109 protein-coding genes and 3 pseudogenes (1 of these 112 only partly in view) are annotated in these 110565 nt (G+C 69.4%); 56 read left to right on the forward strand and 56 right to left on the reverse strand.

Translation table 11 applies throughout. The annotated features are described in order from the left end of the window. From JI739_RS19960 to JI739_RS19970, 3 genes are all read left to right on the forward strand, one after another. On the forward strand, positions 1–749 hold a 749-nt coding region (locus JI739_RS19960; RefSeq protein WP_435531625.1), incomplete at its 5' end, for a Mu transposase domain-containing protein. Beyond that, positions 749–1564 (forward strand): IS21-like element helper ATPase IstB, encoded by an 816-nt coding sequence (gene istB, locus JI739_RS19965; protein WP_201685727.1) that lies wholly within the window; start codon positions 749–751, stop codon positions 1562–1564. The genes JI739_RS19960 and istB, both read left to right, overlap by 1 nt. Positions 1565–2015: 451 nt before the next feature. After that, positions 2016–2255 (forward strand): hypothetical protein, encoded by a 240-nt coding sequence (locus JI739_RS19970; RefSeq protein WP_201685729.1) that lies wholly within the window; start codon positions 2016–2018, stop codon positions 2253–2255. A 139-nt stretch (positions 2256–2394) separates the two neighbouring features. Here JI739_RS19970 and JI739_RS19975 read toward each other — a convergent pair whose 3' ends face one another. Genes JI739_RS19975 through JI739_RS19990 form a run of 4 tightly spaced genes read right to left on the reverse strand, consistent with a single transcriptional unit; the run spans position 2395 to position 5360 of the window. Further along, a complete protein-coding gene (locus JI739_RS19975) occupies positions 2395–3144 on the reverse strand; it encodes a carboxymuconolactone decarboxylase family protein (protein WP_201685731.1) in 750 nt (249 codons plus the stop codon). A 42-nt stretch (positions 3145–3186) separates the two neighbouring features. Next, a complete protein-coding gene (locus JI739_RS19980; RefSeq protein WP_201685733.1) occupies positions 3187–3927 on the reverse strand; it encodes an N-acyl homoserine lactonase family protein in 741 nt (246 codons plus the stop codon). Then, complete coding sequence (locus JI739_RS19985; RefSeq protein WP_201685734.1) at positions 3924–4316, reverse strand: 5-carboxymethyl-2-hydroxymuconate Delta-isomerase; 393 nt, start codon at positions 4314–4316, stop codon at positions 3924–3926. The genes JI739_RS19980 and JI739_RS19985 overlap by 4 nt, the downstream gene beginning before the upstream one ends. Before the next feature lie 27 nt (positions 4317–4343). Beyond that, the gene (locus JI739_RS19990; protein WP_201685736.1) at positions 4344–5360 is read right to left on the reverse strand and encodes a Bug family tripartite tricarboxylate transporter substrate binding protein; all 1017 of its coding nucleotides are present in this window, start codon (positions 5358–5360) and stop codon (positions 4344–4346) included. A gap of 112 nt (positions 5361–5472) precedes the next feature. Here JI739_RS19990 and JI739_RS19995 point away from each other — a divergent pair, with 112 nt between their 5' ends. Continuing rightward, positions 5473–6417, forward strand: a complete 945-nt coding sequence (locus tag JI739_RS19995; RefSeq protein WP_201685737.1) for a LysR family transcriptional regulator — start codon at positions 5473–5475, stop codon at positions 6415–6417. A gap of 148 nt (positions 6418–6565) precedes the next feature. On the opposite strand, the pseudogene JI739_RS20000 reads toward JI739_RS19995, so the two are convergent. Both JI739_RS20000 and tnpC read right to left on the reverse strand, forming a co-directional pair. Continuing rightward, positions 6566–6748, reverse strand: a pseudogene (locus tag JI739_RS20000) (IS3 family transposase); the annotation flags it as partial. 58 nt (positions 6749–6806) lie between these two features. Further along, positions 6807–7711: pseudogene (gene tnpC, locus JI739_RS20005) on the reverse strand (IS66 family transposase); the annotation flags it as partial. A 120-nt stretch (positions 7712–7831) separates the two neighbouring features. On the opposite strand from tnpC, the gene JI739_RS20010 reads away from it, so the two are divergent. The 4 genes and pseudogenes from JI739_RS20010 to tnpB all read left to right on the forward strand — a co-directional run bounded on the left by JI739_RS20010 (position 7832) and on the right by tnpB (position 10061). Beyond that, the gene (locus tag JI739_RS20010; RefSeq protein ID WP_201685739.1) at positions 7832–9070 is read left to right on the forward strand and encodes a hypothetical protein; all 1239 of its coding nucleotides are present in this window, start codon (positions 7832–7834) and stop codon (positions 9068–9070) included. 291 nt (positions 9071–9361) lie between these two features. Further along, on the forward strand, positions 9362–9715 hold the full coding sequence (locus tag JI739_RS20015; protein WP_201685741.1) for a transposase: 354 nt from the start codon (positions 9362–9364) through the stop codon (positions 9713–9715). Further along, a pseudogene (locus tag JI739_RS24945) lies at positions 9712–9801 on the forward strand (hypothetical protein); the annotation flags it as partial. The gene JI739_RS20015 and the pseudogene JI739_RS24945, both read left to right, overlap by 4 nt. 26 nt (positions 9802–9827) lie before the next feature. After that, a complete protein-coding gene (tnpB, locus tag JI739_RS24895) occupies positions 9828–10061 on the forward strand; it encodes an IS66 family insertion sequence element accessory protein TnpB (protein WP_435531629.1) in 234 nt (77 codons plus the stop codon). Between the two features lie 651 nt (positions 10062–10712). Here tnpB and JI739_RS20025 read toward each other — a convergent pair. From JI739_RS20025 to JI739_RS20055, 7 genes are all read right to left on the reverse strand, one after another. Beyond that, positions 10713–11150: a hypothetical protein gene (locus JI739_RS20025; protein WP_201685742.1), complete on the reverse strand. Its 438-nt coding sequence runs from the start codon at positions 11148–11150 to the stop codon at positions 10713–10715. Positions 11151–11446: 296 nt separating this feature from the next. Beyond that, positions 11447–12352, reverse strand: a complete 906-nt coding sequence (locus tag JI739_RS20030) for a LysR family transcriptional regulator (RefSeq protein ID WP_201685744.1) — start codon at positions 12350–12352, stop codon at positions 11447–11449. A 129-nt stretch (positions 12353–12481) separates the two neighbouring features. After that, positions 12482–13474: an ABC transporter substrate-binding protein gene (locus tag JI739_RS20035; RefSeq protein ID WP_201685745.1), complete on the reverse strand. Its 993-nt coding sequence runs from the start codon at positions 13472–13474 to the stop codon at positions 12482–12484. A 44-nt stretch (positions 13475–13518) separates the two neighbouring features. Next, on the reverse strand, positions 13519–13953 hold the full coding sequence (locus tag JI739_RS20040) for a GlcG/HbpS family heme-binding protein (RefSeq protein ID WP_201685747.1): 435 nt from the start codon (positions 13951–13953) through the stop codon (positions 13519–13521). 54 nt (positions 13954–14007) lie between these two features. Continuing rightward, positions 14008–14976, reverse strand: a complete 969-nt coding sequence (locus JI739_RS20045) for a Bug family tripartite tricarboxylate transporter substrate binding protein (RefSeq protein WP_201685748.1) — start codon at positions 14974–14976, stop codon at positions 14008–14010. Positions 14977–15021: 45 nt separating this feature from the next. Beyond that, positions 15022–15930 carry a dihydrodipicolinate synthase family protein gene (locus tag JI739_RS20050; protein ID WP_201685750.1) on the reverse strand — a complete coding sequence of 303 codons (909 nt, stop codon included), beginning with the start codon at positions 15928–15930 and terminating at the stop codon, positions 15022–15024. Between the two features lie 44 nt (positions 15931–15974). Then, positions 15975–17234, reverse strand: coding sequence for a flavin-dependent oxidoreductase (locus tag JI739_RS20055; protein WP_354003773.1), 1260 nt, complete (start codon positions 17232–17234; stop codon positions 15975–15977). Between the two features lie 260 nt (positions 17235–17494). On the opposite strand from JI739_RS20055, the gene JI739_RS20060 reads away from it, so the two are divergent. From JI739_RS20060 to JI739_RS20095, 8 genes are all read left to right on the forward strand, one after another. Further along, positions 17495–17641 carry a hypothetical protein gene (locus JI739_RS20060; RefSeq protein WP_201685752.1) on the forward strand — a complete coding sequence of 49 codons (147 nt, stop codon included), beginning with the start codon at positions 17495–17497 and terminating at the stop codon, positions 17639–17641. 55 nt (positions 17642–17696) lie between these two features. Continuing rightward, positions 17697–18947: an aromatic ring-hydroxylating oxygenase subunit alpha gene (locus JI739_RS20065; RefSeq protein ID WP_201685758.1), complete on the forward strand. Its 1251-nt coding sequence runs from the start codon at positions 17697–17699 to the stop codon at positions 18945–18947. A 20-nt stretch (positions 18948–18967) separates the two neighbouring features. Beyond that, complete coding sequence (locus JI739_RS20070) at positions 18968–19453, forward strand: aromatic-ring-hydroxylating dioxygenase subunit beta (protein ID WP_236589920.1); 486 nt, start codon at positions 18968–18970, stop codon at positions 19451–19453. Between the two features lie 114 nt (positions 19454–19567). Then, positions 19568–20536, forward strand: coding sequence for a Bug family tripartite tricarboxylate transporter substrate binding protein (locus tag JI739_RS20075; RefSeq protein WP_201685760.1), 969 nt, complete (start codon positions 19568–19570; stop codon positions 20534–20536). Positions 20537–20550: 14 nt separating this feature from the next. Then, positions 20551–21057 carry an SRPBCC family protein gene (locus JI739_RS20080; RefSeq protein WP_201685762.1) on the forward strand — a complete coding sequence of 169 codons (507 nt, stop codon included), beginning with the start codon at positions 20551–20553 and terminating at the stop codon, positions 21055–21057. A gap of 52 nt (positions 21058–21109) precedes the next feature. Continuing rightward, on the forward strand, positions 21110–21979 hold the full coding sequence (locus tag JI739_RS20085; RefSeq protein WP_201685763.1) for an FAD binding domain-containing protein: 870 nt from the start codon (positions 21110–21112) through the stop codon (positions 21977–21979). Positions 21980–22019: 40 nt separating this feature from the next. Beyond that, on the forward strand, positions 22020–22493 hold the full coding sequence (locus JI739_RS20090; RefSeq protein WP_201685765.1) for a (2Fe-2S)-binding protein: 474 nt from the start codon (positions 22020–22022) through the stop codon (positions 22491–22493). A gap of 2 nt (positions 22494–22495) precedes the next feature. Beyond that, positions 22496–24778 carry a xanthine dehydrogenase family protein molybdopterin-binding subunit gene (locus JI739_RS20095; protein ID WP_201685766.1) on the forward strand — a complete coding sequence of 761 codons (2283 nt, stop codon included), beginning with the start codon at positions 22496–22498 and terminating at the stop codon, positions 24776–24778. 41 nt (positions 24779–24819) lie between these two features. Here JI739_RS20095 and JI739_RS20100 read toward each other — a convergent pair whose 3' ends face one another. Beyond that, entirely contained in the window at positions 24820–25758 is a 939-nt protein-coding gene (locus tag JI739_RS20100; RefSeq protein ID WP_201685768.1) for a LysR substrate-binding domain-containing protein, read from the reverse strand. A 307-nt stretch (positions 25759–26065) separates the two neighbouring features. Here JI739_RS20100 and JI739_RS20105 point away from each other — a divergent pair, with 307 nt between their 5' ends. From JI739_RS20105 to JI739_RS20130, 6 genes are read left to right on the forward strand one after another with little or no spacing between them, the layout of a single operon-like run. Beyond that, entirely contained in the window at positions 26066–27202 is a 1137-nt protein-coding gene (locus JI739_RS20105) for an ABC transporter substrate-binding protein (protein ID WP_201685770.1), read from the forward strand. Next, positions 27187–28224: an adenosine deaminase gene (locus JI739_RS20110; RefSeq protein ID WP_354003774.1), complete on the forward strand. Its 1038-nt coding sequence runs from the start codon at positions 27187–27189 to the stop codon at positions 28222–28224. Before JI739_RS20105 ends, JI739_RS20110 begins: the two co-directional genes overlap by 16 nt. Then, the gene (locus JI739_RS20115) at positions 28221–29129 is read left to right on the forward strand and encodes a LysR family transcriptional regulator (protein ID WP_201685771.1); all 909 of its coding nucleotides are present in this window, start codon (positions 28221–28223) and stop codon (positions 29127–29129) included. The genes JI739_RS20110 and JI739_RS20115 overlap by 4 nt, the downstream gene beginning before the upstream one ends. Then, positions 29126–29929: an ABC transporter ATP-binding protein gene (locus tag JI739_RS20120; protein WP_236589921.1), complete on the forward strand. Its 804-nt coding sequence runs from the start codon at positions 29126–29128 to the stop codon at positions 29927–29929. Before JI739_RS20115 ends, JI739_RS20120 begins: the two co-directional genes overlap by 4 nt. Further along, a complete protein-coding gene (locus JI739_RS20125) occupies positions 29929–30816 on the forward strand; it encodes an ABC transporter permease (RefSeq protein WP_236589922.1) in 888 nt (295 codons plus the stop codon). Before JI739_RS20120 ends, JI739_RS20125 begins: the two co-directional genes overlap by 1 nt. A 19-nt stretch (positions 30817–30835) precedes the next feature. Beyond that, positions 30836–31840, forward strand: coding sequence for an isopenicillin N synthase family dioxygenase (locus tag JI739_RS20130; RefSeq protein WP_201685773.1), 1005 nt, complete (start codon positions 30836–30838; stop codon positions 31838–31840). A gap of 35 nt (positions 31841–31875) precedes the next feature. Here JI739_RS20130 and JI739_RS20135 read toward each other — a convergent pair whose 3' ends face one another. The 6 genes from JI739_RS20135 to JI739_RS20160 form a co-directional block, all read right to left on the reverse strand. Beyond that, a complete protein-coding gene (locus tag JI739_RS20135) occupies positions 31876–32871 on the reverse strand; it encodes a D-2-hydroxyacid dehydrogenase family protein (protein WP_201685775.1) in 996 nt (331 codons plus the stop codon). Beyond that, complete coding sequence (locus JI739_RS20140) at positions 32868–34247, reverse strand: CapA family protein (protein ID WP_201685776.1); 1380 nt, start codon at positions 34245–34247, stop codon at positions 32868–32870. Before JI739_RS20140 ends, JI739_RS20135 begins: the two co-directional genes overlap by 4 nt. A gap of 151 nt (positions 34248–34398) precedes the next feature. Beyond that, a complete protein-coding gene (locus tag JI739_RS20145) occupies positions 34399–35457 on the reverse strand; it encodes a TauD/TfdA family dioxygenase (protein WP_201685778.1) in 1059 nt (352 codons plus the stop codon). 21 nt (positions 35458–35478) lie between these two features. Beyond that, positions 35479–36447 carry a Bug family tripartite tricarboxylate transporter substrate binding protein gene (locus JI739_RS20150; protein ID WP_236589932.1) on the reverse strand — a complete coding sequence of 323 codons (969 nt, stop codon included), beginning with the start codon at positions 36445–36447 and terminating at the stop codon, positions 35479–35481. A 34-nt stretch (positions 36448–36481) separates the two neighbouring features. Further along, on the reverse strand, positions 36482–37573 hold the full coding sequence (locus tag JI739_RS20155) for an aminopeptidase P family N-terminal domain-containing protein (protein WP_201685782.1): 1092 nt from the start codon (positions 37571–37573) through the stop codon (positions 36482–36484). A 1-nt stretch (position 37574) separates the two neighbouring features. Continuing rightward, entirely contained in the window at positions 37575–38690 is a 1116-nt protein-coding gene (locus tag JI739_RS20160; protein WP_201685783.1) for a M24 family metallopeptidase, read from the reverse strand. A gap of 98 nt (positions 38691–38788) precedes the next feature. Between JI739_RS20160 and JI739_RS20165 the strand changes: the two genes are divergently transcribed. The 8 genes from JI739_RS20165 to JI739_RS20200 all read left to right on the forward strand — a co-directional run bounded on the left by JI739_RS20165 (position 38789) and on the right by JI739_RS20200 (position 46047). Continuing rightward, on the forward strand, positions 38789–39754 hold the full coding sequence (locus JI739_RS20165; protein WP_201685785.1) for a LysR family transcriptional regulator: 966 nt from the start codon (positions 38789–38791) through the stop codon (positions 39752–39754). Positions 39755–39883: 129 nt separating this feature from the next. Further along, complete coding sequence (locus JI739_RS20170) at positions 39884–40261, forward strand: cupin domain-containing protein (protein ID WP_201685787.1); 378 nt, start codon at positions 39884–39886, stop codon at positions 40259–40261. Positions 40262–40372: 111 nt separating this feature from the next. Continuing rightward, complete coding sequence (locus tag JI739_RS20175) at positions 40373–41647, forward strand: putative DNA modification/repair radical SAM protein (RefSeq protein WP_201685788.1); 1275 nt, start codon at positions 40373–40375, stop codon at positions 41645–41647. Then, entirely contained in the window at positions 41647–43083 is a 1437-nt protein-coding gene (locus tag JI739_RS20180; RefSeq protein WP_201685790.1) for a UdgX family uracil-DNA binding protein, read from the forward strand. The genes JI739_RS20175 and JI739_RS20180 overlap by 1 nt, the downstream gene beginning before the upstream one ends. Before the next feature lie 118 nt (positions 43084–43201). After that, positions 43202–44440 carry a CaiB/BaiF CoA transferase family protein gene (locus JI739_RS20185; protein ID WP_201685792.1) on the forward strand — a complete coding sequence of 413 codons (1239 nt, stop codon included), beginning with the start codon at positions 43202–43204 and terminating at the stop codon, positions 44438–44440. A 13-nt stretch (positions 44441–44453) separates the two neighbouring features. Beyond that, positions 44454–44903: a hypothetical protein gene (locus JI739_RS20190; RefSeq protein ID WP_201685794.1), complete on the forward strand. Its 450-nt coding sequence runs from the start codon at positions 44454–44456 to the stop codon at positions 44901–44903. An 8-nt stretch (positions 44904–44911) separates the two neighbouring features. After that, a complete protein-coding gene (locus JI739_RS20195; protein ID WP_201685796.1) occupies positions 44912–45247 on the forward strand; it encodes a MaoC/PaaZ C-terminal domain-containing protein in 336 nt (111 codons plus the stop codon). Between the two features lie 8 nt (positions 45248–45255). Then, the gene (locus JI739_RS20200) at positions 45256–46047 is read left to right on the forward strand and encodes a citryl-CoA lyase (protein WP_201685798.1); all 792 of its coding nucleotides are present in this window, start codon (positions 45256–45258) and stop codon (positions 46045–46047) included. Here JI739_RS20200 and JI739_RS20205 read toward each other — a convergent pair. Continuing rightward, the gene (locus JI739_RS20205; protein ID WP_201685800.1) at positions 46020–46967 is read right to left on the reverse strand and encodes a LysR substrate-binding domain-containing protein; all 948 of its coding nucleotides are present in this window, start codon (positions 46965–46967) and stop codon (positions 46020–46022) included. The two genes, JI739_RS20200 and JI739_RS20205, sit on opposite strands and share 28 nt — an antisense overlap. A 106-nt stretch (positions 46968–47073) precedes the next feature. Here JI739_RS20205 and JI739_RS20210 point away from each other — a divergent pair, with 106 nt between their 5' ends. Beyond that, positions 47074–48057: a Bug family tripartite tricarboxylate transporter substrate binding protein gene (locus tag JI739_RS20210; protein WP_201685801.1), complete on the forward strand. Its 984-nt coding sequence runs from the start codon at positions 47074–47076 to the stop codon at positions 48055–48057. A gap of 93 nt (positions 48058–48150) precedes the next feature. On the opposite strand, the gene JI739_RS20215 is transcribed toward JI739_RS20210, so the two are convergent. The 9 genes from JI739_RS20215 to JI739_RS20255 all read right to left on the reverse strand — a co-directional run bounded on the left by JI739_RS20215 (position 48151) and on the right by JI739_RS20255 (position 55289). After that, positions 48151–49146: a zinc-dependent alcohol dehydrogenase family protein gene (locus tag JI739_RS20215; protein WP_201685803.1), complete on the reverse strand. Its 996-nt coding sequence runs from the start codon at positions 49144–49146 to the stop codon at positions 48151–48153. A 17-nt stretch (positions 49147–49163) separates the two neighbouring features. Then, positions 49164–50147 (reverse strand): Bug family tripartite tricarboxylate transporter substrate binding protein, encoded by a 984-nt coding sequence (locus tag JI739_RS20220; protein ID WP_201685805.1) that lies wholly within the window; start codon positions 50145–50147, stop codon positions 49164–49166. A 42-nt stretch (positions 50148–50189) separates the two neighbouring features. Next, complete coding sequence (locus JI739_RS20225; RefSeq protein ID WP_201685807.1) at positions 50190–51095, reverse strand: fumarylacetoacetate hydrolase family protein; 906 nt, start codon at positions 51093–51095, stop codon at positions 50190–50192. 134 nt (positions 51096–51229) lie between these two features. After that, positions 51230–52165, reverse strand: coding sequence for a LysR family transcriptional regulator (locus JI739_RS20230; protein ID WP_201685809.1), 936 nt, complete (start codon positions 52163–52165; stop codon positions 51230–51232). 40 nt (positions 52166–52205) lie between these two features. Further along, on the reverse strand, positions 52206–52712 hold the full coding sequence (locus JI739_RS20235) for a DUF3299 domain-containing protein (protein ID WP_236589923.1): 507 nt from the start codon (positions 52710–52712) through the stop codon (positions 52206–52208). Positions 52713–52761: 49 nt separating this feature from the next. Further along, positions 52762–53016 (reverse strand): hypothetical protein, encoded by a 255-nt coding sequence (locus tag JI739_RS20240; RefSeq protein WP_201685813.1) that lies wholly within the window; start codon positions 53014–53016, stop codon positions 52762–52764. Positions 53017–53021: 5 nt separating this feature from the next. Further along, entirely contained in the window at positions 53022–54224 is a 1203-nt protein-coding gene (locus tag JI739_RS20245; protein WP_201685816.1) for an ABC transporter permease, read from the reverse strand. Next, complete coding sequence (locus JI739_RS20250; protein ID WP_201685817.1) at positions 54221–54874, reverse strand: ABC transporter ATP-binding protein; 654 nt, start codon at positions 54872–54874, stop codon at positions 54221–54223. Before JI739_RS20250 ends, JI739_RS20245 begins: the two co-directional genes overlap by 4 nt. A gap of 67 nt (positions 54875–54941) precedes the next feature. Beyond that, a complete protein-coding gene (locus JI739_RS20255; protein ID WP_201685818.1) occupies positions 54942–55289 on the reverse strand; it encodes a phage holin family protein in 348 nt (115 codons plus the stop codon). Positions 55290–55501: 212 nt separating this feature from the next. Here JI739_RS20255 and JI739_RS20260 point away from each other — a divergent pair, with 212 nt between their 5' ends. Together JI739_RS20260 and JI739_RS20265 are read left to right on the forward strand one after the other, a co-directional pair. After that, positions 55502–56464 carry a hypothetical protein gene (locus tag JI739_RS20260; protein WP_201685819.1) on the forward strand — a complete coding sequence of 321 codons (963 nt, stop codon included), beginning with the start codon at positions 55502–55504 and terminating at the stop codon, positions 56462–56464. Between the two features lie 272 nt (positions 56465–56736). Continuing rightward, complete coding sequence (locus JI739_RS20265) at positions 56737–58257, forward strand: hypothetical protein (RefSeq protein WP_201685820.1); 1521 nt, start codon at positions 56737–56739, stop codon at positions 58255–58257. Between the two features lie 162 nt (positions 58258–58419). Here the strand turns inward: JI739_RS20265 and JI739_RS20270 are convergent, their stop codons facing one another. Both JI739_RS20270 and JI739_RS20275 read right to left on the reverse strand, forming a co-directional pair. Further along, on the reverse strand, positions 58420–59406 hold the full coding sequence (locus tag JI739_RS20270; RefSeq protein WP_201685821.1) for a Bug family tripartite tricarboxylate transporter substrate binding protein: 987 nt from the start codon (positions 59404–59406) through the stop codon (positions 58420–58422). Positions 59407–59423: 17 nt separating this feature from the next. After that, positions 59424–60467: an amidohydrolase family protein gene (locus JI739_RS20275; protein ID WP_201685822.1), complete on the reverse strand. Its 1044-nt coding sequence runs from the start codon at positions 60465–60467 to the stop codon at positions 59424–59426. 96 nt (positions 60468–60563) lie between these two features. Here JI739_RS20275 and JI739_RS20280 point away from each other — a divergent pair, with 96 nt between their 5' ends. Both JI739_RS20280 and JI739_RS20285 read left to right on the forward strand, forming a co-directional pair. After that, the gene (locus JI739_RS20280; RefSeq protein ID WP_201685823.1) at positions 60564–61481 is read left to right on the forward strand and encodes a LysR family transcriptional regulator; all 918 of its coding nucleotides are present in this window, start codon (positions 60564–60566) and stop codon (positions 61479–61481) included. Between the two features lie 63 nt (positions 61482–61544). Further along, a complete protein-coding gene (locus tag JI739_RS20285; protein WP_201685824.1) occupies positions 61545–61685 on the forward strand; it encodes a hypothetical protein in 141 nt (46 codons plus the stop codon). A 16-nt stretch (positions 61686–61701) separates the two neighbouring features. On the opposite strand, the gene JI739_RS20290 is transcribed toward JI739_RS20285, so the two are convergent. Then, positions 61702–62676, reverse strand: a complete 975-nt coding sequence (locus JI739_RS20290; RefSeq protein ID WP_201685825.1) for a LysR family transcriptional regulator — start codon at positions 62674–62676, stop codon at positions 61702–61704. A gap of 51 nt (positions 62677–62727) precedes the next feature. Between JI739_RS20290 and JI739_RS20295 the strand changes: the two genes are divergently transcribed. The 5 genes from JI739_RS20295 to JI739_RS20315 all read left to right on the forward strand — a co-directional run bounded on the left by JI739_RS20295 (position 62728) and on the right by JI739_RS20315 (position 67037). Next, complete coding sequence (locus JI739_RS20295) at positions 62728–63759, forward strand: SMP-30/gluconolactonase/LRE family protein (protein ID WP_201685826.1); 1032 nt, start codon at positions 62728–62730, stop codon at positions 63757–63759. 8 nt (positions 63760–63767) lie between these two features. Further along, positions 63768–64553 (forward strand): cyclase family protein, encoded by a 786-nt coding sequence (locus JI739_RS20300; protein WP_435531626.1) that lies wholly within the window; start codon positions 63768–63770, stop codon positions 64551–64553. Continuing rightward, complete coding sequence (locus JI739_RS20305) at positions 64553–65395, forward strand: ABC transporter ATP-binding protein (protein ID WP_435531627.1); 843 nt, start codon at positions 64553–64555, stop codon at positions 65393–65395. The genes JI739_RS20300 and JI739_RS20305 overlap by 1 nt, the downstream gene beginning before the upstream one ends. A 14-nt stretch (positions 65396–65409) precedes the next feature. Further along, entirely contained in the window at positions 65410–66159 is a 750-nt protein-coding gene (locus tag JI739_RS20310; protein ID WP_236589924.1) for an ABC transporter permease, read from the forward strand. A gap of 173 nt (positions 66160–66332) precedes the next feature. Next, complete coding sequence (locus JI739_RS20315; RefSeq protein WP_236589935.1) at positions 66333–67037, forward strand: ABC transporter permease; 705 nt, start codon at positions 66333–66335, stop codon at positions 67035–67037. A gap of 4 nt (positions 67038–67041) precedes the next feature. Here JI739_RS20315 and JI739_RS20320 read toward each other — a convergent pair whose 3' ends face one another. Next, positions 67042–68022, reverse strand: coding sequence for a fumarylacetoacetate hydrolase family protein (locus tag JI739_RS20320; protein ID WP_201685829.1), 981 nt, complete (start codon positions 68020–68022; stop codon positions 67042–67044). Between the two features lie 160 nt (positions 68023–68182). Here JI739_RS20320 and JI739_RS20325 point away from each other — a divergent pair, with 160 nt between their 5' ends. Beyond that, the gene (locus JI739_RS20325; RefSeq protein ID WP_201685830.1) at positions 68183–69136 is read left to right on the forward strand and encodes an ABC transporter substrate-binding protein; all 954 of its coding nucleotides are present in this window, start codon (positions 68183–68185) and stop codon (positions 69134–69136) included. A gap of 37 nt (positions 69137–69173) precedes the next feature. On the opposite strand, the gene JI739_RS20330 is transcribed toward JI739_RS20325, so the two are convergent. Beyond that, positions 69174–70286 (reverse strand): mechanosensitive ion channel family protein, encoded by a 1113-nt coding sequence (locus JI739_RS20330; protein WP_201685831.1) that lies wholly within the window; start codon positions 70284–70286, stop codon positions 69174–69176. A 130-nt stretch (positions 70287–70416) separates the two neighbouring features. On the opposite strand from JI739_RS20330, the gene JI739_RS20335 reads away from it, so the two are divergent. Continuing rightward, a complete protein-coding gene (locus JI739_RS20335; RefSeq protein WP_201685832.1) occupies positions 70417–71415 on the forward strand; it encodes a Bug family tripartite tricarboxylate transporter substrate binding protein in 999 nt (332 codons plus the stop codon). 37 nt (positions 71416–71452) lie between these two features. Here JI739_RS20335 and JI739_RS20340 read toward each other — a convergent pair whose 3' ends face one another. The 7 genes from JI739_RS20340 to JI739_RS20370 are packed head-to-tail and all read right to left on the reverse strand — an operon-like array spanning position 71453 to position 80809. After that, positions 71453–72445: an amidohydrolase family protein gene (locus JI739_RS20340; protein WP_201685833.1), complete on the reverse strand. Its 993-nt coding sequence runs from the start codon at positions 72443–72445 to the stop codon at positions 71453–71455. A 27-nt stretch (positions 72446–72472) separates the two neighbouring features. Continuing rightward, positions 72473–73783 (reverse strand): MmgE/PrpD family protein, encoded by a 1311-nt coding sequence (locus JI739_RS20345; RefSeq protein WP_201685834.1) that lies wholly within the window; start codon positions 73781–73783, stop codon positions 72473–72475. Between the two features lie 3 nt (positions 73784–73786). After that, complete coding sequence (locus JI739_RS20350; protein ID WP_201685835.1) at positions 73787–74860, reverse strand: aminopeptidase P family N-terminal domain-containing protein; 1074 nt, start codon at positions 74858–74860, stop codon at positions 73787–73789. A 27-nt stretch (positions 74861–74887) separates the two neighbouring features. Beyond that, positions 74888–75991 carry a M24 family metallopeptidase gene (locus JI739_RS20355; RefSeq protein ID WP_201685836.1) on the reverse strand — a complete coding sequence of 368 codons (1104 nt, stop codon included), beginning with the start codon at positions 75989–75991 and terminating at the stop codon, positions 74888–74890. Then, the gene (locus JI739_RS20360) at positions 75988–77709 is read right to left on the reverse strand and encodes a hydantoinase B/oxoprolinase family protein (RefSeq protein ID WP_201685837.1); all 1722 of its coding nucleotides are present in this window, start codon (positions 77707–77709) and stop codon (positions 75988–75990) included. The genes JI739_RS20355 and JI739_RS20360 overlap by 4 nt, the downstream gene beginning before the upstream one ends. Continuing rightward, a complete protein-coding gene (locus JI739_RS20365) occupies positions 77706–79781 on the reverse strand; it encodes a hydantoinase/oxoprolinase family protein (protein WP_201685838.1) in 2076 nt (691 codons plus the stop codon). The genes JI739_RS20360 and JI739_RS20365 overlap by 4 nt, the downstream gene beginning before the upstream one ends. A gap of 35 nt (positions 79782–79816) precedes the next feature. Further along, positions 79817–80809 carry a Bug family tripartite tricarboxylate transporter substrate binding protein gene (locus tag JI739_RS20370; RefSeq protein ID WP_201685839.1) on the reverse strand — a complete coding sequence of 331 codons (993 nt, stop codon included), beginning with the start codon at positions 80807–80809 and terminating at the stop codon, positions 79817–79819. Positions 80810–80930: 121 nt separating this feature from the next. On the opposite strand from JI739_RS20370, the gene JI739_RS20375 reads away from it, so the two are divergent. Continuing rightward, positions 80931–81824, forward strand: coding sequence for a LysR family transcriptional regulator (locus JI739_RS20375; protein WP_201685840.1), 894 nt, complete (start codon positions 80931–80933; stop codon positions 81822–81824). A gap of 42 nt (positions 81825–81866) precedes the next feature. Further along, positions 81867–82703 (forward strand): IclR family transcriptional regulator, encoded by an 837-nt coding sequence (locus tag JI739_RS20380; RefSeq protein ID WP_201685841.1) that lies wholly within the window; start codon positions 81867–81869, stop codon positions 82701–82703. Positions 82704–82722: 19 nt separating this feature from the next. On the opposite strand, the gene JI739_RS20385 is transcribed toward JI739_RS20380, so the two are convergent. From JI739_RS20385 to JI739_RS20400, 4 genes are read right to left on the reverse strand one after another with little or no spacing between them, the layout of a single operon-like run. Continuing rightward, entirely contained in the window at positions 82723–83487 is a 765-nt protein-coding gene (locus JI739_RS20385; protein ID WP_236589925.1) for a class II aldolase/adducin family protein, read from the reverse strand. Beyond that, positions 83484–84482 carry a Bug family tripartite tricarboxylate transporter substrate binding protein gene (locus tag JI739_RS20390; protein ID WP_201685842.1) on the reverse strand — a complete coding sequence of 333 codons (999 nt, stop codon included), beginning with the start codon at positions 84480–84482 and terminating at the stop codon, positions 83484–83486. Before JI739_RS20390 ends, JI739_RS20385 begins: the two co-directional genes overlap by 4 nt. A gap of 11 nt (positions 84483–84493) precedes the next feature. Then, entirely contained in the window at positions 84494–85240 is a 747-nt protein-coding gene (locus JI739_RS20395) for an RraA family protein (RefSeq protein ID WP_201685843.1), read from the reverse strand. 16 nt (positions 85241–85256) lie between these two features. Next, complete coding sequence (locus JI739_RS20400; RefSeq protein ID WP_201685844.1) at positions 85257–86219, reverse strand: dipeptidase; 963 nt, start codon at positions 86217–86219, stop codon at positions 85257–85259. A gap of 280 nt (positions 86220–86499) precedes the next feature. Between JI739_RS20400 and fdhA the strand changes: the two genes are divergently transcribed. Further along, positions 86500–87696: a formaldehyde dehydrogenase, glutathione-independent gene (gene fdhA / locus JI739_RS20405; protein ID WP_201685845.1), complete on the forward strand. Its 1197-nt coding sequence runs from the start codon at positions 86500–86502 to the stop codon at positions 87694–87696. Between the two features lie 66 nt (positions 87697–87762). Here the strand turns inward: fdhA and JI739_RS20410 are convergent, their stop codons facing one another. The 6 genes from JI739_RS20410 to JI739_RS20435 all read right to left on the reverse strand — a co-directional run bounded on the left by JI739_RS20410 (position 87763) and on the right by JI739_RS20435 (position 91637). Next, positions 87763–89049 (reverse strand): RNA polymerase sigma factor, encoded by a 1287-nt coding sequence (locus JI739_RS20410; protein WP_201685846.1) that lies wholly within the window; start codon positions 89047–89049, stop codon positions 87763–87765. Positions 89050–89074: 25 nt separating this feature from the next. Next, positions 89075–89833 (reverse strand): hypothetical protein, encoded by a 759-nt coding sequence (locus tag JI739_RS20415; protein WP_201685847.1) that lies wholly within the window; start codon positions 89831–89833, stop codon positions 89075–89077. A 93-nt stretch (positions 89834–89926) separates the two neighbouring features. Then, a complete protein-coding gene (locus tag JI739_RS20420) occupies positions 89927–90349 on the reverse strand; it encodes a VOC family protein (protein WP_201685848.1) in 423 nt (140 codons plus the stop codon). 12 nt (positions 90350–90361) lie between these two features. Beyond that, complete coding sequence (locus tag JI739_RS20425; protein WP_201685849.1) at positions 90362–90775, reverse strand: YciI family protein; 414 nt, start codon at positions 90773–90775, stop codon at positions 90362–90364. A gap of 10 nt (positions 90776–90785) precedes the next feature. Beyond that, positions 90786–91178, reverse strand: coding sequence for a VOC family protein (locus tag JI739_RS20430; protein WP_201685850.1), 393 nt, complete (start codon positions 91176–91178; stop codon positions 90786–90788). Positions 91179–91280: 102 nt separating this feature from the next. Next, a complete protein-coding gene (locus JI739_RS20435) occupies positions 91281–91637 on the reverse strand; it encodes a YciI family protein (protein WP_201685851.1) in 357 nt (118 codons plus the stop codon). Between the two features lie 368 nt (positions 91638–92005). Between JI739_RS20435 and JI739_RS20440 the strand changes: the two genes are divergently transcribed. After that, entirely contained in the window at positions 92006–92710 is a 705-nt protein-coding gene (locus JI739_RS20440) for a DUF2459 domain-containing protein (RefSeq protein ID WP_201685852.1), read from the forward strand. Here the strand turns inward: JI739_RS20440 and JI739_RS20445 are convergent. Beyond that, positions 92689–93429: a GntR family transcriptional regulator gene (locus JI739_RS20445; RefSeq protein ID WP_201685853.1), complete on the reverse strand. Its 741-nt coding sequence runs from the start codon at positions 93427–93429 to the stop codon at positions 92689–92691. The genes JI739_RS20440 and JI739_RS20445 overlap by 22 nt on opposite strands. Positions 93430–93542: 113 nt before the next feature. On the opposite strand from JI739_RS20445, the gene JI739_RS20450 reads away from it, so the two are divergent. From JI739_RS20450 to JI739_RS20485, 8 genes are all read left to right on the forward strand, one after another. After that, the gene (locus JI739_RS20450; RefSeq protein WP_201685854.1) at positions 93543–94310 is read left to right on the forward strand and encodes an SDR family NAD(P)-dependent oxidoreductase; all 768 of its coding nucleotides are present in this window, start codon (positions 93543–93545) and stop codon (positions 94308–94310) included. Further along, positions 94310–95086: an SDR family oxidoreductase gene (locus JI739_RS20455; protein WP_236589926.1), complete on the forward strand. Its 777-nt coding sequence runs from the start codon at positions 94310–94312 to the stop codon at positions 95084–95086. The genes JI739_RS20450 and JI739_RS20455 overlap by 1 nt, the downstream gene beginning before the upstream one ends. Before the next feature lie 4 nt (positions 95087–95090). Then, the gene (locus JI739_RS20460) at positions 95091–95987 is read left to right on the forward strand and encodes a beta-keto acid cleavage family enzyme (RefSeq protein WP_201685856.1); all 897 of its coding nucleotides are present in this window, start codon (positions 95091–95093) and stop codon (positions 95985–95987) included. A 10-nt stretch (positions 95988–95997) separates the two neighbouring features. Continuing rightward, positions 95998–98076: a hydantoinase/oxoprolinase family protein gene (locus tag JI739_RS20465; RefSeq protein ID WP_201685857.1), complete on the forward strand. Its 2079-nt coding sequence runs from the start codon at positions 95998–96000 to the stop codon at positions 98074–98076. Next, entirely contained in the window at positions 98073–99851 is a 1779-nt protein-coding gene (locus JI739_RS20470; protein WP_201685858.1) for a hydantoinase B/oxoprolinase family protein, read from the forward strand. Before JI739_RS20465 ends, JI739_RS20470 begins: the two co-directional genes overlap by 4 nt. A 48-nt stretch (positions 99852–99899) precedes the next feature. Further along, a complete protein-coding gene (locus tag JI739_RS20475) occupies positions 99900–100880 on the forward strand; it encodes a Bug family tripartite tricarboxylate transporter substrate binding protein (RefSeq protein WP_201685859.1) in 981 nt (326 codons plus the stop codon). 10 nt (positions 100881–100890) lie between these two features. Beyond that, positions 100891–102021 (forward strand): serine hydrolase domain-containing protein, encoded by a 1131-nt coding sequence (locus JI739_RS20480; RefSeq protein WP_201685860.1) that lies wholly within the window; start codon positions 100891–100893, stop codon positions 102019–102021. A 151-nt stretch (positions 102022–102172) separates the two neighbouring features. Further along, positions 102173–103063 (forward strand): polysaccharide deacetylase family protein, encoded by an 891-nt coding sequence (locus tag JI739_RS20485; protein ID WP_201685861.1) that lies wholly within the window; start codon positions 102173–102175, stop codon positions 103061–103063. Positions 103064–103132: 69 nt separating this feature from the next. Here the strand turns inward: JI739_RS20485 and JI739_RS20490 are convergent, their stop codons facing one another. Next, on the reverse strand, positions 103133–104188 hold the full coding sequence (locus JI739_RS20490; RefSeq protein WP_201685862.1) for a GNAT family N-acetyltransferase: 1056 nt from the start codon (positions 104186–104188) through the stop codon (positions 103133–103135). A 183-nt stretch (positions 104189–104371) separates the two neighbouring features. Between JI739_RS20490 and JI739_RS20495 the strand changes: the two genes are divergently transcribed. Continuing rightward, positions 104372–106129 carry a ShlB/FhaC/HecB family hemolysin secretion/activation protein gene (locus JI739_RS20495; protein WP_201685863.1) on the forward strand — a complete coding sequence of 586 codons (1758 nt, stop codon included), beginning with the start codon at positions 104372–104374 and terminating at the stop codon, positions 106127–106129. A gap of 21 nt (positions 106130–106150) precedes the next feature. Here the strand turns inward: JI739_RS20495 and JI739_RS20500 are convergent, their stop codons facing one another. Continuing rightward, positions 106151–107659 (reverse strand): MFS transporter, encoded by a 1509-nt coding sequence (locus JI739_RS20500; protein WP_201685864.1) that lies wholly within the window; start codon positions 107657–107659, stop codon positions 106151–106153. Positions 107660–107881: 222 nt separating this feature from the next. Beyond that, positions 107882–110173 carry an NADP-dependent malic enzyme gene (locus JI739_RS20505; protein WP_201685865.1) on the reverse strand — a complete coding sequence of 764 codons (2292 nt, stop codon included), beginning with the start codon at positions 110171–110173 and terminating at the stop codon, positions 107882–107884. Between the two features lie 177 nt (positions 110174–110350). Here JI739_RS20505 and fahA point away from each other — a divergent pair, with 177 nt between their 5' ends. Then, positions 110351–110565 carry the start of a fumarylacetoacetase gene (gene fahA / locus JI739_RS20510; protein ID WP_201685866.1) on the forward strand. The gene runs 1096 nt beyond the window's last position, so only the first 215 of its 1311 coding nucleotides appear in the window; its start codon is at positions 110351–110353; the stop codon falls past the right edge of the window.

Genomic DNA, 110565 nt, shown 5'->3' on the forward strand with positions numbered 1-110565 from the left:
ACTGCGCGCTGTGCCGCCGCCGGGTCTTTCGATGCTCGTTCATCTGCTGTCCATCAAACTTAGATGGACAGCAATCTTGCGCAGTTAGCTGCGCCTCTCAAGATGGGTTTGGCAGACGCTTACCGTTCTGCCGCTACTGGGGCGTCACGCCGCGCGCCTGCGCGCCGTACCGCGCCAGGACCAAGGGCAAGGACGAACGGGGAGTGGGCTACGTCAAGGGCAACGCGATTGCCGGACACCGATTCGACTCACTCGATGCGCTGCGCGCGCACCTGGCCCACTGGATGCGCGAGATTGCCGATTGCCGCACGCACGGCACGACGGGCGAGCCGCCGCTGCAGCGCTTCGAGCGGGACGAGCGCCAACGACTCAAGCCAGCGGCGTCCAAGGCGCCGTTCCTGCAGGTGCGCGAGCTCGTACGACGCGTGCACACCGACGCCTGCATCGAAGTCGACACGAACCGCTACAGCGTGCCGTGGCGCTTGATTGGCGAGAGCGTCACGGTGATCGTGTCAGACGCCGTGGTGCGTGTGTTGCATGCTGGCCGCGAGGTTGCCAGTCACGCCCAAAGTGCTGCGAGGCGCGTGAGCGTCATCGATCGCAGTCATCTGATTGGCATCGTCGGTGCGCACCTCGTGGGCACCACCTGGTTGCCGCGAACAGCTGCCTTGCCTGTCGCTAATGACATGCCGGCGCAGTTGCTGAGGCCATTGGCCGAATACGAAGCGGCGCTTGGAGGGAGCTGGTGATGGCCACGCTTGCGAAGAAAGCCGCAGCTGAGGCCGTCGACGAACTGGTGCCGATGCTCACGCGGCTGCAGCTGACCGCCATACGCGATCAGCTCGACACCTTGCTCGACCAGGCTGCGCGTTCCGAGCTGAACCTGCGTGAGGCGCTGGCGATGCTGTGCGCCGCGGAGGTTGGACGCAAGAACGAGCGGCGCATCCAGATGGGCCTGTCCATCGCCAAGTTCCCGTTCGTGCGCACGTTGGAGGGCTTCGAATACGACGCGCAACCGTCGATCGATTCCAAGCAGATCCGCGAGCTGGCGACCTCGCGGTGGGTGGCTAATGGGGACAGCGTGCTGCTGCTGGGGCCGCCTGGCGTTGGGAAGACTCACTTGGCGGTTGCCCTGGGTCGTGAGGCGATCGTGCGCGGCTACAGCACGCTGTTCGTGCCGGCGACCAACCTGGTCACCCAACTGGCTCGTGCGCACGTGGACGGCCGGCTGGAAGAAAAGCTCATTCACTTCAGCAAACCCAAGCTGCTGGTCGTCGATGAGCTGGGCTACCTGCCGTTCGAGCCGAACGCTGCACACCTGTTCTTCCAGCTCGTGAGCCGGCGCTACGAGCGCGGCTCGATGCTGGTGACCAGCAACCGCTCGGTTGCCGAGTGGGGCGGCGTGTTCGGTGATCCGGTGGTGGCTACGGCGATCCTGGATCGACTGATGCATCACAGCCACGTGATCACGATCAGAGGCGACAGCTACCGGCTCCGATCGAAGCGCCGCGCTGGCCTGGCTAACCAGGCCAGCGCGAAGTCGGATGCTGCTTCAAGTTCTTAACCCAGGGGGGTCAAAACTCGATGTCGGCAGGGGGTCAGTTCTCGACGTCGCTTGACAAGCGAGTGCAACTGCCTCGGCGTCAGCTCGCCCGGTAAATAGGTGCTCAAGGTTGCATGAGCCAAACTCTCGCACAAGCTCCTTCTGCCGCACTGGGTGGTTGCCAAAGCGAACACTGCGCGTGGATCCGGCCGATGACGGGATTCGGTAGACCCCGTGACCCCGTAGCTCCGAGGTGAGGTAAGCCACCCATCGGGGCGTTCGTGAGAGCTGCGGCGCGCGTCGGTCACCTCCTGCCGGGACGCGCTGAACGGCTACCAGCAGGGCCTCTGCTTCTACTGCTCGGCCCCGGTGTCGACGAGGGAAGCGGCCACGTTCGCGGACGTCGACCACTTCTTCCCCCCACGCGCTGAAGCGGACCGCGTTGAACGGTCGGGTGGACGGGGCCCGGAACTTGGTCCTCGCGTGCCGCGGGTGCAACCGGGGCGCCGGTGGGAAGTTCGACCGCGTGCCGGCCGAGCGGCTGCTGGACCGCCTGCACGCGCGCAACGAGTTCCTCATCGGCAGCCACCACCCGCTGAGGGAGACCCTCGTCCTGCAGACCGGCGCGACCGAGCCAGTGCGCCGCGGCTTCCTGCGTGACTTCCACGCCCATGCGGTGCGACACCTGATCCACTGCTGGCAGCCGACCTGACGGCGAGACTCGCTCAGGCGAATGCGGCCAGCGCACACCTGGTAAATCAGGTGCATCCCCGTTTCGGCTTACCTCGAGTCGTCCTGCAAACCAAACACTGCGCGCGCTCGCGAGCACGTTGTCAACAATGGAGGGGCGATCACTCTGCCTTCGCCGTCGCCTGCCCAGGGCAGATGCGTTCGTACACCTGCGCGGCCTCAATCCAGCCGGGCACACCCCCGCCGAGGATGGCGGTGGTCATGCCATCGAGCACTTCTTCCTGCGAGGCTCCACAGCCCAGGGCTGCCTTTGCATGAATCTCGAGGCCGGTCTGATAACGCTCGGCCGTGTTCAGAGCAACGAGCATAAGTTCCTTGTATTTCTGGGGAATGAAGGCGTCCTTGAGGTTCTCACTGCGCAGCTTGAAGTAGCCTTCGAACAGCGTTGGCTTTTTGTCCGCCAGGATGCGCACGAAGCCGGGCAGCTCGCCCATGGCTTTCTTGAAATAAGCGAGGATCTCGTCCTTGCGCTTGAACGCCGTGTCTGAGTCGTCCGCGCCTTCGGTGAGCGCCTTGTCCAAACCGAGCACGCGCGCGCCTTCCATGTACATCATGGTTCCGCGCGAGGGCAGGAATACTGCCAATACCTCGTGCCATTCCTCCACCGTGGCGCCCGCCCGATTCGCTGCGTCGGCATGTGCGCGCGCCAGTGGTTCGTAACCCTTGGCCACGAAGATGATGAAGAGCATGAAGTGCTTGATTTTCACCGGCAGCGGCCCCTCGTTCAGGATGCCGTTCACCAGCTGAGCGAAGCCCTTGGCCTGCTCCGGACCCATGGAAACTAGGGTGTCGATCCAGTCTGCCTGTCCGAAGGTGCCGGCCAGTGTCTCGTGTGCCGCGTCTGCTCGCATATCGTGGGGCGTGGGTAAGAGTTGATGAAAGAGAAAAGGCGTTCAGCCAATGGCAGCGCCGTCCAGCCACTTGGCATCGTGGTTTGGCACCAGGATGGCCGCGAGGTCCCGCACCTTTACCATGCTGTCGTAGGCCTTGATGACGTCGAGGTGGACGCCCGGCACGACGAGCGGCATTGATTTCTGGATGCGCTCGCCTGGAAAGAAGTTTTCCTCGATACAGCAGAAGCCGGTGATGATCGCGACGCCGCGCTCGGTCTCCACGGCAACCGACTGGCCGCCCGGCGTATGCCCAGGCGTGAAGACGGTGCGCACGGACGGCGTGACCTGGTAATCGCCTTCGACGGTTTCCAATTCGAGACCTTCGACCACGCGCGCGTCGTAGAACCGGTCGGCAGGGTGCGGGGCTCGCGCGAATTCAAGTTCTGCCTTCTGCACGATGAAGCGGGCATGGATTAGGTCGCGGATATAGGCAACATGGTCTAGGTGGAGGTGCGTGAGGATCACGATGTTGATATCGGCGACAGCTAGGCCGTGCCGCGCCAAGCCCTCCTCGAGCGTCTGAATGTGGGTCACGGTGTCCCTGGGACGTCCCCAGTGTTCCGTCGCCTGTTCGGCCGTGCCGCCTGCGTCTACGAGGATGTTTTGGCCAGCATCCTGGATCAGCCATACGTAGTAGCCGAAACGCACGTCCTGCCCATGGTTGAACAAATGGGTGAACTTGGCCTTCTCACCACGGCCCAGCAAGCCGACCAAGGGGATGGGGTGGATCTTGGTCGTCATTCTGGCTTTCGCTTCGCTTGAAACTCTTCGAGATTGCACAGGAGGAACCGGTGGGCCACATCAATCTGCTGAACTTCGAGCGTGATGCCCAAGGGCAGCCGTTCCTGAAGCTGCTGCAATTGCCCCGTCACCGCCTCCATCAGCGTGGCACCCAGCTCTCGCAGTTGCGAATCGCTTCGCGGCCGCACGCGCGCCACTATGTGGACCATGCTGTTGCTCGCGTGCTCGTCACCGATTAGGTAATCATCTAGCTGGATTGCGCGAGTTCGCACGCTGCTCGGCAGGAAATGACCAGACGCGCAGGCGGCCCGGTGCAAGGCAGTCAACAGCTGCCGCACGTCCAGATGCTCCGCGAGGTTAGCGGTGTACTCCACCACGATGTGGGGCATAGCTGCGGCGCGGCGGGCAATCGCTTCTCAGTCAAGGGTGACGCCGATGTCGCGAACTAGCTTGCGCCAGGTGGAGACCTCATTGGCGAAGAAGCGCGCCAAGGTCTCCGGATCGGAGCCCACGGGATCGGAGCCCAGCTCACGCATCTTGGCCGCCGTGGCTGGATCCTTAACCGCTTCGGCAAACGCGACGCTCAGCGTGCTGACGACCTCGCTCGGCGTACCGGCCGGCGCGAACACGCCAAACCAGCTGGTTGCGTTGTAGCCGGTGACGCCGAGCTCATGCAGCGTCGAAATCTCGGGCGCCACAGCCGAGCGTGTCTGGGTGCTCAGGCCAAGGGCCTTCACCTTGCCAGCCTTGATCAGCGGGAGCCCGGTGATGATGCTGTCGAACACGACGGGCACTTGCCCCCCCAGCACGTCGTTCATCGCCGGCGCCGCGCCCTTGTAGGGCACGTGAGTCATTGGGACCTTGAGTGTGGCGCGCAGCAGCTCCATGAACAAATGCGAGCCCGAGCCGCTGCCCGCGCTCGCAAACTGAACGCCACCGGGGGTGGATTCGGAGTGCTTCTTCAGGTCGCTGATACTGGAGATGCCAGAGGCGGGGTTCGCCATTAGCACATACGGTGAGGTCGACAATAGCGAGACCGGCGCCAGGTCGCGTTCGGGATTGAAGGGTAGGCGCGCGTAGAGACTGGGGTTGATGCCGTTGGCAATGCTCGCAAATAGCAGCGTGTAGCCATCCGCTTTCGACTTGACCACGCGGTCAGTCCCGATGTTGCCGGCCGCCCCCGGCAGGTTCTCGACGACTACGGGTTGATTCAGCTTTCTGCTCACGCGCTCTCCGATCAGGCGCGCGGCAACGTCCACGCCGCCGCCCGGCGGAAAGGCGACCACTAGCCGGATCGGGCGCTCAGGAAACCCCGCCGCCATGCTGCCGGTTGTCGCGCCTAACAACGCAAGCGCCAGCACGGCACGGCGCAGGAGCCGTGGCTGATGCACCCCTGTGCTTTTCTCAGCGCCAGTCCGAAGTCTCATCGTCATGTCGTCTCCTTTGGTCTTGCAGACAATGTAGGCAGCCGCCCCATTCATGGACAGGGGGGTATTGGGCAGACCAGCTATGATCATTTAGGCATGGGGACGGAGGTACTCATACGTGAGCACAGCATGGGATCTCAGCAGGCTCAGGCTCTTCCTGCTGGTGCTGTCCGAAGGCAGCCTCACGCGGACCGCAGTCGCATCGGGTCTCACGCAGCCCTTCGTGAGCCGCCAGATCGCGCGCCTGGAAGAGGAATGCGGCGGCAAGTTGTTCCTTCGAACCGGCCGGGGCATGACGCTGAGCGACTTCGGGGAGCAATTGCTGCCCCGCATCCGGGCGCTGGTCGAAGACGCCGACGAATTGACTGCCACTGTTCGCGAACGCCGCGGCTTGCTAGCGGGAGAGGTCACGTTGGGAGTCCTGTCCTCGCTGTCCCCGACGCTGGTCGTGCCACTATTCCTTCGCCTTCGTGCGCTGCACCCGGGCATCCGCCTGCGCGTGATGGAAGGCTCCGTCGCACACATTGACCAGTGGGTGGCCAGCGGCGCCGTGGACCTCGGGGTGACCTACGACTACGGCAATATCGGGGCTGGGAGCGAAAGCTTGGCACGGGTCTCGTCCTACCTCGTGAGCGCAAAGGGAGACCGGCTTACGCAGACCGACAACGTTCCGTTTCGCAAGCTCGACGGGCTGCCCATGGTGCTGCCGAGTGCGATGAGCAGCATCCGCGTGCTCCTTAGACGACTGGAACGCGAAGCCGCCATTAAGCTGGAGGTCTTGCTCGAGGCCGAGTCAGGCCAGATTCAGCGCGCCTTGACGGCCCATGCAGGGACCTACACCATTGCCGCCTACCACGCCATTGAAGAGGAAGTCCGAAAGGGACAACTACAGGCCGCCTGCATCATCCAGCCCGAAATCATTCGCACGATCGCCATGAGTGCGACGACCGTGCGCGCCACCTCAGGCGCAGCTCGCGAGACCGCTCGCCTTATCCGGGAGCTGTTCGCGGACAAGGAGATGCAGTCTAGGCTGGGCGGCACGAACGGCCTCAACCCCCGTTAGTAAGCGCCTAATTGGTGAGTTCCACGCCTGCGGCGCTGCGACACCTGATACATCGCTGATAGGAAACACGCTCGGGCGGTGTCACTCGCCGCCCGGAAGGGCTCACTGGCTGGCCTCACCCAGTGGTGGCGTCGGGTACGTCGGGTGGGTCCTTGGGCAATCCTCGGCGCCTGGGTCTGGCTCGCAGGGCCTGCACCTGCATCAGGCGCTCAATGCGGTGCAGGCCGCAGCATTCACCGAGGGCCAAAACGTCATGCCAGACACGGCGGGCACCGTTAGTTCGGTCGCTGCCGATGAAGCTTTGCCGCACCTTCACCGACAGGGCTTCGTCCTCCAGTATGCGTGCGGTGATCCCATCTTGACCGCGTTGCGGCCGGAGGATCAACGAGTCAGCGTGCCGAGGGTGTCCAGCGGTGCGGTAGCAGCTCGTCGATTCGGCTGGCCGGCTGCGTCGGCAGCCTCGCATGGACGTCGCACAGGTACGCATGAGGGTCATGGCCGTTGAGCCGTGCCGAGTGGATCAGGCTCATCACCGCGGCGGCACGTTTGCCCGCTCTCAGGCTGCCGGCGAACAACCAGTTATTTCGACCGATCGCGATTGGCCGGATCAGGTTCTCTACCCTATTGTTGTCAGCGGGCAGTTGACCGTCATCGAGGTAGCGCGTAAGTGCCTTCCATCGCGTGAGGCTGTAGTCGATGGCGCGGGCTGTCGCCGATCCTGGTGGCACCAACTGCCGCTGCGCCGTGAGCCATGCGTGCAGGGCGTCGGCAACGGGCTTGCCCTTGTCTTGGCGAATGCGCCGTCGCTCGGCGTCGTCGAAGTCAGCGACCTCGCGCTCCACTTGGTACAAGCGGACGAACAGTTTCAGGGCCTTCTCCCCGATCGCACTCTTGTGGTTCACCCACAGCTCATGGAACTTGCGCCGTGCGTGCGCCAGGCAGCCAGCGTCGGCCACGCCTTGGGCGAACAAGGCCTTGTACCCCGAGTAGTCGTCACACACCAGCGTCCCGCACCAGCCGTCCATCACGTGCGGTGCGACCGGCGCCTGCACGATGGTTTGCACCGCGCGCAGGCCTCTTTGCCGCGCACATGGCGCTCCACGGTGAACACGCCGGGTACGTAGTCGAGCTTCTCGGCAACGTCCTCGCCGATGCGCCTCATCCGGCAGCCGCAGGCGCAGGTGGTGCTGTCTGGCTCGTGGCGGATCTCGCGGCGCGGCAGGCTCGCCGGCAGCACAGCGCGCTTGGGTTGGAAGCGCTCGATGGCTGGGGCAGACGCCGGGGCCAAGGGCTTGCGAACTTCAGCCGCTTGAGCGCGGCGTTCTCGTGCGTGAGCTTGTCGATACTGCCCGACCCCGTGGAGTCCGATGAGTTCGAGAGCGAACTGGCGGGGCCTGGCCCGCCCAGCGGGTCCGTGCTCCTTATCAAGTTGAACTATGGATTGCTGCTGGAGCGGCCACTAGGATGGCGCGCCCAGTTGCCTTTTATGGAGCACGGAATGGCGGAACGCAAGATCCCAAGCTCACTGACGCAGGCGCGTCTGACCCGCAAGGATTTCCTCGCCCTAGGAGCTTCCACATTGCTCGTCGCGTGCGGCGGCGGCGGTGCCGATCCTTCGGACATTCTTACTGTCGAGCCGCGAGCAAGAGGAGGCATCGGTGGGGCAGGGGGGGGCAAGCCGGGCACAGGTGCGGGGACGCTGTATCGCATTCAGATCCTAGCCAGTGCCGCCGCACAGCAGTACGGGAAGTGCATCAACAAGGCCGGCCAGGTGGTAGGGCAGGTCACCAGTCCCACTCAACTCGCCCTGGTTCCAGTCCAGTGGAACGACGACGGTACCCAGACCATTCTGGAGGACGCCTCGGGCTGGGCGAATTACATCAGCGAGTCCGGCGTGGTAGTCGGATTCGCGGGTGTCTACAGCAGTGCCGGCGCTAGGATGTGGAGCAACGGCGTGACCTCTTTGCTTCCCGTTCCTGCAGGCTCTACGGCATACCCAAACTGCATCAGTGACGTTGCAGGGATAGTCGGGTCGTTGAGTGCGCCGAATGCGCCAACCCAGGGTGTCTGGTGGCGGGGCAATGACGTCATTGTCCCTACGCCGCCAGTCGGCACATCCAGCTATCTAGTCCAGGGCATCAATGACAGCTCCCGCATGGTCGGCGCCGCGTTCCTTCCAGAACAGGGCAGGCAAGTTCCGGTGCTGTGGAGTAATGCGGACACACCGACCGTCCTTCCAATGCCCTCGGGGAACGGGTGGGCCGGTGGTAGTGCAAGCCGCATTAGTTCGCAAGGCGTCGTTGCCGGTACTGTTTTGTCATCACGGAATGTGAGCTGGGCAGCAAGATGGGTGAATGAACAGGCCACGCGCCTGCCCGTGCCGCCGCGCTACCAGAGCTCGACGGTCTCCGGGACGGATTACCAGGGGACGATCTTTGGCAGCGGGGTTGATGGTGCCGGTGGAACACAAGCTCTCATGTGGACCAGCGACAAGGTGACGATATTGTCCGACCTCATCGATCCGGTAGACCCGCTATATGGAACAGCATTCATTTGGGATGCTATCGGACGGGACGCACAGGGCCGCATCCTTGCCGGCATCTCAGCCCCGATGTATCCCAACGCGCTCGCTTTTCTGGTGCCGTCAGCATAGAGACGACTGGCGCGAGCCTACATGCGACGCCCGCGCGGAGGCTCGGAATTCGGCGGGTCTGACCCTGGTATCTCAGGCGTCTGATCGAATCTGCCTCGGTGCACTGCCGAAGCAAAGGCGCGATCGCCTGCTCATCTACAGGCGATCTGGCGGGCAACAGTTCGAAAGAAAGTTGGTCTGCAAGCGAGGCCTCACGGCCCTATTGAACTGACCGACAGAGCAGGTCAGCATGTGTCCACGATGCAAGACAGTGGACACACCTCCGAGTGGAAGGGCGAGCGCGTCGAGCGCGTGAAGGCCAACGGAAAGCGAGTCTTCTCCACCGCCTTCAAGACCTGGCTGGTTGAACAGGCGGGCAGGCCTGGCGTTTCGGTGGCTGCCCTGGCCATGCGACATGAGATCAATGCGAACCAGCTTCGACGCTCGATGCGGCTGGACCACCTGGTGCCGCCCGCGCGCACACCCGCCGTCCTGCCGGTGGTGATGGCGCCGCAGCCGTGCGGGTCGCAGCTCGCAATTGCGACGCCGCAGCCCGCACAGCGCTCTCTGCCGATCGAAATCGAAGTCGCCGGCGCACTCTTGCGGGTGCACCACGGCACCGAACCTGAGCAGCTGCGGATGGTTCTACAGGCGCTGCGCGCATGATCGGTCTGCCTGCCGGCACCCGCGCTTGGTTGGTAGCGGGCCACATCGACATGCGCAAGGGCTTCGACGGACTCGCGGCCATCGTGCAGACGACACTGGCGGCCAACCCGTCCTGTGCGGCCATGTGTTCGCCTTCCGTGGCCGCAGGGGTGACATCCTCAAGGTGCTCTGGTTCGACGGACAAGGGCTGCTGCTACTTGCGAAGCGGCTGGAGCGCGGCCGCTTCGTCTGGCCGCAGGCGGACAGTGGCAGCGTGGCGCCCACTCCCGCGCAGTTGTCGATGCTGCTCGAAGGCATTGACTGGAGGATGCCGGTTCGCACCGACGCGCCGCGGCTGGCGGCGTGAGCTGCTGTATGACGTCGCCTCCGGTGTGGACCTGATAGGCGCATCTGCGCCGAGCGGGCACAGCATCGATGTGCTTGGCCGCAGCGACACCTCCACCGAAATGCTCGACGAACGTCGAGGCTCTCAAGCGCGCTGGCCTGCTTGCGCACGTGATGGTGAGCAAGTATCGCGACCATCTGCCGTATCGGCAAAGCCGCTTCGTGGTCGCAAGACGGCGTCGACGCTCTTCAGGGAAAGTGGAGTGGCATGTGGTCAAGCAAGAGTACGAGTGCCAATGGCGACCTCGAATTACATTTCGCCAGGCCAGAGGGCAATGCGTTCTCCGGCCAGATTCGGCAGACGCGCCCCGACAACGCGAACTGGCGATGCTCCGAGGACCTTGATTCGATCCAGGTGCGGCGCAGCGGAGACGCGTTCACGTTCGATTACTCGCCGGGCGGGCGGTGCGCAAGGGCGTCACACACGTTTCGACTGCAGGACGGCAAACTGATCGGTAGTTACCGGCTGCCGAGTGGTGCCGAGTCGGAGTACGTCCTGACAAGGCACTAGATGTGTTGTCTCTACAGGTTGCTCACTACATACCAGCGCGCTATGAAAGCCTCACTCCTGTCTGCGGTGATGGTCCTTGCTCTCTCGGGTTGCGCCGCGACCTTACCTGCCGCTGCCGAATTGGCAAACAAGCGTGACGTTTCCATTTGCTGAGACCGTTTGTTGCCACTGCTCTGTCGCCTGATTGATAGGGTGGGTCGCTACGCAAACGCCTCCTGTCGTCGCGAAGTCGTATCGCACTGCCGTGCCGCTGGTCGGCGGAGGGACCGCTCCTTCGCACTTCAACAAACCATTTCCGTTAGCACTTTGCGTCGAGAGGATCCTGGTATTCGTTGTGAATGCGAAACCGCCATCGCCGTCATAGAACGCGCAACCGGTACCGGTAATCGAGACCGCCGGTGCCGCATGGGCGACAGAGGTGATGAGCGCAAGCGCGGAAGCAAACACGACAGTAGCGTTCATGGCCATGACGATGTATCTCCATGCCAGCATGACAGCGCTGGCGTTGTAGCGGTGGCGCCGGTCTTTTCCGGCGGTCACCGCCGGTACGGGGGGCGGTTGCCCCGACGTCCGCCTCTGGCAATCTGAACGGACGAGTTCTTGGCACGGGAGGAAGGACTCGAACCCTCGCATGCCGGGTCAATCCGGAGCCTTGCCGACTCCCCAGTACCATGGCTGCTAGTGTGGACTCCCACGAGCGGCACCGCCATCAGATGAATCGCTCATGACGGAGGGGAGCTTTGACCTGGGCGTCGAAGGCAGGTGGCGCGGGGCGCTCGCGCCTCAGCGACCGGAGATCGTGAACCGCGGGCGTCACCGCGGCGGCGACGGCTCGATCACTCACCGACCTTCGCAAGCTCCTGCGAAAGCGAAATGAATCGCCGCACCGCTTGCGCATTGGCGCTGCGCCTGAACGCGAGGCTGAGCGGTACGGTCAGCGCTGCCGGCGGCTCGAAGGTCCGGTAGACGACATTGTTCTGCTGCATGGAATTGAGGGACCTTGGAACCACCGAGATGCCCAATCCAGCAGCAACCAGCTGGATGGCCGCGACGATCCGGCGTACCTCCTGAACAACCTCGAGCTCGACGCCGGCCGCGCCGCAAGCTTCAAGCAGCATTTCCTTGATGCCGGAGCCGTTGACCTGTCGATAGAGGATGAAAGGCTGATGGCCGAGATCACTCAAACGCAGCCCTTCTTTTCTTGCGGACGCCAGCGCATGCTGCACAGGCACGGCGACGACCATGTCCTCCTTGATCAACTCGATGCTGTCGAGCGTGGTGTACTTCGTGACGGCAGAACGGACGAATGCTGCATCGATGCGTTCCTCTTCGAGGGCGCACAACAGGTCGTGGGTGGCGCCCTCTTCAATTTCCAGAGAAATCAGAGGGTAGGCAGACCGGAAAGCGCGAATGATGCCGGGCGTCAGCTGGTGCAATGACGCAGAACTTGTATAGCCGATTCGCATGCGTCCTTCTTCGCCCAAGTCGAAGCGCCGCACCCGCTCCTTCGCGTCATCCACGCGGGTCAGGATTTCCCTTGCTTCGCCCAGGAACAACTTGCCGGCCGGATTGAGCTGGATCCGCTTTCCCGCCCGTGTGAACAGCTTGACGCCCAGCTCCTCCTCGAGCGCCATGATCTGCACGCTCAGCGGCGGCTGCTGGATGCACAAGCGCGCCGCGGCACGCGTCATGTGTTCCTCCTCGGCCACAGCGACGAAATAGCGTAAATGTCTGAGCTCCATACGCTTGTACCTCGGTGAGCACCGACGCAAATCAGGAGCGATGCGAATTGAAGGTAAAGAGGCGCGGTGCTGCCGGGGATCGTACTGCCGAACCAGGCGTCGCCCGCCACCTAGGGCGGTCGCGCCACGCTAGATCTTGTATGTCTCGAGGGTCTCTGGAGCGAAGAGCGATTCGGCTTCGACGATCGACGGTGTCAGCCCCTGCTGTACCGAATACTTCAACAAGGTGTCCAAGGTCGTGCGCGTGTCGTTCAAGCCGTAGGGCCAGAAATCCGGGCCCATTTCCGCCCGGACCTCGTCCACGTTGGAAGTCATCCAAGGCAGCATCGTCTTCAACACGACGGTCTCGTCGAACTCGTCATAGATGATTCGTTGCGCTTCCACGAATGCCTTGTACAGCGACGCTGCGATCCAGCGGTTTTGCTCATAGACATCACGCCGGATGACCATGACATGCATGATGGGGAAGATGCGCGTCTTCCTGTAGTAGGCGCGCTCCACCTCGGCGTAATTCGAAAACAACCGCCTGACCTTGCCGTCCCCGGCCTTGAACGTCGAAGGTGTCCGGGCGCTGTAAAGGGCGTCGATCTCGCCATCCTGAAGCATCTTCGAGAGGGTCTGGGTCGCGCCGATCCGCTCCACCCGGATGTTGCTCGGGAGATCGAGCTTGAGCTTTTCGGTCCTGCCAGGCTGTTCGGCACCGCCGGTGAAGTACGTGACGCTGTCAACCGGCACCCCATGGTGTTCCGCCAGGATGCCGCGAATCCAGACCGCCGCGGTCATCTGGTATTCCGGCGTGCCGACCCGCTTCCCGATGAGGTCCTCTGGCTTCGAGATGCCCGAGTTCGCGTTGACGAAGATCCCGGAGTGCCGAAACATGCAGGACGGGAAAACAGGAATCGCGATGAAGGGATTGTTCGGCTTCGAGGCGGCGATCAGGTAAGACGACAGCGACAACTCCGCGACGTCGAACTCACGGTTGCGGAGCATTCGGAAGAATGTCTCTTCGACCGGCAGGTTCAGATAGGTGAGGTCGATTCCGTCGGGGCTCACCGAGCCGTCCATCAGGGCCCGGGTTCGGTCGTAGTTCCAGCAGGCGAGCGAGAGCTTGAGTTTTGACATGCTTGTGAAGGGTTCCGGCAGGGTCGTCGCGCGCCTGGCAGGCGTCAGGCGGTCAGGCCCGTCGTCTTGTAGAAGTAGGCGAGGGCCGCCTCTGCGCACTCGACATCTTCGTGGGCGGTCCCCGAGCTGATGCCGACACCGCCAACGATCTCCCCGCCGACCACCACCGGTAGGCCTCCACCGATGATGCTGAAGTGGCCGCCGTTGGTCATGTGGATTCCGAACGTGGGTTTCCCGGGCTGGCACAGCTCGTTGTAGACGTGGGTGCCTTTCCTGGCGACGGCGCCCGTGAACGCCTTGTCGATCGCAATGGAAATGCTGCTGATCTTTCCGCCGTCCATGCGGTCGAACTTGATCAGGTGCCCGGATTCGTCCGTGACGGCAATGCACATCGGGATTCCCATTTCGCGCGCTTTTTGCGCGGCCCCGTCGATCAGGACCTGCGCTTCTTCATAGGACAGTCTTTTGATGTTCAGCATGGCGATCGTTGCGGTGTGGGTAGGGTGCGAGTCAATCGTGCGGAGCTTGATCCATCACTCAGGCTTGACGCCTTCGGTCGCGAAAATCTTGGCGTACTTGGCGTAGTCGGAAGCGATCATTTCCCCGAACTTGCTCGCGCTCATCACCTTGGGCTCGAGTCCGCTGTCGATCATGTTCTTGCGGGTGTCGGGTGACGTCACGATCTCTCCGATCTCCCGGTTCAGGCGCTCGACGACGTCCTTGGGGGTGCCCGCCGGGGCTGCGAGCCCGAACCATCCGTTCATGTGGAAGCCGGGAACTGTTTCACCGATCACCGGAATGTCCGGGTGCATCGGCAACTTCTCGGTGCTGGCCACACCCAGGATCTTGAGTTTCCCGCTCTTGGCGTGCTGCGCGATCGAGGGCATGGGGTTGAACATGAATTGCACGGCGCCCGCGAGCAGGTCGTTCATCCCCTGCGAGCTTCCCTTGTACTGGATCTGCACGGTCTTGATGTCCGCCATGGAGCTGAACAGCAGTCCCGCCAGGCCCTGGGTCGAGGCCGTTCCGCCCGACGCCCAGTTCAACTCGCCGGGATGCTTCTTGCCGTACTCGATCAGCTCCTTGAGGTTCTTGACGGGCAGGTTCGCCGTCACGGCCAGGAACAGCGGCGCTTCGCCCAGCATGGCCACGGCCACGAAGTCCTGGAGGGGCTCGTACGGATGGTTCTTGACGATGGACTTCGTCATCACGAAGGTCGGTGTCACCAGGCCGAGCGTGTAGCCGTCCGCAGGTGACTTGGCCACGAGGCTCATCCCCATCGTGTTGCTCGCGCCGCCACGGTTCTCCACCACCACGGGTTGCTTCAGGCGTTCACTCAGCTTCTGCCCGATCATCCGCGCCACCTGGTCCGCGCCGCCGCCGGCTGCATAAGGCACGATGATCTTGATGGAGCGATTGGGGTAGCTGCTCGTCTGCGCGGTGGCCGAGAACGAGATGGCGCAGAGGGCAGCCGTTGCGAACGCAAGGAAAAGTGATTTCATGATCTGTCCTGGTTGCGTTGAGAAAACGTCGGATGTGCCTGGTCGCTAGGTCTTGAGTTCGAGGTCGGTGCGCTTGATGTAAGCCTCCAGGGCCTGTAGGTCCTTGCCGCTGATGGGCGGGTAGGGGGGGTATGGATCGCCGGCGGAAATGCCGAGGATCTTCAGCGCCGCCTTCAGCGTGGGCGTCAGGCCGTGATGCATCCACCGCGCGGGGAACAGGGCGAACTGCAGCTGAAGGCGCGCAGCCTCCTTCATGTCGCCGGCCACGAATGCCTGGATCACCTTGTTCGCAAGCATCGCGGCGGGCGGCGGCAAGGTGATGCCGGAGCCGCCGAGCTCGAGGGTGATCAACAGCATCTGCATGGTGGTGAAGTACTTGGCGTGGCCCTCCAGTTCGATCTCCGCGATGAGGCGCGACACGCGGGACAGGTCTCGAGAGCTTTCCTTGACGTACTTCACCCGCTCGAGCTTCGCCAGGGCGATCGTGTCCGCAATCGACACATTCGCGCCCGGGCCCGGGTTGAGATACAGGATCACCGGCAGGTCGGTCTCCCGGGAAATCAGCTCGAAATAATCGAGCAGCTCCTGCTGCGTGGGTTCCCCGCCGAAAGGGCGTAACGGCGCCAGCAGCTGCACGGCGTCAGCGCCGATTCGCTGCGCATGATGCGCAAGCTCGACGGCGATCTTGAAGGACGGGTGCGAGATACCGACGGCCACGGGACGGCGCCGGTCCACATACTCGAACGTTCTGTCGATCAGATGCTTGCGCTCTTCGAGCGTCAGGTAGTGGTATTCCTGCGCTTCGACGCCGGCTGCGATCACCATCGCCGCATTGCAGTCCTCGACGACATAGTCGACGCCAGCCAGCAAGGCCTTTTCGTCCACCTTCAACTCCGCCGTGAACGGCGTCAACGGGGGGACGATGAGTCCGGGCAACTTGATGGGGGTGTCCATGGATGGCCTGTTCGGGTGTCTGTTGAAGGGAGCCGGCACGTCGTCTAGACGAAAGATGGTCGCTTGGCCAGTTTCTCGACCTCGAACCCGGCCACCGCCTTGTAGCGATCGAGAATCGCCTGGAGTTCGCTCTTCGAGATGACGTCGTCGATGTTCTTGAAGCGCTTGCCTTGGGTTCGTTCGTAGACCACGCGCAGCACGGTGTCGGGCGGATTGGCCCGATTCATCAGCACCACCTTCCCAGTCGCCGCGACGCGCACCTTGTCGTATTCCTGCAGGGCGTCTTCGGTCGTGCCCGATCGCTTGAAGCACCCGGCGAGATAACGGGCATCGAGAATCGATTGCCCCGCGCCGTTCGACCCACGCGGGTACATGGGGTGGGCCGCATCACCCAACAGCGTGACCTTCCCGAACGTCCAGGTCGGGACAGGGTCCCGATCGACCATCGGGTAGACCAGGTAGGGCTTGGTCTGCCGCAAGAGTTGCGGCACATCGAGCCAGTCGAATTGCCATTTCGAATAGGGCTCGAAGAAGTCTTCCAGCTTCGCCTGGCCGTTCCAGTCATAGGTCGAGGGCTTGGGTCGCTCCAGCGTGGCGACCCAGTTCACCAGCTGGTTGCCTTGCGCATCGATCTTGTCGCGGATGGGGTAGACCATCAGCTTGCCCACCGGCATCCAGCCGGCCCGGATGGTGTCCGCGCCACTGAGGAAGGGCTTGAAGGGAGTGACGCCGCGCCAGATGGTCAAGCCGGAGTAGACCGGGTCGCCTTCGTGCGGATAGAACTGCTTGCGGACCGTGGAGTTGACGCCGTCGCAGCCGATCATCACCGACGCGCGCACGGCAGGCAGGGGCTCTCCCTTGGTGTCGACGAAGTTCGCCACCACGCCGCCGCTGTCCTGTTCGACGGACACGAAGCGGTGCCCCGTGACCACGCTGTCCTCGCCCAGGCGCTCGCGGACCGCCTTGAGCAGCAGCATCTGGAGGTCGCCCCGGTGTATCGAAAATTGCGGCCAGGCGTAGCCGGCGGCCTGACCCGCCACCTCTCGGTAGATGAATTGGCCGTGGTGGTTGAAATAGGACGCGTCCTGGGTCCGGATGGCGACGGCATCGAGCGCGGGGACCAGTCCCAATTCGTCGAGTTCGCGGACCGCGTGAGGCAATAAATTGATTCCGGCGCCCAGCGGCTTCAATTCGGCGACGCTTTCGAAGACGCGGCAGCTTCTGCCGATCTGATGAAGACTCAGCGCCAGGACCAGGCCGCCGATTCCGGCCCCGATGATCATCACGTCGGTATCTTTAGTCACGGGATCTCCTTCACTCGTTGAGCACGATCGCCACCGGCGTTTGCCTGGTCGCCTGAAGTCCGCGAATCTACGTGATACGTTAAATAGATAGAAATACTATCCAACTATGAAGTTGATACTCTGACGATATGAACTGGTGGTGACCCGGCCAAAGGCTTCATCGCCGCCCGGCCGGCGACCAATATTCAGCAGCTTGATTTTCCGCATTCACGTCCTCTCCTGTCGCCGTGCGCGGCCGCTTCCTAAACTGGGCCCCAGCCATGAACAGGTGGGAATGGAACTGCTCCGCGAGCGATCCAGACCTGCGCGTGCCGCAGATGGCGAAGGCCGGCAGCCCGCTGGTGCGGCGGCTCGGCGAGCCACCGGAGCAAGCCCGCAGCGACGCGTTCCACGCGAGCAGTACCTGAAGCGGCTGGCGTTCCCGGGCGCCTTGCTCCCCGACTTGGAATGAAGGAAAACAAAATGCAGGAAACAACATCCAGCCCGGTGGACATCCACTGGCCGACCGCGGACAACTCGCGGGTGCCGTTCAGCGTGTTCACCGATCCGGACCTGTACGACCGGGAGCAGGAACTCATCTTCCGCGGGCCGAACTGGAGCTTCGTGGCGATGGAGCTGGAGCTGCCCGCCACGGGCGACTACAAGACCACCTGGGTGGGCGACACCCCCGTGATCGTGGCGCGCGACAGCGACGGCCAGATCCACTGCGTGGTCAACCGCTGCGCCCACCGCGGCTCGACGCTTCTGTTCGACGGAAGCGGGAATACCGAGGACTTCACCTGCGTCTACCACAACTGGCGCTACGACCTGGGGGGCACCCTGCGCAGCGTGGCCTTCCAGCATGGCGTGAAGAAGGTGGGCGGCATGCCCAAGGACTTCGAGCTTGGCAAGCACAACCTCACCAAGGCCCGCGTCGAGGTCTTCCACGGCCTGGTGTTCGCCACCTTCTCCGACCAGACGCCGCCGCTGCAGGAGTACCTCGGTGAGCGCATGTCGCGGCACATCGCCCGCATCTTCAACCGGCCGGTCCGAATCCTCGGCACGTACTCGCAGACCTTGCACAGCAACTGGAAGCTGTACATGGAGAACGTCAAGGACTCCTACCACGCCAGCCTGCTGCACACGTTCTTCTCCACCTTCAAGCTCAATCGCCTGTCCATGGAAGGCGGGGTGCAGGTCGACGGCGACGGCGCCCACCACATCAGCTGGTCCAAGCGGGGCACCGATTCCGCCGAGGGCACCGACTACGAGAAGGCCGGCGAGCTGCGCGCGGTGCTCGACGACTTCACCCTGGCCGACCCCACGCTGATCAAGTCCTGGCTCGAATACGAGGACGGCATCACCCACTCGATCCAGTCGATCTTCCCCACCTTCGTGCTGCAGCAGATCCAGAACTCACTGGCAGTGCGCGTGTTGGTGCCGCGCAGTGTCGACAAGTCCGAGCTGTACTGGATCATGTTCGGCTACGAGGACGACACCCCCGAGCAGTTCGATATGCGCATGCGCCAGTCCAACCTGATCGGACCTGCGGGCCTGGTTTCGCTGGAGGACGGCATCGTCGGCAACTTCATCCAGCGCGGCATCCGTCGCGAGACGCAGCACAGCTCGGTGCTGGAGATGGGCGGCCGCGAGGTCGAGGACCAGCAGTCGCGCGTCAGCGAAGCCGCCGTGCGTGGTTTCTGGCAGGCCTACCGTACCCGCCTGGGACTGTGACAGCAAGGACGCGCAAGACCATGGAAACGCTTTCGATCACCCCCGAGCTCACCCTTCGCGTCGAGATGCTGCTGGCCAGCTATGCCGACGCCATCGATGACGAGCGCTACGACGAGTGGCCATCCTTCTTCACCGAGAAGTGCCTCTACAAGATCATTTCGCGCGACAACCAACGCAGGAAGCTGCCGATGGGCCTGATGTACTGCGACAACCGCAACATGCTGCGCGACCGCATCACCTCGATGCGCAGCGCCAACGTGTTCGAGCCCCACACCTACCGCCACGCGCTCGGCCGCACGCTGGTGACGGACGGCGGCGACGGCAGCATCGCCGCGCGCACCAACTACATCGTGGCACGCATCATGCATGACGGCCAGACGGACCTGTTCAGCACGGGACGCTACGAGGACCGCATCGTCGAGGCCGAAGGCAAGCTGCTGTTTCGCGAGCGCGTGGTCGTCACGGACTCCACGAGCACCGACGCGCTTCTGGTGGTCCCGCTGTAACGGAGGCCACCGCGATGGACCGGCGGCGCAGCGATGCCGCCCGGCCGGACGGAAACGAGAGCTGATGATGCGGCGGGGCGCACCCCCGATTTTTTTGATCAGAGGAACCGTACGATGCAACGACGTCTTTGCCTAACCATCGCAGCCGCCCTGCTGCCCCTGTCGATCGGCACGGCGGCGATCGCGCAGGAATACCCCACGCGTCCCATCACCCTGGTGGCGCCCTTCTCCGCCGGCGGCGCGCTCGACCTGATCGCGCGTGCGATGGCCGAGAAGCTGGGCACGCAGTTCGGCCAGTCGGTCGTGGTGGACAACAAGGCCGGCGCAGCGGGCATGATCGGCACGGCGCACGTCGCGCGGTCGGCTCCGGACGGCTACAGCCTGGTCCTGGGCGCGACCACCACGCACGGCATCAACCCGGTGCTGTACAAGAAGATGCAGTACGACGTGCTGAAGGACTTCGAGCCGGTGTCCCTGATCGCGACCATCCCGCACATGATCGTGGTGCATCCCGACCTGCCGGTGAGCAACATGCAGGAGCTGATCAAGCTGGGGCGCACGAAGCCGCTGAACTTCGGTTCCGCCGGCACCGGTTCGCCCCACCACCTGGCCGGCGAGCTGCTGAAATCACAGTTCAACCTGAAGGCCGAGCACATCCCGTACAAGGGCTCGGCCCCTGCGATGCTGGCCGTGATGTCCGGCGAGCTGCAGTTCATGTCGGTCGAGGTCACCGCCGCGATGCCGCACATCAAGGCCGGCAAGCTCAAGCCCATCGCCGTCGCTTCGGCGCAGCGTGTCCCGGGCCTGGACCTCCCGACATTCGCCGAGCAGGGCGTGCCGAACTTCGAAGTGACGGCCTGGTATGCGATCTTCGCCCCGAAGAACACGCCCAGGCCCGTGGTCGACAAGCTGAGCCGCGCGCTCGCCAGGGCGGTGTCGGAGGAGGACGTGAAGGCCCGCTTCGCCGGCCTCGGCGCCACCCCCGTGGGCAGCACGCCCGCGCAGCTGGACAAGTGGGTGCGCGATGAACTCGCGCGCTGGTCGCAGGCCGTCAAGGTCTCCGGCACGCCCCTGGTCGAGTAAGGCGACGCTGCAGCATGCAACTCAAAGGCGAAGAGCACATCCCGCTGGACCCGGCGCTGGTCTGGGCCGCCCTCAACCAACCGGACGTCCTGAAGGCGGCGATCCCCGGCTGCGAGACGCTGGAGGAAACCGAGGAGGGGTTCCGCATCGGCATGCTGGCCGCGGTCGGCCCCGTGCGGGCGCGCTTCAACGGCAAGCTCGTGCTGGCCGACGTCTGCGCGCCGACCTCGTATACCTTGATGTTCGAGGGCTCCGGCGGCGTCGCCGGCTTCGGCAAGGGCACCGCCCACGTGCGGCTGGCCGAGGTCGAAGGCGGGACGTGCCTGAGCTACGAGGCCACCGCCCAGGTGGGCGGCAAGATCGCCCAGGTCGGCTCCCGGCTGATCGACGGCGTAGCCGCGCGCATGGCCGGGGAGTTCTTCTCCCGCTTCAAGGACTGCATCGTGCCGCCGCCGGCCACGCCCGAGGCGCCCGCGCCAGGTGGGACCCGCGGCGGACTGCTTGCGAAGCTCTGGTCCTGAACCGCCGCCGGCGCTTTTCTGCACGGCCCCCCGCACCGAATCCCCCGCACCCATGAAGTTCGCCGATTTCGAATACCAAGCTCCGGGCACTGCCTCCGAGGTCGTGCGCCTGCTGGCCAGCCGCCCCGGCGAGGCCAAGATCATCGCCGGCGGGCAGAGCCTGCTGCCCACCATGGCGTACCGGCTGGCGCAGCCCGCCCTGTTGGTGGACGTGCGGAACGTCCCGGACCTGGACCGCATCGCCATCGATGCGTCCGGCGTGCGGCTCGGTGCGCGCACCCGCTGGCGCGACATTGAAGATGCGGGTGAGCTCGAAGCCGGGCATCCCCTGCTGAAGGAGGCGATCAGCCACGTGGCTCACTACCAGGTGCGCAACCGCGGCAGCGTCGGAGGCAGCCTCGCACACGGCGACCCGGCCTCCGAGCTGCCCTGCATCGCGGTGACCTGCGACGCCGACCTGCGGGTCCTCGGCCCGGCCGGCGAACGCACCATCCGCGCCGACGGTTTCTTCACCGGCCCGCTGAGCACGACGCTGCGCGAGGACGAGATGATCCTGGAGCTGCGGCTGCCGGCGTGGGCACCGGGCCGGCGCTGGGCCTTCCAGGAATTCGCGCGCCGCGCCGGCGACTTCGCGATGGCGGGCGTGGCGCTGTTCTACGACCTGGACAGGCAGCAGCGCGCTTGCGACGTCCACATCGGCGTGGTGGGCGCCTGTTCGCGGCCGCATCGCCTGAAGGCCGCCGAGGCGGCGCTGGCGGGCACCACGGTGGACGCGCAGGCGATCGCCGCGGCGGCACGCGCCGCCTCCGCCGAGGTGGACCCGCCGACCGACATCCACGCGACCGCCGCCTACCGCCGCGCCCTGGTCGGCACCCTGCTGGAGCGCGCCCTGCACCAGGCGGCCACCCGCGCCGCCGCCTGAGCGCCCTTCGTCCTTCGGCACGTTTTCTGGAACATTGCCCATGAACATCTCCTTCCACCTGAACGGCGCCGACGTCGAGGCGGACGTGCCCGCGCGCACGACGCTGTCCGACTGCCTGCGCCACCACCTGCACCAGACCGGCACGCACGTGGCCTGCGAGCACGGCGTGTGCGGCGCCTGCACCGTGATCGTCGACGGCGATGCCGTCCGGTCCTGCCTGATGCTGGCCGTCCAGGCGCAGGACCGCCAGGTCGTGACGGTCGAGGGCTTGACGCCGGAAAAGGGGCTGTCGGCGCTGCAGGCGAGCTTCCACAAGCACCACGCGCTGCAATGCGGCTTCTGCACCCCGGGCTTCCTGACCACGGCGCACGCGCTGCTGACGCAGGAGCCCGACTCGAGCCGGGAACGCATCCGCGAGGTGCTCTCGGGCAACCTGTGCCGTTGCACCGGCTACGTGAACATCATCGAGGCGGTGTACGACGCGCGTGCGGCCTACGCCCGCAAGGAGGGCTGACCATGGGTGCGAGAGACGATGGCAAGCTGGTCGGAACGTACACGCCCCGGGTGGAAGACGAGCGGCTGCTGACCGGCCGGGCCTGCTTCGCCGACGACATCCGGCTGGACAACATGCTGCACGCGGCGATCGTGCGCAGCAGCGTGCCGCACGGGCGCATCGTCTCCATCGACACCGAGGCGGCGCGTGCGCTGCCGGGCGTGCACGCGGTCTTCACGGCCCAGGACGTGCAGGCGCATCTCGGGCGCGTCCCCAAGATGCCGCTGCGGCTGTCGCCGGTGCCGGAGCACGCGCCATTCGAGCAGACCGTGGTCGCCAGCAACAAGGTGCGCTACGTGGGCGAGCCCCTGGCCATCGTCGTGGCCGACAGCGTGGCCATCGCCGAGGACGCGGCCAACCTGGTGTTTGCCGACATCGAGCACCTGCCGGCGGTTGCCGACTGGGAGGCGTCCGCGCGCGACGACGTGCTGCTGTTCGAGCACCTGGGCACCAACTGCCCGATCACCTACACGGCGCAAAAGGGCGACGCCCTCTCCGTCACCGGCCCCTACGTGCGGCGCGAGCGCTTCGTCACCCAGAGGCACAGCGCCGTCACGATGGAGACGCGCGGCCTGGTGGCCTGCTGGGATGGCGACCGCATGACGGTCAGCGGGGCGGCCAAGGTGCCGTTCACGACCCGGCGCACGCTGGCCGCCAGCCTGGACCTGGCGTTGGAGCAGGTCGACATGATCGAGGTCGACGTGGGCGGCGGCTTCGGCGTGCGCGGCGAGTTCTATCCCGAGGACTTCCTGGTGCCCTTCGCCAGCCGCATGCTGGGCCGACCCGTGAAGTGGATCGAGGACCGGCTGGAGAACCTGCTCGGCTCCAACCACTCGCGCCAGATGGAATGCGAGCTGGAGATCGTCTGCGAGCTTGACGGCCGCATCCTGGCGCTGCGTGGCACCGTGCACACCGACTCGGGCGCCTACATGCGCTCCAGCGGCGCCGTGCCGCCGCGCAACGTGGCGCAGTTCATGTCGGGCCCCTACGACATCGAGCACATCCGCATCGAGTCTTCGGCGCACCTGACCAACAAGGGGCCGATCGGCACCTACCGCGGGCCGGGCCGGTTCGAGGCGGACTACTTTCGCGAACGGCTGATGCAGATCGCCGCCGACGAACTGGGGATCGACCCGGTGGAGTTCCGCCGCATGAACCTGGTGCGCAGCGAGCAGATGCCCTATCCGCTGGCGACGCTGGACAAGCCGAACAAGCCGGAGCACCTGGACAGCGGCGACTACCGGATCACGCTGGACCGCTGCTTGAAGGAGTTCGACTGGGAGGCCAAGAAGGCGCTGCAGGGCAAGCTGGTCGACGGCCGCTATCACGGCATCGCCATCGGCTGCTTCATCGAAGGCGGCGGCGGCGGCATCCGCGAGAGTGCGCGCCTGGAGATCGAGCCGGACGGACGCCTGACCATCTACGTCGGCTCCACGAACCTTGGCCAGGGGATGCTCACGGTGCTGACGCAGATCGCGGCCGACGAGTTCGGCCTGCCGATGGACCGCATCCAGGTGCGCCACGGCTCCACCACCTACCTCAAGGAAGGCTTCGGGTCCTTCCACTCGCGCTCCACCGCGTTGGGCGGCTCGGCGGTCGTGGTGACCGCGGCCACGCTGCGCGAGAAGATCCGCGAAGCCGTCGCCGCACGCATCGGCTGCGCCGCGGCCGAAGTGACGGTGGCCCCCGGCCTCACCGCCCTGTGCCGTGGCGAGGTGCTGGACGCCGCCGAGCTCGGACGCATGGGCGTGAAGGCCGAAGGCCAGTTCGCCAGCCACGACCACACCTACGCCTACGGCGCGTCGGCCGCCCACGTGGCGGTGGATGTTGGCACCGGCAAGGTCGATCTCATCGATTACTTCGGGGTCGAGGACATCGGCAAGATCATCAACCCGCTCACGGCCAAGGGCCAGTCGATCGGTGCCGTGGTGCAGGGCCTGGGCGGTGTGTTCCTGGAGAACCTCGCCTACTCCGAGGATGGGCAGTTCCTCGCCGGCACGCTCGCCGACTACCTGATGCCGACCGCCACCGACTTCCCGCAGATCCGCGCGATGGAGCTGGAGAACTCACCGTCCCCGCACAACCCGCTGGGGGTCAAGGGCTGCGGCGAAGGAGGGCTGGTGCCGGTGGGCGGCGTGGTCGCCAACGCGGTGGCCGCGGCGCTGTCGTCCTTCGGCGTGCAGCCGAACGTGCTGCCGCTGACGCCGACGCGCGTGTGGGAGATGCTGCAGGAAAAGGCCGGCTGAGTGCCTTGCTGCCGCCGCGTCCGGGGGCGGGGCGGTTCGCCTCAGCAGGCCTCGTTGCCGCCTGCCGCCTCCGGGTTGGAGAACAGGTCGACCACGACCTGGCGCAGCCATTTGTTGCCCGACTCGCGATGGAACTTGGCGTGCCAGAACAGGTTGACGCTCGTGTGCGGCACGTGGAACGGGTGCGCGACATACCGCAGGCCGAAGGGCTCGACGCAGCGGATCGCGTAGCTCTCGGGCACCGTGGCCACCAGGTTGCTGTTGCCGCTGCCCAGGATATAGCCCACCGGCGTGTAGTTCGGCACGGTCAGGCGCACGTTGCGCTTGATGCCCCGCCGCTCGATGAAGTCGCTCACCTGCGCATGGGCGGAACCGGGCGGCAGCACGACCAGGTGCTGGGCGGCGCAGTACTCCTCCTGCGTGATGCTGCCCTTGTCCAGGGCGTGTCCCTGGCGGAACATGCACACGTAGCGCTGCAGGAACAGTCGCCGCTGGAAGAATCCAGCGGGCAGCTGCGACAACGTCCCGATGGCAAGGTCGACCGCGCCGGCTTCCATCGCCTGGGCCAGGTCCTCCCGGCGGCTGCGCAGCGTGCTCACCGAGACATGAGGCGCGAGCGCGTCCAGGCGCTCGAGCAGCCGCGACAGGAAGCTCACCTCGCCGATGTCGCTCAGCCCCAGGGTGAAGCGGCGTTCGCTGCTGGCCGCGTCGAACATGGTGCGCTCGTTGAGGGCGCCGTGGATGGTGGTCAGCGCATAGGCGATCGGCTCGGACAGCTGCAACGCGTAGGGCGTGGGTTCCATGCCGCGCGAGGTGCGCAGGAACAGCTCGTCGCCCAGGAGCTTGCGCAGCCGGTTCAGGATGTTGCTGACCGCGGGCTGGCTCAGACCCAGCTTGGCCGCGACGGCCGAGACGCGGCGCTCCGTGAGCAGCTCGTTGAACACCACGAGCAGGTTGAGATCGACGTCCTTGAGTTCCATCGCGTCGCAGTGTGCTGCGGCTGCCAAATCGGTTGGATTCTAGGGGCCGCCCCTGATTCACTGAAGAGGCACTCCTGATGCCCGGCATGGGCTTGGTGCGAGGGCGCAAGGTGCGGCGGTGCCCGGGCCGCGCTGCCGGCAAGGGCAACAGCCAAAGGGGATCGCAGCCGCCATCGACCGCTGGCCGGTCGTTGCCGCCGCTATCTTCTATTTATGAGCGCATTGAGATCACAAATCGGTGTTTGATTCGTCCTTTGGTGCGTGCTAACTTGCGGCCTCTGCCAATTCCCCAAGGACCCCAGCTCCCATGCCGAACGCGACGCTCCCCTCCGGCCGACTCGGCCGTGCCAAACGCCTGCTGCTGCAAGCCAGCCTTTGCGCCGCCGCCGCGGCGGCGATCTCCCCTGCGCTGGCGCAGGGCTCGGCAGCCAAGCCGCTCAAACCGGTCACCATCGCGCTCGGCACCCAGGTGCTGAACGTCTCGTACCCTTGGCTCACGCTGCCCATCGCGCTGGGCTACTGGAAGGACGAGGGTTACGACGTCAAGGTCATCACCGTGGGTGGCTCGCTGCAGGGCATCCAGCAGATGGTCGCCGGAGCGGTGGATTTCGCGCAGCTGAATTCCACCGGGCTGATCCAGGCCAACACCGACAACAACGTGCCGGTGCGCGGGCTCATGGGCACGGGCGTGATCGACTGGGGCGTGGGCGTGATGCAGGACGGGCCCATCAAGTCGATCAAGGACCTCAAGGGCAAGAAGATCGGCATCTTCAGCCTGGGCACCGGGGGCGTGCCGCTGCTCAAGGGATATCTGCGCTCCAACGGCATCGATCCCGACAAGGACGTCCAGATCATCGCCACCGGTGCCGGCGCGCCCGCGCTGGAGGCGCTCAAGGCCGATCGGGTGCAGGCGCTCATGTTCTGGGGCTCGGCCCTGGCCGGCTTCGAAAACGCCGGCACGAAACTGCGCGTCCTGTACGAACCCGAGTGGCGGCGCATGCCCGATTTCACCTTCGGCACCATGCAGAAAACCATCGACTCCGACCCGGCCATGGTGGAGGCGATCGCTCGCGGTGCCGCCAAGGCGACGCTGTTCGCGATGACGAACCCGGAGTGCACGCTGAAGATCCACTGGAAGAATTTCCCCAGCACCAAGCCCACCGGCGCTGACGAGGCCACCCTGGTCAAGTGGGACCTGAAGCTGCTGGAGACGCAGCTGGACACGATGAAGCAGGCGCACCAGATGCACGGCGGCAAGCTGATCGGGGCGATCGATGCGCAGGCGTACGAGCGCATGCAGCAGTTCATGCTCAAGGAAGGGCTGATCAAGCGCACGGTTCCCGTGCAGAGCATGCTGATCAGCAAGCCCGGCTTCGTGGAGGCGATCAACCGCTTCGACCACAGCGCGGTGATCGAGGCCGCCAAGGCGTGCAAGGGCCTGTGACGCCGGCCGAGTTCATCGCCGGGCTGCCCAAGGCCGAGCTGCACATGCACATCGAGGGCTCCATCGAGGCGCCCCTGTTCATGCAGCTCGCGCGCCGCAACGAGGTCGCCATCCGCTGGGCCACCGAACAGGAGCTGCTCGCCGCCTACCGCTTCCGCGACCTGCAGGCCTTCCTGGACCTGTACTACGACGGCTGCCGGGTGCTGGTCCACGCGCGCGACTTCCACGACGTCACCCGCGCGTACCTGCGGCGCGCCCACGCGGACAACGTGCGGCACGCGGAGATGTTCCTCGGGCCGCAGGGCCATACCTCGCGCGGCGTCGCCTTGCGGACTGTGCTTGAAGGCGTGTTCGCCGCCATGGACGAGGCGCGGGCCGAGGTGGGCATCAGCTCGGGGCTGATCCTGGTGGCGCAGCGCCATCGCAGCGAGGCCGAGGCCTTCGAGCTGTACGAGCAGGCGATGCCCTGGCGTGATCGCATCCTGGGCTTCGGCCTGGGTGGCGCCGAGGTCGGCAACCCGCCGTCCAAGTTCGAGCGGTTTTTTCGTCGCTGTCGCGACGACGGCTTCCACGTGGTGGCCCACGCGGGAGAGGAGGGGCCTGCCGCCTACGTGCGCGAATCGGTCGAGCTGCTGGGGGTGGAACGGGTCGACCATGGCAATGCCAGCCTGCAGGATGCGGCCCTGCTTCGCACGCTGGCGCAGCGCCAGACGCCGCTCACGGTCTGCCCGTTGTCCAACCTCAAGCTCAACGTCGTGTCCTCGATCGAGGCCCACCCGCTCAAGCAGCTGATGGATGCCGGCCTGCGCGTCACCGTCAATTCGGACGACCCGTCCTACTTCGGCGGGTACGTCAACGACAACTACGTCGCCTGCCAGCGCGCCCTGGGCCTGACCCGGCACGAGGTGGTCCAGCTGGCGCGCAACAGCGTGCTGGCTTCCTTCGTGCCCGAGGCCCGCCAGCGCGAGCTGCTGGCCGAAATCGAAGCCTACGAAAGCCGAGCAGGTGCCTGGATCGGATGATCTCGTCGACGGCCTTGCGCTACTTTGCCGAGGTGGTCCGCGCCGGCTCGCTCAGGGGGGCGTCCGAGCGGCTGTTCGTGGCTGCGTCGGCGATCAGCCGGCAGATCGGCCTGCTGGAGGCGGAGCTGGGTGCCCCGCTGCTGGAGCGGGGGCGCGGGCGTACCGGGCTGCGCCTGACGGCGGCCGGCGAGGTGTTGCTGCGCTACACGCGGCACGTGGGCCACGAGCTCGAGCGCGCGCGCTCGGAGATCGAGGCGCTCAAGGGCCTTCGCAAGGGCCATATCCGGCTCGGCATCCCGGAGAGCTTCGTGCAGGACGTCATGCCGCAGATCCTGCTGCGGTTCAACGACAAGTACCCCGGGGTCAGTTTCGAGGTCCAGGTGGCCGGCTCGCCCAAGCTGGTGGAACTCCTGGGGCGCGACGAGCTGGACGTGGCGCTCACCTTCAACGCGCCGGTGACGCTGCATGTGAAGCAGGTGTTCGAGCGCAACCTCCCCACCACGGTTCTGATGTCGCGCAACCATCCGCTGGCTGGCCGGCCCTTCGTCAAGCTGTCGGACTGCGCCGAGTACGGCCTGGCCATGCCGGACGAGTCCATCAGCGCCAAGCAGGTGTACGACGAGATGTTCGCCCGCGCGCGGATCAAGCCGCGCACGGTGCTGGTGAGCAATTCGTATGAGCTGCTCAGGAGCGTCGCCATGACTGGCCTGGCCATCACCATCGTCAACGCCCGCCCGGGTGAATCGGCCGAGGGGCCGAACTATCGCTACGTGCCGCTGAAGGATCCGCGCGTGCGGCCTCAGCGCCTGGCCCTGTGCACCTTCCAGGGTCGCAACCCGACACCCGTGGTCGCGAGTTTCCTGGAACAGCTCAAGCAGGAGCTCGGCAATCTGGAGCCTTCATGAACATGTCTTTGACCGGCGCGCAGGCCGCGCCGCCCGCGTTTTCCTTCCAGCGGGTCCACAAGAAATTCACCTCGCAGGACGGCGGCACCATCACCGCGCTGCACGACGTCGGCTTCGAAGTGCGGCAGGGTGAGTTCGTGACCGTGGTCGGCCCCAGTGGTTGTGGCAAGAGCACCCTGCTGCGCATCCTGGCCGGACTGACGCGGGCCAGCCATGGCGGCGTGTTCCTCGGCGGGCGACAGATCACCGGCCCCAGCCGCGATGTCGGCGTGGTGTTCCAGGCCCCCGTGCTGCTGCCCTGGCGAACCGTGATGGACAACGTGCTGGTGCCGGCGCAGATCCAGCGGCGCGACCCCAAGACCTCGCGCGAGCGCGCCATGCACTACCTGCAGCTGGTGGGCCTGGAAGGCTTCGAAACCAAGTACCCGTCCGAGTTGTCCGGCGGCATGCAGCAGCGCGTGGGCATCGCCCGCGCCCTGGTCAACGACCCCATGCTGCTGCTCATGGACGAGCCCTTCGGCGCGCTGGATGCGATGACCCGCGAAAGCATGAATGTCGAGCTGCTCAAGCTTCGCGAACGGACCGGCGCGACCATCATGCTGGTGACCCACAGCATCCCCGAAGCCGTGTTCCTCGGCGACCGGGTGGTGGTCATGTCGCCCCGGCCGGGGCGCGTGACCCAGGTGGTCGAGGTGCAACTGCCCGGCCCGCGCACCCTGGATCTGATCAACACCGAACGCTTCGGCACCTACGTGTCGGGCATCCGCAGCAACCTGCAAGCATCCGGAGGACTGGACTGATGGCTGGTATCGAAGGCGCCCCGGCACGTCCGGGCCTGTATACCGAACCCGCTTCGCCGGATGCCGCAGGCTTGCCGATGGAGGCCGAGCCGCTGAACGAGCAGGTGCTGACGCCGATGCGACGGCGCCTGCTGATCGCCGCCGTCTTCGTGGCGGTGATCGCACTCTGGGAGGTGGTGGTCCGCTGGTTCGAGGTCTCGCACCTGATCGTCCCGGGGCCGCTGGCCGTGTGGCAGTCGCTGGTTCAGCTCTTTAGCAGTGGCGAGATCACCAACCACCTGCTGGTCACGCTTTACGAGATCCTGGCGGGCTTCGCCTTCGGCGCGGCGCTGGGTTTCGTGCTGGGCGCGCTGATCGGGCAGAGCGCGCTGGTCGAGGCCATTCTTTACCCGTACGTGGTGGCGTTCCAGACCGTGCCCAAGGTGGCGATCGCGCCGCTCTTCGTGCTGTGGTTCGGCTTCGACACGACCTCCAAGGTGGTGATCACGGCCACCATCGTGTTCTTCCCCGTCCTGGCCAACACCATCGTCGGCTTGCGTTCGGCGCCGCGCGACCAGATCGATTTGATGAAGGCCTTCACGGCCTCGGGCTGGGACGTGTTCCGCATGGTCCGGCTGCCGCAGGCGCTGCCCTATGTCTTCGCGGGCCTGGACATCGGCATCGTGCTGGCCGTGATCGGCGCCATCGTGGGCGAGTTCGTGGGCGCGCAGGCCGGGCTCGGCTACCTCATCCTCCAGCGCAATTTTTCGATGGATGCCGCGGGCATGTTCGCCATCCTCATCGTGTTGTCCGCGATCGGCATCGTGCTGCACATGGTGATGCGGCTGATCGCCCGGCGCGTCATTTTCTGGGCTGACTCGTTCAGCGATCTTTCACGTGGCACCTAACCGTCACCAGGAGTACCCCATGTCCGCCACCGACAACCAGCTCGCCGCCCCACGCCGCGCATCCGCCGAAGAGATGCCCATCCTCGACTTGAGCGACTGGATCGCGGGCGGCTCGATCGAGCCGCTGGCCCGCGAATTCGACGCGGCCTGCACCAACACCGGCTTCTTCTACGTGAAGAACCATGGCGTGCCCCAGGCCGTGGTGGACGGGGTGTTCGACGCCACCCGCCGCTACTTCGACCTGCCCCTGGAGGAGCGCCTGAAGGACAAGATCGACGAGCGCTTCCGGCGCGGCTTCATGCCCTATGGCGTGACCCAGCACCCGGGCTTCAAGCCTGACCTGAAGGAAAGCTACGAGGTCGGCATGGACCTGCCGCTGACCGATCCGGACGTGCAGTCCGGCCTGCCGCTGCACGGCCCCAACAAGTGGCCGGCCGACAAGCCGTGGCTCAAGGAGGCAGCCGAGGCCTACTTCCAGCAGACGCTGGTGCTGGGCAAGCGGCTGCTGCGCCTCTTCGCGACCGCGCTCGGGCAGCCGGAAGACTTCTTCCTGCAGTACACGCAAAAGCCCATGGTGCAGTCGCGCCTGTTCCACTACCCGCCGCAATCCAGCCCCTCGCAGCTGGAGCTGGGAGCGGCGGCGCACTCCGACTACGGGATGATCACGATCCTGGCGCAGGACCCGATCGGTGGGCTGGAGCTTCGCACGCGGGGCGGCGAGTGGGTGGCGGCACCCTATGTCGATGGCACGCTGGTCATCAACCTGGGTGACATGGTCAAGGTCTGGACCAACGAGCACTATGTCTCCAACCTGCACCGGGTGGCCAACCGCACCGGCCGCGAGCGCTATTCCATTCCCACCTTCTTCAACCTGGACTACCACACGCCGGTGCGCTGCCTGCCCGGGTTCTGCTCGGCCGATGAGCCGCCCAGGCACGCGCCGATCAAGTCGGGCGACTACCTGGTGAAGCGGTTCTCCGAGGTGCAGAGCTACAAGACGCCGGCGCAGCTCGCCGAGGCCTGATTCTCAGGCGCGCGAGCGCACCGTCTCGGGATGGTTCAAGGGTGGAGGCGACCGTGGATTGCGCGAGCACTCCCGCCCTGTCCCTGCAGCCACTCCAGCAGTCCTTCCACCGTGCTGCGGTAGAACCCCTCGAACGTGTCGCGCGTGGCGTATCCGAGGTGCGGTGTCAGCACCACGTTGTCCAGCCTGCATAGCGGACTGTCGGCCGGCAGCGGCTCCTGTTCGAACACGTCCAGCCCGGCTCCGCCGAGACGGCCGGAGGCGAGCGCGTCGATCAGCGCGGCTTCGTCGACGATGGGTCCGCGTGAGGTGTTGACCAGCAGCGCGCTGCGCTTCATCAGCGCCAATTCCGCACGCCCGACCACGCCGCGCGAGCGCTCGCTCAGCACCAGGTGGACGCTCAGCACGTCGCTGTCGCGGAACAGGGCCTCCTTGTCCACGCGAACCACGCCGTGCACGGCCGCCGCTTCGGCGGTGAGGTTGGGGCTCCACGCGATCACCCGCATGCCGAACGCGCGGCCGATCGCGGCCACCTTCTGCCCCACGCGCCCCAGACCCAGCAGGCCCAGCGTGCGCCCCTCCAGCAGCAGGCCCAGCGTGTTCTGCCAGCGGCCCGCGCGGACCATGCGGTCTTCGTAGGCGACGTGGCGCGCCGCCGCGAGGATCAGCGCCCAGGTCATCTCGGGCGTCGCGTTGCTCGGCATCTCCTGCGCGGAGACATGCGACACCACGATGCCACGCTCGGTGGCCGCCGCCAGGTCCAGCGTGCGGTGCGCCTTGCCGGTCACGGTCATGAACTTCAGCCGCGGCAAGCGCTCGATCAGGCTGCGCGGCATGGGGGTGCGTTCTCGCAGGTGGCACAGCGCGTCGTACGGCGCCAGCACCTGCGCCGCTTCGTCGGGCACCTGCAGTTGCCGGTGCAGGAAGTCCACCTCGCACAAACCCTCCAGCACCGACCAGTCGGCGCATTCGCGGGCCACGTGCAGGTAATCGTCGAGCACCGCCACGCGCGGCAGCAGGGCCCCGCTCATGGCGCCAGCCGCAACACGGCCGTGTCGCCTTCGAACTGCAGCTCGGTGCCCAGCCGCCGCGACAGCCGGTCGATGCGCGCCAGGATGCGCCGCGCCTGTTCGCCACGCGCGAGCACCGGCCGGCCACGCTGCGCGCGCGGGCGCCCGTGGCCGAGGTCCAGCGGATGCAGCCGCACCTGAGACAACGCGCCGGCGTCGAACTCGCATACGGCAACGCAACTCTCCCAGAACTCCGGTGACGCCGGGAAGCCCCGGCTGTCGTTGCCGGTGCGCGCGTCCAGGAACTCCGAGGGCGTGGCGTGGGCATCGAGCCCGAAGCGGCCGTAGGCTTCGGCCGGGAAGGCGTCGATCGTCTCGTTCTGGAACACGAAGTTGCCCAGGCTGTAGAAGATCGGACAGCCCTTGTAGATTTCGGCGCCCATGGTCAGGTGCGGGCCGTGTCCGGCGACCACGTGGGCGCCGGCGTCGATGGCGGCACGCGCGAACTGGGCCACGAATTCGGCGGTCTCCTCCAGTTCGACCTCGGTGGGCGCGGTGCGCCGGCCGGCTTCGCCGAACTCGTGGTTGTGGAACGAGAAGACCACCCAGTCGGCCTGCTTGCGCGCTTCGCGGATCCACCGCAGGTTGGCCTCGGCGTCCTTCGCATCGACGCGCGTGCGGGTGCCGAAGCGCTCGCCCTTGCGAAAGCGCGTGCCCAGCAGCATCAGGCTGTCGGGGTCGTCGGCCGGGGCCTCGCTGGCGCTATAGAACATGGTGCGGTGGCGCGTTCGCTCCTGGGTCAGCCCCAATTCATCGCTGATGCGCTTCAGGGCCGCCAGCGCGGCGTCGTCGACGGTGTGCGAGGTGCTGAAGCCCAGCGGGTTGATGCCCGGCCGGCCGGCGCTGTCCGGGCGCGAGTCGGCGGCGCGGTTCCACGGCCGGTAGAACGAGGTGGCCGAGACCACGGCCACCCGACCCGCGGGCGTGTCGACGTACGCCGGGCGCCGTGCCTCCATCAAGGTGCGCCCGGCGCCCGAGAACGGAATACCTGCGCGCTCCAGGTGGCGGAGGCTGGCCAGCACGCCCGCCACGCCGTAGTCGGTGAAGTGGTTGTTGGCCACCGATACCACGTCGATGCCCATCCACTTCAGGTCCTGCAGCAGCGCCGGCGGCGTGGTCATGGGCGTGCCCTGCGTGAAGTTGGGCACCCCTTCCTCGGGTTCGCGCACGGTGCTCTCGAGGTTGGCGAAGCTCACGTCGGCGGACCGCAGCAGCTCGGCCAGCGCGAGGTAGTCACGCTCCTGGTAGGGGCGCAGCGCCCGCGACAGCATGGTGTCGCCCACCAGCGCCATGGTGATGCGGCCCTGCTGCGCCTGATAAAGCTCGGAACCGCTCATGGCCGTCGACGCCCACTTTCCGCTGTGGGGATGTCCCAGGCCGCCGCGCAGCGGCGGGCCGTTCCAGCAGCAACCGCGGAACCGGCTTTGCCGGGCCGCTGGTTGCGCCCCCCTGGGGGGGAGGCGGCGAAGCCGCTTCGGGGGGGTGTGTTCATTCCAGGCTGCCGACGGTCTCGTAGATGTAGCGGCCCGTGCGTGAGGGGAAGCCGCCGCGGACGGCTCCGCCCGCGGGGTCGCGGTAGATGGTGTGCAGCGCGGGACTGAGCTCGCGGCTGTTCGGCACCGACAGCCACATGCGCAGCAGGTGTCGCTTGCGCTCGGGCTCGTCATGGTCTTCGAAGGCGGTGCGCGAATGCACCGTCACGTGGTTGTTCAGGAACTGGATGTCGCCGGGCTGGAACATCATCGAGAAGTGGAAGGCATCGCTGCCGGCCAGGCTGTCGAACAGCGCCATCGCCTCTTCCTGCATCGGCGTCAGGCGCGGCACCTCGTCGAAGCGCTGTGCCGAGATGATGTGCGTGCGCACGTAGCGGCACGAGAACTTGCCCTGGTGCCGGGTGAACACCGGCTGGGGATAGAACGGCGGGGTGCCCGGCTCCTCCTGCCCCTGCCAGCTCCAGTAGAAGGGCTGGTACAGCACCTCCAGCAGGTCGGGCCGGATGCGTGCGATCTCGTTGTGCACGGCCACCGAGCTGGCGATCATGCTCAGCCCGCCGGCACGCGCCGTGCGCAGCACGAACAGGCCCACCACGTCGCAGCTGTCGGTGTGGTAGGTCAGCTTCTGGTTGGACGTGTAGCCGCGGCCCTTGGGGCTGTTCATGTCCACGTTCATGTTGCGCACGTCGCCCAGGATGTCGCCGTTCGAGCTTTGCGAAACCGCCGTTCCCATGTGCTTGCCCAGGCCCCAGTAGATGGTGCGCAAGGCGGCCTTGTCGTACTGCACGGCCGGGAAGCCGCGCAGCAGGTACAGGCCCGCGCCGTCCTCCAGGAACTCGCGGGCCTTGCGCAGCACGCTGCCCACCGTGGGCAGCGGGAAGTCCTCGCCGGTCATCGTCTCGAGCGTCTTGCCGCGTGCGCGCACGGTGGCCAGCGCCGCGTCGATCTCGGCCAGCTCGGACGGCTGGAAGTGGTGGATCCAGTCGGTGCGCGATTTCATTTCGGGGCCGCGCCAGTCCGTGGGCCCGGTGACGATGTCGTGGCTGGTGTTCATGGTGGCTTCTTGCGTCATTCGTCAGTCCAGCGTGATGCCCTGCGTGCGGATGATGTCTCCCCAGCGCTGCTCTTCTTCCCTGAAGAACCGGGCGGCCTCGGCGGGGGTGTTGACCACCAGGTCGCGCACGTCCAGGCCCTTGACGCCCTTGGCGTCGCTCAGGCCTTCGGCGATCGCCGCCTGCAGCTTGGCCACGATGGCCGGTGGCGTCTTCGCGGGCGCGGCCATGCCGGTCCACGACACCGACACGAACCCCGGCATGAGCTCCGACAAGGTGGGCACGTCCGGCAGCGCGGGATGGCGCTTGGCGCTGCCCACCGCCAGCACGCGCAGCCTGCCGTCCTGGATCTGGGGCATGGCGGTCGCCAGGCCCTGGAACATCAGGTCCACCTGCCCGCTCATCAGGTCGGCATAGGCCGGCGGGCCCCCTTTGTAGGGCACGTGCGTGGCCTGGATGCCGGCCTGCTGCTTGAGCAGCTCACCGGCCAGGTGGGTGGTCGAGCCCGCGCCACTCGACGCGTAGTTCAGCTTGCCCGGGTTGGCCTTGGCATGGGCGACCAGCTCCGGCAGCGTCTTGGCCGGCACCTTCGGGTGCACCAGCAGCACATTGGGGTTGGCCGCGATCACCGTCACCGGCACGAAGGTCGATGAATCGAAACTCAGTCGCTTGTAGAGGCTCTTGTTGATGGTCAGCGGACCGGGGGGCGAAACCAGCAGCGTGTAGCCGTCCGGCGCGGCCTGGGCGACCATGTCGGCGCCGATGTTGCCGTTGGCCCCGGCGCGGTTCTCCACGATCACCGGCTGGCCCCACTTGGCCGTGAGCCGGTCGCCGATCAGCCGGGCCAGCGTGTCGGCCGCCCCGCCCGGGGGCACCGGCACCACGATGCGGATCGGCTTGCTCGGGTAGTCGGCCTGCGCGTGGGCCGCGAACGGCAGGGCGATCGCGGCGCAGACCAGCGCCCGGCGGGTGAAGGAAAGGCGGGGTGTCATCACGGCATGTCTCCGTTGGTTGGAATCGTCGGCTTCAGTGGAATCGGTCGAGGCGGCGCAGCCCCTCGGGCAGGATCGCCAGCGCGCAGCCGCCGACCCAGTGCTGCCCGCCGGCCTCGCTGCTCGCGCTGAGCACGCACAGGGTGCCGGTCGGCAGCGAAGCCGCGCCGACCACCTGGCCGGCTTCGCCCGCGGCGACCACCGACAGCGGCTGCAGGCCGGTGCAGGCTTCCAGCGTCCAGCGGATCGCGTGCCCTGCAGGTGGCGCCAACCGGCCTTCGGCCAGCGCGCGCAGCGACGCCGGCGTCGCTGCGGCCCGGTCGAACCAGTCCTGAGCGGCGGCCCACGCGGGCGGGGCATCGCCCCTTGCGAAGCTGCGCGCGAGCCGCACCCACACGCCCTTGTAGGCCACCGACAGTTCCACGGCATGGGTGGCGGCCAAGGCGCGTTCGCCTTCCAGCCGCAGCAGTGCGTCGCTTCGCCGCAGGTCGGGCGCGACCCGCAGCAGCACTTCCTCGGCGCCCGCGCGCCGCGCGCTGCCATCGGCGGCCGCGGCCAGGGCGCAGGTGTCGCGCGCTCCGGGCGGCACCGCATCGATCGCGGCCCGCGCGATGGACGCGGCGCGTCGCGCGAGCCCGCGCTCGGCCTCGTCGGCGGGCTGGCGCACGCGCCGGAATGATTCGGTCGCGTCGACCAGGCGCCTGGCGCCGAAGGCATCGTGCAGCGGCTCGCTCAGTGCCCAGGGCAGGGCGTCGGGTGAGATCACGCCGAAGCGCGCGTCGGCGGGCAGGTGCTCCGCCAGCCACCTGGCCGCGGCCGGGCCCAGCTTCGGGGCCGACACCAGTTCGCCCACGTGCGAGACCTCGCGCATCCACGCATGCACGCGCGGCGTCAGCGCCGCCAGCAGCACCGGGTGGCCTTCCCGCGGCACGATGCACAGCGCCTCGCTCCAGTAGGGCGTGAAGTGCGTGAGCCAGTGCACGGCGGCGGGCCGGGCGAAGGAGGTGTAGGCCAGCACCGCGTGCAGGCCGTCTTCGCGCATCACCGCCTGCAGCCGCTGCACCCGGCCGTCCAGCACCTCGGCGGGCATTTCCTCGGGCAGCCACTTCATGAGTCCGCGTCGCATCTCAGGACCCTCCGCGGGACAGTTGCGCCAGCGAGCGGGTGGTGCGCGTGAGCACCTGGCAGCCGTCGGCGGTGACGCGCACCGTGTCGCCCAGCACGATGTAGCCGGCCTGGGGGTGGTAGGTGTTGGGGTGGACGATCAGCGTCATGTCGGGCTCCAGGACCAGGGGCACGTCTTCCAGCACGTGCACGCCGTCGACGAACAGGCCCATGCCGTGGCCGCGCACCCGCGTGTACTGCGACGTCACGTACTCGCCCAGCCCATGGGCCCGGAACACGTCGTTCTGGGCCCGGGCCACGTCGCCATGCGTGGCGCCCGGCCGCACCGCGGCAATGCCGGCGTCCAGCGCCTGTTCGAACACCGCATAGGCCGCCCGTTGCACCGCCGTGGGCTCGCCGATCACCCGCGTGCGGCAGATCTGCGCGTAGTAGCCGTCCACGCAGGGCGTGAGTTCGGTGGTCACCAGGTCGCCGGGCTGCAGCACGCGGTCGCCCGGTGGCCGCATGGTGCGCACCTCGGTGCCGCCCGAGCCCATGATCATGAAGTTCTCGGCGCAGCCCCTGGAGCGGAACCAGGCCTCGAGCTCGGCGATCAGCTCGAACTCGCGCTTGCCGGGCACGGCGGCGCGGCGGAAGACGTCGTAGCCCTCGTCGGCGAGGGCCGTCGCGCGCGCCACCGCGTCGGCCTCGAGCGGCGACTTGCGCACCATCAGCTCGTCCATCAGCCGCGTGGCCAGCGGCGCCTGCGCGCCCAGCGATCGGGCCAGCAGGGCGGGCGCAGCCGGCGCCGGCGCCAGGCCGACGCGCTCGAAGGCCAGCGCCGCCACCGCTTCCAGCGCGCTGCGCTGCGGGTCGGCATGCCAGCCCACCGAACACCCGGGCAACTCGGCGGCGATGCGCCGCGCTTCAGCGGGGTGTTCGACGAACACGCGTGTCGCGGCCCCCGGCACCACCAGGGCCACGGCCAGGCCCTCCATCGGCGTGAGGTCCACCGCATAGCGCAGGTAGTCGCTGCGCCAGGCATCACCCGCCACCACCAGCGCCTGCAGGCCCGCCTGCTGCATTGCGGTGCGCAGGCGTTGTTCACGTTCTTCGGCCAGCCGCCGCCCGACATCCATGGGCATGCCTCCGCAAAAAGGGGCCAGCATAGGCAGCGGCGCTATATCGATCCAATACAATTTTTGGCCGCGGCTATCGGCAGCTTGAATACCCCTCCATGAATTTCCGCACGCTCAAGCGTTTCCTGGCGGTGGCCGAACTCGGCAGCATCAACAAGGCCGCCACCCAGCTCAACGTCTCGCAGCCTTCGCTGTCCAAGGACCTGCAGGAGCTGGAGCAGGAGCTGGGCGTGGCCCTGTTCACGCGCACGGCGCGCGGCGTCACCCTGACCTCCTTCGGCCAGGCCATCTTCAAGCGGGCCAAGCTGGTCGACTCGGAGCTGCGCAAGCTCGAAAGCGATGCGCGGGCCCTGCGCGATGTGTCCATGGGCGAGGTGAACGTGGGCAGTACGCCGGGCTTTTTGCAAAGCCAGGTGCTGCCGCAGGCCACGCTGAACCTGGTGCAGGCGGCGCGCAGCCTGACCATCAACTACCGATTCGGCACGCGGGCCAGCCTGCTGCAGCCGCTGCTGCGCGGCGACCTCGATTTCGCGATCGTCGGCCTGCAGGAGGACGAATTCGCCGAGGAGCTGGTGTCCGAGCCGCTGCTGTTCGACCGCAATGCGCTGGTCGTGCGCTCCAGCCATCCCATCCTGCGGGCCCAGGACGCCGCCGCCGCCAGCATCGCCTCCTACCCCTGGCTGGTGCTGTCCGAATGCGCGCCGCTGGAGAAGGTCTTGCGCCAGCAGATGCGCGAACGCGGCACGCCCTTCAGCGGCAGCGTGATCCGCACCGACTCCTTCCACTTCTTCCGCTCGACGCTGGTGGCCAGCGACTGCATCGGCCTGACGCGCTACGACGCCGCGCGCATCGAGAAGGAAGCGGGCAACGTCATCGAGCTGCCCCTGCACGCGGCGGACCAGGAGAGCTGGCTGGGCACGCACATGATCGGCATCGTGTACCGGCGCGACACGGAACCGTCCACCGCGAGCCAGGCCCTGATCGGGGAGATACGCAAGCTGGCGGCACAGGCGTTCGGCAAGCGGCTGCCCGAGCCGGCAGGGGCGAACACACTGTCGCAATAGCAGCAAACGCTTGTGAGACGGCAGGCCGCGCGCGGCCTATATTGGTCGAGGCCAGCGGAGCCCGCGAGCCCTGCAGGTCCACCCCGTGGCCGCGCGGTTCACGGTCTGTTGCAGCGCCAGGAGGCTGTCATGGCGACTCCCGTTTCGGTCAGCAGGTTCGAAGTGAAATCCCACGAGTCCCCCGACGAATTGCGCACTCCCGACAAGACCCGCGTCGAGGTCGTCAAGCTCGAGGGCTACACGCTCGGCCGCTTCATCTTCCAGCCGGGCTGGCGCTGGTCCGAATGCGTCAAGCCGGTGGTGAAGACGGATTCCTGCCAGGCCTCGCACGTGGGCCACGTGGTTTCGGGCCGGCTGCGCGTGCGCATGAGCGACGGCTCGGAAAAAACCCTGCAGGCGGGCGAGTCGTACACCATTCCGCCCGGCCACGATGCCTGGGTCGAGGGCGACGAAACCTTCGTCGGACTGGAGGTGATGAGCGCCGATTCCTACGCGAAGCCAAGCTGAAGACCGGATGGGTGGCGGCCCGCGCGTGAATTCTTCGCGCTTGGGCTCTGCACGCGGCGCTCGGCGCGCGGGACGTCCGGTGAGTCGCCTCGACCACTGTAAACTCATACAGTGGACCTTAACGCCAAGCTCGCCATCCTGGCCGATGCCGCCAAGTACGACGCCTCCTGCGCCTCCAGTGGCGGCAACCGGCGCGACTCGACCGAGGGCCGCGGCATCGGCTCCAACGAAGGCATGGGCATCTGCCACAGCTATGCGCCCGATGGCCGCTGCATCTCGCTGCTGAAGATCCTGCTGACCAACTACTGCCGCTACGACTGCCTGTACTGCGTCAACCGCGCCAGCAGCGATGTGCCGCGGGCCCGCTTCACCATCGACGAAGTGGTGCGGCTCACGCTCGACTTCTACCGGCGCAACTGCATCGAGGGCCTGTTCCTCTCCAGCGGCATCATCCGCTCGCCCGACTACACGATGGAGCAGGTGGTGGAGGTGGCGCGGCGGCTGCGCGAGGAGCACGACTTTCGCGGCTACATCCACCTCAAGACCATCCCCGACGCGGCGCCCGAGCTGCTCGAGCGCGCCGGCCGCTACGCCGACCGGCTGTCCATCAACATCGAGCTGCCCACCGAATCGAGCCTCGGGGCGCTGGCCCCCGAGAAGGACGTGCAGGCGATCAAGCGCTCCATGGCGCGGCTGCGCGTGCACATCGACGATGCCAAGGCCCAGGCGCGCGAGGCCGCGCAGGGGCAGGTCATCTCCCTTCCGAAGGCGCGCGCGGGACGTGCCGCGCCCGCGCCTTTCGCCGCGGCCGGCCAGAGCACGCAGATGATCGTGGGCGCCGACGCCACCGACGACGCCACCATCCTGGCCACCAGCTCGCAGCTGTACGGCGCCTATCGCCTCAAGCGCGTCTACTACTCGGCCTTCAGCCCCATCCCCGACTCGGCCGCCGCCTTGCCCCTGAAGCCACCGCCGCTGCAGCGCGAGCATCGCCTCTACCAGGCCGACTGGCTGATGCGCTTCTACGGCTTCGCGGCCGACGAGATCGCCTCGCCGCGCACGGGGGGCATGCTGCGCCTGGAAATCGATCCCAAGCTCGCCTGGGCATTGGCCCATCCCGAGCGCTTCCCGGTCGACCTGAACCGCGCCCCGCGCGAGATGCTGCTGCGCGTGCCGGGCCTGGGCGTCAAGGCGGTCGATCGGCTGCTGCTGGCGCGGCGCGTGCGGCGGGTTCGCGCCGACGACCTGCGTCGTCTGAACGTGCCGCTGCGCAAGGTGCTGCCGTTCACCACGGCGGATGGCCACCGGCCCGCGCCCACCCCCGACCTGCGCCGACTGGCCTGCGCCCAACCCTCGTCGGCCGCCGCGCAGGGCTCGCTGTTTTGATGGCCACCGCGCGCCTGGCCCACGAGACCGATCTCGCCGGGTTCCGGCGCGAGGCGCGCCGGCTGGTCGCGCAGGGCATGGCGCCGCACCAGGTGTCCTGGAGCGTCGGCGCGGCGGACGACGACCTCTTCGCCCACAGCGAGCCGTCGGGTGGGGCCGCGACCGGCGCGAGCACGCTGGCCGTCCCCGCCGCGTTCCTCGCCTTGTGCGAGCAGGTCGTGCTGCACCGCGATCCGCAGCGGTTCGCGCTGCTCTATCGCCTGCTGTGGCGCCTGCTGCACGAGCCCGGCCTGCGGGATGATCCGCTCGATGCCGACAGGCTGCAGCTGGCCCGCATGGCCAAGGCGGTGCAGCGCGACATGCACAAGATGCGGGCTTTCGTGCGCTTTCGCACCGTGGACCGCGCGGGCGACGCCCGGGGCCCGCTGCACGTCGCCTGGTTCGAACCCGGGCACCGCATCACCGCAGCCAACGGCCCCTGGTTCCAGCGCCGCTTCGCCAACATGCACTGGGCGATCCTCACGCCCGATTGCTGCCTCGATTGGGACGGCCAGCGGCTGCAGGTGCGCGGCGGCGCCGCTCGGGCCGACGCACCCGCGGCCGATGCCGGCGAAGCGCTGTGGCTCACCTACTACCGCAGCATCTTCAACCCGGCCCGCCTCAACCTGCCGGTGATGCAACAGGAGATGCCCCGGCGCTACTGGCGCAACCTGCCCGAAGCGCAGGCCATCGCACCGCTGGCGGCCGCTGCCGCGCAGCGCACGGCGCACATGATCGATGCCGCGCCGTCCGCATCGACGCCACGCATCCCCATCTGGTCGGCGCCGGCGCCCGAACGCCCCGCTGCCGGAACCCTGGCCGAACTCGCCCACAACATGCAGCACTGCCGCGACTGCCCCATCGGCGCGTCGGCCACCCAGGCGGTGTGCGGCGAGGGGCCGCTGCAGGCGGCGGTCATGTTCGTGGGCGAGCAGCCCGGCGACCAGGAAGACCTGCGCGGCCGCCCCTTCGTCGGTCCGGCCGGCCAGCTGCTCGACCGCGCCTTGCAGCAGGCGGGCATCGCCCGTGAGTCGGCCTATCTCACCAACGCCGTGCGGCACTTCAAGCACGAGCTGCGCGGCAAACGCCGGCTGCACAAGACGCCATCGCAACAGGAGGCGCTGGCCTGCCGGCACTGGCTGGAGGAAGAGATCGCGCTGGTGCGGCCGCGGGCAATCGTCGCGCTCGGTGCCACGGCCGCCCGCTCGTTGCTCGGCCGGCCGGTGGCGGTGATGAGCGAACGGGGCCGATGGCACGAGCGCCCCGATGGCCTGCGCGTCCTGGTGACCGTGCATCCCTCGTCGCTGCTGCGCCTGCCGGCGGAGCAGATGGCGCAGGCTTTCGAGGCTTTCGTGGAGGACTTGCGGCGCGTGTCGAACCCGCTCGTAGCGCAGTAGGCCCGATGACGTGACCGGGCTGTGAGTTCAACTCAAGCCCTCGCGCAAGGAACTCGATTGGTGGTCGGGGGGGAAGTGCGGAACATTCCGGCCACACACCACGCCGTTCGCAAGTTCCATGCTTTCATCGTTCCGGGTCCTGGACCTGACATGGGTCCTCGGTGGCCCCTTCGCCGGTCAGTTGCTCGCGCAGCTCGGTGCCGAGGTCATCAAGGTCGAGCCGCTCGAAGGCGACATGGCGCGCCAGCTGTCGCGGCGCGGCGCCGAGTTCCAGGGGGACTCGGCCTTCTTCCTGTCGGTGAACCGGGGCAAGGAGAGTCTGGCGCTGGACCTCAAGAGCCCCGCTGGCCGCGAGGTCTTCTATGACCTGGTGCGCCAAAGCGATGCGGTGATCTACGGTTTTGCACCCAGCGTGCCCGAGCGCCTGGGCCTGGACCGTGATGCACTGCTGGCCGTCCATCCGCGGCTGGCCATCGCGCAGCTGATCGGGCTGCACGACCGGCCGCCGTACTCCGAGGCGCCGGCCTTCGACCTGGTGGTGCAGGCCATGGCCGGCATCATGAGCATCACGGGCGAGCGGGAGGGGGCGCCGGTGCGGGTCGGCTACCAGATCGCCGACCTGGCCGGCGGCCTGTACCTGTCCCTGGCCTGCGTGGCGGCCATGCTGCGTGCACTCAAGACCGGCACCGGCGAACTGGTGCAGGTCTCGCTGCTCGATTGCCAGCTCGCGCTGCTGACCTGGCAGGCGCAGGACTATTTCGTTTCAGGCCAGGTGCCCAGGGCCAATGGTGCGCGGCATCCCACCATCGCCCCGAGTGACATCTACCGTTGCCTGGATGACCGCTTCGTCGCCATTTCACCGACCGGGCAGCAGTTCTGGCAGGGCTTCTGCAAGGCCATGGGCCGCGCCGAGCTGGTGGACGACCCGCGCTTCCAGACGCCCAAGCTGCGCGTGGACAACGCCGACGCGCTCACGCACATCCTGCAGCAGGAGTTCGGCAAGCGCACCTCCACGGAATGGAGCAAGGACCTGTTCGAAGCGCGGGTGCCCGCCGGTCCCGTCAACGACGTGGCCCAGGCCGTGAGCCAGCCCCTGGCCGGCCTGCGAGGCATGGTCGAAGACGTGCCGCACCCGGCCACCGGCGCCACGCTCAAGTTCCTGGGCAGCCCGTTCAAGTTTGCCGGCGGGGCTTCGCTCGCCTACCCGCCCCGGCTGGGCCAGCACACCCGCGACGTGCTCACCCGTGTATGCGGCTACGACGACACGACCATCGATGCACTGGTTCGCGATCGCGTGGTCCGCGACGGCCGACCCATGCCCGGCTCATCACCCGACCCATCACCCACCACCGACTGAAGGAGACGTTGTCATGACATGGCCCACCGAAGTGAAACCCCGGGAAGGCGAGCAGCCTGCCGCCCTGTACAAGGACTGGCAGGTCGGCGCGGAATTCCCCACGCTGGCGTTCTCGATCACGCCCGAAGTGGTGGACGAGTATTTGTCGGTCACGGATTCCGACCGCGAGAACTTCGTGATCGATGGCCGGCAGGCCGCGCCGCCCAACGTGCTGGCCGTCTACATGATGGCCGTGATGTACCGCAAGTACCCGCCCCAGCAGGGCGGGATCATGATCGGCAACACCTTCAACTTCTACCACCCGATCTGGGCCGACGAGACCACCGACGTCGTCGCGGGTGGCCGCGTGACCGAGAAGTTCGAGAGGAAAGGCCGCAAGTACATCTGCTACGCCGTGGACTTCAAGCGCGCAGATGGCCAGAGGCTTTGCAGCGTCCTCCACACCTCCGCCTTTCCCGAGTGAGCATCGTCATGATCGAAAAGACCATCCTGCAGACCCAGGCCATGTTCGACAACTATGGCAAGTTGAACGGCGACAACGACATCCTTCACTACGACGACGCCTTCGCCAAGGCGCGCGGCTTCCGCGGCACGCTGGGCCACGGACTGATGTACACCGCCTACGTGTCCAACCTGGCGGCCAGGAAGTTCGGCAAGCGATGGCACTACGACGGCCAATTGACAGTGAAGTTCGTCGCCGGCGTCTGCCCCGGCGACCAGCTGCGGGTGACGCTGGCCGACGACGGCGCCGCGAAGTGCGAGTCCCAGTTCGCCACCACGCTGGTCGGCTCGGCCACCCTGCGTTGAAGCGACGGATGGCTGAAGGCCGTTCGACTGTGGCACGCACCCGCATCGCCACCAGCGACGCGACTTCGGTGCGTGTCGCCGGCCGCGACCTGGTGCGCGAGCTGATTGGGGAGTGCAGCTACTCGCAGATGCTGTACCTGCTGACCTGCGGGCGCCTCCCCACGGCGGATGAACTCGCGGTGCTCGACGCCTGCCTGGTGACCCTGATGGAGCACGGCTTCAACCCCAGCACGCTGGTCGCGCGCCTGATGGCGCACAGCGTCCCCGGTGAACCCCAGGTGGCGATCGCCAGCGGGTTGCTCGCAGTCGGCGGCGTCTTCGCCGGCACCACCGAACAGTGCGCCGGGATGTTGGTGTCGCTGGCTGCGCGCGTCGACGCCGGCGCCGAGCCTGCGGCCGTGCTGAGTGACTTCGCTGTCAGCCGCGTGCTCGGAAGCCAGCCGATTCCCGGCTTCGGCCATGCCACGCACCGCCCGGACGACCCGCGCTCGGGCAAGCTGTTCACGGTGGCCGAGCGCCACGGCGGCCTGGGACGTCACGCCAGACTGCTGCAGCAGCTGGCGGTGCAGGTGGACGCCGCGATGGGCCGGCACCTCACCATCAACGCCACCGGCGCCATCGGCGCCTTGCTGCTGGACATCGGGGTGCCGGTGGAGGCGATGCGCGGCTTTGCCGTCGCCTCGCGAGCGGGCGGCCTGGTGGGGCATCTGCTGGAAGAGTCCCGGTCGCCTTCAGCGCGCGTGATCTGGGACGCCGCGCGTGCGGCGGTGCCCTACGAGGAGCCGCCCGGCACCTGTTGAGCCGTCTCGTGCAGCACCTCGGATGCCATCTGGTTGGACGCCGCGCCTTCGCTGACCAGCCACTCCACGAAGGCGCGCGTCAGCGGCGCCTGCCGCCGGGCCGGTGCCACGCCGAAGCAATAGTCGCGCTCGGTCGCGGCAGGCAGCATGAACGGAATCGCCAGGCTGCCGGCAGCCAGGTCGTCGGCCACCAGGGTGAGTGGAATGAGGGCGATGCCCAGCCCGTCCAGTGCAGCCTGCACGGCATAGAACATTTCCTCGAAGCGCAGGAACTGGCTCTCGGGCGGTCTCGGCAGCCCGGCGGCCGCGAACCAGTGTTCCCAGTTGGTCCGATTGGTCGCGGCTTCGATCAACCGGTGCTGCAGCAGGTCGACGGGTCCCTTCAACGCTTGCCCCTCCATCAATTCAGGAGCGCACACGCAGGCCAGCTCGCCGGACAGGAAGGGCTGCATCTGATCGGCTCGATCCTCGCTGGACACGCGCCGGATGATCACGTCCAGGTCGCCCAGGCGGCTCAGCTGCGCTTCGCCGGTGCCGGTGGACAGCCGCACGTCGGCTTCCGGGAAGCGGCGCTGGAAAGTGGTGAGCCGTGGAATCAGCCACTTCATGGTGAAGGTGGGCGGCGCGTTGACGCGGACCAGCGAGCGCGACTTGCGGCGGCTGGCTTCGTCCACCGCGATGGCAATCGCATCGAGTGCCGGGGACACGCCGTCGAACAGTGCCTGCCCTTCGGCCGTGAGACGCATGGGCAGGTCGCGCACGAACAAGCTGGTGGCGAGCGTGGCTTCCAGGGCGGAGATCTGGCGGCTCACCGCCCCATGCGTGACCCCCAGCTCCTCGGCCGCGCGGGTGAAGTTCAGGTGGCGGGCCGCCGCATCGAACGTCCGCAGGGCATTGAGTGGGAGCGAACGTCTGTCCATGGCGATCAGGAAAAGTCACACGGCGCTGCACAGAACTCACTTTGCAGGCGCCCGGTGGCGAGCGGAAACTACTTCGGCAAGGTTAACAAAACCAAGGAGACACCTCATGTTGCGACTGATTCCCACCCGCCGCCACGTGCTGGGCGCGTTGGGCGCATGGGCCATCGCGCCCTATGCGCATGCCCAGGCCTATCCCGTCAGGCCCATCAGGATCGTGTGCGCCCATGCCCCGGGCGGCGCGGCGGACCAGCTCTCGCGCATCGTGGCCGACCGCATGGCCGGCCTGCTGGGTCAGCCGGTGGTCGTGGAGAACCGGCCCGGCGCCAGCACCATGATCGCCGCGGAGCATGTGGCCGCGGCGCCGGCGGACGGCTACACGCTGCTGATGGCGACCGTCACCACGCTGTCGATCAATCCGACCATCCAGCGCAAGATCCGCTACTCGCCCTTGAAGGACTTCGCGCCGGTCTCGATCGTCGCCTCGACCCCGTTCTTTCTCGGAGTCGGAAACGACGTGCCGGCGCGCACCAGCGCCGAGGTCATCGCGCTCGCCAAGTCCATGCCGGGCAAACTGAACTACGGCTCGTCGGGCGAGGGCACGTCCTCGCACCTGGCGGGCGAGCTGTTCAACATGATGGCCGGCATCCAGACCGTGCATGTGCCGTACAAGGCGACCTCGGCCCGTAACAACGACCTGGCTTCTGGAATCATCCAGATGGTCTTCGGCAACGACGTGATGGCACTGGCCAAGAGCGGGCGGGTCCGCGTGCTCGGCGTCACGTCCTCGCAGCGGCTGTCCGGCTACCCGGAGATCCCCACCGTCGCCGAGGCGGCCAACCTGCCGAACTACGAAGCCAGCGTCTGGTACGGCCTGGTGGCCCCCGCCGGCACGCCGGCGCCGATCGTCGCGACCATCCAGCAGGCGGTCGCCGCCATCCTGGGGCAGCCCGAGGTCAAGAAGCAGATCATGAGCTCCGTCGGTGGTGAAGCCGTGGGCAGCACACCCGAGGCCTTCGCGCGCACCATCCAGGCTGACCTGGTCAAGTGGGAGAAGGTCATCAGGCAGGCGAACGTCAGGACCGAGAGCTGAGGGCCTGGGACGGCAGGGGCCAGGCGGCCATCGTGCCTGGCGGCCGTGCCACGAACCTGTTCGGGTGCGCCGGACGCCGCGGCGCCATTTCGTTCAGGCCTCCGGCCGCAGCACGATCTTGCCCAGCACCACCGCCGCATCGAGCATCTCGTGCGCCCGGCGCGCCTGCGACAGCGGCAGGCAGGTGGCCGGCGGCGGGTGGATGCGGCGCTGCGCCAGCAGGTCGATGGCCCGTTGCAGCAGGGCACGGCGCAGCGGCGGATCGCCGTCCAGCGTGTGGATGGTGTAGCAGCGGATGGCCGGGCTTTTCGAGCCGTGGCGGCGCAGCGCCTCCAGCAGGTTGTCGGTGGGCAAGCCCGCCAGCGCGTTGTACGAAACCAGGGTGCCCAGGGGCGCCAGCAGGTCCAGGTTGGCCGTGAAGCCCGGGCCTCCCACGTGGTCGAACACCACGTCCACGCCTCGGCCGCCGGTCAACGCCCGCACGCGGGCGGCGACGTCTTCACGGGAGCGGTCGATCCCTTCGGCGCCGCCGTGGCGGCGGGCGTAGGCCGCTTTCTCCGGCGTGCTGGCGGTGGCGATGGCACGGATGCCGTCGACGGCCGCCATCTGCGCCAACGCAATGGCAACGCCGCCCGCGCCGCCATGCACGACGAAAGACCCCGGCACGCGACCGCCCGACGCATGCAGCAAGGCCCCCGCCAGCTGGTAGTTCGGCAGCGACACCGCGTCGTCCCACGGCACCTCGGGTGGCAGCCGGAAGGCGGCCTGCGCGGGGACGCAGATCTCCTGCGCGTAGCAGCCACCACGCTGGGCCAGCTCGCGCGAGCTGACCAGGGCTCGATCGCCCACTCGCCATCCGGTGACGCCAGGCCCCACCTCCGCCACTTCGCCGGCCAACTCGTTGCCGGGAACCGCAGGCAGCGGCGGCATCCATCGGTAGATGCCCTGGCGGATCAGCACGTCGGGCTTGCCGACGCCGATCGCTCGCGCGCGCACCCGAAGCAGCCCCGGGGCGATCGCCGGCTCGGGCAGCTGCACACACTCCAGCACCTCGGGCCCGCCGGGGTGCCGGACCTGGATCGCCAGCACGGGTCGGCCTGCGCGGGTCAGTCCGGCTTGGCGCCGGACTCCTTGACCACCCGGGCCCACTTGCGCACCTCGTTCTCGACGTGTCGCGTGAACTGCTCGGAAGAACCGCCGACCGGGTCGGAGCCTTCCTTGCTCAGCGAGGTCCGGAACTCCGGCTCGTCGATGATCCGGTTCATCACCTCGCTCAGGCGGCGCACCACCTCGGGCGGCGTCTGCGCCGGTGCGAACAGGCCCTGCCAGGAGTTGATCTCGTAATCGGGGAAGCCCGACTCCGCCAGGGTCGGCACGTCGGGCAATGCCGGGGTGCGCTTCTCCGTGGTGACGGCCAGCGCCCGCAGCTTGCCGTTCTTCACCTGGGGCAGCATCGCCGGCAGCAGCCCGAAGTGGGCGTCCACGTGGCCGGCCAGCAGGTCGTTCATCACCGGCGCGTTGCCCTTGTAGGGCACGTGCACCATGTCGACCTTGGCCATCGTCTTGAACATTTCGCCGGCGAGGTGCGGCGAGGTGCCGTTGCCCGAGGACGCGTAGTTCAACTTGACCGGCCGGTTGCGCGCCAGCTCGACGAACTCGCGCAGGTTGCGGGCCGGCAGGCTGGAGTTGACCACCAGCACCAGGGGCAGGCTGGAGATCTGCGTGACCGGCTGCAGGTCCTTCACGGCATCGAATGGCACGTTGGGCTGCAGGCTCGCATTGATCGCGAGCGAGATGGTGCTGACCAGCAGCGTGTGGCCGTCCGGCGGGGCCTTGGCCACGATGGCCGAGCCGATGGTCGAACCGGCGCCGGGCCGGTTCTCCACGATGACCGGCTGGTTCAGGTGCGCACTCAGCTTCTTGCCGATCAGCCGCGCCATCGTGTCGGTGCTGCCGCCGGCCGCGAACGGCACGATGATCGTGATCGGCTTGCCGGGGTAGGCCGATGGCTGCGCCGAGGCCGTGCCGGCCACGCAAGCCCAGGCGATGGCGGACAGCAGGGGAAGTCGAAGGAACTGTCGCTTGTTCATGGTCGTCTCCGTTTCTTGTTGGTGAGCTGCAGCCGGTCCCGCTCAGCGGGTGGCCGCGACGACCGGGTTCGACAAGACGCCGATGCCCTCGATCTCGACCCGCATGGTGTCGCCGGGGTTGGCCAGCAACGGCGGGTTGTGGTACATGCCCGGCCCCGGCGGCGAGCCGGTGGAGAGCACGTCGCCGGGCTCGAGCGGGAACACGCGCGACAGGCTGGCGATGAACTGCCTCACCGTGAACAGCATCTCCGAGGTGTGCGCCACGCAGACTTCCCGGTCGTTGATGTAGGTGCGCACGCTGAGCTTCTGCGGATCGGGGATCTCGTCGCGGGTCACGATCCACGGCCCCATCGGGCAGAAGGTCTCGAAGCCCTTGGAGATCAGGAGCAGCCCCTGGGCCTGCAGGTCACGCGCCGAGACGTCGTTGATGATGGTGTAGCCGGCCACGTAGTCCAGCGCGTCCTCCTCGCTCACCCAGTGCGCCCGCTTGCCGATCACGGCGGTGAGCTCGCCCTCCAGGTCCAGCTGCTTGACGATCTTCGGGTAGACGATCGGCTTGCCTGGCCCGGTGACCGACTCGGCGAACTTCGAGAAGATGTGCGGCATGGGAGGCGTGACGATCTTTTCCTGCCGTGACTTGCCTTCCTCGCGCAGCTCGTCGAGGTGCCGCAGGTAGTTGCGCCCGCCCATCATGATCTTCCCGGGGCGCGGCACCGGGGCCTGCAGGTCGGCCTCGGCCAGGGGCACCGCCCGGGCCGGCTCGCGCGCATGGCGCTCCAGCGCCCGGCGCGCCGCCTGCATGGCCGGTTCACCCGCCGCGAGGAAGCGCACCATGTCACCGGGCACCTGCGCGTGCGCAGGCAGGTAGTCGTTCAGCCGGATCACCTGGTCGCCGGCCACCGCCCCGATGTGGATGGCGCCGTCCATGAGGATGGAAACCAGTTTCATGACGCTTGTCTCCTTTGTGGTCGTCTGGAATGCCGACGCATCGTAGGAGCGCTCGTGCCGTGCGGCAACGCAATCGGCGCACGCCTGCATTGCGCCGATGACGGTGCGCGGCCGGTGCCCCGGGGCTGCCCGGGTCAGGCGGTGCGCCGGTCCACGCCCGGCCACCGGCCGGCATCCACCAGTTGAAAGACCGTGTCGCGCAGCAGATGGGTGATGTCCAGCAGCCCGGTCACCGGGGGGCGGTTCTGGGCCGTGGCCAGCACCACCGATCGCAGGGCCTCGGGGCCTTCGATGCGCACGGCCTGCAACAGCCCGCGACCCACCTCCTCCTCGACGGAGGCCAGCGGCAGGATGGTGCAGCCCAGCCCCGCCTGCACCATCCGCCGCGTCATCGAGGTCGAGCCGTCGCATTCGAGCACCACGTCGAGGCTCTTGCCGTGCCGCTGCGCCCAGCTCTCGGCCAGCGCACGCAGGCCATGGGACGTGCTGGGCAGGATCAGCGGCAGCTCGAGTGCGGCGGGCACGGTGACCGGCCCGGGCGGCGCCGGCTGCACGGCCGGAAAAATGCAATGCAGCGGTTCGCGCAGCAGCACCTCGCCGCCCGCATGGCCCTGGGCCAGGTGGGGGACGTACAGCAGGGCGGCGTCGACTTTTCCCTGGTGCAGCCAGGACACGAGTTCATGGGCCGAGCCTTCGATCACCCGCACGCGGGCGCGCGGGTAGCGGCTTCTCAGGGCGTGTGCCATGGCGGCGAAGCAGACCTTCACGATGGTGGGCTGGGCGGCGACCACGATCTGCGACGGACCACCCGCGGCCAGGTCGGCGGCCACCCGGCGCGCGTGCTGCAGCGTGTCCACCACCTTGCCGGCCTCTTGCAGCAGCAGGGCCCCCGCATCGGTCAGCAGCATGCCCCGCCCGCTGCGGTGGAACAGCTTGACGCCGGCGTCCTGCTCGAGCCGGGCGATGTGCCGGGTCACGGTCGAGGGCTCCATGCCCAGCTCGACCGAGGCGCGTGAGATGCTGCCGGTGCGGGCGACGGCGTGGAAGTACTCGAAGGCGCTGGCGTCCATGCCCGCGACTCTACAGGCGCGTTCCAGCCGGACGCCGCCTCTACCGCACCGGCGCGGCGTCGGTCATCCGGTAGAACAGACCCATGGGGTCGTCGCGCAGCACGTGGAAGCGGCCTTCGACGAGCACCGGCTCGGGCGTGTAGGCCACCGGCGTGCGGGTGCGCACTTCCACCATGCTCTCGGGTCCGCCGGGGACGCAGAACGAGCAGGTGAGCGGCACCGAGCTGAGCAGGAAGTGGCGCACCTTCTCACCGGGTTGCAGCGGCATCATGAATCCCTGCAGCCGCTGCGGCTTGCCATCGAGCGCGAGTTGCTCGGGCGAGAACAGCGGCAGGACCCGCTTGTTTTCGGTGCGGTGCTTCACCGCGGTGAGCAGGGACCACGGCAGTGCGTCGCTGCGCTCGGGCAGGGGTGGGATGGGGCTGTCGGGGCTGTGCACCCCGGCGCCGGTGCCCGGCACCACCGGCTTGGCGGGGAACGCGCCGGTGGGCTGTGCGCCCACGGCGGCGGCCAGCGCCAGCAGGCCGGCGCCCAGAACGCTTTTCATCATCGACGGCTCCTGGAAAGAAGGGAGGTGGCGAAGCGCGCGGCGCGCTTCAGTGCTCGTGGCGCATGCCGCAGTAACGGCCGATGGCCAGGCCCTTGCACGCGGACTGCAGCTCGCGCTGGCAGGTCTCGTACGGCTTGCCGGATTCGAGGCAGCGGGCGGCGGCTTCATGGGCGGCGGCCATGGCGCGGTGGCGCTGGACGTCCTTGCGGATGTCGTCGCTGCCGTGCCTGGACTGCGCGAGGCCGGCCAGGGGGGCCAGCAGCAGCGCCACGACGAGCAGGGTTCGGGAGGCAGGTTTCATGTGGGTCAATCTCGTTCGAGCAGGCGGGCCACGTCGAGCCGGTAGGCGCTGATCGCCGGAACGGCGGCGGCCAGCAGGGCCACGGCGAAAGCCAGGAGCAGCACCCAGCCTTCCTGCGGCAGCCACACGGCACCGGACAAGGGCAAGGACTGGCGCGCGGCGAGCTGGGAGCCTATCAGAGCCACCCCCGCATGGGCCACGGCCAGGCCCAGCGCGCAGGCGATCGCGGCCAGCCAGAACGCCTCGCAGACCACCAGCGCCGCCACCCGGGCCGGACCGGCGCCCAGCAGCCGCAGCATGGCGAGGTCGGCCCGGCGCTCGCGCACCGCGTGCCACAAGGCGATGAACACCGACAGCGCGGCGCTGGCCAGGAGCACGGCGCCAACGCCGCGCAGCACCTCGGCGCCCACGCCCAGCAGCCGCAGCAGGCGCGTCACCTCGATGGCCGGCGCGGCCGCCTGCATGGAGGTGGAGGCGTTGACCAGCCGCGGCAGGGTCACCGCCGCCAGCGGGGTGCGATAGCGCACCAGCGCCATGGTGACCTCGCGCTCGGCCTGCAGCGCCCGCCGGTCCTCCTCGTCCACCGCCGTGCTGTCCTCGTGGACCTGCCACACCGATTCGAGCGAGGTCAGCACCAGCCGGTCCGCGACACAGCCGCAGCGGGCCAGCACCGCAGCCACCGTGTAGGGCGTGTCGCCATGCGCGTGCCCGCCGCCGCCCAGGCCGTGCTGGCCGACGAAGCGCTGGCCCGGCACCAGGCCCGTGGCCTCGGCCGCTTCGGCCCCCAGCAGCGCCTGCATCGGCCGCCAGTTCGGTTCGCCGCGGGCGGGCTCGAGCCCAAAAAGCTCGAGGTAGGCCGGCGTGGTGCCGACGATGCGCAGGCCGCGGAAGCTGTCGCCCATGGACAGCGGCACCAGCTGGGCCACCATGGGATGCGCCTGCAGCGCCTGCACTTCGGACAAGGGCACGTTGCCGGGGGGCACGTCGATCTGGAACACCCCGGCCAGGATCAGCTGCAGGGGGCTGCCCTTGGCGCCGACCACCAAGTCGATGCCGGCCAGGTCGCGCGTGAAGGATCGTTCCACCTGCGCGCCGACCACGATGACGAACGCCACCGAGGCCAGGCCCAGCGTCAGCAGCAGCAGGTTCAGCAGCGCCGCCAGCGGGCGCGCGCGCAGCAGGCGCCAGGACAGCGAGAGGACGTTCATGCGGCCTGCTCCGGGCGGCGCAGCGACAGCACGGCAGCCGTCGCCAGCTGCTCGCGCACGCGGCGGTCGTGGGTGGCCACGACCAAAGTGGCCCCCAGCCGATCCGCCGTCGAGGCGAGCAGGCCGGTCGCGGCCGCCGCCGACTCGTCGTCCAGGCTGGCCGTGGGTTCGTCCGCCAGCAGCACCCGCGGCGACAGCAGCAGCGCACGCGCCAGCGCCACGCGCTGCGCCTGGCCGACCGACAGCCGGGCCGGGCGATGCGGCGCGAGGTGGCCGACGTCGAGCGCGTGCAGGGCCGTGCCGATGGCGGTTTCGTCCACCGGCCGGCGCAACGCGAAATAGCACAGGGCCAGGTTCTCGCGAACGGTGAGCGAGGCGCTCAGGTGCAGCTTCTGCGGCAGCAGGCTCACGTTCTCGCCACGCCAGCGATCGCGGGCGCCCTGCGGCAGGGCGTGCGGCGCCTGTCCGGCCACCTCCAGCTGCCCGGCGTCTGGCACGAGCAGCCCGGCCACCAATGCGAGCCAGCTGGATTTGCCGCTGCCCGAAGGGCCCAGCAGCAAGAGCCTGCCACCCTGGGCCAGGTCGACGTCGGGGAAAGCCAGCATGGGCCCACCGGGGTGCTGCAGCCGCAGGCCGACGCTGCGGATCATGGATACGGCGCCGGGGCCGGCCAGCGGCCCGCGCGTGATGCGGATCGGTCCAAGCGCAGCTCGAGGGTCACCTCACCAACCACTCGCCCGCGGTGCCAAGCAGCGACATCACGAAGGAGCCGGCGAGTGCCCAGCGGAAGCCGTCGATGGTGAGCCCGTCGGTGAGCCGGTCCGCCAGCTTCAGGATGATGGCGTCGATGATCCAGCGCGTGATGAACGCCAGCAGCCAGGCCAGTCCCAGGGTGGCGATGGTGAACACCGTGAACAGCAGCCAGCCCAGCAGGAAGTTCAGCACCCCGATCAAGGCCGCGACACCGATGGCGGCCCCGAAGCTGCGCACATGGAAGCCGGGCAGCAGCGCGGCAGTGAGCCAGACGGCGACGGTCAAGATCAACCAGGAGAGCAACAGTGACATGGGGCCATGCTAGCCCACCCTGAGCAGCGATCGGGAGGAGCCGATGCAGTCGATGGAACGATCGGCCGGGGCACCGCGAGGCAGGAATGGCCGAGGCCCGTGGTCCCGCTGAGGTTTCATTTGGCAAACAGCTGCACGACCTGTTAACACGAAGACACAAGCACGACCGGCAGCGGAAACATCGCGGCTCCATTCATTCGCGGGAGTTCGTCATGCGCGGTGTCTCGTTCCTGAGGTGTTCCCTGGCGGCTGTCTCGGCCGCGGCCCTGGTCGCCTGTGGCGGCGGCGGTGGAGGCGACGCGGCGGGTCTGAAGGAATTCGGCGGCGGGCCCCAGGTGGATGTCTACAAGTTCTACGACGCCAACCGCAACGGGCGGCTGGACGCCGGTGAGGAGTTCATCGATGGCTGGAAGGTCGACACCTCCGCATCGGCCACGACCAAGTTCACCCACGCCTGGTTCGTCAACGACGACGGCGTCACCGCCGGCGCCCTGACCGTGCGCGAGTTCCGCCCCGGTGGCGCCACGGGCGGCACGTGGGTGGCGACGAACGCCTACGTCGCGGGCGACTTCAAGATCAATCCGGTCTCTTCGGACGGCACCTACCTGAACAAGCTGACCATCGAGGTGCCCACGGCAGGCCGGGTGGATGTCAAGTTCGGCAACGTCTGCATGGGCGGCACCAGCGCCGGCGGCCGCACGCCGGGCTACTGGAGCAACAGGAACGGTGCGGCGTCCATCGAGGCCGCCGGCTCGGTCGATATCTACGCCGGGCTTTCCGCGCTGCACCTGGTCCAGGCCAATGGCTCGGCCTTCGATCCCGCGGACCACGACCAGCTGTCGGCTTGGCTGCGCGGCGGCAACGCGCAGAACATGGCGCACCAGTTGTCGCGCCAGCTCGCCGCCGCATGGCTGAACGTGCATGCCGGCGACGTGGTCGGCGGGGCCCTGGTCGACGCCACGGGCTATGGCATTCCCGGCGTCACGGGAAGCATCACCGTGAACCAGCTGCTGGCGCTGGCCGAGGCGGCGCTCGCGGCCGCACCCGTCACGACCTCGGGCCACCCGCAGCGTGCGGCGCAGGAAGCACTCAAGAACCTGCTCGATGACCTGAACAACAACGGGGTATCGGGCGGCGGCGTGTTGCCGGCCAGCGCCTGCACGTTCAGCTTCTGAGCCAGCTCCGGCTGCTGAGCCGGGTAAGCGGCTGTTAGATCCGGTGACCGGCTGCGCCGCCGTGACCGCGCGCGGCCCGGCCATGGCCTCGAGCCACCGCTCAGCCCGGCCCGGCGTGCCGCGCCCGTCGCTGCCCGCAAGGCCTTGGAGCGTGCATCGATCGACGCGGATCCAGTGACAGGCTGTCACACCCCTCTCATCCGTCAGCGCCTGAAATGGTCCGGTTGCGCAGCGACCGTCGCTGCGCCTGAGCAGACCTTGGGGAGGATGGGATGAACGATTCACGTCGGATGGGCAGGTGGTTGAGCGTGGCCGCGCTGTTCACGCTGGCCGCTTGTGGCGGAGGAGGCGGCGGTGGTGCCGCGCCGGCACCCGGGGCGCAGGGGCCTGGTGGGGATCCCGTGGCCGTCGCGCCCCCTCCGCCCGCCGCACCGGCTCCGGCGCCGGCCGCTCCGAGCCCGGCACCCGCGACCGAGGCGCCGGTCTTCGTGACGCTGTCCGATCCCATCCCCGCACAGGCCGAACCGGCGCCCGCGCCGCCGGCGCCGCCGACGCCGCCGCCGCCTTCGGTGGAGCCGCCTCCGGCGGCCGAGCCGCCCGTGGCCGCGCCCCCGGCGCCGGCGCAACCGGTGCGGCTCGCGGTGAGCGAGTTCGAGGTCAACGCCACCGACGCCGGCGTGCAGCACGCCGCCAGCTTCGTTCGCCTCGAAGGCGGTGGCTACGTGGCGGCCTGGCAAAGCTCGCCCGTGGTCAATGGCTATCCGGCCTACTACGCCTCGCAGGTGGTGTTCCAGCGCTTCGATGCGTTTGGCCATCCGGTCGGCTCGGAAACCGTGGCCGCCCTGGAGGCGCACTCGCCCGAGGTGGCGGCGCTGGCCAACGGCGAGTTCCTGCTGACCTGGTCGCAATCGCGCTATCAGTACGAGTCCAACAGTTTCGCGCGCCGCTACAGCGCGAACGGCGAGCCCATCGGACCGCAGATCACCATCGCGCTGTCGAACTTCGGCTACCACGCGCAACCGGTCGCGCTGGCGGACGGCGGCTTCGTGCTGGCGATCAACGCCAGCAACGGCCGCTTCGCGCCGAGTCGGGGCCTGTATCGCGTCTTCAACGCCGACGGCACGCCCCGCGCCGAGGAGGTCTCGCTGGCGACCGAGCCGACCGTGGATTGGCGCGATGGCGTGTACGTGCTCGGAGCGACGGCGCTGCCCGCCGGTGGCTTCGCCTTGTCATGGCGTGAGAGCTCGGCCGGCGTCGTGCGCACCCTCACGCGCGCCTTCGCGGCCGACGGCGCGGCACTCGGCCCGGCCGCCGAGGTGCCGGCGAACCCGACGCTCGCCACCCTGCCCATGGTCACGCTGGCGAGCGGCGACTACTTGCTGGCCTGGGAGAACGACACGCCGGCGGGTCGCGAGATCGTGGCGCAGACGTTCAGCCCGCTGGGGGTCCCCGTGGCCACGCGGACGCTGGTGAGCGAGGTCCAGGTGCCGCAGGGGCATCTGCTCAACCCCCAGGCGGTCGTGCTCGCGGACGGCGGCTTCGCGCTGGCCTGGCTCGACGTCGAGGCCGACACCGAACAGGCGCTGGGCTACCGGGTGTTCGTGCAACGTTTCGAGGATTCGGGGGACGCGCGCGGTGGGCGGATCGAGTTGCCCCCGCAGTCGGTGCCCAAGCCCTTCGTCTCGGGCAACACCTTCGCCCTCGGCGCGGCCGCCTTCGACCAGGTGGTGGTGCTGCTGGGCGAGTACCGGCCGGCGCCGGATTACTGGGACGTGCGGGCGTTCGTGCGCTGATTCGCCTCGGCGCCGCACGCGAGCCTCGCCCTCAGCGGCGGGGCTTTTTCGCTCCTGGGGTGGGAAGGCTCGCCTGCCAGCGGCCGTGCAGGTCGTCGAAGGTGGTCCGGGCGAGTTCAGCTGCGCGCACCTGCAGCGGCGTGAGGCCCCGCTGCCGGCTGGCTAGTCGAGCTTGGCGCCCGACTCCTTGATCACCTTGGCCCATTTGGCCGTTTCCGACTTCATCAGCGAAGCCAGTTCCTGCGGGGTGCTGGGCAGCGGCTCGAGGCCGGCCGCGGCGAAGCGTTCGCGCACGTCGGGTGCCCGCAGCACCGCGGTGATGTCGGTGTTGAGTTTCTGCACGATGGCCGGCGGGGTGCCGGCCGGGGCCAGGATGGCGAACCAGCCGGCCGATTCGTAGCCGCGCAGGCCGGTCTCCGCCAGCGTCGGGAATTCCGGTGCCAGGGCCGAACGCTCCTTGCTCAGCACGCCCAGCACTTTCACCCGGCCCGACTTCAGCTGGCCGGAGACGGTCGCCAGGTCGGCGATGGCCAGGTTGGTCTCGCCCGACATCACGGCCAGCAGCGCGGGGCCGCTGCCGCGGTAGGGGATGTGCAGGATGCGCGCATCCCCCATCGACTTGAGCAGCTCGCCCGAGAGGTGCATGGCCGTGCCGTTGCCGCCCGATGCGTAGCTCAGGCGACCCGGCTGCGACTTGGCCAGCTTGAGCAGCTCGGCCACGTTCTGCGCCGGCAGCGACGGGTTGGCCAGCAGCACGAAGGGACTGGTGCCGAACAGCGTGACCGGCGCGAAATCGCGTTCGGGGTTGTAGCTCAGCTGCTTGTACAAGCTGGGGTTGGCGGTCAGGCCGCCCGCTGAAGCCAGCACGATGGTGTAGCCGTCGGCCGGCGCCTTGGCCACCAGGTCGAGCCCGATGCCGCCGCCGGCGCCGGGGCGGTTTTCCACCACCACCGGCTGGCCCAGGCGCTCGGCCAGCTTGGGCGCGACGATGCGCGCGGCCGCATCGCTGCTGCCGCCGGGCGGGAAGGTCACGACCAGGCGCACCGGGCGCGTGGGCCAGTTGGCCGCGGCATCCTGGGCGTGGGCCGGCACCAGGCCGGCAAGGGCCGCGGTGGCGGCGGTGAGCAGGGCGAGTCGGCGCGTGAGCATGGGGGTCTTGTCTCCGGTCACAGTTTGAAGATGCGTTCGGCGTTGGTCTGGAAGAACTGCCGCTTCTGTTCGAGCGTCAACGGCAGGTGGTCCATGGCGGTCACCTCGGAGGGCTCGAACTGGTAAGGGTAGTCCATGGCGTACATCACGCGGTCGAAGCCCATCTGCTGCTGCACGAAGGTGACCGCCGGCTCCCAGCACATGCCGCTGCTGGTGTAGTAGAAGTTCTCGCGCAGGTATTCGCTGGGCTTGCGCTTGAGCGGCTTGGCGCCTTCGCTGCGGCCGGAGCGCACGATGCCGGCGTGCATGAAGTCGATGCGCGACAGCCAGAACGGCAGGCCCTCGCCCAGGTGGCCCAGCACGATCTTCAGCTTGGGGAAGCGGTCGAACAGGCCGGAGACGAGCAGGCGCAGCGCATGCAGGCCGGTCTCGGCCTGGAACCCCCAGATCGCGGCGTCGAGGCAGCGCGACAGGAAGGGCTCCACCATCTGCGGCGATGGGCTGTTGGGGTGGATGTACAGCGGCACGTCCAGCGCCTCGCAGGCCTCGAAGATGGGCCAGAAGAACTCGTCGTCCATGTAGCGGCCCTGGGTGTGCGAGTTCACCAGCGCGCCCTTCAGGCCCAGCTTCTTCACGCCGCGCTCGATCTCGGCCGCCGCGGCGTCGGGCGCGTGCGGGGCGAAGGCGGCCAGGCCGGCGAAGCGCTGCGGGTGCCGCGCGATGGTTTCGGCCAGCTGGTCGTTGGTGCTGGTGGCCAGCGAGCAGGCCGTGGCCGGATCGAACATCTGCACACCCGGCGCGGTGAGCATCAGCAGCTGCATGTCGACGCCGGAGGCGTCCATGTCGGCCAGTCGGCGGCTTTCCAGGTCCTGGATGCGCTCGTACAGCCCGCGCGCGCGGGGCGAATCGCTCTTGGCGAAGAAGCCCCAGAGGTTGGCGAAGCCCGGGTCACCGTGCTGGCCTTCGTCCAGCAGGCGCTGGAAGCGCTGCATCAGTTCAGGGGTGCACCAGGCCTCTTCGGTGGCAATGCGCTTGTAGCCGCGGCTTTCGGCGGTGTCCATGGGTGTCGTGTCCTTGCAGGAGGCAAAGCGGGGATTGAATGCCAGGCCGATTGTTTTGTAAATCGTTCATTTCCGAACCACTGTTAAAGTGACTTCATGAATCCCAAGCACCTGCCGACGGTGCGCCAGCTGCAGGCCTTTTTGGCCGTGTACCGGCTGCGCAAGCTGGGGGCCGCCGCCGCGCAGCTGTTCATCACGCCCTCGGCGGTCAGTGTCCTGATCCGCCAGCTCGAAGACGGGCTGGGCGTGCGGTTGTTCGACCGCACCACCCGTTCGCTGCAGCCCACGCCGGCGGCCCACGAGACGCTGCCCATCGCCGAGCGGGTGCTGGGTGACCTCGATGGCCTGGCCACCGGGCTGCGCGAGCTCAGCGAGTTGCAGCGCGGGGAGGTCTCGCTGGTCATGACTCCCACGCTGGCCTCCATGCTGTTGCCGCCGGTGGTGGAGGCGTTCGCGACGCGGCACCCGGGCGTGCGCCTGCGGGTGACCGACTGCGCGCCCGACCAGTTCCTGCCGCGCATCGTCGGCGGCATGGTCGACCTGGGCATCGGTACCCCGGAGCAGGCCGGCGGCGAAGTCGAGCAGCGCACGCTGCTGCGCGACCGCATGGCGCTGGTGTGCCGGCGCGACCATCCGCTGGCCGCCGCCCGGCGCGTGCGCTGGGCCGACCTCGAGGGCATCGCCGTGATCGCCGGCCGACCCGGCTACGGCGTGCGGCAATTGGTCGATGTCGCGGCGGCGCAGGCGGGTGCGGTGCTGCGCGTCAGCCACGAGATCTCGTTCCAGTCGACGGCCCTGTGGATGGTGGCCAGCGGCCTCGGGCCGGCGGTCATGCCCTCGGCCTACGCCCGCCACGCGGCCGATGCGCGACTGGTCATCAAGCCGCTGAGCCAGCCCGTGGTGCGGCGCGACATCCACATCGTCACGCGCCGCGACCGGCACCTCTCGCCGGCGGGCCGGGCGTTCATCGATGTGCTGCGGGAAACCTGGCCCATGGGTCCCGACCGTCCCTGATCGTTCGCACCTTGATACGCCTGCGGGCGCGCCGGCGGCATAAGCTTGCGGCAGCATCTGCTGATGAACCACGTTGGCATGCCGCACAGCGACCGCCGTTACCAGAGCCTGCTGTCGAGCCCCTGGGTCTGGGGCGGGGTGTTGCTGTCCGTGGTGTTCTGGGTCTTCGTCGGCTACCTGGCCTGGCGCTGGATCTTCGGTTGAGGCTTCGCGCCTGCGATCAGAGCGGCGGTAGCGCCGCGGCGGCCTCCGCGATGCGGGCGCGCACCCACTGCACGCCCGGGTCCTCGTCGCGATATCGGTGCCATTGCAGCACCTCGGTCAGGCGCGGCGTCTGCATGGGCGGCTCGTGCAGCCTCAGCGGCAGCACCTGCGCGAACTGCCGCGCCAGCCGCGTCTGCAGCGTGGCGATGCGCCGGGTGCCCACCAGCATCCGCGGAATGAGCGCGAAGCCATGCACGTTGACCTCCAGCCGGCGCGTGTCGCCGTGCTGGTTGGCGTACCACTGGTCGAACCAGGGGTTGTGCGGGCCCTTGCCGTTCAGGTAGGCCACGTGCCCCAGGGCCTGGTACAGCTCCAGCGTGAGACCCTCGCGCAGTTCCGGGTGATCGGCCCACGCCAGCACGTGGTAGGTGTCCTCGAACAGCACGTCGTGCGGGTGTTCGGCCATCACCAGGTGCGCCGGCGTGACGAGGAAGTCGGCGCGCTGCTGCTCCAGGTCCTCGGCCATGTCGGCGGCGCTCGGGCGCACGTCGAAGGTGATGCCGGGGGCCTGCTCGGCGACCCGGCGCAGCACCTCGTCCAGCAGGACCGTGCAGACATAGTCGGAGGCGATCACGATGAACTGCCGCTGCGCGGTCGACGGCTCGAACTCGGGCCGCACCCCCAGGGTCGAATCGACCTTGAGGATGATCTCGCGCACCGGCTTGATCAGGCTCTCGGCGCGCGGGGTCAGCCGCATGGCGCGGCCGACGGGCACCAGCAGCGGGTCGGCGAAATAGTCCCGCAGGCGCGCGAGCACCCCGCTCATGGTGGGCTGGGTCATGTGCAGGCGCTCGGCCGCGCGGGTGACGTTGCGCTCGGCCAGCAGGGCGTCCAGCGCGATCAGCAGGTTGAGGTCGATCCGCTGGTAGCGCATCAGGAGGTCTCCGGTCGGGTCGGCCGCGATGGTATCGCCCGGCCCGATGCCTGCCATCGGGAGATTCGCTTTGTGCCGGCCGACGGGCCGGCCTATCCTGCCGGCCCCATGACCCGCAACAACCCTTTGCGCGGCTGGCAGGTCGATCGCGCCGCCGTCCGCCACGTCGGCCGTGACCTGCAGCGGCCCGAATGCGTGATAGCCGAACGCGACGGCACGGTGTGGGCGGCGGATGCGCGCGGCGGCGTGATGCGCATCGCCCCCGACGGCAGCCAGCAACTGGTGGTGCCCGGGCCGCGCGCGGCCGCGGCCGGCGAAGTCGATTTCCAGCAACGCTACGTGGCCTCCCGAGGGTCGCTGCCCAATGGCATGGCGCTGTTGCAGGGCGGCGATTTCATCATCGCCAACTGGGGCACCGACTCGGTGGAGGTGATGGACCGCCAAGGCCGGGTGCGGCGCCTGTTCGACCACATCGACGGTCAGCCGCTGGGCAAGGCCAATTTCGTGCTGCGCGACAGCCGCAACCGCATCTGGCTCACGGTGACCACGCGCATGCAGCCGTGGACCGATTCCATCAACGCCCGCGCCCGCGATGGCTACATCGCCCTCATCGACGCGCGCGGCGTGCGCATCGTCGCCGACGGGTTCGAGGGCACCAACGAGGTTCGGCTGGACGCCCGCGAGGAGTGGCTGTACGTGGTGGAGAGCAACGGCCGCCGCATCTCGCGGCTGCGCGTGGGCGACGACGGCAGCCTTGCCGGTCGCGAGGTGTACGGCCCCAGCGATCTCGGTGCCTTCCCCGACGGCTTCGCCTTCGATGGCTTCGGCAACCTCTGGATCACGCTGGTCATGACCGACAAGCTGGTCGCCATCACGCCCGAAGGCGACCTGCTCACCCTGCTGGACGACAGCGATCCCGTGGCCGCGGCGCGCCTGGATGCGCACTACCGCGACCGCACGCTCACGCCCGAGATCATGGCCGCCACCGCCGGCACGCTGGCGCCGTGGATGGCCAGCGTCACCTTTGGAGGCCGCGACCTGCGGACCGTCTATCTCGGCAGCCTGCGCGGCACCTCGCTGCCGAGTTTCCGTTCACCGGTGGCCGGCCAGCCGCTGGCCCATTGGCACGACCAACCCTGAGACCGAACATGCCCCGCTTCGTCGACCTGTCCATCTACCTCGAGAACGACGTGCCGTCCGATCCGCCGGGCCTCAATCCGAAGATCGAGTACGAGACCCATCGCGACACCCTGCCGATCTTCCAGAAGCTGCTGCCTGGCTCGAAGCCCGAAGACTTCCCCGACCAGGAGGCCGCGGCGGCGGAGTGGGTGCGGCTCACCACGCACAGCGGCACCCACCTGGACGCGCCCTACCACTTCCACTCCACCATGGACGGCAAGCTCGGCGAGGCCAGGCCGTCGATGACCATCGACCAGGTGCCGCTGGACTGGTGCTTTCGCCCGGGCGTGAAGCTGGACTTCCGGCATTTCGAGGACGGCTACGTGTGCACCGCGGCCGACGTCGAAGCCGAACTCGCGCGCATCGGCCACGAGCTGCAGCCGCTGGACATCGTGCTGGTGAACACGCGGGCCGGCTCGCGCTACGGCCATCCCGACTACGTCGACACCGGCTGCGGCATGGGCTACGAGGCCACCATGTACCTGCTGGAACGCGGCGTGCGCCTGACCGGCATCGACGCCTGGAGCTGGGACGCCCCGTTCTCCTACACGGCGAAGAAGTTTGCCGAAACGGGCGACAAGCGGCTGCTGTGGGAGGGGCACAAGGCCGGCAAGGACATCGGCTACTGCCACCTGGAGAAGCTGCACAACCTGGAGGCGCTGCCGGGTGACGGATTCACCGTCTGCTGCTTTCCGCACAAGATCCGCGGCGCCTCGGCGGGATGGACGCGGGCGGTCGCGATCTTCGAGTCGTGATGCGCATGCACACGAGCGAGCCTGCCGAGTCGCTGGCTGCGCGGCCGGCGGCTGCCTTCGGCGGAGCCCCGGCCGCCGATCCCATCCTGCGCTTCGACGACGTGTCCATCCGCCTGGGCGGGCGCGAGATCCTCTCGCCCACCCGCGTCGACATCCGGCGCGGCGAGTTCGTCTGCATCATCGGTCCCTCCGGCTGTGGCAAGACCACGCTGCTGCGTGCCGCCGCCGGCTTCGTGACACCCAGCGGCGGACAAGTGAGGCGCGGCAGCCAGGTCGTGCACGGCCCTTCGCGCGAGGCTGCCTTCGTGTTCCAGGACTACGGCCGCGCGCTGCTGCCCTGGCGCACCGTGGGGGGCAACGTGAGCCTGGCGCTGGAAGCTGCGGGGGTGCCCCCGGCGCAGCGGCCGGCGCGCATCGAGAAGGTGCTGGCCACGGTGGGCCTGTCCGCACACGCGCAGAAGTTTCCGGCGCAGCTCTCCGGCGGCATGCAGCAGCGCGTGCAGATCGCACGCTGCCTGGCGCAGGAGCCCACGCTGATGATGATGGACGAGCCCTTCGGTGCGCTGGACGCGATGACGCGCGAGTCGCTGCAGGACGAGGTGTCGCGGCTGGTGCGTGACAGCGGCCTCACCGTGCTGTTCGTCACCCACGACCTGGAAGAAGCCATCTACCTCGGCGACCGGGTCATCGCGCTGCGGGCCAACCCCACGCCCGGGAAGCCCAGCGTGGCGGCCATCGTCGAGGTGGACATTCCCAGGCCGCGCAACCAGCTCGAAACCAAGGAGCATCCCGAGTACCTGCGGCTGCGGCGCGACCTCTACCACTACCTGGGCCACGCCTGATGGCACGGCACGCCATGAACATCCTGCGCGGCGCCGCCGCTCCGCTGCTGCTGCTGGCGGCCCTGGAGCTGTACGCGCGCGGCCCGGGCCGCACCAGCGACACCCTGGCGCCGCCCACCCGCGCGGTGCTGGCGTTCGGGCGGGCGGTCGCGGATGGCAGCCTGGTGCAGGCCACGCTGTTCACGCTGGGCAGCGCGGCGGCCGGGCTAGCCGTCGCGGTGGTGCTGGGCGTGCTGCTGGGTACCTGGCTCGGGCTGTCGCGCCGGGCCGGCCGGTGGAGCTTCCTCACCGTCGAGGTGCTGCGGCCGATTCCCTCGGTGGCGCTGATCCCGCTGTCCATGCTGGTCTTCGGGTTCGGCGTGCGCATGGAGGCCGCGGTGGTGGCCTTCGCGGCCTTCTGGCCGATGCTGGTGCTGGCGCAGGCGGCGGCGCGGCAGGTCGATCCGCGGCTGCTGGAAGTGTCCCAGGCGCTGGGCCTCTCGGCCGCGGCGCGGTTCACCAAGATCGTGCTCCCGGCCATGGTGCCGCGCCTGTTCGTCGCGCTGCGCCTGGGCGTGGCCATCGCGCTGGTGGTGGCGGTGACGGTGGAGATCGCGGCCAACCCGCACGGCATGGGCTACGCCATCATGAACGCGCAGCAAAGCCTCGATCCGCCGCTGATGCTGGCCTGGCTGTTCTGGATCGCCGTCGTGGGCTACGCCGTCAATGCGCTGGCCCTGTGGCTGCAGCGACGGGTGGACCGCGCCATGGGGGTGGTGGCATGAAGCACGGCTTGCCCACCGGCCGCCGCGCGGCGGTACGGCCTTCAAGCGGCAACCGCGGAACCGGCTTGGCCGGGCCGCTGGTTGCGCCCCCTGGGGAGCGGCGCCCAACCGGGCGCTTCGGGGGGGGCCGGTTTCTGGAGTGGCTCCCTTCGCTGTTCGTGCTGCTGGCCGTGATGGGCCTGTGGTGGCTGGCCAGCCACCAGCAGTGGGTCAGCAAGGTGTTCCTGCCCACGCCCGAAGCCACCCTGGCCAGCCTGCGGGAGGGCCTGGCCGATGGCGCCTTGGGCGAGCAGACCTGGCAAACCGTGCGCCGCATGGTCGAAGGCTGGCTGCTGGCCTGCGTGGCCGGTGTGCTGCTGGGAGCGCTGATCGGCATTTCGGCCGCGGCACGCGCCTGGCTGCAGCCCATGCTGGAATTCGTGCGGCCGCTGCCGGCATCGGCCATCCTGCCGCTGGCCGTCGCGATCTTCGGCCTGGGTCCGAACATGGTGCTGTTCGTCATCGCCTTCGGCTCGATGTGGCCGGTGCTGCTGGCCACGCTGCACGGCTTCGCATCGGTCGATCCGCGGCTGCGCGAGGTGGCGGCTGCCCTGCAGCTGGGCGAGGGGGAATTCGTGCGCAAGGTGGGCCTGCCCAACGCCATGCCGGACATCCTGGCGGGGATGCGGCTGTCGCTCACGGTGTCGCTGATCGTCGCGGTGGTCGGCGAGATGATCGCGTCGCAGCCCGGCCTGGGCCAGACCATCCTGCTGGCGGCGCGGTCCTTCAGGGCGGCCGACCTGTTCGCCGGCATCGTGATCCTGGGGCTGGTCGGTTTCGTGGCGAATGCGCTGCTGGCGGGGGCCGAGCGGCGGCTGCTGCGGTGGCAGCGGCCGTGAGAGGCTAGCTGGCGCGGACCAGCCGGAAATCGATCGCGCCGAACACCGACTGGCCGTTTGCGTCCGTCGCCTCCATCCGCAGGCGTTCGCCGAAGGCCATCCACCCGGTGCGGGCCTGGCCCCATTCAATGGTTTCCAGCGCGCGCCGCTCGGCCAGGCAGGCCGAGCCGACCTGCCGGTGCGCCTTGTTCGACACCGTGCCCGAGCCGAGCACCAGGCCCGCGCCCAGGCGGCGGTTGTAGGCCATGTAGGCGAGCAACTCGCCGAAGCCGAAATCCATCTCGCCGCCATTGGGATGGCCGAACCACTCGCCGTTGCGGCTGACCCGCAGGTCGAGGTGGACGCGCCCGCCGCGCCAGGCCGGGCCGAGCTCGTCGGGCGTGACGGCCACCGGCGCGAACACGGTCGCCGGCTTGGCCCGCATCATCCCGAAGCCCAGGCTCACTTCCTTGAAGACGTAAGCCCGCATGCTCACGTCGTTGAGCAGCGTCACCAGCCGCACGCGCGACAAGGCTTCGGCGGCGCTTGCTCCCATGGGCACGTCGTCGGTGATCACCGCGAACTCGCCTTCGAAATCGGTCTGGTCGGCCTCGGTCGGCAACTCGTAATCGGCGGACGGTCCGCGGAAGTCGTCGCCCTGGCGTGGCACCAGGATGGGCACGCCGGGCTCGCTGGCGATGCTGAGTTTGTAGGCCTCCTTCATGATGTCGCCGTGGTTCAGGAAGGCCGAGGCGTCGACGAACTGGTGGCTGCGCGGCAGCGGCGCCATGGCCTGCGACGGATCGAATGCGAACGCGCCGGCCGCGGTGCCGGCGCGAAGCCGCCCATCGAGGGCCCGCAGGCCGCTTTCGCAGGCGGCCCAGTGGTCGATGGCGTGGCGCATGGTCGGTGCCACCGCATCGGCCGCCACCGCCTGGCGCAGATCGCGTGAGACGACGACGAGGCGACCTTCGCGGTCGCCGTTCTTCAGGCTGGCAAGCTTCATGGAGAGCGGTGTGGCGAGCTGGGGCGCGCGAGGCTAGCCCAGGCCCGCGCGCGCGATGAAATCGAATCTGGGCATGGCTGGCATCGGCACACTCGATGCGACGAGCGCGCCTCCGGTGGGCATCATGTCGCGCTTCGAACGAAGCCTTCAGGAGACACGCATGACCCTATCCCGCTACACCCGCCGCGCGACGCTCGGCGCGCTCGCCGCCGGTGCCGCCGCCATCGCGCTGCCTGCCCGCGCCCAGGGCACCACCCGCATCGTCTTCGGCTACACCGCGGTCACGGCGTTCGCGTCGCTGTTCACGGCCCGCGAAGAGGGCTATTTCAGCAAGCGTGGCCTCGACGTGGTGCTGCAGCTGATCCCGCTGAACCCATCGCTGCCGCCTGCCATCCAGTCCGATTCCATCCAGATGGGCGGCACCACGCCCTCGGTGTACCTGCAGGCGGTGGACGGCGGACTGGACCACGTGGCCGTCGCGTCCTTCGAGGAGACCTCGAAGTCGATCACCTCCTTCGGCCTGGTGGCGCGCGCCGGCTCGGGCATCCGCACCCCGCAGGACTGCGTCGGCAAGAAGGTCGGCGTGCCTGGCCTGGGCGCCTTCCTGCACGTGGGCTTCCGTGCCTACCTCAAGAGCATCGGGGTGGACCACACCAGGATCAATTTCGTCGAGGCGCCCTTCCCGCAGCACAACGACCTGCTGCGCGGCGGCTCGCTGGACGCCGTGGTGTCGGGCGATCCGTTCATGTCGCGCATCACCTCCAGCGGCAATGGCCACGTGGTCTCGTACTACTCCACCTTCCTGCCCGAAGGCCTGCCCACCATCCTGGCGACCGCCCGCCGCGACTGGGTGCAGAAGAACGCGGCGGCCGCGCGCGGTTTCCGCGAGGCGCTCTACGAAGGAGCGGTCTTCGTGAACAGGAAGGGCAACGGCGCCAAGGTGCGCGAGCACATCGGCAAGTACATCAAGCTGCCGCCCGAGGTGCTGGCCGCCGCGCAGATCGGCCCGGCCGCGACCGGCCTGAAGGAGTCGCAACTGGCCTGGTGGGCCGACCAGATGCGCGAGCAGGGGATGCTCAAGGGCGCGATGAAGCTGGGCAACCTGATCGTGTGACGGCCGGCCGCCCGGCCGGTCCGTTCCCCCCGGACGCTCAGTTTCGGGCTGCCCGCAGCTGGGGCTCGGGCGCCGCCTCGTCCTTGGCCGGCGCCACCACGTGCAGGGTGCGCGTCGGGAAGGCGAAGTCGATCTGCCGGGCCGCGAACTCGCGCATCAGCGAGACGTTGAGCCGCTGCTGCGCGTCCATGTAGAGGTTGTAGTCGGGCTTGCGCACGAAATAGACGACCTCGAAATTGAGGGAGCTGTCGCCGAAGGCCTGCAGGTGGGCGCGGTCGAAGCGCAGGTGCTCGTCGGCTTCGACCAGCCGGCGCACGATGCGCGGAATTTCCTCGGCCGCCTCCGGGGAGGTGCTGTAGGTCACGCCGAAACTGAACACGATGCGGCGTTCCTGCATGCGGCGGAAGTTCTTCACCGGCTGCTTGAGCAACTCGGTGTTGCTCACCACGATCTGCTCGCCGCTGAGCGCGCGGATGCGGGTGGTCTTGAGGCCCACGTATTCCACCGTGCCGACGCCGGCGTTGCTGGCGATGAAGTCGCCGACCTCGAAGGGCTTGTCCACCACGATGGACAGCGAGGCGAACAGGTCGCCCAGGATGTTCTGCACCGCCAGCGCGATGGCGATGCCGCCCACGCCCAGGCTGGCGACGAAGGCGGTGATGTTCACGCCGATGTTGGACAGCACCGCCAGCACGATCACCGCCCACAGCACCGTGCGCAGGAACCAGGTCAGCAGCGTGCCCGACGCGCTGAGCTGCGCGGTGTTGCCATGGTTGCGGAACTCGTAGTTGCGCACGCCCACCCGGATGGCGTGGTTGATCCACAGCCCCAGTTGGACCGCGATGGAGATGAACCAGAGTTGCCCGACACGGTCGGCCCAGCGCGGGCCCAGGTCGGCCGCGCCGATGCCGATCAGCACCGCGGCCACCAGGAGCAACCAGCGGTTGGTGCTGTCGAGCACCTTGACGAAGAGGTCGTCCATCGGCGTCGAGGTGCGTTGCGCCATGCGGCGCAGCCGGCTCGAGACGAAGCGCAGCACGAGCAGCATGGCCACGTACGACGCAACGGCGATGCCCAGCGCCAGGGCGAGATGGAAGAGGGGGATCCCCGCGATGTGGTGTTGATTGAGCCAGTCGGTCAGTTCCTGCATGGGGCGACACGCTAACAGAGGCCGGGTCATAGCCTGCGTGCTATGCACCCATAGCATGCAGGCGCATTGCGGGCTGGCCGGCGCGGCCGTCAAATCGCATCGCGATCGACTAGAACTTCAGGAGACATCCATGGCGCACCTCCCGACGACCCGGGGCTTCGGCCTGACCCGTCGCAGCTTGCTGCTGGCCGCTTCGGCCACCGCCTTGCCCTTTGGCGCGGCGCAGGCACAGGACACCTACCCCAACCGCCCGATCCGCCTGATCATCGCCTTTACGCCGGGCAGCATCGGCGATCTCTTCATGCGCCACGTCACGCAGCAGATGCCCTCGCTGGGCCAGCCGATCGTGATCGACAACAAGCCCGGTGCCAGCCAGGTGATCGGTGGCGAGCTGGCCGCCCGCGCGCCGGCCGACGGCTACACGCTGTTCATGGGCACGCAAAGCGGCCTGGTCCTCAACAGCATCGCGCGCAAGAAGCTGCCCTACGACCCGGTGCGCGACTTCACGCCGGTCACCATGCTGTTCGCCGCGCCCATGTACCTGTATGTCAATCCGGCGGTGCAGGCCAAGACGGTCCCGGAGCTGATCGCGCTGGCCAAGGCCAACCCCGGCAAGCTCACCTTCGCCTCGATCGGCGCCGGCACGTCCTCGCACATCCTGGGCGAGATGTTCAAGTCGATGGCCGGGGTGGACATGCTGCACGTGCCGTTCAAGGGCGGCCCGGAGGCGACGCAGGCGGTGGCTTCGGGCCAGGTCGACGTGTTCTTCAACGGCGCCAACAGCATGGGCCAGGTCCGGCAGGGCAAGCTGAAGGTCATCGCCTCGGCGGGCCTCAAGCGCACCGAGGAGCGGCCGGACCTGCCCACGGTGGCCGAGGCCGGCCTGGAGGGCTTCGAGGTGCTGCCCTGGTTCGGCCTGTTCGGACCGGCCGGCATGCCGCGGCCCATCGTCGAGCGGCTCAATCGCGAGTTCGTGACGCAGCTGCGCTCCACCGTGGTGAAGGAGAAGGCGGCCCAGATGGGCATCGAGGTGATGCCCGGCACGCCCGAGGGCCTGGCCACCCAGTTGAAGAACGAGTTCCCGGTGATGACGCAGGTGATGCGCAAGGCGGGTATCGAGGCGGAGTAGGGCCGCCTCGGGCTCAGGGCGAACGGGCGGACGCCGTTCAGTACCGGCCCAGCTCGAAGAACCGCCAGGCGTTGTCGAACATCACCTTCTGCCGGTCTTCGACGGAGAGGCCTGCCTCCTCCAGCACGGCCAGGGCCGCCGACGGGCTCCAGCAGGGGTAGTCGCTGCCGTACATCACCTGGTCGGCTCCGTAGTACTCGAGCGCGAAGCGCACGCCCATGCCGTGCGGTGACACCGTGTCGGTGAACATGCGCTTGAGGTAGGTGCTGGGCGGCTTCGGAAGCCCCGCGCGGCCGGAGTTCTTGTCCATGCGGCCCGACTGGTAGGGCAGGGCGCCGCCGGTGTGCGACATCACGATCTTCAGGTGGGGGTGGCGCTCCATGATTCCCGACAGCACCAGCCGGCAAGCCGCCACGCTCACGTCCACCACGCGGCCCAGGCTGGCGTAGAGCGCGCCGTTGTAGCCGTCCAGGATGTCCGGGAACATCGCGTCGGTGGGGTGCAGGAAGATCGGCAGCCGCAACGCCTCCAGCCGCTCGTACAGGGGCGCCAGGCGCGGGGCATCGATGTTCTCGTCCGAGCCGATGCTGCCGGGCAGGTTGACCCCCACCAGCCCCAGGCCCACGGCGTGCTCCAGCACCTCCAGCGCCACCTGCGTGTCGCGCAGCGGCAGCGCGGCGCTGGCCCACAGTCGGCCGGCGTGGCGGCGCTGGGCGCCGGCCATCTCCTCGTTCCACTGCATCGCGGCGCGCCGGCCTTCTTCCACCGGCAGGTCGGAGAAATGCACCGAGAACGGTCCGATGGAGCAGATCACGTTCACGTCGTGGCCCAGGGTCGCCATGTGGGCCAGCTGGGTGCCCAGGTCGAACCACTCGGCCCCGAGGTTGAAGCGGGCGGTGGCGCCGTCGCGCCGCCAGTACATGTAGCCGCCGTTGCCGTTGGGCTCGGCGCGCGGGTAGCTGCCGCGCCGGCAGATGTCCTCGAACACCGACCGGGGCCACCAGTGGAAGTGCGAATCGATGATGCGCATGGAAGCGTCTCCTGGGGGTCTGTGGAATCAGGGCAGGCGGTCGCCCGGAGCGTAGCCGAAGGCGGCACGCAGCGTGGCGACGGCCTCGGGCTCCTGCGGCAGTCGCAGGGCCGCCTCGAAGGCATGGAAGGGCGTGTGCGGGCCGAGCAGCCGCAGCGCCTTGTCGTGCAGCTGTCCGGCATCGAAGGCGAGGGCCGGGTCGCCGGGGCTGTCGGTGACCAGACGTTCGTGGCGCCGGCCGTCGGCCTCGACCAGCAGCCGCGCCGGATAGGCGCGCGGGTACAGCGCGTCCAGCGACGGGTCGGCCTGCACCCGCACCCGGTCGGCGAAGGCCGCCAGGCGCGGATCGTCGGGCCAGCCCTCGCGGGCCACGTCGTCCAGCAGCTCGGGCCGCAGGGCGGCCAGGGCGAGCTGCCAGCCGGCGTTGACCAGGCTCGCCAGGCGGCTGGCCTGGGGCGCCTCGCGCGCCAGCATGCCGGCGTAGGCGGGCGGCACGTGCAGCTCGACGGCGGTGACGCCCTCGGGCGCGATCCGCTCCTCGGCCAGCAGCGTGCGCAGCCCGTGCACCGCGGCCAGGGCCTGCTTGGCCGAAGGGTGCGGCTTGATGCTCAGTTCGTCGGACAGGCTGTCGGTCGCGGTGAGCTGCGCGGGCGCGGCGAGTTCACCGCCGATGGCCTGCAGCCAGCCGCCGTCCAGCAGGCCGGGATCGCCGTCGATGCCGTCGGCCGCCGCCAGCGCCGCCCCGCAGCCGCCGCGCACGGCTTCGCCGAACAGCCACCAGCGCCCGGTGCGCGCACCCAGGGGCCTGCCGGGGCCGCGGGTGACCTGCGCGATGGCGAGCGCCATGGCGTGGCGCATCCGCTCGGGTGGCAGCCGCAGCAGCCGGGCGCAGACGGTGGCCGCGGCCAGGGGCGCGACGATCAGGCTGGGCCACTGGCCCCGGGTCAGCAGCCGGGCGCCGCCGGCGGCCAGCGCCAGCCGCAGGGCCACTTCCTGCCCGGCATGGAGGGCGTCCAGCAGCTCGCCGGGCCGGGTGTCCGCGCCGGCGAAGGCCAGGGCGGGCGGCACCGTCATGGCGCCGACGGTGACCGCGGTCGGCCGGTGGATGTCGTCGATCTCGGTCAGCCGCATCACCGCCGCATGGGCCGCCACCGTGCCGAGCAGCCCCGGCCCGGTGCGGCCGGCCAGCCGCAGCAGGGCCTGGCCTTCCTGCGTGCGGCCTCCCGCCGTGCGGGCCAGCAGGCCGTCGGCGAGGTGCAGCGACAGGCGTGCTTCGCGGCCCCGCGACGAGGCCCCGGCGGCCACGGTGGCCAGGGAACCGATGGCGCAGCCGGCCATGCGTCAGGTCGCCAGCGCCCCGTGGCCGATGCGCAGCGGTGCGCTGCGCAGCCAGGGACCGTCGTCCATCTCCAGCCGCGCGCTGAAGACCGCCAGGGTGCCGGCCGGCAGCGCCGCGCTGCCACCGCCCTGCGGGGCCGGTCCGCTGGCCGCCACCGACAACGGCGCCAAACCCGTGCTCGCCTCCAGGGTCCAGTCGGCCAGGCGCCCGGGTGCGTTCGCGGCGAGGTCGGGCGTGCCGCTGCCGGTCCAGCCGGCCAGCGCTGCATCGAACCAGGCGTCGGCGGCGGCCCAGCTGGCGGGTGCGGCGCTGGAGCGGCAGACGCTGCGCGCCATCCGCACCCAGACCCCGCGATAGGCCAGCGAGCAATCCACGGCGTAGCGCTCGCCGAGCACCTGCACGCCTTCCATGCGGCGCAGGGTGGCGTCGGCCGCGAGGTCGGGCGCGATGCGCGGCAACACCTCCTCGGCGCCGGCCAGCCGGGCGGAGCCGTCGGCGGCGGCGATCACCTCCGCGGAGCGGGCGGCCTCGGCCGGCGTCGCGTCGAGGGCCGCCTGGGCCATGGCGGCGGCCTTGCGCGCCAGCGCCAGCTCGGCGTCGTCGGCCGGATGGCGGGCGGCCTGGTACAGGGCCGTCGCATCGACCAGGCGCGGCCCCCAGCCGGCCGCCAGCAGCGGCTCGGCCACGCTCCAGGGGAGCGCGTCCAGCCCGATGACGCCGACCCGTGCTTCCGAGGGCAGGGATTGGGCCAGCAGCTGCGCCGCCTGCGCGCCCGGCTTGGGTGCGGCGACCAGCTCGCCGACGTGCGAGACCTCCCGGATCCAGAAATGCACCCGGGGCGTGAGCGCCACCAGCAGCGTGGGCGGGCCTTCCGGCTGCACCACGAGCAGGGCCTCGCTCCAGTAGGGGATGAAGTTGCACAACCACTGCACGGGGGCCGGCTGCGCGAAGGAGGCATAGGCCAGCACCGCGCCCAGCCCCTGGGCGCGCATGCCGGCCTGCAGCCGCGACACGCGCGCGTCCAGGGCGGCGGCCGGCAGTTCCTCACGAGACCAGCTGATGAGTCCGCGTCGCATGAATGAAGCTCCTGTGTCGGTCGGCGGTCAAGCCGGATTGACGGCCAGCTCGCGCGGCGTGCGCGTGAGCACCTGGCAGCCGGTGGCGGTGACGCGCACCATGTCGCCCAGCACCATGTAGCCCACGGCCGGGTGATAGGTGTTGGGGTGCACGACCAGGGTCATGTCGGGCTCCAGCACCAGCTGCACGTCTTCCAGCACGTGCGACTCGTCCACGTAGAGGCCCATGCCGTGGCCGCGCACGCGGGTGTAGGCGTTGGTCACGTACTCGCCCAGGCCGTGGCGGCGGAACACGTCGTTCAGCGCCTTGGCCACCTGCCCCTGCGTGGCGCCGGGGCGCACCGCCGCGATGCCGGCCTCCATCGCCTCGACGTAGATGGCATGGGCGTCCAGCTGCGCCTGCGTGGGCTCGCCCAGCACCATCGTGCGGCAGATCTGCGCGTAGTAGCCCTCGAAGCAGGGCGTGACTTCGCTGGTGACCAGGTCGCCCGCCTGCAGCTTGCGCTCGCCGGGCGGGTGCATGCTGCGCAGCTCCTGCCCGCCCGCGCCCATGATGATGAAGTGCTCGGGGCAGCCGCGGGCGCGGAACCAGGCCTCCAGGTCGGCCAGCACCTCGTACTCGCGCCGGCCCACGCGCGCGATCTCGCGGAAGTAGGCGTAGCCCTCGTCGGTCAGCGCCACCGCCTGCTCCATGGCATCGGCCTCGGCCGGCGCCTTGTGCCGCATCAGCCGCTCCATGAGGGCCGTGCATTCGGCCAGCCGCCCGGCGCCCGGTCCGCGGGCCAGGCGCTGCGGCATCAGGTGGCTGGGGGCCAGGCCCAGGCGGCCCCCCCCAAGCGCGGCCAGCGCCGCCTCGGCCTGGGCGATGGGATCGGACGACCACGACACCTGCAGCTGCGGTTGCTCGGCGGCATAGCGCGCCGCCTCGGCCGGACCGGCGACGAACACGCGGGTGGGGCCTTCGCGCCGGAGCAGCGCCAGTGCCAGGCCCTCCATGGGCGTGACGTCGATCGCATAGCGCAGGTAGTCGCTGCGCCAGCAGTCGCCGGCGACCAGCATCGCGTCGACGCCGGCCTGGGTCATGGCTGCACGCAGGCGCTCGGCCCGCAGGTCACGCAGCAAGGCACTCATGGGTTCACCTCCTGTTCGAAGCCGTAGTCGCGGCGGGCGGCCTCGGGCGTGACGTAGCCGCCGCGCAGGTCCTGCTCGATGCGGACCGGGTCGCGCCGGGCCGGGTCGCCGTAGCCGCCGCCGCCGGCGGTCCAGAAGGTCACCGCGTCGCCGGCGGCCAGCGTGATGTTGGTTTCCTTCTTCACGTAGCGCTCGCTGCCGTCCGCGCGCTGCAGCAGCGAGCGGTTCTCGTGCCCGTTGCGCCCGCCCTCGACGCCCCAGGGCGGCTCGAAGGTGCGTTCGAGGTTAATGTTCACGCTGCTCTTGCCGAGCGAGCGATAGCGCATCTCCAGGCCCAGGCCGCCGCGGTACTCGCCGGCGCCGCCGCTGTCCTCGCGCAGCTTGAGGCACTCGACGATGAAGGGGTAGTGGATCTCCTGCAGTTCCACCGGCGTGTTGCGCACGTCGCCCTGGCAGATCGACACCGAGCACGAGACGCCGTCGCCGTCGTGCCGGCCGCCCCAGCCGCCGCCGTAGATGTTCATCAGCACGTAGCGGGCGCCGGTGTCCTCGCGCAAGCCGTAGAAGGAGAAGCCGCCCATGTCGCCCTTGTGCGCGGCGGGCACGAACCCGGGCAGTGCCGGCGCCAGCGCGCGCAGGATGGTGTCGATCACCGTGGGCAGCGCCACGCTCCACTGGCCCAGGGCGGCGCCCCAGCGGGCGTTGACGATGGTGCCCTCGGGCGAGATCAGGTTCAGCCCGCGGAAGCACCCCTCGTTCACCGGCGCGCGCGGCATGGTCAGGCACTTGAACGCCACCCGCGCCGCCGAGAGCCCGCCCGAGAAGCCCGAGTTCAAGGGGCTGTTCACCTGCGGGTGCATCTCCGAATAGTCGATGGTGAGGTCGGAGCCCTTCACCTCCACCGTGACTTTCACGCGCAGCGGCACGTCGAGCACGCGGCCGTCGCTGTCCAGCCAGCTTTGCGCGGTGTAGCGGCCGTCGGGGATCTTCGCCACCACGGCCCGGGCCTCGGCCTCGGCCTGGTCCCACGATGCGGCGATGCAGTCGGTGACGGTGGCCAGCGAGAAGCGCGACAGCAGCTCGGCCAGGCGCCGCTCGCCGATGTGGCAGGCGGCGGTCTGCGCGCGCAGGTCGCCCAGCGACGACTCGGGGAAGCGGATGTTGTCCGTGATGATCTGCCACACCGCGTCGTTGCGGCGGCCGGCCTCGAACAGCTTGATCGAACGCATCTGCAGGCCTTCCTGGTAGATCTCGAAGGTCTGCGAGTTGCCGAAGCCGGTGCGCATGCCGCCCACGTCCACCCAGTGCGCGCGGTTGGCGGCGAAGGCCACCACCTTCCCCTGGTGGAAGCAGGGCGTGTAGACCACCACGTTGTTCAGGTGCTGGCCGCAGACGCCGCCGTGGTTCATCACGATCACGTCGCCGGGCGAAAAACCGTCGAGCCCGTAGCGGTCGATGCCGTCCTTCACCGCGATGCCAAGGTCGGCCAGGAAGATCGGAAGGCCGCCCGAGTTCTGGCAGATCATCCGGCCCTCGGTGTCGATGAGGCCGCAGCAGAAGTCGCGCACCTCGTAGATCATCATGTTGTAGGCCGACTTGCACAGCGCCAGCGCCATCTCGTCGGCGTAGGCGATCAGCGAGTTGGTCACGACTTCGAGCGTGACCGGGTTGACCTTGGGCCGGACCACGGCCATCTCGGCCGGCGTGACGGCGTTCATCGGGCTTCTCCCTCTCCCTGGGGCAGGTGGATGGACACGACCAGGTGGCCGTGTTCGGTGACGCGGGCGACGTCGCCCGGGTAGATCACGGTGGTGGAGTTGGGCTCCTCGATCACGGCGGGGCCTTCCACGGTGAAGCCGGGCGGCAGGCCGGGGCGCCAAAGGATGCGCGCCGGCACCGGCTGGCCGCTGTCGTCGCAGATCACGGGACGCGTCTGCTCGGGGCGCGGCGCCTCGGGCTCGAAGGCTTGGCCCAGGAAGTCCTGCACGCTGTCGCCCTCGCGCGGCACCGTGACCGTCAGGCGCAGGTTCGCCACCTCGATGGTCTCGCCGGCGGCGGCGTGGCCGTAGCGCATGTCGTGCAGCGCATGGAAGGTGTCGGTCACCACCTGGTGCGCGCCGGCCAGCGCGTCGGCCGAGGGCACGGGCACGGGAATGGTGTGCTCCTGGCCCTTGTAGCGCAGGTCGGCGCCCAGCTCGAACACCGCGCGCGCCGGGTCCAGTTCGTCGGCGGCCAGCTGCTTGTGCGCGGCGGCCAGCAGCTCCTCGAAGCTGGCCTGCACCTGGGGCCCGTCGAGCCGGCCGAGCACGCCCACCAGGGTGCGCACCCAGTCATGCCGCCAGGGCGCCAGCAGCATGCCCAGCGCCGAGAAGTTGCCCGGCAGCTTGGGGATGACCAGCGTGGGGATGTAGATCTCCTTGCACAGCGCCGCCGCGTGCACCGGGCCGGCGCCGCCGAAGGCGATCATGGCCGCGTCGCGCGGGTCCACGCCCTTGCGCACCGAGACCGCGCGCACCGCCAGCGCCATCGCCGAGTCCGCGATGCGCACCACGCCCAGCGCGGCCTCCTCGGTGGACAGGCCGATGGGGTCGCCCACGCGGCTGGCCATGGCGCGCCGCGCGGCCTCGAGGTCCAGGCCCATGCCGCCGCCCAGGAAGCGATCGGGATTGAGCCGGCCCAGGATCACGTTGGCGTCGGTGATGGTGGGCTCGGTGCCGCCGCGGCCGTAGCAAACGGGGCCGGGGTCGGAGCCGGCACTCTGCGGACCCACGTGCAGGCCGCCCGCGCCGTCGCGCCAGGCGATGCTGCCGCCGCCGGTGCCCACTTCCACGATCGCCACCACCGGCAGCTGCATGGGATGTCCGGTGGCGTAGCCGCCGATGTAGTAGCCCTCCTCGATGCCGGGCACGCCGTCAGTGATCAGCGTGGCCTTGGCGGTGGTGCCGCCCATGTCGAAACCGATGGCCTGCCGGATGCCCAGCAGCCTGGCCACCGCGCCGGCGCCGATCATGCCGGCCACCGGACCCGACTCCATCATGGACACGGGCTCCACCGAGGCGTGCGCCAGCGACATGCTGCCGCCGTTGGACCGCATGATCTGGATGGCGCCGCCGAAGCCCTGCTCGCCCAGGTGCGACTCCAGGGTGCGCAGGTAGCGCGCCACGCGCGGGCCGACGTAGGCGTTGAGCACGGTGGTGGAGGTGCGCTCGTACTCGCGGAACTCGCGCAGGATCTCGTGCGACAGCGTGACGAACAGGCCGGGATAGGCCTCGCGCAGGATGCGGCCGGCCGCGATCTCGTGCGCCGGGTTGGCATAGGCGTGCAGGAAGCACACGGCCACGGCGCCGATCCCCAGCTCGCGCAGGCGCGCGGCGATGGCGCGCAGGCCGTCTTCGTCCAGCGGCGCCAGCACCTCGCCCCGCGCGTTCAGCCGTTCGCGCGCCTCGAAGCGCAGGTGCCTGGGCACCAGCGGCTCGGGCCGCTGGAAATGGATGTCGAAGGCGTCGGGGCGGTTGCCGCGCGCGATCTCGTAGACATCGCGGAAGCCTTCCGTGGTGACCAGCGCGGTGGCCGATCCCTTGCGCTCCAGCACGGTGTTGATGGCGATGGTCGATCCGTGCAGGAACTCGTCGAGCTCACCCAGCCGGGTCTCGGCCAGCTTCAGCGCGGTGACCACGCCCTCGGTCGGGTTGGCGGGCGTGGTGAGCGTCTTGGATATCACCAGTTCGCCATCGCGCCAGCCCACCAGGTCAGTGAACGTGCCGCCGATGTCGACGCCGATGGAATTCATTTGCGAGTCCTTCCTAGGTCTGCGGTCGCAGGGCTTCAATCGAGCCGGATGCCGGTGCGCTCGATCAGTGACTTGTATTTCGCGGCTTCGGCATGGACGAAGGCCGCGCTCTCGGCAGGCCCCCAGCCCAGGGGCAGGTTGCCGCTCTCGATCAGGCGGGTCCGGGTCGCCGGCTCGGCCACCAGCTGTCGGATCTCCGAGCCGAGGCGCTCGACGATGGCCCGGTCGGTGCCCTTGGGGACCGACACCACCCACCAGTTGCCGAACACCAGGTCCGGATACCCGGCTTCCGCCGTGGTGGGCACGTCCGGCAGGGCCGGCAGCCGCTGCTTCGACAGCACCGCCAGCGGGCGCAGGCGCCCGGCCTTGATCTGCGCCTGCACCGCCAGCAGGGTGGGGAAGGCCATCTGCACGTCACCGGCGAGCATGGCCTGCACCATCGGGCCGGTTCCCTTGAAGCTGATGTGCTCGATGGTCCCGCCATTCATCAGCGAGAACGAGGCGCCGGCCAGGTGGGTGGGCGAGCCGGCGCCGGGGCTTCCGAAATTGAAGCGTCCGCCGCTGGCGCGCACCTGCTCCGACAGCTGCTTGAGCGAGGTCGCCGAGACGTTGGGGCCGACCACGGCGATCAGCGGCGCGTCGGCCAGCGCGGCGACCGGTTCGAGCTGGGTCAGCGGATCGAAGCCGAGCTTGAACAGGTATTGATTGACGGAGTAGTTGCCCGTGGGCGCCAGCAGCAGGGTCTGGCCATCGGGCGCGGCGCGGGCCGCTTCGGCGGCGCCGATGTTGCCGGCGGCGCCAGGCTTGATGTCGATCACGAAGGGCTGCTTGAAGGTGGCCTGCAACCCGGGTTCGAGCAGGCGGAACATCGCGTCGCCGACGCCGCCCCCCTGGTACGGGTAGATCACGCGGACCGGCCCCCGCGGCCAGGCCGCCTGCGCAAGGGACGGCAGGCCCAGGGTGGCCAGGCCGAGGGCCGCGGCGGCGTGGCCGAGCTGCCTGCGGCTCATCAGGTGTCGAGTGTCCATGTCTCCTCCATGCGAGTGGATCAGGCCATTGGACGCGCCGCACCCCCCCGAGACAACCCGCCGGGATGCTATGGCCGGATAGTAAGATGGCTATGAGTTCACCCCCTGGATGGAGACCCCTGTGCTGCAAGTCACGCCCCGCCGCCTGGAAGTGTTCGTCGCGGTGGTCGACCACGCGGGATTCGGGGCCGCGGCCAACGCGCTGAACATCGCGCAACCCTCGGTCAGCGCCCATATCCGGGCACTGGAAGACAAGGTCGGATCGCCGCTGTTCGAGCGGTTGCCGGGCCAGGCGCCGCGCCTGACCGATGCGGGTCGCACGCTCTACACCTACGCGCAGGACACGCTGGAGCGTGCCAAGAGCATCTCGGCCCAGCTGGGGCAGGCCGGCACGCGGCTGCGCTTCGCGGCCCAGCGTTCCGTGGCGACCTCGCTGCTGCGCAAGCCGCTCGAATCGTTCTCGGCGCGCTACCCGCATGTGGAGCTGATCGTCCATTCGGGCACCTTCGAGGAGGTGCACCAGCTCTTCACCAGCGGCGCGGTCGACCTGGCCTTCGTGCTCAGCCCGGGCGAGGTCCAGGGCCTGCACACCAGCGTGCTCGGCCGCTACCGGCTGGCCTTCCTGGCCGCGCCCGACCATCCCCTGGCCGGTCGCTCGCGCATCCCGCGCGAAGAGCTCGCGCGGCACCCCTTCGTCGCCGCCTACCGTACCTCGTACTTCGGCCGCACGCTCTCGCAGATGCTGCGCGAGGCGGGCGTGCCGCCCCTGGTGATCCGCTCGCAGGCGCAGGAGATCTCGATGCTGCGGGAGATGATGCTGGCCGGCATGGGCATCTCCTTCGGCCTGCGGCGCAGCGTGCACAAGGACCTGGCGACCGGCACGCTGGTCGAGCTGGACGTGGACGTCGACCCCATGTACCTGCAGCTGCGCGTGGCGCGCAGCACGCGGGCCGGCCTGCCCGAGATCGACCGGCTGGTGGAGATGGTGCGCGAGGCCGAGGCGCAGGTGGCGTAGGCCCCTCGCTACACTGGACGGTCCGCAATTCGGACCCCCGCCATGACCACCCAGACCCTTGAACGCGCCCTGGACCTCATGCGCATCCTGGCCGCCAGCGGCACCGACGGGTGCCGCCTGGTGGACCTGCAGCGCGCCTCGGGGCTGACCAAGCCCACGGTGCACCGGATCCTCGACACGCTCAAGATCCAGGGCGTGGTCGAGCAGCAGGAGGACACCCGGCGATACCGGCTGGGTCAGGAGCTCGCCGTGCTGGGCTGGTCGGCCAACCGCACCGTGTACGACCTCAAGGAACTCGCCGCCGAGGAGATGTGCGCGGTTGCTTCCCGCACGGGCGACACCAGCTTCCTGGCGCTGCGGTCCGGGACCGAGGCCGTGTGCATCGACCGCCAGACCGGCGACTACCCGGTCAAGGCCTTCACCGTGGACGTGGGCACGCGGCGGCCGCTGGGCATCGGCGCCACCGGCGTGGCCCTGCTGGCGGCGCTCGATCCCGCCGAGGCCGACGCCGCGATGGACGCGATCCGGCCGCAGCTGCCGCGCTATCCGAACGCCAGCCTGCGCCAGATCCGCGAGGCGGTGGCATCGGCCCGGCGCCATGGCTACGCGGTCAGCGAGGGCCTGATGCTCAAGGAGGTCCGCGGGGTGGCGGTGGTCATCCGTGACGGCCGCGAGCGGGCCATCGCCGCTATCGGCATCGCTGCGATCTCGGACCGCGTGAGCAACCGGCGACTGCCGGAAATCGTGCGCCTGCTGCGCACCCATGCCAACCACATCGAGCAGCGGATCGCGACCGCGGAGAGCCGGGCCACGGGCAACCCGGTCCGGCACTACCGCGCTGGAACGACCATCGCCGCGCGCACCCGACGGTCCGCATGACGGACCTGCGCCCCGCCCCTCAATCCCGGTACGACGTGTCGATCCGGTCGATTCGCCGCAGGTAGGCCGGCCACTCGTCGCGCGGCCCGAAATGCGCAATGGCTTCCCACTGGCGGGCGGCCCGTTCGCAGACCTCGGGCGGCGGTATCCGGATGGGGGCGCCAGTGGCTTCCAGCAGCAGTTGGGTGCGGCAGGACATGACCAGGTAGCGCATGGCAGTCAACGCCTCCACCACCGTGCCGCCGGCGGTCAGCAGGCCGTGGTTGCGCATGATCATGGCGCGGTGGCTTCCCAGGTCACGGGCGATGCGCTCGCGCTCGTCCAGGCCCTTCGACAAGCCCTCGTAGTCGTGATAGGCGATGCGGTCGTAGAAGCGCATCGCCCCCTGGTTGATCGGCAGCAGGCCACCGCCGTGGGCCGACAGGGCCATGCCTTCCTCGGTGTGCACGTGCATCGTGCAGTTCAGCTCGGGCCGCGCGGCCAGGATGGCGGTGTGGATGGTGAAGCCGGCGGTGTTGACGTTCTGGTCCTCGGTCGACTGCTCGCCGTGGAGCGGCAGCTTCAGCAGGTTGGAGGCGCAGACCTCGTCGAAGGCCAGGTTGTGCGGCTTGACCAGGAAGCACGAGGGCTGGCCGGGCACGCGCAGCACGACATGGTTGTAGATCAGGTTGCTCCAGCCGTAGTGGTCCACCAGCCGGTGGGCGGCGGCCAGGTCCACGCGCGCCTGCCACTCGGCCTCGCCGACATCGCTGCGCCGCACGCGGGCCGGGCCGTCGCCGATCAAGACTCCACCTTGATGTTGGCGTCCTTGACGATCTTGTCGTACACGGTCAGCTGCTTGCGCCAGTACGCCTCGAACTCGGCGGGCGACGATCCCACGCCCTCGGTGCCGGTTTCCTTGAGCTTGCGCGCCACCTCGGGATGCTGGGTGGCCTTCCTGACCTCGGAGGCGATGCGCTCGAGCACCGGTTGCGGGGTGCGGGCCGGCGCGAACACACCCGTCCAGAACGGGATGTCGTAGCCCGGCAGCACCTCGTTCAGCGCCGGCACCTTGGGCAGCACCTCCGAGCGGGTGGTGGTGGTCACCGCCAGGGCGCGCACGCGGCCGGCCGAGATGTGCGGCAACTGCGGCGGCACACCGTCGATCAGCATGTGCACCCGGCCGGCGAGCAGGTCGGGCATGACGGCCACGGTTCCCTTGTAGGGCACGTGCTGGATCTGCGTCCCGGCCAGCGTGTTGAACAGTTCCCCCGCGATGTGGATGCTGGTGCCGACACCCGACGATCCGTAGCTGTACTTGCCCGGGTTGGCGCGGGCCAGCGCGATGAACTCCTCGATGTTCTGGGCTGGCACGGTCGGGCTGATCACCACCACCAGCGGGAAGCGCGAGGCGAGGGTGACCGGCGCGAAGTCGTTGATCGGGTCGTAGCGCAGGTTCTTCAGCGTCACCGCGTTGACCACCGCCCCCGAGACCGAGTGGAAGATCAGGTGGTGGCCATCGGCCGGCGCGCGCGCGAGCGCCGCCGAGGCGATGGTCCCGCCGCCACCGCCCTGGTTCTCGATCACGACCGGCTGGCCGATCTGCTCGGACACCCGCTGGAACAGCAGGCGCGCCACGTTGTCGACGCCGCCACCGGCGGGGAACGGCACCGTGAGCCGTACCGGCCCCTTGGGCCAGTCGGCGGCCTGTGCCAGCGCCAGGCGCGGGACGCCCAGGCTGGCCGCGGCGGGCGCCAGCGCGGTGGCGAGCAGGGTGCGGCGGGAGATCGGCAGGGACATGCAAGGCTCCTTCACTGGGGATCGAACTTGTAGACGTGGGTGCGGCGGGCGAGCTCGGCCACCGGCATCCCGGCGGCGATGTCGGCATAGCGCCGGGCCTCGCCCTCGCCGATCTCCTGGGCCCGCCGCAAGACCTGCGGCACCGCCTCGGCGGGGATGAAGCAGACCGCCCCGGCGTCGGCCACCACCAGGTCGCCGGGCCGCACCTGCTTGCCGCAGATGCGCACGGTGCCGTTGACGGCCACCGTCTCCAGCCGCCATTTGCCGGTGACCGAACTCACGCCACGGCTCCACAGCGGAAAGCCGATCGAGCGTGACTGCTCGATGTCGCGGATGCCGCCGTCCACCACCGCGCCCACCTCGCCCTGGCGCTGCGCGATCGTGGCCGACAGGCCGCCCATGTTCGAGATGCCGACCACGCCTTCGATCACCAGCACGTCGCCGGTTTCGGCCAGGTTGTGCGCCTCGATCTCGGCCATGCGCGAGACCCGCTCGCGCGCGCCCTTGTAGGCCTGGTCGCGCTGTTCGACATTGCGCAGCGTGAGCGCGGGGCCGGCGATGCGCCGCTCGCCCAGCGTGGGCGCGAGCACGCTGGCCGGTACCACGCCGTCGAGGCCGAGTTCGTCCATGGCGTCGGAGACGGTGCCGGTCAGGTCGCCCAGGGCCAGGAAGGCCTCGATGGTTTCCTTCGGATAGCGCGGGATGTCCAGCAGGTGGATCGCCGCGGCCGGGATCTTGCCCAGGGGTGTCTTGCTCACGTCTGCCCTCCAGGAATCAGTGCATCACGGCCGCGAACAGCCGCATGAAGTTGTCGCGGGCAATGCCGCGCACCTGCGCCTGCGACAGGCCGATGCCCTCGAGCGAGGCGAGCAGCTCCTGCTGCTGTTGCAGCGTGTCGACCGGATAGAGCCAGGGCCAGGTGCCGTAGACCTCGGGCTTGCGCATGAACTCCTGGTAGCGCTCCGGCGGCTGGTCGGTGATGAAGTCCGAGCCGATGCCCACGTGCTCGGCGCCCATGCGCTCGACCGCATAGCGCACGTGTGCCACCACGTCGGCGACCGTCGCCCGGGCCTCGCCGGGCATGCGCACCAGCGGCGGGAGGTAGGTGATGCCGAGCACGCCGCCGCTCGCCTTGAGCGCGTCCAGCAGCGCATCGCTCTTGTTGCGCACGTTCGGGCAGAGCGAGTAGGCGTTGGCATGCGTCACCGCCACCGGTTGGCGCGAGTGGCGGATCGCGTCCAGCCCGCTACGGTCGCCCACGTGGGACAGGTCGATCACGATGCCGAGCTCGTTGAGCGCGGCCACCATCTCCACGCCCAGCGTCGACAGGCCGGCGTCCGCCGGCTCGGCGCAGCCGTCGCCGTAGAGGTTGCGGATGTTGTGCGCGATCTGCACCACCCGCACACCGAGGTCGTGGAACAAGGCCATGAGGCCCAGGTCGCGCTCCACGCCGGGCACGTTCTGGTAGCCCAGCACGATCGCCAGCTTGCCGGCCTGCCGGGCCCGCTCGAAGTCGGCGAAGTCCTCGACCATCAGCACCAGCTCCGACAAGCCGCGCAGGTGCGCGCGGTAGGCCGCCAGCTCCCTGAGCGAGTGGCGCAGGTCGGGGATGGGGTTGATGCCGCGGTAATTGTTGAGCGTGATGTGCACGGCCTCGACGCCCTGGGCGAGGCAGGCCTGTGCGTAGGCGGGCGTCATTCGCGCACCGTTGAGCAGATCGAATACTTTGTAGGTCATGCGCCTGGAGCGGTCCGGAAGTTGCGGGTGTTCCGCCAAGTGGTCCTTTGCGGTGCGCGAGTATCGGAAGCGCGAAGGATCTGCTGCAAGCGACGGTCCAAAAGGTCCGCTATGCGGACCTTGCGGCGCGACCCGGCCGGGGGCCGGCACGCGGCTGTCCGGTCGAGGTTGCCGGGGCGGTGCAAGACGCTATCCTTGCTGCCCGTTGTGCGTTGCCGAGCGCTCCGCTTTCTCGAGGGCGCAAGCACGACAACGGCCAACCCTCAGACAAGGAGACAAGATGTCGGGTAATCGTGGCGTGGCCTACATCGGGCCAGGCAAGGTCGAAGTTCAGAAGATTCCGTATCCCAAGCTCGAGGACCCGCGCGGTCGCAAGATCGATCACGGCGTGATCCTTCGGGTGGTGTCCACCAACATCTGCGGCTCCGACCAGCACATGGTCCGCGGCCGCACCACCGCGCCGGCGGGCCTGATCCTGGGCCACGAGATCACCGGCGAGGTGATCGAGGCCGGCTCCGATGTCGAGATGCTCAAGAAGGGCGACATCTGCAGCGTGCCCTTCAACGTGGCCTGCGGCCGCTGCCGCACCTGCAAGGAGCAGGCGACCGGCGTGTGCCTCACGGTCAACCCGTCGCGTGCCGGTGGTGCCTACGGCTACGTCGACATGGGTGGCTGGATCGGCGGCCAGGCCGAGTACGTGCTGGTGCCCTACGCCGACTTCAACCTGCTGAAGTTCCCGGACCGCGACCAGGCCATGGCCAAGATCCGCGACCTGACCTGCCTGTCGGACATCCTGCCCACCGGCTACCACGGCGCCGTCACGGCCGGCGTGCGCCCGGGCAGCACGGTGTACATCGCCGGCGCCGGCCCCGTGGGCCTCGCCGCGGCCGCCTCGGCCCGGCTGCTGGGCGCGGCCGCCGTGATCATCGGTGACGTGAACCCCGTGCGACTGAAGCATCCGCAGGACCTGGGCTACCTCACGGTGGACCTGTCGCAGGACGCGTCGCTGGGCGAGCAGATCGCGCAGCACCTGCGCGTGCCCGAGGTCGACTGCGCGGTCGACGCGGTGGGCTTCGAGGCTCGCGGCCATGGCCACGAGGGCGCGCAGCACGAGGCCCCGGCCACGGTGCTGAACTCACTGATGGACATCACCCGCGCCGCCGGCAAGATCGGCATCCCGGGCCTGTACGTGACCGACGATCCGGGCGCGGTGGACCCGGCGGCCAAGCGCGGTTCGCTCAGCGTGCGCTTCGGCCTGGGCTGGGCCAAGTCGCACAGCTTCTTCACCGGCCAGACCCCGGTGATGAAATACAACCGCGACCTGATGCAGGCCATCCTGTGGGATCGCATCAAGATCGCCGACACCGTGGGCGTGGAAGTGATCACGCTGGACGAGGCTCCCAAGGGCTATGCCGAGTTCGACGCCGGCGCCCCCAAGAAATTCGTCATCGACCCGCACGGCCTGGTGCCGGCCTGAGCGATCGGTCGCGGGCGCCTTCGCGCCCGCGCCGCTGAATGAACGGGCGCCTTCGGGCGCCCGTTGTCATGTGGCAAGCCGAGCGGCGCGCTCGCGCAGCAGGCGCTGCTCGGTTTCGTTCGTGGCCAGGTCCGCGGCCCGCAGGAAGGCCGCGCGCGCGCCGTCGTGGCGCCCAAGCTTTTGCAGCAGGTCGCCGTGCACGCTGGGCAGCCAGTGGTACTGCCGCAGGGCCGGCTCGTCGAGCAGCTGCTCGACCAGCGCCAGACCCGCTGCGGGTCCGAAGGCCTGGGCCACCGCGACGGCGCGGTTCAGCTCCACCACGGGCGAGGGCTGGACCCGCGCCAGCTGCTCGTACAGCGCGGCGATGCGGCCCCAGTCGGTCTCGTTCGCGCTGGGCGCACGCGCATGGCAGGCGGCGATGGATGCCTGCAGCGTGTAGGGCCCGAGCCTTGGCCCGGGCGTGGGCGACAGGGCCTGGGCCTTCTCCAGGGCGGCCAGGCCGCGATGGATCAGCAGCCGGTCCCAGCGCGAGCGGTCCTGCTCGCCCAGCAGCACCGGCCGACCCTGGGCGTCGGTGCGGGCCCGGCTGCGCGAGGCCTGCAGTTCCAGCAGGGCGCACAGGCCCTGGACCTCGGCGGCGCCGGGCATCAGTTCAGCCAGCATGCGGGCCAGCCGCAGCGCTTCGTCGCACAGCGCCGGGCGCATCCAGTCGGCGCCGGCGGTGGCGGTGTAGCCCTCGTTGAAGACCAGGTACACCACCTCCAGCACGGCCGGCAGGCGCTGGGCGAGTTGCGGCCCGCGCGGCGCCTCGAAGGGCACGCGGGCTTCGCGCAGCTTCTGCTTGGCGCGCACGATGCGCTGCGCGATGGTGGGCTCGGGCGCCAGGAAGGCGCGTGCGATTTCATGGGTGGTGAGGCCGCCCAGCAGCTTGAGCGTGAGGGCCACCCGCGCATCCCGCGCCAGCACCGGGTGGCAGGCGGTGAACATCAGGCGCAGCAGGTCATCGCCGATCTCGTCCTGGCGCGCGGCGTCCAGCGCGTCGGTGAAGTCGGGCACGACCCCCGCCTCCCGGGCCTGCAGGTCACCGGCCAGCTCCTCGTGCCGGCGCTCCTGCATCCGCCGCTCCCGGATCCAGTCCAGCGCCCGGTTGCGGGCCGTGGTCATCAGCCAGGCACCGGGCCGCTGCGGCAGGCCGTCACGGGGCCAGTGCTCCAGCGCCGCCAGCAGGGCTTCCTGGGCCAGGTCCTCGGCCACGGCCACGTCGCGCACCAGGCGTGCGACGGCGCCGATGACGCGCGCCGATTCGATGCGCCACACGGCGGCGATGTCGGCCTGGACGGGTGGCTGCGGCATGGGTCGAGGCGGCGCCGACCGGCTGTCAGGCCAGGCGGGAACGGCTCACGCGCTGCACCAGCCACTGGGCGAGCAGGCACGCGGCCACGGCGGCGGCGCACGCGGTCCAGAAGCCGGTACGCGGCCACAGCAGCGCCAGCGCCAGGAAGAACGCCGCGAAGGAATAGAGCCCGCGCACCATGGCGTGGTACAGGTGGACGACCGGCCGCCCGCCCTCGGCCCGGTGGGTGAAGACCGACAGAGTGGCCCCCAGCACCGGGAACACGGCGAGCAGGCCGCTCCACACCTGGCCGACATGGGCTGCCAGCCCGGTCACCGCGAGCGTGAGCAGGGCGCCGGCCAGCATGCGGTAGGGCAGGTCGTTGCGCCGGGCGCCCGAGCTTGGAACCGGCCCGGGCGCTGGCAGGAGCCGGGGTGCCAGGGCCAGCGAAGCGCCGGCGATAGCCAGGGCGAGCACGGGCAGCGGCGGCAGGACGGCCAGCAGCGAGGCGGCCGCGAACCAGCTGGCCAGGGCGCAAGCCAGGGCCGCCGGCCAGACCCACCTCACGCTGGCCCAGCAATAGGCGATGCCGAAAGCCATCAGCGCGAACACGGCCGAGATCGCGGCGGTGGCGGCCTGGGCACCGAATGCGGGACCGTGTTCCAGCGCCAGGAACACGGCGATGGGACCGGCCACGACGGGAAGCCCGGCGAGCAGGCCGGCGACTCCCATGCCCCAGCGGCGACCCGCCAGCGTGATGGCGGCGATGAAGAGGGGGACGAGGGTCAGTTTGACGACGAGCATGGATCTCCTGGGCCTGCGGGTGAGGGCCCGGTCATGCGGACCCTCACGTGCGCCGGATCGGCGGCGAGGAGGCAACTGTAGACGCGCAGGCCCTCAAGTCGCGGCCGGTGCGGCGCCGGCGGCGGCCGGATCCATCCACATCACCTCCCACCCGTGGCCGTCGAGGTCCTCGAAACCGTGGGCGTACATGAAGCCGTGGTCCTGCGGCGCGTTGGGCGCGGTGCCGCCGGCCGCCAGCGCCGTGCGCACCATCTCGTCGACTTCGGCCCGGCTGCCGCACGACAGGCACACCAGCACCTCGGTGCCCTGGCGGGCGTCGAACACGGGTTTCTTCGTGAAGGTCTGGAAGAAGGGTTCGACCAGCAGCATCACGTAGCTGTGGTCGCGCGAGACGACCATGCAGGCGCCCTGGTCGTTGGTGAAGCGCGGCTCGAACTCGAAGCCCAGCGCCTCGAAGAAGGCGCGGCTGCGAGCCATGTCCTTGATGGGCAGGTTGACGAAGATCTGGCGTGACATGGGGGGCTCCTTTCAGGGGTGTTCACGGAAGTGCTCGACGCCGGGCACGTTCATGCGCTCGAAGTCCTCGATCTCGTACAGCGGCCGCACCTCGATCTCGCAGCGCGCGCCTTCGCCCATGGGGTTGGGAAAGCGCCGCGACCACTCCAGCGCCTCCTCGCGGCTGCGCACCTGGATCAGCGTGTAGCCGGCGATCAGTTCCTTGGACTCGGCGTACGGCCCGTCCACCACGCGGGGCTGTCCATCGCCATAACGCACGCGCCACCCGGCCGAGCTGGGCTTGAGGCCCGAGGCGTCGAGCAGCACGCCGGCCCGCGCCAGTTCCTCGTGGTAGGCGGCCATCGCCGCCATCAGGCGCTCGGCATCGGGCGGGAAGCGCCCGGCCTCGGTGTCGTCGGTGGCGCGGACCATGATCATGTAGCGCATCGGGTCCACCTCAGGGGTTCATCAGCGGTTGCAGCATGCTCGAGCGGTTCCCTTCCGTGTCGAGGAAAGCCACGTAGGCACCCACGCCGGGGATGTCCATGGGCTCGCCCAGCACCTGGCCGCCGGCCGCCTCGACCTTGCGCATGGAGTCGCGGATATCGGTCACGCCGATCACGATGCCGGGGGACTGCGCCGGCATGTCCGCCGAACGTTGGAACAGCCCCCCGTTGATGGCTCCACGGGGCGCGTCGGGACGGGCGTCCTGCTCGGCGGTGGTGAGGATCACGTAGTGGCCCATGTCAGGCCCGAGCAGCTGGTACTTCCAGCCGAAGGCGCGCTCGAAGAAGCGGGCGAGGCGCTCGCGATCGTCGCAAGGCAGTTCGAAATGGACGACGGGGTTCATATCGGGGGATCTCCTCTCGTGCGAGGACCGCACCGCGCGGCCTTCATCAGACACGACGAAGCAGCCGGCCTGAAATCGACAGCGCCGGACTCGGCGAAAACCCTAGGTGAAGCAGGGCCCCAGCCGCCGCACCTCGACCGCTGCCCACTCGGCGGCGGGACATTCACGGGCCAGCTCGATCGCCTGCTCCCGCGTCGCCACGTCCAGCAGGAAATAGCCGCCGATCAGTTCCTTGGCTTCGGTAAAGGGCCCGTCCAGGACCTCGGCCTGGCCGCCGCGCACCCGCACCCGCGCCGGGCTGCCGTCGCGCGAGGCGAGGGATTCGCCGTCCAGCAGCACGCCTCGGTCGCGAAGACTGCCGGCCCACCGGGTCATCTGCGCATAGGCGGCTTCGCCTTCGGCCGCCGCCCGGGCTTCGCGCTGCCCGGGCGGTTCGAGGATCAGGAGCATGTAGGGCATCGGGCCATGATAGGCCGCTGCCCGCAGCGGCCCCAGCCGGCGCGGCGGGCAAAGAAAAACCCCCGCGGCCTTCCCGCCGCGGGGGTTGTCGAAAAAGCCGGGCGGAGCACCTGAACAAGACACCCGGCCTGGGGTGGTTTGTTCCACCCTCACCTCCCTGACACAGCTGCATGGTGCCTGCCAAGCGCAGGCTCGGCTGTAGGACGAAGCCCAGCCATGGAGGCTCTTTCGCACTAGTCAGGCCCACCCAGCGGTGGCCCTCTGACGGCCGGCCGCTTGGCGGCGACTCGCGAGCGCGGCACCTGGACTGGATGTCGGTCACCACCGAAACAAGGGGCCACCGTGCCATGCCCGGGTAACCTGCCTCGATGCAAGCCGCCACCGACAAGGCCACGATTTCCGATGCGCACGGCGGGGCAGGCGGCGACCGAAAGGCCGGTGCGATGACACGGCTGCTTCTCGTGCTGCTGGCGGCGTTGACCACCGCCTGCGCCGCACCGTCCTCCATGCCGCCACCGGCGCAGCGGACGGTGTGGCTGGTGCGGCATGGCTGGCATACGGGGCTGGTGTTCCGCACGGCCGACCTTCCGGCGGATTCGCCGCTGCGCTTGCCACGGGCCTCGCATGTGGAGGTGGGCTGGGGCGACCGGGCCTACTACATGCACCCCAGCCCTGGCATCGTGCTGGGGCTGCGCGCGCTGCTGTGGCCGACCCCGGGCGTGCTGCACCTGGTCGCGCTGCCGGCGGCGCCGCCCACCAGCCTTGCCGGGGCGGAAATGGCGACCGTGGGCGTCACCCAGGAGGCCCTCGAACGCATGCACCAGCGCGTGCTGCGCAGCCTGACCGACGCGGGGCTGGCGCAGCCGCTCGGGCCGGGGCTGTATGGCGACAGCGCCTTCCACGCCTCGGTGGACGAGTTCCACGCGCTGCGCACCTGCAACGTGTGGGTGGCGCAGCTGCTGCGCGAGGGCGGGGTGCGGGTGCGCCCGGCCGGGGCAATCACGGCCGGCGCGCTGATGAGGCAAGTGGACGCGGCGCCGCCGGCGCCGCTTCAGCCCGCCCCGTCGAAGTAGTGCTTCAAGCCGCTCGGGTGCCGCAGGTCCGCCCGCAGCGCCTCGCAGGCTCGCGCGCCGTCCAATGACTTCAACGCTTGGATGATTCGCGCGTGGTGCGCGCGCCCCGCCGCATCGAGCTGGATGTCCTTGACGTTCTCCGCGCGCGTGAGGTTGAACGCGACCAGCGGCGCCATGCGCAGCCACAGCGCCTCGATCAGGGCCAGCAGCGGTTCGTTGTCGGCCAGGCGGTAGATGGTGAAGTGGAACTCCATGTTCAGCTGCACGTAGCGGCCGAGCTCGCGCGAGTCCAGCGCCTGCGACATGGCCGCGTCCAGGGCGATCAGCTGCTCGAGGTGGCGCTTGGAGACGTGCTCGGCGGCCTCGGCGGCGGCCCGTCCTTCCAGCTCGATGCGCAGTTCGAGGATCTGCTTCACGGCGCGTGCCGACAGCACCGGCACCCGCGTCGAGCGATTGGGCAGGGCCTCGAAGGCTCCTTCGGCGGTGAGCCGCTTGAGCGCCTCGCGCACCGGCATGTCGCTGGTGCCCAGCATCTCCGACAGGCGGGCCAGGGTGACCGTGGTGCCCGGGTGGAAGTGGCCGGCCAGCACCGCATTGCGCAGCGCCCGGTAGGCCCGGTTCTGGGTCGTGTCGCCGTCCTCCGCCGTGGCGGCCAGGGTGAAGGGCGCGAAGGCCTCGGGACGGGAGGGAGCGGCGGCGCGGGTGGGCTGGAGCTTCATGACGGGATCGCCTGTTGCGGGAAAACGCGTGCTTGATGGTAATCGCGTTCGATGATCAAATGCCGCTCGATTTGATCAAACCATGTGGCGTTTGATCACGACAGGAGACGTGCATGAGGCTGGCCGGCAAGGTCGTGGTGGTGACGGGTGGCTCGCAGGGCATCGGCGAGGCCATGGCCCGGCTGATGGCGCGCGAGGGCGCGCGAGTGGCGGTGGTCGGCTCGTCCGACCTGGCCAAGGCGCAGGCGGTGGTGGATTCGATCGCGCGGACCGAAGGCGCGGCCCGCGCCTACGTGGGCGACGTCCGGGACGCGGCGGCGCTGCAGCGCCTGGTCTCGCAGGTCGAGTCCGAGCTCGGGCCCGTCGACGTGCTGGTCCACTCGGCCGGCGTGTTCTATCCCACCCCGGCCGGCGCCACGCCCGACGCCGATGCCGCCCGCATGCTCGACATCAACCTCAAGGGCACCTGGAACGCGGTGGGCGCGGTGGCTCCCGGCATGAAGCAGCGCGGTCGCGGCAAGATCATCTGCATGGCCTCGGTCGCCGCCGTCTATGGCGTGCCCGGCTTCGCGCTGTACTGCGCAACGAAGGCGGCGGTGGTGCAGCTGGTGCGGGCACTGGCGCTCGAGTTGGCGCCGCACGGGGTGCAGGTCAACGCCATCGCCCCCGGCAACACCGAGACACCCATGAACGCAGGCATGCGCGCCGACCCCGCCACCCTGGACGCGCTGCGCGCGGCCACGCCCAGCGGCCGGCCGTTCTCCGATCCGCAGGACATCGCGGCCATCGCGCTGTTCCTGGCCAGCGACGACAGCCGCGCCATGCACGGCAGCTGCGTCATGGCCGACGAGGGCATCTCGCTGGGCCTGTGCGCCCGCTGATGGCAGGACCGCACATGCCCGAGAACGTGCTGGTCACCGGCGGCGCCGACAGCGTCGGCCGCGTGATCGCCGAAGCCTTCGCCGCGCGCGGGGACCGCGTGCACATCTGCGACGTCGACGGCGCGGCCCTGGCCCGCACGCTGGCCGAGAACCCCGCCCTGCGCGGCACCGTGGCCAGCGTCGCCGATGCGGCGCAGGTCGATCGCGTGTTCGAGGAAGCCCGCGCGGGGATGGGCGAGGTCAGCGTGCTGGTCAACAACGTGGGCATCGGCGGCCCGCGCGCCGCCATCGAGGACATCACCCCGGCCGACTGGACGCGCACGCTGGACACCAACCTCACCGGCATGCTGCACGCCATGCAGCGCGCGATCCCCGCCATGAAGGCGAAGCGGCACGGGGTCATCGTCAATTTCTCCAGCGCGTCCACCCGCACCCGGCTGCCGATGCGCACCGCCTACGTGGTGTCCAAGATGGCGGTCGAGGGCCTCACGCTCAATGCCGCGCGCGAGCTCGGGCCCTTCAACGTGCGCTGCAACGCCGTCCTGCCCGGCCCCATCGACAACGCCCGCATGCGCGGCATCGTGCGCGCCAAGGCCGATGCCGAGGGCCGCTCCGTCGACGAGGTGCAGGCCGAGATGCTGCGCTTCATCTCCATGCGCTGCATGGTGCAGCCGGCCGAAATCGCCGACATGGTGCTGTTCCTCGCATCGGACGCGGCACGCAAGGTGACCGGCGAGCTGATCTCCGTGAGCGGCAACGCCGAATGGGAAGACTGAACGAATGAACCGCAAGACCATCCTGACCTGCGCCGTGAGCGGCAACGCGCCCTTCAACCCGAAGCATCCCGACTTCCCCGTGCTGCCGGCGGACATCGCCCGCAACTGCGTCGAAGCGGCCAAGGCCGGCGCCTCCGTGGTGCACATCCACGTGCGCGACCCCGAGACCCGACTGGGCTCGCGCGAGCCGAAACTGTTCCGCGAAGTGGTGGACCGCATCCGGCAAAGCGGCGTGGACATCGTGATCAACCTCACCTGCGGCCACGGCGCGTTCTTCCTGCCCGACCCCGAGGACGAGTCGCGCGGGCTGCCCGACAGCGACATGGTGCCGGCGGCCGAGCGCATGGCGCACCTGGTCGACTGCCTGCCCGAGATCGCCTCGCTGGACATCACCACCGGCAACCAGGAAGAAGGCCCGGTGCAGTTCGTCTACCTCAACACCACGCGCACGCTGCGCGAGATGGCGCGGCGCTTCCAGGCGCTGGGCGTCAAGCCCGAGCTGGAGGTGTTCTCGGCCGGCGACGTGCTGTTCGGCAACCAGCTGCTGGCCGAAGGCCTGGTCGATGGCGACCCGCTCTACCAGATGGTGCTGGGCGTGAAGTGGGCCGCGCCCGCCACGGTGGAGACCATCCTGTACCAGAAGGGCCTGATGCCCGCGAATGCGCACTGGGCGGCCTTCGGCATCGGCCGCATGCAGATGCCCATGGTGGCCCAGGCGGCGCTGCTGGGCGGCAACGTGCGGGTGGGGCTGGAGGACAACCTGTACCTCTCGCGCGGCGTCTTCGCCACCAATGCGCAGCTGGTCGAGCGCGCGATGAATATCGTCACGCAGATCGGCGGCGAGGTCGCCACGCCGGCCGAGGCGCGCGCCCAGCTCGGGCTGGCCCGGCCGGCGCGCTGAGAGGCACCGCATGCGCTTCGCAGTCGATACCGGCGGCACCTTCACCGACCTGGTGGTCGAGGACGACGAGGGCGGCCTGCAGCTGTTCAAGGCGTCGACGACGCCGGCCGACCCGATCCGGGGCGTGACGGACGCGCTGGAACTCGCCAGCGGCCACTTCGGCTGCCCGCTGCGCGAGCTGCTCGGGCGCGCCAGCATGTTCATCTACGGCACCACCCACGCGCTCAACGCGGTGGTGACCGGCCGCACCGCACGCACGGCCTTCCTCACCACCCAGGGCCACCCGGACATCCTGACCCTGCGCGAGGGGGGCCGTGCCGACGCGTTCGACTTCAGCGTGCCCACGCCGGCACCGTACGTGCCGCGCTCGCTCACCTGGGAGGTGCCGGGCCGCATGCGGGCCGATGGCCGCGAGCACACGCCGCTCGACGAAGCGGCGCTGCGCCGCATCGTGCAGGAGCTGCGCGCGCGCGACGTGGAGGCCGTGGCGGTGTGCCTGCTGTGGTCCATCGCCAACCCGGCGCACGAATTGCGGCTCGGCGAGCTGCTGCGCGAGCAGCTGCCCGGGGTGCCGTTCACGCTGTCGCACCAGCTGAACCCCACGCTGCGCGAATACCGCCGCGCCTCGTCCACCTGCATCGACGCCTCGCTCAAGCCCATGATGGCCGCCTACCTGGCGACGCTGGCGCAGCGGCTGGAGGAGGCGGGATTTCGCGGCCGCACGCTGGTGGTCACCTCCCAAGGCGGGGTCATGGACGCGCGCGACGCGGCCGCCGCACCCATCGCCCTGGTGAACTCCGGGCCTTCGATGGCGCCGGTGGCAGGCCGCTACTTCGCCCGCGCCGACGAAGGGACCGACACCGCCATCGTGGCCGACACCGGCGGCACCACCTACGACGTGAGCCTGGTGCGGCGCGGCGCCGTGCCCTGGACGCGCGAATCGTGGATCGGCCCGCCCTGGCGCGGCCACATGACCGGCTTTGCCTCGGTGGACGTGACCAGCGTGGGCGCGGGTGGCGGCTCCATCGCCTGGGTGGACGACGCCGGCATGCTGCACGTGGGTCCGCAGAGCGCCGGCTCGCAGCCGGGGCCGGCCTGCTACGGACGCGGCGGCACGCAGCCCACCGTGACCGATGCCTCGCTGGTGCTGGGGCACCTGGATCCGGCCTTCTTCCTCGGCGGCGCGATGCCGCTCGATGCCGGTGCGTCGCGCCGCGCGCTTCAGGAGCACGTGGCCGGGCCGCTGGGCATCGGCCTGGAGCAGGCGGCCTCGGCGGTGATCGAGCTGGCGACCGAAGGCATGGTGCAGGCCATCCTGGACATCTGCGTCAACCAGGGGGTGGACCCCAGCGCGGCCATCCTGGTCGGCGGCGGCGGCGCGGCCGGGCTCAACTCGTGCCTGATCGCGCGCCGGCTGCAGTCGCCGCGCCTGTTGATCCCGCAGGTGGGCGCGGCCCTCTCGGCCGCGGGCGCCATGCTCTCCACGCTCTCGGCGCGTTACCAGCGGCTGCGGTTCACGCGCCGCAGCGCCTTCGACTTCGCCGCCGTCGAGGCCACCTTGTCCGCGCTGGAGCAGCAGTGCGACGCCTTCGTCGCCGCGCAGGGCGACAGCGTCGAGTCGCACCGCACCGAGTTCTGGGTCGAGGCCCGCTACGCCGAGCAGGTGTGGGAGATCTCGGTGCCGTTGCCGGATCGGCGCATCGCCAACGAAGCCGATTTGTTTGCCCTGTGCGAGGCCTTCCACCGCCAGCACGAGGAGCTGTTCGCGGTGCGCGATGCGCAGGCCGACATCGAGTGGGTGGGCTGGGGCGCCGGCGTGAGCTGCCGCGTGCGCGGGGCTACCGAGGGCCTGCGGCTGCGCCCGGACGCGGCCGGCGCGGCGCCGCCGCGCAGCCGCCGCGCCTGGTTCGCCGAGACCGGCTGGGTCGAGGCGGCCGTGCACCGCTTCGACCAGCTGCCCGACGGCGCCAGCGTGCACGGCCCGGCGCTGGTCGAATCGTCCTTCACCACGGTGGTGCTGCACCCCGGCGCCAGCGCCCAGCGGCGCGAGTCCGGCAGCCTCGCCATCTCTCCCGGGGCAAGCGCATGAGCCAGGCCACACCCAACCCGACGAAGCCACGCGACGGCGTGCGCCTGGCGCTGCTGTCCAACCGGCTGGAGGGCATCGCCCGCAAGATGTCCAACACGCTGCTGCGTTCCTCGCGCTCGGGCGTGATCAACATGGCGGGCGACTTTTCCTGCTGCATCCTCACGGCCGGCGACGAGCTGCTGGCCGCGGCCGAGAGCCTGCCGATCCACGTGCTGTCCGGCCCCGACCTGATGGCCGCCGCCATGCGCCGCTTCCACCCGCAGCTGCGGCGAGGCGACGCCTTCCTGCACAACTCGCCCTACCACGGCTGCTCGCACCCCGCCGACCACACGATCCTGGTGCCGGTGATCGACGATGAGGGCGTGCACCGCTATACCGTGCTGGCCAAGGCGCACCAGGCCGACTGCGGCAACTCGCAGCCCACCACCTACATGGGCAGCGCGCGCGATGTGTACGAGGAAGGCGCGCTGATCTTCCCGGCGGTGAAGGTGCAGCAGGGCTACGAGGACAACGCCGACATCGTGCGGATGTGCGAGATGCGCATCCGCGTGCCGGGCCAGTGGCGAGGCGACTACCTGGCCATGGTCGGCGCGGCGCGCATCGGCGAGCGCGAGCTGCTGGCGCTGGGCCGCGAGATCGGCTGGGACCGGCTGCAGGCGTGGCAGCACGACTGGCTGGACTACAGCGAGCGCCGCATGGCCGCGGCCATCGCGCGGATGCCGGCGGGCCAGGGGCGACGCACCAGCACCCACGATCCGCTGCCGGGCATGGCGGGCGACGGCATCCCCATCAGCGCCGGCGTGCGCGTGTGGCCGGACCAGGGCCGCATCCAGGTGGACCTGCGCGACAACCCCGACTGCGTGCCGGCGGGCATCAACCTCTCGGAAGCCTGCGCGCGCACCGCGGCCATGATCGGCGTGTTCAACAGCATCGACCCCGCCGTGCCCAAGAACGCCGGCAGCTTCCGGCGCCTGCAGGTGCTGCTGCGCGAGAACTGCATCTGCGGCATTCCGCTGCACCCCACCTCCTGCTCGGTGGCCACCACCAACATCGCCGACCGCGTGGCCAACGCGGTGCAAGGCGCCATCGCCGAGATCGCCGACGGCTTCGGCCTGGCCGAGTGCGGCGGCGTGATCCCGGCCGGGGGGGGCGTGGTCTCGGGCGTGCTTCCGCGCACCGGCGCGCCGTTCGTCAACCAGGTGATCATCGGCGTCTCCGGCGGCGCCGGCGCGCCGCGGGCCGACGCCTGGCAGCTGATCGGCCACGTGGGCAACGCCGGCAAGATGTTCATCGACAGCGTCGAGCTCGACGAGCTGCGCCAGCCGATCCAGGTGCACGAGCGCCGCTTCGTCGCCGACACGGCCGGTGCCGGCCGGCACCTGGGCGCCAGCAGCATCCGCAGCGAGTTCGGCCCCGCCGGCGAGGCCACGATCAGCGTGGCCTACGGCTGCGACGGCGCCCGGCATCCGGCGCGCGGCGTGCGCGGCGGCGGTCCCGGGGCCGCCGCCTCGCACGCCCTGCGCCGCGCCGACGGCAGCACCGAACCGCTGCCCGACTGGGGCCAGGTGCGATTGCAGCCGGGCGAGCGCGTGCTGTCGCTTTCGTGCGGCGGCGGCGGCTACGGCGAGCCGCGCCACCGGGATGCGGCCGCCGTGGCGCGCGACGTGGCGCAGGGCTGGACCTCGCCCGGACGCGCCCGGGATGTGTTCGGTGTGCAGCTCGACGCCGCCGGGCGCCTCGACGTCGACGCCACCCGCCGCCTGCGCGCCGCCTGATGCGCCAGCCCTGATTCGTTGATCCGCAAACCCCCACAGGAGAACCCGATGAGCCTCCAACGCCGCCACTTCAACCTCGCCCTGGCCGCGCTCGCCGTGGCTGCGCCGCTGGGCGCCGCGCAGGCGCAGAACTGGCCTTCGCGCCCCATCCGCCTGATCGTGCCCTTCGGGGCCGGCGGCGCCACCGACATTTACGCGCGCATCGTCGGCCAGCACCTGCAGGCGGCGCTGGGCCAGCCGGTGGTGATCGAGAACCGGCCGGGCGGCAACTTCGCCATCGGCACCGAGATGGCGGCCAAGGCCGCGCCGGACGGGCACACGCTGGTGATGATCACCAGCTCGCATTCGGTGCTGGAGGCGATGGGCATCAACCGCTCCAAGTACCAGCTGCTGCGCGACCTGGTGCCGGTGGCCACGCTCAGCGCGGCCGAGGGCGTGCTGGTGGTGCACCCCTCCGTGCCGGCGAACAACCTCAAGGAGTTCATCGCGCTGGCGAAGTCGAAGCCGGGGCAGATCAACTACGCCTCCACCGGAACGGGCAGCATGCTGCACCTGCAGGGCGAGCTGATGGAGTCGATGGCCGGCGTGCACATGGTCCACATCCCCTACAAGACCGGCGGCTCGGCCCGCGTCGACCTGCTGGAGGGCCGCGTGCAGGCGATGTTCCATCCGGTCACCGGCGCGACCCAGCTCATTCGCGAAGGCAAGCTGCGGGCGCTGGGCGTCACCGGCTCGCAGCGCTCGCCGGCGCTGCCCGAGGTGCCCACCATCGCCGAAGCCGGCCTGCCCGGCTACGACGTGCCGGTGCTGATCGGCGTGGCGGCCCCGGCGGGCACGCCGCGGCCCATCGTGGAGCGGCTCAACACGGAGATCAGCGCCATCCTGCGCCGCCCCGATGTCCAGGAAGCCTGGGCCAAGGCCGACAGCCGCACGCTGGTGATGTCGCCCGAGCAGTTCAAGTCCGCGCTGGAAAGCGAGATCACCAAATGGGGAAAGGTGATCCGCGAAGCCAGGATCAGCATGGAATGACGGGCGGCGCATGAAGGCAGGCGACGCGCCGATCGACGGCATTTGCGACCCGGCATTCGAGCCGGTGCGCCAGGCGCTGCAGGCCAACATGGCCAGCGGCGATGAGGTGGGCTGCGCGGTGGCCGTGATGGTCGACGGCCAGCCGGTGGTCGACCTGTGGGCCGGCTGGCGTGACCGGGCGCGCACCCTGCCGTGGCAGCGGCACACGATCACCGACATGAAGTCGGTCGGCAAGTCGGTGTTCGCGCTGTGCGTGCTGCGCCTGGTGGGGCAGGGCGCGGTCGAACTCGACGCGCCGGTGGCCCGCTACTGGCCGGCCTTCGGACAGGCCGGCAAGCAGGACCTCAGCGTGCGCCTGCTGCTGGGCCACCTGGCGGGCCTGCCCTTTCCCGACCGGGCTCCGCCGGGTTCGCTCTACCAGCCGGGCGTGGTCGCCCGGGCGCTGGAGGAGCAGGCCCCCGAGTGGCCGCCGGGCACCCAGGCCTGCTACCACTCCTTCACCTACCCGCCGCTGTGCGCCGAACTGGTGCGGCAGGCGACCGGGCGATCCATCCATGACGTCCAGCGCGACGAGATCGCCACGCCGCTGGGCGCCGAGTACTGGCTGGGCCTGGAAGACGCGCAGATGGACCTGTGCGCCGATTACATCGAGACCCCGGGCACGCCCAGCCTGGAGGGCATGAAGCGCAACACCGAGTCGCCACTCCACCGCGCCTGGCGGCCGCTGCCGCGCGACGAGGACTACAACTCGACCGCCTGGCGGCGTTACGCCGGCCATGGCAACGCGCGCGGCATGGCACGCATCTATGCGGCCCTGGCGGCGGGCGGACGGCTGGAGGGGTATGAGGTGGTCGATCCGGCCGTGCTGGCCGAGGCGGTGGAGGGCAGCTGGAACGGGATGGATTTCATGACGCAGCGCCCCTTCGCCATGGGGCTGGGCTTCATGCGGGCGGGTCCGGCGTTCTCGATCGGACCGGGGCCGCGCAGCTTCGGCCATCCGGGCATGGGCGGGCCGATCGCTTTCGCCGATCCGGACCGGCGGCTGAGCTTCAGCTACGTGCCCAACCGCATGCATCCCATCGCCAACACGGGTCCCCTCGCCGGCGCGCTCATCGACGCCGTCTACCGCAGCATCGGCTGACCGGTTTTCCCTGGCACGGCTGGGGCAATAGCTCCATCGGGCGGGGTTGGCAGGCGCGGGACCGCCCCACGAGCTTGCGGTCCAGCCTCACAATGCCTGAACTGTCGACCTTTAGCCGAGCTCCACGCGTGGGAGTGAACCGGACAGAACGATGAACGAGACGAGCTCAAGCCTGCCCTTTCGGCCCCCCATCCCGATCCTCTCGTACCACCAGACCGATGCCCTGCCCAAGCGGGGAGTGCCTTTCCGCAGCCTGGTGCTGCCGCCGGCCCGGTTCGCGCGGCAGATGCGGGCGCTCCATCGCCTGGGCTGGCGCGGGGTGTCCCTTCGCGAGCTGGAGCCCTACCTGCGCGGAGAGAAGACCGGCAAGGTCGTGGGCATCACCCTGGACGACGGCTACGTCAACAACTACCTGCACGCGCTGCCGGTGCTGCGCGAGCTGGGCTTCACGGCCACCTCCTTCGTGGTCAGCCGGCAGGTCGGCGGCTCGAACGTCTGGGACCGCTCGATCGGCGTGCCCGACGCGCCGCTGATGGACCTGGCGCAATTGCGCGGCTGGATCGATGCCGGCATGGAGGTGGGCGCGCATACCTGCAACCACGTGGACCTGCCCACCTGCGACGCAGGGCGGGCGCATGACGAGATCACGCACTGCAAGGACGAGCTGGAGCACCTGCTGGGCTGCGAGGTCCGCAGCTTCTGCTACCCGTACGGGCGGTACCGGCCCGAGCACGTGGAGATGGCGCGCGATGCCGGCTATGCCATGGCCACCAGCTCGGATAGCCGGCGCGCGCCGGCAGGCAGCGACTTGCTCTGCCTGCCGCGTATTTCGGTGTGGCTGTCCACGCCCCTGCCCCTGCTGCTGGCCCAGGTGACCACGCCCTTCGAGGAGTGGCGCCAGCACCCCTCCGTCCGCGGCACGGTGCGCCTGCGCCGCTGGGTCGGCCTGGGGCGCGGCGAGGTCAAGCCGGCGGCGGAACACCGGCCCCTGCCGGAGCACCGTTCCGCGGCCACGGTGCGGCCGCGCAAGCCGCTGGCCTAGACGTCATGGTCGCCTGCTCCGCTGGCTCTCGAGCTAGCCGGGGTGGGTGGTGCGACCCGGGGGAGCATTTCAAACCGCCCGGCGCCTGATCCGCCGCACCAGCGGCTTCAACGGCTGCAAGGCTCGCGAGGACCGCAGCCAGTTCATCGTGGCGCCGCGCGCGCCGTGCAGCGCCGTGGCCAGGGCCGGGCGGCTCACCCAGCCCTCGACCAGCGGTGAGGCGCAGTCGGCGAAGCTGTGCTTGTATGCGTCCTCGCCCTTGCCCAGGTCGAGCAGGCCGCACCCCTCGGCGGCGGCCGCTTGGGCCACCGCCATCAGCATCTGGGCGCCGGGGGAGTGCCGGGCCTGGGCGTGCTCGTAGACCGGGAACCACCAGTGCCACACGGTGCGCGAGCGCATCCCCAGGTGGGCAGCGACCAGGGTGTCGCCGGCATACAGCGCGGAGAGCCGCCCGGCGAAGCCGGGGTGCTCCGTTTTCCAGATCGATTCGACCAGCTCGCGGGTCCATCCGCGGGCGAAGAAATCCGGCACGCCGGTGCGCCGGCACTGCTGCGACTTCAGTTCCAGCACGGCGTCGAACACCGCCCGATCGGCCGAGTGCGGCTCGAAGCGCAGGGGCCCCACTTCGCGCGCCATCTTGCGGGCCTTGCGGTCGAGCTCGGCGATGCGGCGCGCGCCGGACTCGATCCGCGAGCGCTTGTACGCGGTGAAGCCGCGCGACAGGTCCAGCCCGGGGGACTCCGATGGCCGAAGGCCCGGTGTCGGCGCCTGCGCCCGGGGCAGGTGGTCGAATTCCCAGAACGACAGGCCGGTGGCCTGCAGCAGCCGCGGCCAGTCGATCGACAGGTCCGGTGCGCAGACCACGCCATGGTGGTCGGACAGCGGGGCACCCACCGGGCGTCCCATGCCCCAGCGGCCCTGGTACGGGAAAAAGCCCTGGACGCCATCGGCGTCCTCGATGACCGCCACCCGCACGTCGGGGCGGACCCGGGCGACCTGCCGGGTGAACTCGGGGCAGAAGTAGGGGCTGGCGAGGGCGGGGTTGGCCTCCTGGAGCGCGAGCCACCGGGCCTGCATGGCCCGGTCGATCTGCGCAGCGTGGATGACGGAAATCTTCGTGGACATGGCTTTCCTGGCGATCCTGCCGACGATACGTGCGGCTGGGGCTCGCGTGGGCCGCCGGGCATGGCCCCAATGGGCGATTGCGGCGGGCGATCGAATACTTTGTTTTACATTTCACGCCGCGCGGCGCGCCTGATCCGCGCGACCCGCTGTCCCACCCGACCGCCGAACCCAGCCGGAGCACCAGTGATCCATTTCTCCGGGCCCGCCGCGCCCGTCTTCCTCGTTCCCCCGGCCCTCGCTCGCCTGGCCGTGCTGCTGTCGGCCTGCGCGATGGCGGGCGTGGTGGCGGCCCAGCCATTGGCCCCATCGGCGGCCGACCCCTTGATCCTCGAAGGCCTGCGCCGGCAGGAGGAGAGCCGCCAGCGCGAACGCCGGGCCCTGGAGTTCGCGCCCAGCGAGCTGCGCCCGCCGGAGCGTGCCGGCCCGGCGGGTCCGCCGCCGGTCGAGACCGATTGCCACCCGGTGCGCGAGGTCGAGCTGGCCGGCCCCGATGCCGCGCGATTCACCTGGCTGCTGCAAATGGCGCGCACCCGGCCGCCCGCCTGCCTCGGCGGCCAGGGCCTGGCCCGGCTGGCGCACGAGCTCGACCAGGCGCTGCAGGCGGCGGGCTTTGCCACGACGCGGGTGGCCTATCCCGCACAGGACCTCGCCAGCGGCAGGCTGCTGCTGCAGCTGCACGCCGGCCGCGTGGCCCGGATCGAGCTGCTCGATGGGCCCGATGCCGCCGACGGCTGGGGGACTTGGCGCAACGCCTTCCCGCTCGCCACCGGGGACCTGATGAACACGCGCGACCTCGAGCACGGCGTCGAGAACATGAAGCGGCTGCCCAGCCAATCGGTGCGCGTGCGCGTCGAGCCCGGCGAGCGCCCGGACACCAGCGACCTGTTCATCGAACGCGAGCCGGCCACCTGGCGCCAGCGCCTGCGCGGCGGCCTGCGCCTGGACAACGGCGGCGGGCCGGTGCTGGGCCGCACCCTGGCGGCGGGGCACGGGGCCTGGGACAACCCGCTCGGACTGAACGACATCCTGGCCTTCAGCTTCCAGACCCCGGTGGAACGCCCGGGGCCCGAACGCCGCAGCCAGGCGGGCTCGGTGCAGTACAGCGTGCCGTGGGGCTACGGGTTGTGGACGCTGGAGGCCGGCCGCAACCGCTTCGCCCAGCCCATGCCGCTGCACACCGTGGCGATCGGCGGTGAGAGCGAGACCGGGGAGCTGCGCTTGCAGCACACCGCCTGGCGTTCAGCCAGCAGCCGCCTGGACCTGCTCGCCGCGGTGTCGGCGCGTCGATCCCGGGGCTGGGTCGGTGACCAGGAGGTGGTGGCGCAGCGTCGCCGCAGCACCAGCGCCAGCGCCGGGCTGCGCTACCGCCAGCTGTTCGGCACCGGCGCCCTGGACGCCGAACTCGGCCTGCGGCACGTGGTGTCCGCCCGCCAGGCATCGCCCGAGCTCGCCGCATCCGAAGGCGGTGGGGCCCGCCTGCGCCCCGGCGTGTGGAGCGCCGCGCTGGGTTGGCAGCAGGACCTGCGCCGGGGAGCGCAGCCCTGGACCGTGCAGTCCAGCCTGCGCTTGCAGGCCACCCGGCAGACGACCCTGGCGATCGATCAGTTCGCCATCGGCGGCCGATACACGGTGCGCGGCTTCGACGGCGACGCGGTCCTGCTGGCCGAGAGCGGCCTGGCCTGGCGCAATGAAGCCAGCACGTTCCTGGGCACCTGGGGCAATGCGCGGTGGGCCGGGGTGCTGGCGCTGGACTACGGGCGCATCTGGGGCGAGAGCGCCGCCACGCAGCCGGGCCGACAGCTCGCCGGCACGGCGGCGGGGGTGAGGGCGACGCGCGCCGGCCTGGCCTTCGAGGCGATGGCGGCGACGCCGCTGACGCGGCCGGCGGGGTTTCCGGCGCGACCGCTGGTGCTCTACGCCTTCGTGTCGCAGGCGTTGTGACGAGCGGCAGGACCAGAACCCTCACACATCCTGCCGCGCGAAGCGCTCGCGCCACCACTTGCGCCGCTCGGTCAGGCGCTCGAACGGGAACAGGTTGCCGAGCGCCCCGGCGGAAAAGTTGTTCAGCGCGCGCCAGGCTTCGAGGGCGAATTCCTGCACCACCAGCCGTTCGCTCACCTCTTCGCCTTCGCGCACCCGCGACAGGGCGTGCATGACGTACAGGCCGAGCAGCGCGGAGATGGCGAACAGGAATTCCCAGTGGGCGAAGCTCACGACGGTCTTTTCGCCGGCGCTGCCGGGGGTGGCCCAGCGGATCACTGCCGAGAAGGCGCTGGTCTTCAGCGTCTGCGCCAGCGCACCGGCGGCGATCGGTGCGAAACCGCCGGCCACCGCCGACACCAGCCCGATGGCGGCCAGGTAGGGCGTGCCCTGGCCCCGCGGCGCGAGTTTCAGGCCGATGTTGCCCGTGGCCAGGCCGATGCCGCCGGTGGCGATGCCCAGCACCAGGTGGATGGCGTAGAGCAGGGCCAGCTGCGCCTCGGGGCTGGACACGGCCTCGGCGAACACCAGGGCGAGCATGCCCAGGAAGTGCACCGGCAGCACCACCGCCAGCACGCTCTTGTTCGACAGCCGGTCCGACAGCCGGCCCCACAGGTACAGGGTGAGCGCGTTGGCGACCTGGCTCACCACCCACAGCTGGGTGACCGTGATCACCGAGTAGCCGCGCTGGTTGATCAGGTACACGGTGAGGAAGGGCGCGGCCACGTTGGACGCCAGCGTCCAGGCGCCCATGAACACCAGCAGGCGGCGGAAGTTGCGGTCGCGGAAGGGCGCGGCCATGCGCTCGCCCAGCTCGCTGGCCGGCCCGGCGTCGGGCATGAGCGGCTCGGGGGTCCGGGCCAGGTAGCTGGAGCTGACGAAGCCGGCGAGCCCCGCCAGCAGGAAGGCCACGACATAGGCGTTGGCGGTCTGGCCCAGGGGCGGATGGTCCACCAGCGCGCCGGCGGCCAGCGTGCCCACGCAGGCGACCAGCGTGCCGACGAACAGCCGCCGGGCGAAGAAGTGGCCCAGTTGCTGCGGCGGGATCAGCTGGTGCAGCCAGGAATTGACAGAGCAGCCGCCCACCGCATGCAGCGAGGCGATCAGCACCTGCAGCACGATCAGCAGGGCCAGCGCCGCCGGCAGCGAAGGCAGCAGCGGCAGCAGGGCCATCAGCCCGATCAGCACGCGCGCGCCGGTGAGGGTGCCCACGCCGATCAGCCGGCGCTTGCGCACGCGCTCGATCAGCCAGGCCGCGGGCAGCTGGGCCACTTGCGCGAGGAAGGGAATGGCGGCCAACAGGCCGATGTGGAAGGGCGTGGCCCCGACCGACAGCGCGAAGGCCATCAGGATCACCCCGCCGGAGAAGGCCCCGGTGAGGCTGGCCCAGCCCAGGTCGCGCACCAGCAGGCGCTGGCCGGACGCCAGTTCGCCGGGCGTGACGTGGGGGACGGGACCGAGGAAGGTCCGCTCGACCGTGCTCGCCGTCATTCAGGTCGCGGCAGAGCCGATGGATCGGCTGCACAGGGCTGCGCGGGGCGCAGGGCGATGCAGGGCGGTGGCGGCGGCGACGACGCCGCGCGATGAACGATCAACAAACATTCGGCAACGATTCCCTTGTGCCGCGCTCCGACGCGGTCTTGTGAAAGGGAAGGGTTTCTACCAGAGGCCGCCGCAGTCGCCGCAAGCGGGTGTAACGGCGACTGCGGGTGGTTAGCGCCTGGCTGCCGCCGCGGCCAGCGCGGTCATGTTGACGATGCGGCGCACGGTGGCCGAGGGCGTGAGCACGTGCACCGGCGCCTTGGCGCCCAGCAGCATCGGGCCCACGGTGATGCCGTGGCCGCCGGTGATCTTGAGCACGTTGAACAGGATGTTGGCCGCATCCAGCGTGGGGCAGATCAGCAGGTTGGCCTCGCCGGTGAGCGTGCCATCCATCAGGCTGGCACGGCGCACGGGCTCGGACAGGGCGGCGTCGCCCTGCAGCTCGCCGTCGCACTCGATGTCGGGTTCGAGCTGCCGGAACAGGTCGCGCGCTCGCCGCATCTTGGCGGCCGAACCGCGCGAGGACGAGCCGTAGTTGCTGTGCGAGAGGAAGGCCACCTTGGGCGGCAGGCCGAAGCGCTGCACCTGGGCCGCGGCCATCTGCGCGATGCGCGCGAGCAGCGCGGCGTCGGGATCCTCGTTGACGTAGGTGTCGGCGATGAAGAGCGTGCGGTCCTGCAGCATCAGGCCGTTGAGGGTGGCCAGGGCACCGGACTCGTCCTCGCAGCCGACCACCTGCCGCACGTGTTCGAGGTGGCCGTCGAAGCGGCCCACCAGGCCGCACAGCATGGCGTCGGCATCACCCAGGCGCACGCCCAGCGCACCGATCAGCGTGTTGGAGCGACGAACGGCGGCCTTGGCCGCCTCGGGCGTGATGCCGTGGCGACCCATCAGATGGTGATAGGTTTCCCAGTAGTGGCGAAAGCGCGTGTCGCTCTCCGGGTTGACGCACTCGACGTCCTGCCCGAGGCGCATGCGCAGGCCGGCCTTGGCGATGCGCGCTTCGATCACCTCGGGACGGCCGATCAGGATGGGGTGGGCCAGCTTGTCGTCGATGGCGAGTTGCGCCGCGCGCAGGACGCGCTCGTCCTCGCCCTCGGCATAGGCCACGCGTTTGGCCTCGGAAGCCTTGGCCGCCATGAAGACCGGCCGCATGATCATGCCGGTCTGGTAGACGAAGCGGGTGAGGCTCTGGGTGTAGGCGTCGTAGTCGGTGATGGGCCGGGTGGCCACGCCCGATTCCTCGGCGGCACGCGCCACGGCCGGTGCGATGCGCAGGATCAGGCGCGAGTCGAAGGGCGTGGGGATGATGTAGTCGGGACCGAAGGACAGCTCGGTGCCGGCGTAGGCGTTGGCCACTTCCTCGCTGATGTCGGCCTTGGCCAGCGCGGCGATTTCGCGCACGCAGGCGAGCTTCATCGCCTCGGTGATCTTGGTGGCCCCGCAGTCGAGGGCGCCGCGGAAGATGTACGGGAAGCACAGGACGTTGTTGACCTGGTTCGGGTAATCGGAGCGGCCGGTGGCGATGATGCAATCGGGCCGCGCCGCCCGCGCCAGCTCGGGGCGGATCTCGGGTTCTGGATTGGCCAGCGCCAGGATGATGGGCTTGTCGGCCATGGTCTTGACCATCTCGGGCGAGAGCACGCCGGCGGTGGAGCAGCCCAGGAACACGTCGGCGCCCTGGACCACGTCGGCCAGGGTGCGGGCCGAGGTGTCCTGCGCGTAGGCGGCCTTGGATTCGTCGAAGCCGCCCGGGCGTCCCTGGTAGATCACGCCCTTGGAATCGACCACGAAGATGTTGCGGCGCGCGACGCCCAGTTCGACCATGAGGTCCAGGCAGGCGATGGCGGCGGCGCCGGCGCCCGAGGCCACCAGCTTCACCTGGTCGATGCGCTTGCCCACCAGCTCCAGGCCATTGAGCAGGGCGGCCCCGGAGATGATGGCGGTGCCGTGCTGGTCGTCGTGGAAGACGGGGATGTTCAGCCGGTCGCGCAGCTTGCGCTCGATGTAGAAGCACTCGGGCGCCTTGATGTCCTCGAGGTTGACGCCGCCCAGCGTGGGCTCCAGCGCGGCGACGATGTCCACCAGCTTGTCGGGGTCGCGCTCGGCCAGCTCGATGTCGAACACGTCGATCCCGGCGAACTTCTTGAACAGGCACCCCTTGCCCTCCATCACCGGCTTGCCGGCCAGTGGCCCGATGTCACCCAGCCCGAGCACGGCGGTGCCGTTGGTGACCACGCCCACCAGGTTGCCGCGGGCGGTGTACTCCGCCGCCAGCGACGGATCGGCCTGGATGTCCAGGCAGGGATAGGCGACTCCGGGCGAATACGCCAGCGACAGGTCGCGCTGGTTGGACAGGGGCTTGGTGGGCGTGACCGCGATCTTGCCCTTGCCGGGGCTGCGGTGGTATTCGCGGGCGGCGTCGCGCAGGGCGAGTTCGGCGGGGGAGGTGGGTTCTTTCATGAGCTTGCCTTTCGACGTCGGCATGTGCGCCGGCGTTGTCTCTCGGGAGCGAAAGCATAGCCCGGCGCCAGGGCCCGGGTCGCTGTCGGCGGGCGCGACCCGCCCCGGCAGCTCAGGCTTGGCCAGCGGGTGCGCGCGCCGCCGCAAAATGGCGGGTTGCATTCAAGGAGTTTGTGCATGTCCCCACTGAACGAAACCCACGACCCGAACCTGCGCAGCTGGGTCGCCTCGGCCCAGGCCGCCGGTTGCGAGTTCCCGCTGCAGAACCTGCCTTTCGCCGTGTTCCGCCGGCGGGGGCAGGGCGAGGCCTTTCGCGGTGGCGTGGCCATCGGCGACCAGATCGTGGACCTGGCGGCCTTGTCGCGGGCCGCGGTGTTCGAGGGCGCGGCCGG

This window comes from Ramlibacter aurantiacus, from assembly GCF_016722895.1.
In the GTDB taxonomy this organism is placed as follows: domain Bacteria; phylum Pseudomonadota; class Gammaproteobacteria; order Burkholderiales; family Burkholderiaceae_C; genus Ramlibacter; species Ramlibacter aurantiacus.

What these genes read in the sequence shown, in the direction of transcription:
- istB (WP_201685727.1), top strand. Translation starts at nt 749, where the DNA reads ATGGCCACGCTTGCGAAGAAAGCCGCAGCTGAGGCCGTCGACGAACTG.
- JI739_RS19975 (WP_201685731.1), bottom strand. Translation starts at nt 3,144, where the DNA reads ATGCGAGCAGACGCGGCACACGAGACACTGGCCGGCACCTTCGGACAG.
- JI739_RS19980 (WP_201685733.1), bottom strand. Translation starts at nt 3,927, where the DNA reads ATGACGACCAAGATCCACCCCATCCCCTTGGTCGGCTTGCTGGGCCGT.
- JI739_RS19985 (WP_201685734.1), bottom strand. Translation starts at nt 4,316, where the DNA reads ATGCCCCACATCGTGGTGGAGTACACCGCTAACCTCGCGGAGCATCTG.
- JI739_RS19990 (WP_201685736.1), bottom strand. Translation starts at nt 5,360, where the DNA reads ATGACGATGAGACTTCGGACTGGCGCTGAGAAAAGCACAGGGGTGCAT.
- JI739_RS20030 (WP_201685744.1), bottom strand. Translation starts at nt 12,352, where the DNA reads ATGGAGCTCAGACATTTACGCTATTTCGTCGCTGTGGCCGAGGAGGAA.
- JI739_RS20035 (WP_201685745.1), bottom strand. Translation starts at nt 13,474, where the DNA reads ATGTCAAAACTCAAGCTCTCGCTCGCCTGCTGGAACTACGACCGAACC.
- JI739_RS20040 (WP_201685747.1), bottom strand. Translation starts at nt 13,953, where the DNA reads ATGCTGAACATCAAAAGACTGTCCTATGAAGAAGCGCAGGTCCTGATC.
- JI739_RS20045 (WP_201685748.1), bottom strand. Translation starts at nt 14,976, where the DNA reads ATGAAATCACTTTTCCTTGCGTTCGCAACGGCTGCCCTCTGCGCCATC.
- JI739_RS20050 (WP_201685750.1), bottom strand. Translation starts at nt 15,930, where the DNA reads ATGGACACCCCCATCAAGTTGCCCGGACTCATCGTCCCCCCGTTGACG.
- JI739_RS20060 (WP_201685752.1), top strand. Translation starts at nt 17,495, where the DNA reads ATGAACAGGTGGGAATGGAACTGCTCCGCGAGCGATCCAGACCTGCGC.
- JI739_RS20065 (WP_201685758.1), top strand. Translation starts at nt 17,697, where the DNA reads ATGCAGGAAACAACATCCAGCCCGGTGGACATCCACTGGCCGACCGCG.
- JI739_RS20070 (WP_236589920.1), top strand. Translation starts at nt 18,968, where the DNA reads ATGGAAACGCTTTCGATCACCCCCGAGCTCACCCTTCGCGTCGAGATG.
- JI739_RS20075 (WP_201685760.1), top strand. Translation starts at nt 19,568, where the DNA reads ATGCAACGACGTCTTTGCCTAACCATCGCAGCCGCCCTGCTGCCCCTG.
- JI739_RS20080 (WP_201685762.1), top strand. Translation starts at nt 20,551, where the DNA reads ATGCAACTCAAAGGCGAAGAGCACATCCCGCTGGACCCGGCGCTGGTC.
- JI739_RS20085 (WP_201685763.1), top strand. Translation starts at nt 21,110, where the DNA reads ATGAAGTTCGCCGATTTCGAATACCAAGCTCCGGGCACTGCCTCCGAG.
- JI739_RS20090 (WP_201685765.1), top strand. Translation starts at nt 22,020, where the DNA reads ATGAACATCTCCTTCCACCTGAACGGCGCCGACGTCGAGGCGGACGTG.
- JI739_RS20095 (WP_201685766.1), top strand. Translation starts at nt 22,496, where the DNA reads ATGGGTGCGAGAGACGATGGCAAGCTGGTCGGAACGTACACGCCCCGG.
- JI739_RS20100 (WP_201685768.1), bottom strand. Translation starts at nt 25,758, where the DNA reads ATGGAACTCAAGGACGTCGATCTCAACCTGCTCGTGGTGTTCAACGAG.
- JI739_RS20105 (WP_201685770.1), top strand. Translation starts at nt 26,066, where the DNA reads ATGCCGAACGCGACGCTCCCCTCCGGCCGACTCGGCCGTGCCAAACGC.
- JI739_RS20115 (WP_201685771.1), top strand. Translation starts at nt 28,221, where the DNA reads ATGATCTCGTCGACGGCCTTGCGCTACTTTGCCGAGGTGGTCCGCGCC.
- JI739_RS20120 (WP_236589921.1), top strand. Translation starts at nt 29,126, where the DNA reads ATGAACATGTCTTTGACCGGCGCGCAGGCCGCGCCGCCCGCGTTTTCC.
- JI739_RS20125 (WP_236589922.1), top strand. Translation starts at nt 29,929, where the DNA reads ATGGCTGGTATCGAAGGCGCCCCGGCACGTCCGGGCCTGTATACCGAA.
- JI739_RS20130 (WP_201685773.1), top strand. Translation starts at nt 30,836, where the DNA reads ATGTCCGCCACCGACAACCAGCTCGCCGCCCCACGCCGCGCATCCGCC.
- JI739_RS20135 (WP_201685775.1), bottom strand. Translation starts at nt 32,871, where the DNA reads ATGAGCGGGGCCCTGCTGCCGCGCGTGGCGGTGCTCGACGATTACCTG.
- JI739_RS20140 (WP_201685776.1), bottom strand. Translation starts at nt 34,247, where the DNA reads ATGAGCGGTTCCGAGCTTTATCAGGCGCAGCAGGGCCGCATCACCATG.
- JI739_RS20145 (WP_201685778.1), bottom strand. Translation starts at nt 35,457, where the DNA reads ATGAACACCAGCCACGACATCGTCACCGGGCCCACGGACTGGCGCGGC.
- JI739_RS20150 (WP_236589932.1), bottom strand. Translation starts at nt 36,447, where the DNA reads ATGACACCCCGCCTTTCCTTCACCCGCCGGGCGCTGGTCTGCGCCGCG.
- JI739_RS20155 (WP_201685782.1), bottom strand. Translation starts at nt 37,573, where the DNA reads ATGCGACGCGGACTCATGAAGTGGCTGCCCGAGGAAATGCCCGCCGAG.
- JI739_RS20160 (WP_201685783.1), bottom strand. Translation starts at nt 38,690, where the DNA reads ATGGATGTCGGGCGGCGGCTGGCCGAAGAACGTGAACAACGCCTGCGC.
- JI739_RS20165 (WP_201685785.1), top strand. Translation starts at nt 38,789, where the DNA reads ATGAATTTCCGCACGCTCAAGCGTTTCCTGGCGGTGGCCGAACTCGGC.
- JI739_RS20170 (WP_201685787.1), top strand. Translation starts at nt 39,884, where the DNA reads ATGGCGACTCCCGTTTCGGTCAGCAGGTTCGAAGTGAAATCCCACGAG.
- JI739_RS20180 (WP_201685790.1), top strand. Translation starts at nt 41,647, where the DNA reads ATGGCCACCGCGCGCCTGGCCCACGAGACCGATCTCGCCGGGTTCCGG.
- JI739_RS20185 (WP_201685792.1), top strand. Translation starts at nt 43,202, where the DNA reads ATGCTTTCATCGTTCCGGGTCCTGGACCTGACATGGGTCCTCGGTGGC.
- JI739_RS20190 (WP_201685794.1), top strand. Translation starts at nt 44,454, where the DNA reads ATGACATGGCCCACCGAAGTGAAACCCCGGGAAGGCGAGCAGCCTGCC.
- JI739_RS20195 (WP_201685796.1), top strand. Translation starts at nt 44,912, where the DNA reads ATGATCGAAAAGACCATCCTGCAGACCCAGGCCATGTTCGACAACTAT.
- JI739_RS20200 (WP_201685798.1), top strand. Translation starts at nt 45,256, where the DNA reads ATGGCTGAAGGCCGTTCGACTGTGGCACGCACCCGCATCGCCACCAGC.
- JI739_RS20205 (WP_201685800.1), bottom strand. Translation starts at nt 46,967, where the DNA reads ATGGACAGACGTTCGCTCCCACTCAATGCCCTGCGGACGTTCGATGCG.
- JI739_RS20210 (WP_201685801.1), top strand. Translation starts at nt 47,074, where the DNA reads ATGTTGCGACTGATTCCCACCCGCCGCCACGTGCTGGGCGCGTTGGGC.
- JI739_RS20220 (WP_201685805.1), bottom strand. Translation starts at nt 50,147, where the DNA reads ATGAACAAGCGACAGTTCCTTCGACTTCCCCTGCTGTCCGCCATCGCC.
- JI739_RS20225 (WP_201685807.1), bottom strand. Translation starts at nt 51,095, where the DNA reads ATGAAACTGGTTTCCATCCTCATGGACGGCGCCATCCACATCGGGGCG.
- JI739_RS20230 (WP_201685809.1), bottom strand. Translation starts at nt 52,165, where the DNA reads ATGGACGCCAGCGCCTTCGAGTACTTCCACGCCGTCGCCCGCACCGGC.
- JI739_RS20235 (WP_236589923.1), bottom strand. Translation starts at nt 52,712, where the DNA reads ATGAAAAGCGTTCTGGGCGCCGGCCTGCTGGCGCTGGCCGCCGCCGTG.
- JI739_RS20240 (WP_201685813.1), bottom strand. Translation starts at nt 53,016, where the DNA reads ATGAAACCTGCCTCCCGAACCCTGCTCGTCGTGGCGCTGCTGCTGGCC.
- JI739_RS20245 (WP_201685816.1), bottom strand. Translation starts at nt 54,224, where the DNA reads ATGAACGTCCTCTCGCTGTCCTGGCGCCTGCTGCGCGCGCGCCCGCTG.
- JI739_RS20250 (WP_201685817.1), bottom strand. Translation starts at nt 54,874, where the DNA reads ATGATCCGCAGCGTCGGCCTGCGGCTGCAGCACCCCGGTGGGCCCATG.
- JI739_RS20255 (WP_201685818.1), bottom strand. Translation starts at nt 55,289, where the DNA reads ATGTCACTGTTGCTCTCCTGGTTGATCTTGACCGTCGCCGTCTGGCTC.
- JI739_RS20260 (WP_201685819.1), top strand. Translation starts at nt 55,502, where the DNA reads ATGCGCGGTGTCTCGTTCCTGAGGTGTTCCCTGGCGGCTGTCTCGGCC.
- JI739_RS20265 (WP_201685820.1), top strand. Translation starts at nt 56,737, where the DNA reads ATGAACGATTCACGTCGGATGGGCAGGTGGTTGAGCGTGGCCGCGCTG.
- JI739_RS20270 (WP_201685821.1), bottom strand. Translation starts at nt 59,406, where the DNA reads ATGCTCACGCGCCGACTCGCCCTGCTCACCGCCGCCACCGCGGCCCTT.
- JI739_RS20275 (WP_201685822.1), bottom strand. Translation starts at nt 60,467, where the DNA reads ATGGACACCGCCGAAAGCCGCGGCTACAAGCGCATTGCCACCGAAGAG.
- JI739_RS20280 (WP_201685823.1), top strand. Translation starts at nt 60,564, where the DNA reads ATGAATCCCAAGCACCTGCCGACGGTGCGCCAGCTGCAGGCCTTTTTG.
- JI739_RS20285 (WP_201685824.1), top strand. Translation starts at nt 61,545, where the DNA reads ATGAACCACGTTGGCATGCCGCACAGCGACCGCCGTTACCAGAGCCTG.
- JI739_RS20290 (WP_201685825.1), bottom strand. Translation starts at nt 62,676, where the DNA reads ATGGCAGGCATCGGGCCGGGCGATACCATCGCGGCCGACCCGACCGGA.
- JI739_RS20295 (WP_201685826.1), top strand. Translation starts at nt 62,728, where the DNA reads ATGACCCGCAACAACCCTTTGCGCGGCTGGCAGGTCGATCGCGCCGCC.
- JI739_RS20300 (WP_435531626.1), top strand. Translation starts at nt 63,768, where the DNA reads ATGCCCCGCTTCGTCGACCTGTCCATCTACCTCGAGAACGACGTGCCG.
- JI739_RS20305 (WP_435531627.1), top strand. Translation starts at nt 64,553, where the DNA reads ATGCGCATGCACACGAGCGAGCCTGCCGAGTCGCTGGCTGCGCGGCCG.
- JI739_RS20310 (WP_236589924.1), top strand. Translation starts at nt 65,410, where the DNA reads ATGAACATCCTGCGCGGCGCCGCCGCTCCGCTGCTGCTGCTGGCGGCC.
- JI739_RS20315 (WP_236589935.1), top strand. Translation starts at nt 66,333, where the DNA reads ATGGGCCTGTGGTGGCTGGCCAGCCACCAGCAGTGGGTCAGCAAGGTG.
- JI739_RS20320 (WP_201685829.1), bottom strand. Translation starts at nt 68,022, where the DNA reads ATGAAGCTTGCCAGCCTGAAGAACGGCGACCGCGAAGGTCGCCTCGTC.
- JI739_RS20325 (WP_201685830.1), top strand. Translation starts at nt 68,183, where the DNA reads ATGACCCTATCCCGCTACACCCGCCGCGCGACGCTCGGCGCGCTCGCC.
- JI739_RS20330 (WP_201685831.1), bottom strand. Translation starts at nt 70,286, where the DNA reads ATGCAGGAACTGACCGACTGGCTCAATCAACACCACATCGCGGGGATC.
- JI739_RS20335 (WP_201685832.1), top strand. Translation starts at nt 70,417, where the DNA reads ATGGCGCACCTCCCGACGACCCGGGGCTTCGGCCTGACCCGTCGCAGC.
- JI739_RS20340 (WP_201685833.1), bottom strand. Translation starts at nt 72,445, where the DNA reads ATGCGCATCATCGATTCGCACTTCCACTGGTGGCCCCGGTCGGTGTTC.
- JI739_RS20345 (WP_201685834.1), bottom strand. Translation starts at nt 73,783, where the DNA reads ATGGCCGGCTGCGCCATCGGTTCCCTGGCCACCGTGGCCGCCGGGGCC.
- JI739_RS20350 (WP_201685835.1), bottom strand. Translation starts at nt 74,860, where the DNA reads ATGCGACGCGGACTCATCAGCTGGTCTCGTGAGGAACTGCCGGCCGCC.
- JI739_RS20355 (WP_201685836.1), bottom strand. Translation starts at nt 75,991, where the DNA reads ATGAGTGCCTTGCTGCGTGACCTGCGGGCCGAGCGCCTGCGTGCAGCC.
- JI739_RS20360 (WP_201685837.1), bottom strand. Translation starts at nt 77,709, where the DNA reads ATGAACGCCGTCACGCCGGCCGAGATGGCCGTGGTCCGGCCCAAGGTC.
- JI739_RS20365 (WP_201685838.1), bottom strand. Translation starts at nt 79,781, where the DNA reads ATGAATTCCATCGGCGTCGACATCGGCGGCACGTTCACTGACCTGGTG.
- JI739_RS20370 (WP_201685839.1), bottom strand. Translation starts at nt 80,809, where the DNA reads ATGGACACTCGACACCTGATGAGCCGCAGGCAGCTCGGCCACGCCGCC.
- JI739_RS20380 (WP_201685841.1), top strand. Translation starts at nt 81,867, where the DNA reads ATGACCACCCAGACCCTTGAACGCGCCCTGGACCTCATGCGCATCCTG.
- JI739_RS20390 (WP_201685842.1), bottom strand. Translation starts at nt 84,482, where the DNA reads ATGTCCCTGCCGATCTCCCGCCGCACCCTGCTCGCCACCGCGCTGGCG.
- JI739_RS20400 (WP_201685844.1), bottom strand. Translation starts at nt 86,219, where the DNA reads ATGACCTACAAAGTATTCGATCTGCTCAACGGTGCGCGAATGACGCCC.
- fdhA (WP_201685845.1), top strand. Translation starts at nt 86,500, where the DNA reads ATGTCGGGTAATCGTGGCGTGGCCTACATCGGGCCAGGCAAGGTCGAA.
- JI739_RS20410 (WP_201685846.1), bottom strand. Translation starts at nt 89,049, where the DNA reads ATGCCGCAGCCACCCGTCCAGGCCGACATCGCCGCCGTGTGGCGCATC.
- JI739_RS20415 (WP_201685847.1), bottom strand. Translation starts at nt 89,833, where the DNA reads ATGCTCGTCGTCAAACTGACCCTCGTCCCCCTCTTCATCGCCGCCATC.
- JI739_RS20420 (WP_201685848.1), bottom strand. Translation starts at nt 90,349, where the DNA reads ATGTCACGCCAGATCTTCGTCAACCTGCCCATCAAGGACATGGCTCGC.
- JI739_RS20425 (WP_201685849.1), bottom strand. Translation starts at nt 90,775, where the DNA reads ATGCGCTACATGATCATGGTCCGCGCCACCGACGACACCGAGGCCGGG.
- JI739_RS20430 (WP_201685850.1), bottom strand. Translation starts at nt 91,178, where the DNA reads ATGAACCCCGTCGTCCATTTCGAACTGCCTTGCGACGATCGCGAGCGC.
- JI739_RS20435 (WP_201685851.1), bottom strand. Translation starts at nt 91,637, where the DNA reads ATGCCCTACATGCTCCTGATCCTCGAACCGCCCGGGCAGCGCGAAGCC.
- JI739_RS20440 (WP_201685852.1), top strand. Translation starts at nt 92,006, where the DNA reads ATGCAAGCCGCCACCGACAAGGCCACGATTTCCGATGCGCACGGCGGG.
- JI739_RS20445 (WP_201685853.1), bottom strand. Translation starts at nt 93,429, where the DNA reads ATGAAGCTCCAGCCCACCCGCGCCGCCGCTCCCTCCCGTCCCGAGGCC.
- JI739_RS20450 (WP_201685854.1), top strand. Translation starts at nt 93,543, where the DNA reads ATGAGGCTGGCCGGCAAGGTCGTGGTGGTGACGGGTGGCTCGCAGGGC.
- JI739_RS20455 (WP_236589926.1), top strand. Translation starts at nt 94,310, where the DNA reads ATGGCAGGACCGCACATGCCCGAGAACGTGCTGGTCACCGGCGGCGCC.
- JI739_RS20460 (WP_201685856.1), top strand. Translation starts at nt 95,091, where the DNA reads ATGAACCGCAAGACCATCCTGACCTGCGCCGTGAGCGGCAACGCGCCC.
- JI739_RS20465 (WP_201685857.1), top strand. Translation starts at nt 95,998, where the DNA reads ATGCGCTTCGCAGTCGATACCGGCGGCACCTTCACCGACCTGGTGGTC.
- JI739_RS20470 (WP_201685858.1), top strand. Translation starts at nt 98,073, where the DNA reads ATGAGCCAGGCCACACCCAACCCGACGAAGCCACGCGACGGCGTGCGC.
- JI739_RS20475 (WP_201685859.1), top strand. Translation starts at nt 99,900, where the DNA reads ATGAGCCTCCAACGCCGCCACTTCAACCTCGCCCTGGCCGCGCTCGCC.
- JI739_RS20480 (WP_201685860.1), top strand. Translation starts at nt 100,891, where the DNA reads ATGAAGGCAGGCGACGCGCCGATCGACGGCATTTGCGACCCGGCATTC.
- JI739_RS20485 (WP_201685861.1), top strand. Translation starts at nt 102,173, where the DNA reads ATGAACGAGACGAGCTCAAGCCTGCCCTTTCGGCCCCCCATCCCGATC.
- JI739_RS20490 (WP_201685862.1), bottom strand. Translation starts at nt 104,188, where the DNA reads ATGTCCACGAAGATTTCCGTCATCCACGCTGCGCAGATCGACCGGGCC.
- JI739_RS20500 (WP_201685864.1), bottom strand. Translation starts at nt 107,659, where the DNA reads ATGACGGCGAGCACGGTCGAGCGGACCTTCCTCGGTCCCGTCCCCCAC.
- JI739_RS20505 (WP_201685865.1), bottom strand. Translation starts at nt 110,173, where the DNA reads ATGAAAGAACCCACCTCCCCCGCCGAACTCGCCCTGCGCGACGCCGCC.